Genomic DNA, 115,343 nt, shown 5'->3' on the forward strand with positions numbered 1-115,343 from the left:
AGGTGGCGGCGCCGCACGGGTGAGTACGCATCGCTCGCCGCCGCCCTGGAGGCCGCGGCCGACGGCGACGTCCTCACCGTAGCCCCCGGCACCTACCGGGAGAACCTCGTCGTCCAGCGGGCGGTGACCCTGCGCGGCCCCGAGGGCTCCCCCGGCTCCGTGCGGATCGCGCCCCTGGACGGGGTGCCACTGACCGTGTGCGCCTCGGCGGTGGTCCAGGACCTGCATGTGGAGGGCCAGGACGCGGCCGCGCCCGCCCTGCTCGTCGAGGAGGGCACACCGGAGCTCACGGACATCCGGATCGTCACGCGGTCGGCGGCCGGGATCGAGGTGCGCGGCGGCGCGCGGCCGACCGTCCGGCGCTGCACCGTCGACAACCCGGCCGGCATCGGCATCGCCGTACTCGACGGCGGGGGCGGCGTGTTCGAGGACTGCGAGATCGTCGCGGCCGGGCAGGCGGGCGTCGCGGTGCGCGGGGGCGCGCACCCCCGGCTGGAGCGCTGCCGGGTGCACCACGCCTCGGGCGTGGGCCTGTCGGCGACCGGCGAGAACTCCGCACTGGAGGCGGTGGGTTGCGAGGTCTACGAGGTCCGGGGCAGCGGCGTCCAGGTCACCGGCCGGGCCACCGCCCACCTCACCGACTGCGATGTGCACCGCACCACCGCCGACGGCGTCACGCTCGACACGGACGCGGTGCTGACGCTGGCCGACTGCCGTATCCACGACATCCCGGAGAACGCGGTCGACCTGCGCTCCCGTTCGGTCCTCACCCTGACCCGGACGACGGTGCGTCAGTTCGGCCGCAACGGCCTGTCGGTGTGGGATCCGGGCACACGCGTGGACGCCAACCAGTGCGAGATCTTCGACAGCACGGGCGACTACCCGGCCGTCTGGGTCAGCGACGGCGCCACGGCCGTACTGGACTCCTGCCGGGTGCACGACGTGCCGGACGCCCTGTTCGTCCTCGACCGCGGCTCACGCGCGGACGTCGTCGACAGCGACCTGTCGCAGGTGCGCAACACGGCCGTGTCGGTGAGCGACGGCGCCACCGCGCAGCTGGACGACTGCCGGATCCGGGACGCGGCGACGGGCGCCTGGTTCCGCGACCACGGCAGCGGCGGCACCCTGAACAACTGCACCGTGGACGCCACGCAGACCGGCGTGATCGTCACCAAGGGCGCCGACCCGACGATAGAGCGCTGCACGGTCGACTCCCCCGCCGAAGCGGGCTTCTACGTCTCGGCGGGCGGCCGGGGCAGCTTCCTCAACTGCCGGGTGACGGGCAGCGGCGGCTACGGCTTCCATGTGATCGACGGCTGCCGCACGACGCTGAAGAAGTGCCGCACGGAGCGGTGCGCGCGGGGCGGGTACGAGTTCGCGGACGGCGGCCCGGACGCGGCGTCCGGGACGGGCCCCGTGGTCGAGGACTGCACGAGCGACGAGAGCGCGGGCGTGCGGCAGCCGACCGCGACGGAGACCGCCGTGCAGACGGTGAGCCGCTCCCCGGGCCTGCTCGGCTCGATTCCCGGGCAGCGCAGCACCGAGCAGGAACCGCTGATCATGCCCGCGGAGCCGGAGAAACCGGCGCGGACCTCGAAGTCCGTGCTCGGTGAACTGGACGCGCTGGTGGGCCTGGACAGCGTCAAGCGCGAGGTGCGGGCGCTCACCGACATGATCGAGGTGGGCCGGCGCCGGCAGCAGGCGGGCCTGAAGGCGGCCTCGGTCAAGCGCCACCTGGTCTTCACGGGCTCCCCCGGTACCGGCAAGACCACGGTCGCCCGTCTCTACGGCGAGATCCTCGCCTCCCTCGGCGTGCTGGAGAAGGGCCATCTCGTCGAGGTGTCCCGCGTCGACCTGGTCGGCGAGCACATCGGTTCGACCGCGATCCGCACCCAGGAGGCCTTCGACCGAGCGCGGGGCGGTGTGCTGTTCATCGACGAGGCGTACGCGCTGTCGCCGGAGGACTCGGGCCGTGACTTCGGCAAGGAGGCCATCGACACGCTGGTGAAGCTGATGGAGGATCACCGGGACGCGGTCGTGGTGATCGTCGCGGGCTACACGGCCGAGATGGAACGGTTCCTGTCCGTGAACCCGGGTGTGGCGTCCCGCTTCTCCCGGACCATCACCTTCAGCGACTACGGACCCGAGGAACTGCTGCGGATCGTCGAGCAGCAGGCCGAGGAGCACGAGTACCGGCTGGCGCCGGGCGCGACGGAGGCGCTGCTGAAGTACTTCACGGAGATCCCCAAGGGAGCGGCGTTCGGCAACGGCCGCACCGCCCGGCAGACCTTCGAGGCGATGGTGGAGCGGCACGCGAGCCGTGTCGCCCAGGTCGACGACCCGAGCACCGACGACCTGACACTGCTCTACGCGGAGGACCTGCCGGAGCTGTCCTGAGCCCCTTCTCCGGGCCGCGGCGCCGGGACCTCCGACCGCAGCCGGGTCAGCAGCCGTTGCCGTTCCTCGGCGAAGGCCGGGTCCGCTTGGTAGTCGGAGTGGCCGAGGACGGGAGCCGGCAGGGGATGCTGATCGGTACGGCCGTACGCCAGCGGGTCCTTGAGCGACTCCCGGTCCACCTCGGGGCCGCAGTCGCCGGACAGGCGGACGGGGCCGCCGATGGGGTCGGTACGCCGGTGCAGGTTGCGCCAGCAGTCGACGTCGTGGTGCAGGGCGCTGAGCGCGGCCGGTCCGAAGTGGGCGGGGAACCAGCGGCCGTAGAGGCGCTCCAGCGGTGAGCCGTAGGTCAGCAGGGCGACGCGTTTGCGGACGGACGGTTTCAGCTGCCAGGCCGCCGCGGCGGCGAGCACGCTGCCCTGCGAGTGCCCGGAGATCACCAGGCGGCCGCCGGTCGCGGCGGTCCAGGTCGCCATCCGCCAGGTCAGATCGGGCACCGCGCGCTCGGCGTAGCAGGGCGGGGCGAACGGGTGGGCGGCGCGCGGCCAGAAGGTGCCGACATCCCACAGGATGCCGATGGTGCGCCGGGCCGAGGGGTCCTTGTAGGCGCGCCGGCCCCAGGTGACGAAGAGTATGAAGCCGAGTCCGATGAGCCAGGAGCCCAGCGCCTCGGCGGTCTCGGCGGCGCCCTCGACGAACGCGAACGACCCGTCAGCGGCCTGACCGGGTGTCTTGTCGCTGATCATCGCGCCAACCAGGGCCGCGGCGCCCAGCAGCAGGGTCGTGGCGGAGGTGACCGCGACGATGCGGGGCGCCCGGTCGGTGAGGGTGGCCATCGCGCGGGTGCGCGCGATGCGGCGGGTGCGGGTGGTGTCCTTCGGCTCGCCGGGGTAGTCGCGTTCCACCGCGCCCATCTCGGCCCGGCGCAGCACCCAGGCACGCCGGCCCAGCCAGCCGCACAGCACCAGCAGCACGACGAGCAGCGGCGGGATCACGGACGCCTGCCAGGTCAGCAGGACCGGTGGGCCGGGGATGTTCGTGCCGGTGCCGTCCAGCCAGTCGGCGACGCGCTGGGACACGCCGCCGGACATCACCCCGCCGAGCGCGCAGGCCAGCATGGCGACGGCGGGCCCGCCCAGTCCGCGCATCGCGGCGCGTGGATCGGGATGGGCGCGGTGCAGCACGTGGGCGACCGCTCCGAGGACGATCACCAGCAGCCCCTGGGCCAGGGCGATCGTGCCGAAGGTCGTGTCGCCCGGCAGCCGGCCGGCCGACTCCCACCCCGGGCGCTCCCAGCCAGCGTAGACCGCGGTGAGGACCAGCAGGACGAGGGCGGCGAGCGGCAGCTGTCGTACGAGGCGGGCGTCGAGCTCCCGGTCGAGGCGGTTCTCGCTGCGGCCCCGGCGGCAGACCACCGCCACCACGGCCACGGCGGCGGCGACGAGCGCCGCTTCCAGCAGGCGGCCCAGCACGTCGAGCAGCGCGGGCCCGCCGGGGCGGTGGTCGAACCGTGCGGCCGACGTGCCGACCGCCGCGGCGACCGTCAGCAGTCCGGCGGCGGTGTGGGCGGCACGCAGCCGGGCCACCAGACGGCGGCCGTACCAGAAGCCGGGTCGGCCGAGGGCGGTGCGGCCGGTCTCCTCGTCGGCCTCGGGGGTGCGGGTCATGGGCTGCTGGGACTCGTACGCGCTCCAGGTGCGGTGGGAGAGGTACCACAGCAGGCCCGTGAGCGCGGCCGGGACCAGCGCGGCGAGGGCGAGGCGGCGGCCGGGCCTGCTCCACCAGCCGTCGTCCGAGACGGCTGGTGACAGGAAGCCGAGCCAGGAGTGCCGCTCGGTGCACGCGTACGTGCCCGCGCACTGCCACGCCGCGAGGTCGAGGGCGACCTCACAGGCGGCGGCGACCAGCAGCACGGTCAGGGTCAGTGCCGTGAGCCGCACCAGCAGCCCGTACAGGCGCACCGTCCGTTTGCGGCCCCGCGCGGTGGGGCGCATCCAGTGCGCGAGGTTGACGACCATGAACGGCAGCAGCAACAGCCACAGCGCGCGGGTGCCGTTGCCGGAGGTGAGGTTGCACCAGACGTACGCCTCGGGCACCGGACGGCCGCGGTAGTCCTCCGGTCTGCTCTCCGCGTCGGCGTCCTCGGCGCGGCGGAAGACGGCCGCCGTGTCGTCGCCGGTGACACGCACCGTGCGCGGATCGTCGAGCATCTTCTCGGGCGTGGTGCCGCCGACTCCGTGGACCAGGAGCTCCAGGGCGGTTCCGGCTTCCTCGGGCCGCGCGGCGGAGTCGTCCGCCGTACCGGTCGAGACACGTTCCTGCGCACGTTCCACTGTTTCGCACTTCCCCCGTGACGCGCCGTCGGCATCTGTCCGTGCGGGCACAAGGATCTCCGCTAGTCGCGTTCCGCACACCCCTCGTCGCGGAATTTCCCCGATCCGTGTGACTGCCGTGACTCGAATGTGGCCTTCGTGACATGCGCGCGTCGGGACAGTCGGTGCCGCGACCCGCCCCGGCCCGTGCAAGGATGGGACGTCCGCGCACCGGAGACGGGCAGAATCTCCTCGTCGGAGTGGGTGCGCGGGGCGTGTCGGACGGCTTGAGGCGAAAGGACCGGAGCGTACGTGAGCGAGAATCAGAACCTCCTCGCGGAGCAGCGGCGCGCCCTGATCCTGGACGAGGTCCGGCGCCGCGGCGGCGTCCGCGTCAACGAGCTCACTCGCAAGCTCGGCGTGTCGGACATGACCGTACGGCGCGACCTCGACGCGCTCGCCCGGCAGGGCGTGCTGGAGAAGGTGCACGGCGGCGCTGTCCCGGTGGTCGAGGCGAGCACGCACGAGCCGGGCTTCGAGGCCAAGTCGGGTCTGGAGCTGACCGCCAAGGAGGACATCGCGCGGGCCGCGGCGGAGCTGGTCGCGCCGGGCAGCGCGATCGCGCTGTCGGGCGGTACGACGACGTACGCGCTGGCGCACCAGCTGATCGACGTACCGGACCTGACCGTCGTCACCAACTCGGTGCGGGTGGCCGACGTCTTCCACGCGGCGCAGCGCACCTCCGGCCCCCGGCAGGGCGCGGCCACGGTGGTGCTGACGGGCGGGGTACGCACACCGTCCGACTCGCTGGTGGGGCCGGTGGCCGACCAGGCGATCGCGGCGCTCCACTTCGACGTGCTGTTCCTCGGGGTCCACGGGATATCGGTCGAGGCCGGTCTGTCGACGCCGAACCTCGCGGAGGCCGAGACCAACCGGCGGCTGGTGCAGTCGGCGCGGCGGGTCGTGGTGGTCGCCGACCACACCAAGTGGGGGACGGTGGGTCTGAGTTCGTTCGCGGCGCTGGAACAGGTGGACACCCTGGTGACGGACGCCGGGCTGCCGACCGAGGCGCGTGCGGAGGTCGCGGAGCATCTGCGGCGGCTGGTGGTGGCGGGTGAGCCCGATGAGGCGGTACAGACAGGTGACTGACCGTCAGCTAAGGTGACGCTGCCCGGTCAACCGCACGCCTCCCAGGAGGTTTTCTCCATGGCTCGCCGTCTGCGTCCGGTGGGGATCGAGTTCGTCGAGACCGCGCCCGTACGGCTGGTCTTCGCGCGGGAGATCTCCGCGTCTCCCGAGGCGGTCTTCCGCGCGCTCGCCGAGGACGTGCCCGGCTGGACCGAGTGGTTCGGGGCGGTGACACTGGCCCGGCCCTTGGCGGACGGCGCCCGACGCGAGATCCGGCTCAAGGGCGGGACGCGGTTCCAGGAGACGATCCTCGCCGCCAAGGAACCCGAGGTGTACGCCTATCGCGTCGACCTGACCAACGCGCCGGGCGCCCGCGCGCTGGCCGAGGAGTGGCGGCTCGCCCCGGCCGGCACCGGCACGCGGGTGCGGTGGACGTTCGCCGCGGACGGGACGGCGCCGTTCCGTCTCGCGCTGCCCCTGGCCAGGGCGGGATTCGGACGGGCCTTCCGGGACGCTGTCACCTCATTGGACCGGCGGCTGGCCACCCACTAGTCAGTCCGGCCAGACGCCCGTCTCCAGCAGGGAGGCGATCGCCGCCGTGTACGGCGTGATGTCCAGGCCCTGTTCGGCGAGCCAGGTGTCCGAGTAGTACTTGTCCAGGTAGCGGTCGCCCGGATCGCACAGCAGCGTCACCACGCTCCCCTGCCGCCCCTCGGCCACCATTTCGGCGACGATCTTCAGCGCGCTCCACAGCCCGGTGCCCGTGGACCCGCCCGCCTTGCGGCCGATGGCGTGCTCCAGGGCCCGTACGGCGGCGACGCTGGCCGCGTCCGGGACCTTCATCATCCGGTCGATCGCGCCGGGCACGAAGCTCGGCTCCATGCGGGGGCGGCCGATGCCCTCGATGCGCGAGCCGCAGTCGTAGGTCACGTCCGGATCGCCGGTGGTCCAGCCCTCGAAGAAACACGAGTTCTCCGGATCGGCGACACAGATGCGGGTGTCGTGCTGCGTGTAGTGGACGTAGCGGGCGAGGGTCGCGGAGGTGCCGCCGGTGCCGGCCGTGGCGACGATCCACGCGGGCTCCGGGAACCGCTCGAGGCGCAGCTGCCGGAAGATCGACTCGGCGATGTTGTTGTTGCCGCGCCAGTCCGTGGCTCGTTCGGCGTAGGTGAACTGGTCCATGTAGTGGCCGCCCGTGTCCGCCGCGAGGCGTGCCGACTCCTCGTACATCGTGCGGGGGTCGTCGACGTAGTGGCACTGCCCGTCATGGAACTCGATCAGGCGGATCTTCTCGGCGCTCGTCGTGCGCGGCATGACGGCGATGAAGGGCACGCCGATCAGCTTGGCGAAGTACGCCTCGGACACGGCCGTCGAGCCGCTGGAGGCCTCGATCACCGGGCGGCCGGGCCGGATCCAGCCATTGCACAGGCCGTAGAGGAACAGCGAGCGGGCGAGCCGGTGCTTGAGGCTGCCGGTGGGGTGGGTCGACTCGTCCTTCAGGTACAGGTCGATGCCCCATTTCTCCGGCAGCGGGAAGCGGAGCAGGTGTGTGTCGGCCGAGCGGTTGGCGTCGGCCTGGACCTTGCGGACGGCTTCTTTCAGCCAGCCGCGGTAGAGGACGTCGGTGTGGTCGACGTCGAGGGTTTCGCCGGTCCGGGTCTTTGGGGGTGTGCTCACGGCGGGGCTCCTCAGGGCTGCGCGCCACGGCGGGTCGCGCGGCCGACACACCGATCATAGACTTCTCCCGCACGCTTCTCACCTGCATAAACACACCTTTGAGCACCCCAAAGGCACCCCTGGGGACAGACAGGCGCACAGGTGTGGGGGCGCATTCGCGCGAGTGCTCCGGGTGCCCTCGGCGAGGCGGTCATGCGTACTGGTGCTCGACGCCGGTGGCGGGCAGACTGCCCGACGGGGCAAAGGTCCCGAGCGGGGGCGCACACTGGATCACGACACGAACGGGACATCGGCCACGCGAGAGAGCGGGCCGGCACACCGACGCACACAAGGGGGCGGGAGGGCATGGCGGAGCCGGAGTTCACGGCCACGGGCGTGCGGATCGGGAAGCGACTGCGCTCGCTGACCCGGGCGGGGCAGGTCCGGATCAGCGGCGGCAGGCTCGAACTGCTCACCAGTTACGGCAGCGAGATCGACAGCGCGCCGGTGCAGGCGGTGCGCGCCTCCAAGCCCTGGTTCGCCCCCGACGACCGGGCGCTCGCGGACCTCAACGGCAAGCGGTACCTGCTGACTCTGGGCGACCACGACCCCGCTCCGGGCGAGCCGGGGCCGCCCGCGGCACGCCGGTTCATCGAGGCCGTACGCAGGGCCGCGGGGCGTAGCGGCTGAACCGCCGCACTGTGCGGTCGGCTCCGCCGGCTGCGTCGGCGCTCGTCCCGTCGGCTGTATCTGCGGTCGCCACGCCGACCGCGAGTTGCGGGAGCGCATCCCCTGAGCCACGCTGGTCTCACGTCACTCTGGGTTTACCGGCGATAACGCTGCGAACCAGCCGCCGGCCACGACAGCAGGCGGCCGTGTCACGCAGGCACTCTGCTGGATCGATCCGAACTCCGTGTTCTTCCGGACCTCTACGTCGGGGAGTCGCAGCCGTGATCAGTCACCCAAGCAGGCACTGCGCAGTGGAGCTCCAAGCCCTGCCGTCGCGGATCGGCCAGGTCCGCAGAATCGTATCGGCGCAGTTGCGCTACTGGCACCTGGATCCCCTCATAGACCGGGCCGCGCTCGGTGTGACAGAGCTGTTGACCAACGTCCACCGGCATGCCCAGCCCGACAAGACGTGCACCGTGGAGATCGAGCTGCTGCTCGACCGACTCATGGTCTCGGTGCGCGACCACGACCCGCGTCTGCCGGTCGTGACGGACCTCAAGGACACCAAGGACGCCGACGCGCTCGCCACGTGCGGGCGCGGGCTCGCCATGGTCGCCGCGGTCAGCGAGAGCTGGGGCGTGCGGCCGGACGGCGAGTCCGGCAAGGTCGTGTGGTTCACCCTGCCGACTCCCTCGTCCACCCGGGCGGGTGCGGCGCGTCCGCTGCGGCGCGCGGTCACGGAGAAGCCCGCGCACCGGTTCGCGAAGGTCGAGCACGCGGTCGACCTGCGCAGGCCCGAACGCGCTCCCGCCCGGTCCGCCGTTGTCGGCTGACCGGGCGGTGACCTACCTTCTTTTGGCTCGGTCGCCTGCGGGGCGCTCCGTGCCGGTGTCGAGAGCCCGACCGTGCTCGGCCCTTCGGGGCTCCGCGCGCTCGGGCTCTCGACACCGGCGCGCCCCTTCGGCTCTCTCACGGCCGACGCGTGGGGACGGTGGGCCTTGGTGGGCCCTTGAGCCTCGAACAGACCGGGCGCCCGGCTCACGGCGTCTGGCACGCACGCTCGCCACATGCTGATGGGACTCCCATTCTGTGCGGAGCTCTTACGCGTTACTCGGTGGCGATGGCCCGCAGCACGTCCAGGCGTGCCGCGCGCCGGGCCGGGCGCAGGCCCGCGAGGGCTCCTGCCGCGAGGCCCACCAGCACCACCACCGCGAGTTGCAGGGGCGGCATCGCGAAGGCGAACGCGCTGTCGCTCGCGCCGTCGGAGGCCTTCACCAGCACCCAGCCGAGGAAGGCGCCGAGGGCGAGCCCCCCGACCGTGCCGAAGGCGGCGACCAGGACGGACTCCCAGCGGACCATGGACCGCAGTTGGGACCGGGTCTGGCCGACGGCCCTGAGCAGGCCCAGTTCGCGGGTGCGCTCGTGGATCGCCAGCGTCAGGGTGTTGGCGATGCCGAGGAGCGCGATGAGCACCGCGAGGGCGAGCAGGGCGTAGACGAGCGTGAGCATCATGTCGATGCCGCCGGCCGAGGACTGCGCGTACTCGTCGCGGGTCTGCACTTCGGGGTTGCCGTACTGAGCGGCCGCCTTCTCCACCGCCGCCTTGCCCGCGTCCGTGCTCACGCCGTCCCTGAAGGAGACGGCGACGAGGGTGTCGGCGTCCTGGGTACGGTGCGGGGCCCAGGCGGCGCGCGTGATGACGTACTCGCCCGCGAGTTCGGACTGGCCGTAGACCGCGCGGACGGTGAAGGTCTCCTTCTTGCCGTCGGTGAAGGTGAGTTGCGCCTTGTCGCCGGTCTTCAGGCCCTGCTTGTCGGCCTCCTTCTCGGTGACGGCGATGCCGTCGGTGCCGAGAGCGTCCAGGGAGCCCTGGACCTTGCCGAGGTCGAAGGTGCGCTCGAGTGCGAGCGGGTCGGTGACGGTCAGCGCCCGTCCCCTGCCGTCGACCTCGGCGACGCCGCGGCCGAGCCCGACGGCCGTGTCCACCTCGGGCAGTTGCTGGACCGCTCCGGCGAGCCGGGGGCTCAGGCCGCTGCCGCCCGCGCCGAACGACGGGGTGCTCACCGCGACGTCGCCCGCGAAGGACCGCGACACGGTCTGGTCCATGGTCGCCTTCAGCGAGGCGCCGAACACCGTGAACAGCGAGACCACGGCCACGCCGATCATCAGTGCACTGGCGGTCGCGGCCGTCCGCTTGGGACTGCGCAGGGCGTTGCGCCGGGCGAGGCCGCCGGTGACGCCGCGCAGCCTGTCGAGCGGGCCGCCGAGGACACGTACGGCCGAAGTGGAGGCGACCGGGCCCAGGACCACGAAGGAGGCCAGGGCCAGGACCGCGCCCGTTCCGGCCGGCCAGATGGACGGTGACACCAGGACACCGGTGAGGGTCACGGCGATCGCGAGGGCGGCGAGGCCCAGGCCCGTGACGGCGCGGACCCGGGAGGCCCCGGACTGGTCGACCGCCGTCTCGCGCAGTGCGGCCAGGGGTGCGGTGCGGCCGGCGCGTACGGCGGGCAGCAGCGCGGAACCGAGGCAGACCACGATGCCGACCGCGAGCGGCAGGGCCATGGACAGGGCGCTGATCATCAAGGCGCCGTCGGGGAACGGGAATCCGATGGCCGGGAAGAGTGCCTGCAGTCCGGCCGCGATGCCGACGCCGCCCGCCAGGCCCGCGGCCGACGCGATCACGGCCACGGCGCTCGCCTCGACGAGGGTGGTGACGGTGACCTGCCGACGCGAGGCGCCTAGCGCCCGCAACAGGGCGTTCTCCCGGGTGCGTTGGGCCACGACGATCGCGAAGGTGTTGTGGATGGAGAAGGTCGCGACCAGCAGGGCGACGCCGGAGAACACAAGGAGGAAGGTCGTGAAGAGGGACAGGAACTGGCTGGAGATCATGTCCGTGTTCTCCTCGGCCGCCTCCTGACCGGTGATGGCCTCGACTCCCTCGGGCAGGACGGGAGTCAGCCGGTCGACCAGCTCACGCTCACTCACCCCGGGCCCGGCGCGCACCTGGATGCTCGCCGCCTCCCCTGGCCGGGCCGTGAGGTACTTCTCGGCGTCGGCCCGGGTCATGCCGGTGAAGGTCACCTGGGCCATGCCGTCCTCGCCGCCGAAGGTCGCGAGGCCGACGATCGTCACCCTGACCGGGTCGGGCGTACGCAGGGTCGTCGTGTCGCCGATCTTCAGGTCGCCCCGCTCGGCGGTGCCGCGGTTGACGACGACCTCGCCGGACTTCTCCGGGGCGCGGCCTTCGGCGAGCCGGTACGGGTTGAGTTCCGGATCGGTGATCCAGTTGCCGGCGAGGGTGGGCGGGCCCTGGCCACCGATGGGCTTGCCGTTCGCGCCGACGAGCTGGCCCGCGCCCTCGATGTTGGGCGCGGCGGCCGCGACGCCCGGGACCTGCTCGACGGCGTTCACCAGGTCCGTGTCGACCGGCCGGCGCACCCCTTGGCTCTCCCCCGGGGTGGTGATGGCGTCCGCGCTGCGGACGACGGCGTCGGTACCGCTGGTCGCGTTGCCGAACATGGTGTCGAAGCTGGCGCGCAGCGTGTCGCCCATGACGAGCGTCCCGGCGAGGAAGGCGACGCCGAGGAACACCGCGAGGAATGTCCCGGCGAAGCGTCGCTTGTGGGCGCGCAGGGAGGACGCGCTCAGGCGTACGGAGGCGTTCATGAGGGCACCTCGAAGGCTTTCAGGCGGTCCAGGACCTTGTCGGCGCTCGGGGACTCCATTCGGTCGACCAGGCGTCCGTCCGCGAGGAAGACGACCTCGTCGGCGTGGGCGGCGGCGACCGGGTCGTGGGTGACCATGACGACCGTGCGGGCGGTCCGGCGTACGGCGCGGCCGAGCAGCCCGAGGACCTCCTCGCCGGAGCGGGAGTCGAGGTTGCCGGTCGGCTCGTCGGCGAAGACGACGTCCGGCCGGCCGGCGAACGCCCGGGCCACGGCGACGCGTTGCTGCTGGCCGCCGGAGAGCTCGGAGGGCCGGTGGTGGAGCCGGTCGCGCAGGCCGACGACGTCGATCAGCGCCTCGATCCACTGTGGGTCGCCCTCGGTGCCCGCGAGGTCGAGCGGCAGCCGGATGTTCTCCGCGACGGTCAGCGTCGGCACCAGGTTGAACGCCTGGAACACGAAGCCGACGCGGTCGCGGCGCAGGAGGGTGAGGCGGCGGTCGTCGAGGGAGCCCAGTTCGGTGTCGGCGATGTACGCGGTGCCCGAGGTGAGGGTGTCGAGGCCGGCCGCGCAGTGCATCAGGGTGGACTTGCCGGAGCCCGAGGGCCCCATGATCGCGGTGAAGCGTCCGGCCGGAAAGTCGACGCTCACCCCGTCCAGGGCCCTCACGGCGGTGTCGCCGCCGCCGTACACCTTCACGGCGTCGACGACCCGGGCGGCCGGCAGCGTGCTGGTGGTGGCGGTCGTCGCGGTCATGCCGCACCGCCCTTGGCCGCGGGGCCGAACTGCTCGTCCAGGACGGACAGCCGGCGCCAGTACTCGTCCTCGTCGATCTCGCCGGAGGCGAAGCGGCGGCCGAGCACGGCGATCGGCGAGTCGCCGGACGGGCGGGGGTCGGCCGTGGCGCGCCACGGTCCGCGTCGGCCGCGCCGGACGGTGCGGCGCAGGACGGTGACGACGCCGACCACGACGGCCGCCCAGATCAGCGGGAAGAACAGGATCCACGGGCCGGGGCCGCCGTCCCAGTGCGCCAGGGTCTGCATCTCGGGTCATCTCCTAGGTGGGTCTTCCGGTGATGCCTCGAGACTCCCGCCGAGGAGGGGCCCGGGTCGTCGTACGGCCAGCGGCAGTGGGCGTACCTCCTGGGGAGTACGCAGGCTCGTTGGGGCTGCTCCTCCAAGGGATCGACCTCTGTACCTACCAGTATGTACAGTGTTCGCATGAGCACCTCCGAGCGACTGATCGAGTCCACCCGTGAGCTGCTGTGGGAGCGCGGCTACGTGGGCACCAGCCCCAAGGCCATCCTGGAGCGCGCGGGCGCCGGACAGGGCAGCATGTACCACCACTTCAAGGGGAAGCCGGACCTCGCCCTGGCCGCGATCCGGCGGACGGCCGAGGAGTTGCGGGCTACCGCCGAGGGAGTACTCGGGGGACCGGGGACGCCGTACGAGCGGATCGAGGCCTATCTGCGGCGTGAGCGGGACGTGCTGCGCGGCTGCCCGATCGGCCGGCTGACGATGGATCCGGACGTCATCGCGGACGACGAGTTGCGCGCACCCGTCGACGAGACGCTGGACTGGATCCGCGAACGGCTCGCCGGGATCGTCGAGGAGGGCAAGGAGGAGGGCCAGTTCGCGCCCTCACTGGACGGCGAGGAGATCGCCGCGGCGGTCCTGTCCACCGTCCAGGGCGGCTACGTGCTCGCCCGCGCGTCCGGTTCACCCGCCGCGTTCGACGTGGGCGTCCGGGGGCTGCTCTCGCTGCTCGCCGCGCAGAAGACCCCGACCTCGTAGAGGAGTTCACGCCCGTGCACGCCATGCAGTACGAGCTCACCCTGCCCGCCGACTACGACATGGACATCATCCGCGGCCGCGTCTCCCGCGTCGGGCATCTGCTCGACGACTGGGAGGGGCTCGGCTGCAAGGCGTACCTGATGCGCGAGCGTGGCACGTACGGCTCGCCGGTGAACCAGTACGCGCCGTTCTATCTGTGGGACACCGTGGAGGGCATGAACTCCTTCCTCTGGGGAGGCGGTTTTCAGGGCCTCAGCGACGACTTCGGGCGGCCCTCGGTCCGGCAGTGGACGGGGATGGCGTACGAGGAGGGCGCCGCCGCCGGCTCTCGCGCGCGGGTGGCGGTGCGGCGCCGGCAACCCGTGCCGGACGGCGTGGAGTTGGCGGCGTTCGTGGAGGACGCCGTGGGCGAGACCGGGCGGCTGGCCGGGGAGGACGGGGCGGTGCTCGCGGCGACCGCGGTGGACACCGGTCGCTGGGAGTTGGTCCACTTCTCGCTCTGGGAGGACGAGACGCCCAAGGCGGACGGCGACGTGTTCGAGGTGCTGCATCTGTCGGCGCCGGGGCGGGACCGGCTGTCACGGGGCCGGCAGTGGTGAGCACGGTCCGTACGGTGCTCGGGGACGTGCTCCCCTCCCACCTCGGGGTGTGCGACGCGCACGACCACCTGTTCTTCGGCAGTCCCCAGCTGCCCGGCCAGGAGCTGCACAGCGTCTTGGCGGCCCGCGCCGAGCTGGCAGCGTTCCGTGCGCTCGGCGGCGGCAGCGTGGTGCAGTGGACGCCGTACGGGCTGGGGCGGCGGGCCGCCGATCTGCCGCCGCTGTCCCGGCAGACCGGGGTGCACGTCGTCGCCGCGACCGGACTGCACCAGGCCGTGCACTACGACGACGACACGCTCGCCAGGCTGCGCGGCAGGCTCGCCGAGGTCTTCGTCGCCGAACTGACCGAGGGCATCGGTACGTCGGGGGTCCGCGCGGGCCTGATCAAGGTCGCGGGCGGTTTCCACGCCCTCGACGCGCACGCCCGCTGGACCATGGCCGCGGCGGCCGAGGCCCACCACGCCACGGGAGCGCCCATCGCCGTCCACCTGGAGCTGGGCACCGGTGCCCTGGACGTACTGGAGCTGCTGTGCGGGGAGTTGGGCGTGCCGCCGCGGCGGGTGATCCTGGGCCATCTCAACCGCTTCCCCGACGTCGAGATACACCGCCGGGCCGCGGAGACGGGCTGTCATCTCGCCTTCGACGGGCCGTCCCGCGCCCACCACGCCACGGACTGGCGCATGCCGGACGCCGTACGGGCGCTCGCCGACGCGGGCCACGGCGACCGTCTGCTGCTCGGCGGCGACACCACGACCGCGGCGGCCCGCTCGGTGGACGGCGGCCCGGGAATGCCGTACCTGCTGCGCGGGGTGCGGCCGCGGCTCGCCCTTGCCGTGGGCGAGGAGCTGGTGCGGCGCATCCTGACGGAGAATCCGGGGCGGGCGTTCGCCGTGGAGTGGCAGTGACGTTTTCCAGGGTGGGGTGGCACTGACCTTTCGGGAGGGGGCCTAGGAAGCGCCCCGGCCGACGTCGAGCCGTCCCACGCGGGCCACGTTCTCCCGGTCCTCCGCATCCTCGCTGGCCTCGGCGGCGAACCAGGCGTCGAGAATCTCCTTGAGGAGTGGTTCGGACGTCAGCCGGAGGCTGAGGGCGAGCACGTTGGCGTCGTTCCAGCGGCGGGCGCCGTCCGCGGTGTAGGCGTCCGTGCACAGGGCCGCCCGCACGCCGGGCACCTTGTTCGCGGCGATCGAGGCGCCGGTGCCGGTCCAGCAGCACACGACCGCCTGGTCGGCCGTCCCGGCGGCGACCTCTCGGGCGGCCGCCTCCGAGCAGGCGGCCCACTGGGGGTCGTCGCCGGGAGCGAGCGCTCCGTGGGCCACTACCTCGTGGCCGCGCTCGCGCAGCTGGGTGACGAGGAAGCGCGCCACGGGTTCGTCCATGTCGGAGGAAACGGAGATCCGCATGTCCCGAGACTACGTCGTGGCTCAGACTCCCAGCGCGCCGAGCGGATCGTCCAGCACCGGCTGCCACGCCAGTTCCGCCGCGCCGACCAGGCTGTTGTGGTCCAGGGTGCACGCCAGGATGGGGACGCCGCCGCTCTGCCCCCACAGGCTGCGGTCGGCGACGACCGCGCGCAGGCGGTCCGGGTCGGCGTCGAGCAGGGCGCGGTGCAGGCCGCCGAGGATGATGCGGTCCGGGTTGAGGATGTTCACCAGGCCGGCCAGGCCCAGGCCCAGGCGGTCGATCAGGGCTTCGGTGGCGGTGCGGACGGCCGGGTCGGCAAAGTGGTCGCGGATCAGGTCGTTGGCCTGCTGGAGCAGGGAGACCTCGGGGCCCGTTTCGCGTCCCGCGGCGGTGAGGAAGGCCAGCGGGTCGGCCTCGACGTCTAGGCAGCCACGGCTGCCGCAGTGGCAGGGGCGGCCCTCGGGGTTGACGGTGAGGTGGCCGACCTCGAGCGCCAGGCCGGAACTGCCGGTGTGCAGGCGCCCGTCAAGGACCAGTGCGCCGCCCACGCCCCGGTGTCCGGTGGCCACGCACAGCAGGTCCCGGGCGCCACGGCCCGCGCCGTGCCGATGCTCGGCGAGCGCGGCGAGGTTGACGTCGTTGCCCGCGAACGCCGGTCCGGTGATCCCGGCCGCGCGCACGCACTCCGCGAAGATGCGGCGCACGGGCGCGCCGACGGGCCACGCCAGGTGCAGGGGGTTGAGCGCGAGTCCGTCCGGTTCGGCGACCGCGGACGGTACGGCGAGTCCCGCGCCCACACAGCGCCGCCCGGTCGTGCGCAGCAGTTCGGCTCCGGCCTCCACCACCGATCCCAGGACCTTCGCGGGGTCGGCGTCGACGGTCTCACAGCCGGGTGCGGTGGCGACGATCCGGCCGCCCAGACCGACCAGGGCCGCCCGGAACCCGTCGGCGTGCACCTGTGCGGCGAGGACGACGGGTCCGTCCTCGGCGACCGCGAGCCGGTGGGAGGGCCTTCCCTGCGAGCCGGCCCCCGCGCCGGGCCGGGCGTCGACCCGGATCAGCCCGAGCGCCTCCAGCTCGGCGGCGACCGCACCGGCGGTGGCCCGCGTCACGCCGAGTTCGGCGGTGAGCACGGCGCGGGTCGGCGCGCGACCGGTGTGCACGAGCTCCAACGCGGGCCCGAGCGCGCCGCGCCCCCGGTCCAGCCGCGTCCTCGAGGTGGTCCCTTCCCCCGCCGTCCGGGGGTCCGCCTTCCCGCTCATGAGGGCGAGTCTGCCATGATCCGCAGGCCCCGGCGTCCTACCGGCCGCTGACCCTGAGCGTGATGTTCAGCCGCCCGGTCAGCCCCAACTCCGGCGGCGCGGTGCCCGCGTGGACCCGGGGCACGCCGTGGTAGGAGAGCCGGGACGGGCCGCCGAACACGAACAGGTCGCCGCTGCGCAGCTCGACGTCCGTGTAGGGGCGGGTCCGGGTCTCGGTGTTGCCGAAGCGGAAGACGCAGGTGTCACCGAGGCTCAGGGACACCACCGGCGCGTCCGACTTCTCGTCGCTGTCGCGGTGCATGCCCATGCGGGCGTCGCCGTCGTAGAAGTTGATCAGGGCGATGTCGTACGGAGCGGCTTCCGCCCCAAGCGCGTCCCTCACCGCGCGCCGGCCCAGCTCGCCCAGCCACTCCGGGAACGGCTTCACCGGAGTGCCGTCGCCGTCGACGACCGTGCGGGCATAGGCGTACGGATACCAGTGCCAGCCCAGACACACCTGGCGGGCGGTCATCGTGCCGCCGCCGGGTGTGCGGACCGTCCGCAGCCCGGCCGGCGGGCGGGACCAGGCGCGGCAGGCCTCCACCAGCTCGCGCTGCCGGTCGGCGTCCAGCCAGTCCGGTACGTGCACCGCGCCCGGCGCGATCTCCGTACGGGGCCTGGGGAACAGCTCGGCGTCCATAGGTCCCATCCTGCCCGACAGGGCTGAGCTGCGGCTCGGCTAGCCTGGACGCACGATGAGCGACCGTATGACGACCCCGTGGGGCGAGCTCGCGCTGGCCCGCTTCCCCGAGGACCCGCGCGAGAGGCTGCGCGCCTGGGACGCCTCCGACGAGTACCTCCTCAGGCATATGGTGGACCGGGAGTTCCCGCTGTCCGGCACGGTCGTGGTGGTCGGTGACCGCTGGGGCGCACTGGTCACGGCGCTCGCGGCGCACCGGCCGGTGCAGATCACCGACTCCTTCCTCGCCCAGGAGGCGACCCGGGCCAACCTCGAACGCAACGGCGTGGCGACCGGCACCGTAAGGCTGCTGACCACCCAGGATCCGCCGCCCGACCGCGTCGACGTCCTGCTGGTGCGAGTGCCGAAGAGCCTGGCGCTGCTGGAGGACCAGCTGCTGCGGCTGGCGCCCGCGGTGCACGAGGGCACGGTCGTCGTCGGCACCGGCATGGTGAAGGAGATCCACACCTCGACGCTGCGGCTGTTCGAGCGGATCCTCGGCCCGACGCGCACCTCGCTCGCCGAGAAGAAGGCCCGGCTGATCTTCTGCACGCCCGAGCCGTCAGGGGAGCCGGCTGCCACCCCCTGGCCCTACGCTTACGTCCTCCCCGACGGGATCGGCCCCGTCTCCGGCCGCACGGTCGTCAACCACGCGGGCGTCTTCTGCGCCGACCGCCTCGACATCGGCACCCGGTTCTTCCTCCGGCACCTGCCGGACACGAAGGGCACGCGCCGGGTCGTGGACCTCGGCTGCGGCAACGGCGTCGTCGGTACGGCGGTCGCGCTGGCCGACCCCGAGGCCGAGGTGCTGTTCGTGGACGAGTCGTTCCAGGCAGTGGCCTCGGCGGAGGCGACGTACAAGGCGAACGGCGTGCCGGGGCACGCCGAGTTCCGGGTCGGGGACGGGCTGGCGGGGGTGCCGGCCGGCAGCGTCGACCTCGTGCTCAACAATCCGCCGTTCCACTCCCACCAGGCGACGACGGACACGACGGCGTGGCGGATGTTCGCCGGGGCGCGGCGCGCGCTCAGGCCGGGCGGCGAGCTGTGGGTGATCGGCAACCGTCATCTCGGGTACCACGTGAAGCTGCGGCGGCTGTTCGGCAACAGCCGACTCGTCGCCGGGGACCCGAAGTTCGTGGTGCTGAAGGCCGTCAAGAGGTAGCCGGACCCCGCAGCGCCCGGGGGGAGGCGCCCAGTTCGCGTCGGCACGCCTTGTTGAACGCCTGAAGGTCGGGGATGCCGACGGAGGCGGCGACGGCGGGGATGGACAGCGTCGAGGCGTGCAGCAGATGGTGGGCGCGATCGAGTCTGCGGCGGCGGATGTAGCCGACGACCGTGTCGCCGGTCGCGTCGCGCAGCAGCCGGGTGAGGTGGTTGTGCGAGACGCCCGCGGCCCGCGCGACCTCCGGGACGGTGAGCGGGGCGGCCAGGTGGGCCTCGATGTAGGCGATGGCGGCGCTGACGGCCGGATGCGGCCCGGGGCGTCCGGCGGCCGGGGCCAGCTCGGCGAGGCGCCACAGCGCGGTCCAGATCTCGGCGCGAGTGCGCTCGGGCTCGCGCGGCGCGGAGGCGACGGCCTGCCGCAACAGGGCGCTGAGGACGGGGAGTTCGAGGCCGGCGTCCTGCACCAGGGGCAGGGTGCGGGCGGGGCCCGCGGCCGGGATGCGCAGGTGGGCGTAGAGGTGCTGGGAGCGGCCCCGGTAGCGGTAGCGGACCGTGACGCCGGGCGGGACCAGGCTCACCCGGCCCGGGCGGATGGCGTGCGCGGTGCCGTCGACGACGAGCTCGGCGTCGTACTCGTACAGGTGCAGCTGCCACAGCTCGGGCAGCCGGAAGACATCGGTACGGCTCGCGACGCCGTGCACGCCGACTCCGGCGTTCGCCACGAGAGGCGGTTCGCCCGGGTGGAGCTCGGTCTCGCGCATGGCGGGAAGCTACCAGGGGGCGTCCGGGGCCGCTGTGCCGGTCAGCGGAGCACCCTGATCATCCCGGCCACCGCCCGCACCATCGCCTCCCGCCCCACGGTCAGGTACGCGCGCGAGTCGACCGCCTCGGGGTGGGCGGCCAGGAACCGCCGGATCGCGTCGGTCATGGCGATGTTCAGGGCGGTGCCGACGTTCACCTTGGTGATTCCGCCCGCGACGGCCGCGGCCAGCTCGGCGTCCGGGACCCCCGAGGAACCGTGCAGGACGAGCGGTACGGCCAGCGTCCCGGACAGTCTCACGAGGAGGTCGTGGTCGAGGGTGGCGGTGCGGGTGGTCATCGCGTGCGCGCTGCCGATGGCGACGGCGAGGGCGTCCACCCCGGACTCCGCGACGAAGGCACGCGCTTCGGTGGGGTCGGTGCGGGCCTCGGGAGCGTGGGCGTCCAGCGGCGGCTCACCGTTCTTGCCGCCCACCTCTCCCAACTCGGCCTCGATCCACAGTCCTTGGGAGTGTGCCCAGTCGGCGGCGGCCGAGGTCGCGGCGAGGTTCTCGGCGTACGGCAGGCGGGACGCGTCGTACATGACGGAGCTGAATCCGGCGCCGGGTGCCTGCCGAAGCAGGTCGTCGCTCTGTACATGGTCCAGATGCAGAGCCACGGGCACGGCGGCGCGTTCGGCGGCGGCGACGGCCGCGCGGGCGAGCGGGAGCAGTCGTCCGTAGCGGAACCTGACGGCGTTCTCGCTGACTTGGAGGACGACGGGCGCGTTCAGGGACTCGGCGCCTGCGATGACGGCCTCGATGTGTTCCAGCGTGATGATGTTGAAGGCGGGGACGGCGGACTGCTCGGCGGCGGCGCGGGTGACGAGTTCGCCGGTGGTGACGAGGGGCATGGCCTCTCCCTTTTCCTGAAGTTGCCCGGGGTCTCAGGGCGCGAGGATCACCGAGCGGGTGAGGTGGCGCGGCCGGTCGGGGTCCAGGCCGCGGGCCGCGGCGACGGCGACGGCGAGCCGCTGGGCGCGGACCAGTTCGGCGAGCGGGTCGAGGCCGCCCGCCACCCACAACCCGCCGGTGCCCCGCACCTGTTCGGCCAGTCCGTCCGGCGCGTCGCCGAGCATCCAGGTGGCGGTGCCCCGGGTGGTGATGCTGATGGGGCCGTGCCGGTACTCCATCGCCGGGTAGGCCTCGGTCCAGGCGAGCGAGGCCTCGCGCATCTTCAGTCCGGCCTCGTTGGCCAGTCCCACGGTCCAGCCGCGGCCGAGGAAGGTGAACTGCGTGCAGTCGACGAGCCCTTCGGGCAGCGGAGTGCCGAGCGCGGTACGGGCGTCGGCGACGACCGCGTCGGTGTGCAGGCCGAGGTGGGCGCGGAGCAGGGTCAGCGCGGTGGTCGCGAACCGGGTCTGCACCACGGACCGTTCGTCCGCGAAGTCGAGCACGACGACGTCGTCGGCGGCCGCCATGACGGGCGTGGCCGGGTCGGCGGTGAGGGCGCTCGTTCGCGTACGGCCCCTCAGCTTCTCCAGCAGTTCGAGGACTTCGGTGGTGGTGCCGGAGCGGGTGAGGGCGACGACCCGGTCGTACGGGCGGCCGTACGGGAACTCCGAGGCGGCGAAGGCGTCCGTCTCGCCCTGGCCCGATCCCTCGCGCAGCGCCGCCACCGCCTGCGCCATGAAGTACGACGTGCCGCACCCGACGATCGCGACCCGCTCCCCCGGCACCGGCAGCGCCCCGGCGTGCTCCCCCGCCTCCGCCGCGGCGCGTGTCCAGCACTCGGGCTGGCTGCTCAGCTCGTCCTCGACATGAGTCATGCCACACCTCCCTGACTTGATTTTTCTTGCAAGATATAGCGGACTTTCGAGCACAATCAAGCATGTCGACGCTCGCCGGACGCGCTAGGCTCGCCGGGAGATCGAGGATCGGAGGGTGCGGATGTCGCGCGACGCCCGCTGGCAGGCGCTGCTGGAACTGCTCGTGGAGCGGGGCCGGCTGGATGTCGAGGAGGCCGCCGCCGAGCTGGAGGTCTCGGCGGCGACGATCCGCCGCGACTTCGACCAGCTGGCCGAGCAGCAGATGCTCGTGCGCACCCGGGGCGGCGCCGTCGTGCACGGCGTGTCCTACGAGCTGCCGCTGCGCTACAAGACCGCCCGCCGCGCCTCCGAGAAACAGCGCATCGCCAAGGCCGTCGCGGAGCTCATCGCGCCCGGCGAGGCGGTGGGCCTGACCGGCGGCACGACCACCACCGAGGTGGCGCGCGCTTTGGCCGTGCGCGGCGACCTCGCGTCCGGCTCGCCCGCGCTGACCGTCGTCACGAACGCCCTGAACATCGCGGGCGAGCTGGCGGTCCGCCCTCAGTTCAAGATCGTGCTGACCGGCGGGGTGGCGCGCCCGCAGTCGTACGAGCTCGTCGGACCGCTCGCCGACGGCGTGCTCAGCCAGATCACGGTCGACGTGGCGGTGCTCGGTGTGGTCGCCTTCGACGTCACGCACGGCGCCTCCGCGCATGACGAGGCGGAGGCCGCGATCAACCGGCTGCTGTGCGAGCGGGCCGAGCGCGTGATCGTCGCCGCCGACTCCAGCAAGCTGGGCGGGCGGGCCTTCGCCCGGATCTGCGCGACCGACGCGGTGGACACACTGGTCACGGATACGGCAGCCGACGCGGAGACGGTGCGCCGCTTCGAGGAGGCGGGGCTCAGGGTCGTCGCGGTGTGAGGCCGATTCCCGGCATCTACGAGCCTGTTCCCACCTAAGCTGAGGGTGACGTACCGGGCCAGGGAGGCTGCGATGAGCGGAACACCGAGGGACCAGTACGCCTCGGGGACGTATCTGCCGATCGCCGAGCACGGGCTGATCGGGGATCTGCGCAGCGTCGCCCTGGTGGGGACCGACGGCACGATCGACTGGTACTGCTGTGGGGCCTTCGACGCGCCGAGCGTCTTCGCCTCGGTCCTGGACGCGGAGCGCGGCGGCTGCTTCGAACTGGCGGCGGCCGTGCCGGCCCGGACCAAGCAGTTCTATTTCCCCGACACCAACGTCCTGATCACCCGCTTCTCCACCGAGGACGGCGTCGGCGAGGTGCAGGACTTCATGCCCGTCGACGGCGGCTCGGTGGAGGCCGAGCGGCACCGGCTGATCCGGCGGGTCGTCTGCGTGCGCGGCTCCCTCCCGTTCCGCGCCCGCGTGGCGCCGCGGTTCGACTACGGCGCACAGCCGCACACTGTCCGCATGGCCGGCGACGTCGCGGTCTTCGAGTCCGCCGCGCTGTCGCTGGGGCTGACCGCGACCGTGCCGCTGGAGATCGACGGCCCGGACGCGCGGGCCGACTTCAAGCTGGCCGAGGGCGAGTCGACGGTGTTCGCCCTGGACCAGGTCGGCGGTGAGGTGGCACCGCGCCGGTGCGCGCGGACCGAGGCCGAGGAACAGTTCGACAGCACGGTGGCCTACTGGCGGCACTGGCTGTCCGCGTCGAAGTACCGAGGCCGCTGGCGCGAGATGGTGCACCGCTCCGCCCTCACACTGAAGCTGCTGACCTATGCGCCCACCGGGGCGATCGTGGCCGCGCCGACGACGAGCCTGCCCGAGCAGCTCGGCGGCGAACGCAACTGGGACTACCGGTATGTGTGGGTGCGCGACGCCGCCTTCTGCGTCTACGCGCTGCTGCGGCTGGGCTTCACCGGCGAGGCCGAGGCGTTCATGAAGTTCCTGACCCGGTACGTCAGTCCGTGCGACGGCGGGCAATCCGGCCCGCTGCAGATCATGTACGGCATCGACGGCCGCACCGACCTGACCGAGCGCGAACTCGACCACCTGGAAGGACACCAGGGCTCCGCGCCCGTACGGGTCGGCAACGCCGCCGCCGAACAGCTGCAGCTCGACATCTACGGCGCGCTCATCGACTCGATCTACCTCTACGACAAATGGGCCAAGCCGATCTCCAGCGACCAGTGGGACGACGTGTGCGCGCTGGTGGACTGGGTGTGCGAGCACTGGGACCAGCCCGACGAGGGAATCTGGGAGACCCGCGGCGGCCGCAAGAACTTCCTGTACTCGCGGCTGATGTGCTGGGTGGCGATCGAGCGGGCGATCCGTATGGCCAACCGGCGCGGTCTGCCCGCCGACCTGACCCGCTGGCGGGAGTGCCGCGACACGATCTACCGGCGGATCATGCGGCGTGGCTGGTCCGAGGCGCGGCAGGCCTTCGTCCAGCACGAGGACGGCGATGTGCTGGACGCGGCCGTGCTGATGATGCCGCTGACGAAGTTCATCGCCCCCACCGACCCCAAGTGGCTGTCCACACTGGACGCGCTCACCCGGGAACTGGTCTCCGACTCGCTGGTCTACCGCTACGACCCGGTGGCCAGCCCCGACGGACTGCGCGGCGACGAGGGCACGTTCTCCATCTGCTCGTTCTGGTACGTCGAGGCCCTGGTGCACGCGGGGCGGCTCGACGAGGCCCGGCTGGCCTTCGAGAAGATGCTCACCTACGCCAACCATCTGGGCCTGTACGCCGAGGAGATCAGCAACACCGGCGAGCAGCAGGGCAACTTCCCGCAGGCGTTCACCCATCTTGCCCTGATCAGCGCCGCGTTCAATCTGGACCGGGCCCTCGGCTGACGGCGAGAAGCCCTGCCTCGGAAAATTGCTGAGGCAAGCCTCCTTGTTCTGCTGGCGGCCATGTCGAGACCGCTCATCAGGCGCGCCGCTGTTCATCTTCCTGGTGCGGCACCGCAGGGTGGTGACCGTTTGACCGCCACGGAACCCCGCACAGCCCCTGAGTCCCGTCCCGCCCAACGCTCGCGTGTCGTCCGCACCCCCCACCGGGTGCCCCTGCGCGTGGACGTACGGGCCGGGACGGTCTGTCTGGTGGTGCTGGCGGCCACAGCCGGGGTGGGTGTACCGCGACGGCCACCTGCACGGGTGCGCTGCTGGTGGTCGCCGTGGACTACGCCTCGCAGCGCGTCCACCAGACGGCCCAGCTGCCGGTCGGCGTGCTGACCGCGGTGATCGGGGGCTTGCCTCTGGGGCCCCTGCCGCGGCGGCAGCGCCGGGCAGGCCGCATCTGAGGACCCGCCCGGGGTATCAGTGCCCGTGGCTGTCCGAGGACTCGTGGGCGTCCTTGGCGCCTGTGGACTCATCGCCCCCGCCTGCCGCGCCGGCCCGGACGGTGAACGCCGCCGTGTGGACCTCCCCCGCGTGCTTGAAGTCGAGGAAGAGCCGGTAGGTGCCGCTGCTCGGTGCCGTGGCCGTGAACGAGACGTCCGGGCCCGGCTTGGTCGTGCCGTCGCCGGGTTCGCCGTTCGGGTGGACGTGGAGGTAGGCGAGGTCGCCGGAGCGCAGGGCCACCAGGTGGCCGTACGCGCCGAGGTAGGGCTGAAGGTCGGTGACGGGCCTGCCGTTCCGGGAGACCTTCAGCTTCAGTTCGCCGGCCGTGCCCGGCCGCAGGCCGCCGTCCAGCTGGACCTCGTAGCCGTGGATCTTCGCGGTGGCGCTCGGCGCCGGCAGTTGCTGCGGCTGGTAGGGCCCCGAGGCCGCCAGGTCCGCGCCGAGGGTGAGGTTCTCGGCGTTCTTCTTCGCCGGGGTGAAGTCGGCGAAGACGCGGTAGCCACCGGCGCGGGGCAGCTCGACGGGGATGCTCCAGGTGCCGTCGGCGGCGCGGGTGGGGTGCAGATGGCGGTAGGTGACCAGGTCGCGGGAGGCGACGATGAGGTGGAGTTCCTTGTCGTGCTCCCGCTGGTAGGCGGTGACGGCCCGGCCGCCGCCGTCCCGGATGACGAAGCTCAGGTCGGTCTGGCGGCCGGCCTCGACGCGCGGTGTCCTCAGGTCGAGGGTGTAGCCGCTCTCGGAGATCTGCAGTCCGCCGGGCGGGGCCTGTTCCTGCCCCTCATGGCCGCCGCCTCCCCCCGATTGCGGTGACGCCTCGCTGTGACTCTCGTGGCGTGCGGGCGCGGCCTCGTCGACGACGGGGCCGACGCCCTTGCCCACGCCGTAGGCGGTGCCGAAGGTCGCGGCCAGCGCGGCGGCGAACGCGGTGATCTTCATTCCGGCATGCATGACGATCTCCTGGGATCCAGGGCCTGCGGGACGAGGCCTCAACACGACCAAACATACCCCTAGGGGGTATGAAGTCAACCCTCGCGAGTGACTTGCCTTGGATACCCCCTAAGGGTATACAGGACTAGCCAGCAACGGTACCCCCACCCCGTATGAGGAGCAGCGATGTCCACCACCGGGATCGGCGCCGAGGTAGAACTCGCCATCGGCGGCATGACCTGCGCCTCGTGCGCAACGCGCATCGAGAAGAAGCTGAACCGCATGGAGGGGGTGACCGCCACCGTGAACTACGCCACCGAGAAGGCGAAGGTCAGCTACGGCGGTGGCGTCTCCGTGCGGGACCTGATAGCCACCGTCGAGGCGACCGGGTACATGGCGCAGGAACCCGTGCGGACCGAGCCGGAGAGCGAGGACACGAGGGCGGACGACGGACTCCGGCCGTTGCGGGAGCGGTTGGTCACCGCGGTGGTGCTGGCCGTGCCCGTCATCGCGATGGCCATGATTCCGGCCCTGCAGTTCGAGTACTGGCAGTGGCTGTCGCTGACGCTGGCGGCGCCGGTGGTGACCTACGCCGGGTGGCCCTTCCACAAGGCGGCGTTCACCAACGCGCGGCACGGCACGGCCACCATGGACACGCTGATCTCGGTCGGTACGACGGCCGCGTTCGGCTGGTCACTGTGGGCACTGTTCTTCGGGACCGCGGGCGAGCCCGGCATGACCCACCCCTTCGAGCTGACCATCGCCCGAGGTGACGGCGCCGGGAACATCTACCTGGAGGCCGCCGCCGGAGTCACCGCCTTCATCCTGGCCGGGCGGTACTTCGAGGCCCGGTCCAAGCGCAAGGCGGGCGCGGCCCTGAAGGCGCTGCTGGAGCTGGGCGCGAAGGACGTCACCGTGCTGCGTCCCGACGGCGGCGAACAGACCATCGCCATAAAGGACTTGAAGGTGGGCGACCGCTTCCTCGTCCGCCCCGGCGAGAAGATCGCCACCGACGGGACGGTCGTCGAGGGCTCCTCCGCCGTGGACGCCTCGATGCTCACCGGCGAGTCCGTGCCCGTGGAGGTCGGTGCCGGCGACGCGGTCACCGGAGCGACGGTCAACGCGGGCGGGAGGCTCGTCGTCGAGGCGACCCGCGTGGGCGCCGACACCCAACTGGCCCGGATGGCCAAGCTGGTCGAGGACGCCCAGAACGGCAAGGCGGCGGCCCAGCGGCTCGCCGACCGGATCTCCGCCGTCTTCGTTCCGATCGTGATCGCGCTCGCCCTGGGCACGCTGGGCTTCTGGCTCGGCAACGGCGCGGGTCTGACAGCCGCCTTCACCGCCGCCGTCGCGGTCCTGATCATCGCCTGCCCGTGCGCCCTGGGCCTGGCCACGCCGACCGCACTGCTGGTCGGCACCGGACGCGGAGCCCAGCTCGGGATCCTCATCAAGGGTCCGGAGGTCCTGGAGTCCACGCGCAAGGTCGACACCGTGGTCCTCGACAAGACGGGCACCGTCACCACCGGCCGCATGACCCTGGTGGCCGTGCACGCCGCCGACGGCACCAAGGAGGCCGAAGTCCTGCGGCTGGCGGGCGCGTTGGAGCACGCCTCCGAACACCCGGTCGCCCGCGCCGTGGCCGAGGGGGCGCTGGAGAAGCTGGGTTCCCTGCCCGCGCCCGAGGACTTCGCGAACGTGCCCGGTCTCGGCGTGCAGGGCATCGTCGAGGGACATGCCGTCCTGGCCGGGCGGGAGCGGCTGCTCACCGACTGGGCGATGGAGCTGCCGGTGGAGCTGGCCCGGGCCAAGAGCGAGGCCGAGTCGGACGGCCGTACGGCCATCGTGGTCGCGTGGGACGGCGAGGCGCGCGCGGTCCTCGAAGTCGCCGACGCGGTGAAGGAGACCAGCGCCGAGGCGATCACGCGGCTGCGCGCCCTCGGTCTGACCCCGATCCTGCTGACCGGCGACAACAAGGCCGTGGCGCAGTCGGTCGCCCGCGAGGTCGGCATCGCACCCGAGGACGTCATCGCCGAGGTGCTGCCGCAGGACAAGGTGAATGTGGTCAAGCGCCTTCAGGACGAGGGCCGTTCGGTCGCCATGGTCGGCGACGGCGTCAACGACGCGGCCGCGCTGGCGCAGGCCGACCTGGGCCTCGCCATGGGCACCGGCACGGACGCGGCGATCGAGGCCGGCGACCTGACCCTCGTACGGGGTGATCTGCGCGCCGCGGCCGACGCCATCCGCCTGGCCCGCAGGACCCTCGGAACCATCCGGTCCAACCTGTTCTGGGCCTTCGCCTACAACGTGGCCGCCCTGCCGCTCGCCGCGGCCGGCCTGCTCAACCCGATGCTCGCCGGGGCGGCGATGGCGTTCTCGTCCGTGTTCGTGGTCGGCAACTCCCTGCGGCTGCGCTCCTTCCGGGCCGCGGACTGAGCCGACCCACCTCAAAGGGGGGCGCCGCGCAGGCGGCGCCCCCTCCATGTGAACCGGCTACCGGTCAGCCGAAGGCCTTGACGGCCTGGTAGTACGTCCACGCCGTGCTGTTGCAGGCGGTCTTCGTGCCGCCGCTGTACTTGGCGCACACGCGCTTGAGGTCCTCGTGGAAGGCGCTGTCGAGGCGCGTCTTGTTGGCGCTGAACGTGCCCGCGGCCTTGTAGTTGCGGTAGCCGAAGTCGTGCCGGGCGCAGGACATCTGGAAGGGGAAGCCGAACGGGTTGTCCGGCGAGGAGGAGCAGTGGTCGGTGGACCAGTCGAACGCGTAGGCGCTCCAGGCGGCCTGGTTCGCGCGGGCGGCGGCCCAGGTGTTGTAGCTGGACGCGCTGGTCTGGGTCCAGCTCGCGAGGACCTGGGGCTTGTCGGCGGGAGCGGCGTCGGCGGCTGCGGCGGTGCCGACGACGGTGATCAGGGCCAGCGTTGAGGCGGCCATACCGGTGGCGAGTCTGCGGTGCATCCCACACCTCCATGAGGCTGCGACCTCCCTCGGGCCGCAGGTTCATGACAAGATGATTGACACCGCGACGGTGCTTTCACACCGCATGTGCCCTAATCGCCTCTTAACTCTTGGACATGCCAGGAGATCGGAGCGTGAACAGGGCCGAATCTCCTGGCCGGTGATGTCCCGTCAGGCTTGTCGCGCGGCGCTGCGCCGCACGTCGACCGCGGTGAGCGCCAACGCCAGCGGCCCCGGGGCGAGGAAGGCGAGCGGCACCAGCATCCAGGCGCACGCGGCGGCCGTCGCCACCGCGAACAGCACCAGGGCGCTGCCGCCCGCATCCCCTACGGTGTCCCGCGCGGCCTCGCGGACAGCGGCAGGCCAGTCGGTGAGCGACTCGGGGCGCGCGCACGCCCTGAGGCCCACCACCAGGGCGCCCGCGCCGATCGCGGCGGCCACCACCGCGAACAGCGCGGCCCCCGGCAGCCCCGCCCCGGCCAGCGCCAGGTCCGCGGCGAACAGCAGCGCGCCCGCCAGGGCGACGGCCCCCGCCGCCAGGTCACCGGCCCGCAGCCGTCGCCGTAGCACCGCGAAGTACCGTCCGGCGGTGGCCGGTTGCCCCTCCCCCGCGCCTCGCAGCACCGCGCACGCGCTCGACAGCGCGGCCGGGACGGTCACCAGCGGCAGACAGGCCACCGCGGTGGCGAGGCCGACACTCAGCATGTCGGCGAACAGGGTCATCCGGGGCCCGAAGACCTCGCCCGGCTCCCGGGTCTGCATCTCACTCATCCCGCTACCCCTTGAGTCCGGAGCTGGCCATGCCCTCCACCAGGAAGCGCTGGAAGGCGAGGAAGAACAGCACGATCGGCAGCAGCGCGATCACCGACATCGCGAACATCGGGCCGAACGAGGACTGGCTGGAGGCGTCCACGAACGACCTCAGGGCGAGCGTGAGCGTGAACTTGTCCGGGTCGAACAGGTAGATGAGCTGGGTGAAGAAGTCGTTCCAGGTCCAGATGAAGGTGAAGATCGCCGTGGTGATCAGCGCGGGCCGGGTGAGCGGCAGGACCACCTGGAAGAAGCTGCGGAAGGGGCCGCAGCCGTCGATGCGGGCCGCCTCCTCCAGCTCGCGTGGCAGACCGCGCATGAACTGCACGATGAGGAAGACGAAGAACGCCTCGGTGGCGAGGAACTTCGGCAGGATCAGCGGCCAGTAGGTGTTCACCAGGCCCAACTGGTTGAAGATGATGTACTGCGGGATCAGGATCGCGTGGTGCGGCAGCATGATCGTGGCGATCATGAAGGCGAACAGCGGGCCGCGGAAGCGGAACCTGAGGCGTGCGAAGGCGTAGGCGGCGAGCGAGCAGCTGATGACGTTGCCGAGGACCGCGCCGCCCGCGATCAGCAGCGAGTTGGACAGCAGCCGCCATACCGAGACGTCGTTCACACCCTCGAAGGCGGTCTTGTAGTTCGACCACTCGAGATGGCTGGGCAGCAGGTCGAGGCTCGCGATGACCTCGTTCGCCGGCTTGAGCGAGGTGGCGAGCAGCCAGGCCAGCGGGTAGAGCATCACCAGCAGGGCGGCCAGGCAGCCGAGGTGCAGGGCGATGCGGCCCCACGCGACGGGCTTGCGGGGAGCGGCGGTTGAGGTGGCGGTGGTGGTCATCGGTCCCCCTCGGACGCGTAGAAGACCCAGGAGCGCGAGGTGCGGAACAGCACCGCCGTGACGACGCCGATGACGAGGAGCAGCACCCAGGCCATGGCGGAGGCGTAGCCCATGTGGGAGGCGACGAAGCCGCGGTCGTAGAGGTACATGGTGTAGACGAGCGTGGAGTCGGCGGGGCCGCCCTTGCCGGCGCTGACCGCGAAGGCGGGCGTGAACACCTGGAAGGCCTGGATGGTCTGGAGCACCAGGTTGAAGAAGAGCACCGGGGACAGCATCGGCACGGTGACGGACAGGAACTGCCGCCACTTGCCCGCCCCGTCCACGGCCGCCGCCTCGTACAGCTCGGCGGGTATCTGCTGGAGGCCCGCGAGGAAGATGACCATCGGCGCGCCGAACTGCCAGACCGTCAGCAGCGCCACGGCCAGCAGCGCCCAGCCGGGCTTGTTGACCCAGCCGCCGGTGCCGAGCAGGTTGTCGACGGTGCCGCCGTCGTTGAAGACCGCCCGCCAGACGAGGGCGATGGACATGGAGGCGCCGAGCAGCGAGGGGGCGTAGAAGGCGGACCGGTAGAAGGCCTTGCCGCGCTTCATGGACTTCAGGGCGAGCGCGACGACGAGGGCGAGGGCCAGTTGCAGGGGGACGGCGATGACGACGTACGTCAGGGTCGTCACGACCGAACGCCAGTAGCGTGGGTCCTCGGTGAACATCTGCGTGTAGTTGCGCAGGCCCACCCAGTGCGGTGGATCGAAGAGGTTGTAGTCGGTGAACGACAGGTACAGCGACACGGCCATCGGCAGCAGCGTGAGGACGCTCGCGCCGAGCACCCACGGGGACAGGAACACCCAGGCGGCGCCCTCGCGTTCGCGCTTGGGGCGGCGCTTCGGGGCGGTGGCGGGGCGCTTCGGTCGTGCGGTGGGCGCGGGGATGTCGGTGGTGGTCATGACCTCAGCTCCGCCTTCGCCTCGGTGACGTAGTTCTCGGCCGCCTCGCGGGGCGACATGCGCTCGTACGACACCTGGTCGTAGTCGCGCTGGAAGGTGGTCTGCAGGGCGTTGTCGCCCGAGGGCGGGGCCTGCGGCGGGTCCTTCAGGGTGCCTTCGAGGGAGGCCTGGTAGTCGGAGATGGTCTTGTCGAAGTCCTTCAGCCGTGGCGCGGTTTCCTTCCGGATGGTCTCGTTGACGGGGATGCCGCGGGTCGCGCCGAGGATCCCGGCCGCCTGTGGGTCGTTGATGAGGAAGTCGACGAGCTGTGCCGCCTCCTTCGGGTGGCTGGTGTTGGCGGAGACGCCGAGGAACATCGACGGCTTGAAGTACTGGCCGGGCGTGCCGTCCGCGCCGGACGGCATCGGGGCGAGCACGATGCCGCTCGGGACGAGGGCGAGGAAGCCGCTCGCCGGGGCGTCCCAGTTGGCGTCGCTGACGGCCTTGCCGCGTCCGAGCGGGGTGTTCTCCACCGTTCCGTCGAGCTGGGTGGTCTGCTCGGCGGGCGAGACGGCACCTTCGCGGCGCAGCTTGTCGGTGAAGGTCCACCACTCGGTCAGGTCGTCGGCGGTGAAGCCGAGCCCGCCGTCCTTCGTGTAGAGGGACTTGCCCTGGCCGCGCAGCCAGACCTCGAAGGCGTCCTCGCTCCAGCCGAGGTCGGTGCCCCCGGGTTTGCCGGTCTTCTTCGCCAGCGCCCGCATGGCGTCGGCCCAGTCGCTCCAGGTCCAGCCCCGGCGGGGGAGCGGTACCCCCGATTCCTTCCAGGTCTTGACGTCGTACACGACGGTCTCGGTGCCGCGGCCCTGCGGGATCGCGTACTGCGTGCCGTCCACGCGGCCGGTGTCGAGCAGGCCCGGGTCGATCTCGGACGTGCGCAGGACGGCCTTCTGTTTCGCGAGGTCGAGCAGGACGTCCCCGGAGGCGTACTGGTCGATCTGGCGGTAGTCGAGCTGCATCACGTCGGGTGCGTCGCCGCCCGCGGCCTGGGTGGCGAGCTTCTGTTTGTAGGCGTCGTAGCCCGAGAACGACGTCTGCACCGATATGTTCGGGTGCTGTTTCTCGAACAGGGCGACGGCCTGCTCGGTGCGTTCCGCGCGGTCGGGGTTGCCCCACCACGTGTAGCGCAGCACGACCTTGCCGCCGCCCACCGAATCCCCGGATCCCCCGCAACCGGCCAGCACCGCACAGAGTGCGAGTGCGGCGGCCGTTGCGCAGAACCCCTTTGTCCTGTGTCCGGGCATGCCGAGGTCACCTCTTTCTCTCCTCGGACTTTCTGTTGACGCCCCCCTGCACTCCCCTGGCGGTTCTCCTCAACGCCCTTTGATCAGCCCCCCGTTCGGCGCGCCGCTACTCGCCCCCGTACGGCAGCGTCGTCCCCGGCAGGTTGTACTCGTCCCGCCGGCCGCACATCCCGAAGCCGCCGAGCCTTGTGGGCGCGGTCTCGTACGCGGTCGCCTCGGCGAGATACGCCGGATCGCCGTCCGCCAGTGCGTCGAGCTGGGCGCCGGTGCGTTCGGCGGTGGCGAGCGCCCCGGCCCGCCACAGCTCGCGCCAGTTCGGCACCTTGGCGCGCACCAGCCGCGCGGCGGCGCGCTGGAACTCGGCGTACGGACCGTTGTCGCCGGCGACGAGGGCCTCGCGCAGGACGAGGTAGCCCTCGACGGCGAGGTCCCTGCGGCGCCGGGCGGCCGTCGCCGTCTCCTCTCCCGTGCCGGGCGGGAGCGTCGCCGCCGCCGCGTACTTCTCGGGGTCGGCGAGCACCTCGGGCGGGAAGGTGAAGACGGCGTCCCCGGCCTCGGGCAGTCCGCTGTTCTGCATCAGCACGGTGATGCGCAGTTCGCCGCCCTGCACCATGCGGTGCACGGTCCCCGGCGTGAACCAGGCGACCGAGCCCGCCTCCAGGGGGATGTCCCGGTAGCCGTCGGGGCTCAGCGTCTGCACCGCGCCCCGGCCGCCGGTGACGACGTACGCCTCCGTGCACACCAGGTGCAGATGCGGGCTGCCGCCGCACACGCCGTCGGCGGCCTCCCAGTCGTAGGCGCTGAGGTGGGAGAGGCCTACGGCGCCGGGCAGCGGGTGCGGGAGCGTGGGCTTCACGGTTGCTGCGGGGTCGCTCACCACGGCAGGCCCTCCAGGTACGTGCCGACTCGGTCTCGGTCCCAGGCGCCGTCGGCGACGACGACCCGGTAGCGGTAGGCGAACGACTCGCCCGGCGGCAGCTCGACCTCCTCGAAGAACGCCCAGGAGAACGCGACCGTCGGGAACGGCTCGGAGCGCACGAACCAGTGCGACTCGTGGACGGCCGTCTTCTCGTCGAGGTTCTCGGGGGCGTGCGCGAACACGAGCGTGGAGTGCGCGTCGACCTCGTCGTGTTCGGTGGTGAACGCGAGCCACGGCCCCTGGGAGCCCATCAGCTTCTCGGCGTCGGTGTCCGGGGCGAAGACGGTGCCACCGGTGAAGTCGCGCGGCCCGCGCCACTGGAGTCCGGTGTAGCCGGCCATCTCGCGGCCCGCGGTGGTCGGGGAGCCGAAGGCCAGTGGTGCGTCGCGGATGTTGGTGAGGCGGATCGACCAGTCCAGGGCCCAGGCCCCGGCCTCCTCGTCGACCGAGTGGACGACGATGCCGCGCTCCTCGCGGGCCCATTCCTGGCCACCGTTCTCGACCCAGGTGAGGTTCTCGGCGAAGGTGAGCCGGTCGTCCTCGACCTCGAACACGGGGAAGCCGTCGTGCCGCATCGAGCCGACGCGCTCGGGCAGGCGCAGGTACCCCTGGCCGTGGACGTAGCAGTTGCCGCCCCAGAAGTTCTGGCCGGACAGATGGCTCGCCGTCATCTGCAGGCCCTTGTGCCAGCGGTGGTCGTTCGGGCGGTAGCCGGTCACCGTACGCCCGGCGAGGGTGCGCACCGGGTGGGCGTAGGGCTTGCGGGACTCGAAGGCGTCGGGGTCGGGGCGGTAGACGTAGCGGAGGATCTCGGTGCCGTCCGCGGTCGCCACGGCGATGTCCTCGCCGTGCGTGTGACGGACGCGGATGGTGCTCATGCGCTCTCCTTGGGGGCCCAGTCGGGGTGCTCGCCGTGCATGGACGGGTAGAAGGGGTCGCCGGGTCCGATCTCGCCGGCGTGCACCGGGCCGCCGGTGAACGCCGCCTTGTAGAGGGCGGCGGCGAACTCGAGGGTGGCGCGGGCCTCGGGGCCGCTGTTCGGTGGCCTGACACCGTTGTCGTACGCGTCGAGGAGGGCGCCGAGCTGTGCCGTGTGCGAGCTGGGCACGTCCGCGGCGGGGGTGCGCCAGGCGGCGGTGCGCTCGGAGGCGACGTGCGGGGCCGGGGTGTAGACCCAGTCGTCGTTGCGGTGCCCGTACAGGTGGGTGAGCTCGACCGTGGCGTCCGCGCAGTCGATGCGGATGCGGCTGACCTCGTCCGGGGAGAGCACGCTGTTGACGACGGTGGCCAGCGCGCCGTTCGCGAACCGTACGAGGGCCGTGGAGACGTCCTCGCTCTCGGTGTCGTGGACCAGGCGCGCGGCCATGGCCCGCACCTCCGTCCACGGGCCGAGCAGATGCAGCAGCAGGTCGTACTGGTGGATGCCGTGTCCCATGGTCGGCCCGCCGCCCTCGGTGGACCACTTTCCGCGCCAGGGCACGGCGTAGTAGGCGGCGTCGCGGTGCCAGGTGGTCTGGCAGTGCGCGACCAGCGGGGCGCCCAGCTCGCCGCTCGCGATCAGCTCGCCGGCGTGGACGGCGCCGGAGCCGTAGCGGTGCTGGAAGACCACGGAGGCGTAGGCGCCGGAGGCCTCCTCGGCCGCCGCGATCTCGTCGTACTCGGCGAGCGACAGGGTCAGCGGCTTCTCGCACAGCACCCAGGCGCCGGCCTTCAGCGCGGCGACCGTCTGCTCCCGGTGCAGGGACGGCGGCGTGCCGATGAGGACGAGGTCGGGCCGTACGGCTTCCAGCATCGCGTCGACCGAGGTGTGCCCGGCGACCTCCCCGCCGGCGAGTTCCCGGAACTGGTCGAGCCGGTCCTGGTCCACGTCGACGGCGGCGACCAGTTCCGTCCGGTCGGCGTGGGCTCTGAGGGCGGGCAGGTGGCTGCCGCTGACGATGGCGCCAGTACCGACGACGGCGACCCGGCGACGGGCTGGGAGCGGGGGCATGCGGTTCTCCTGGGACGGCTCGGACACGCAGAAAGCGCTTGCTCTCAGGGAGCGACCCTAGGTGGCAACCGAATGTAAGGACAACCCCCTGAGCAGGTCTGGGGGAAAGGCTTCCTCCGAACCTCCACGGCTCGGGCGGCGCCGACGGTCAGTTCGCGCCGGCGTCTCCGTGCGTGACGCGGATCTTGGACTGGCCGTGCGGGAGTTTCTCCCAGTCGTCCATGAAGCGGGCCCGCAGGCCGTGCCGCTCGGCCAGGGCCACGAGCGTCTCGGTGCGGTAGTAGAAGTCCTCCCGGAGTACGTGGTGTTCCTCGCCCTCGGTACGGTCGAAGGTGAAGTCGAACCAGCCGCCCGGTGCGAGCACCCGGCCCACGTTGGCCAGGCACTGCTCGATGACGGGCAGCGGCGAGTGGGAGAAGACGCTGTGCGCGTGGACCACGTCGAAGTGGGCCTCGGGCAGGAATCGCAGCGTCAGGTCGCGTACCGGGGTGAGCGTGGGGAGCCGCTGTTGCAGGTCCATCCCCACGAGGGTGTCCTGCGCGGCGAAGAGGATGTCTGGCGAGATGTCGATGCCGTAGTAGTGCCCCGGCTCCAGGTGCCGGATGAACCGCCAGCCTCCCCGCAGGTTGCCACAGCCGATCTCCAGCATGCGGTGCTCGGGACGCAGCCCGTGCCCGAGGAGGTAGTCGAACTGCATCGCCCCGAGGGCCAGCCAGCGCTCACGGTTGCGGCTGCCGACCGCCGCGTCCGGGTCGGAGCGGGTGTCGGAGCGCATCACGGCGCGGTAGTAGGAGATGTGGTCGGTGTGCCGCCTCCGCAGCCACATGTCCCGGGCGGCGCGGGCCAGATGGCGCGGCACCCGGTCGGGGTGGCGTACGGCGTAGGTGATGCGGTGGCCGAGGGCGGCGCGGTTGGCGGTGAGGTTCTTGGTGCTCATGGACCCAGCCTGGTGCACGAGCCGGGCCGCCGGCTCGATCGACGGGCTGCGGTCCGGGGGCGTGTCGGCTGATTCCCGTGTCAGCCGATCGGCTGATGCGGTGCCGCCTTGGGCGCGTTAGACACGGAGGATGGAACACACGGATCCGGACGAGCGCTGGCTGGTGACGGTCGTACATGTCGCGTTCTTCCTGCTGCTCGGCTCCTCGTTCGCCCGCTTCCTGACCCGTGACCAGGGGGGAGCGCGCACCGGGTGGGTGGTGGCGCTGTTCGCCGTCTTCTGTCTGCTCTACGTCCTCGGGCGCTTCCTGGCCCCGGCGCCCCGCCCCGGCTCGCCGGCCACTGCGCGCCATCTGATCTGGCTGGGATCGGTGTCCGCCGTCTGGGTGGTGCTCCTCGTCCTGACACCGAGCGCCACGTGGTGCGCGATGCCCCTGTTGTTCGCCGGTCTGCACGCGCTGCCGCCGCGGCTGGCGGTGCCGCTCGCGGTCGTGCTCACCGCGCTGGTGGTCGCCTCCCAGGTGCGGTCGGCCGACGGCACGGTCAACCCCAACATGGTGGTCGCCCCGCCGGCCGTCGCCGCGGTCGCCACCGCCGTACTGGTCCATCTGCAGCGCCAGGGGGCGCGGCAGCGCGTCCTGATCGAGGACCTGGTCCGCACCCGCCACGACCTCGCGGCCACCGAGCGGCGGGCGGGGGTGCTGGCGGAACGGCAGCGACTGTCCTCGGAGATCCACGACACCCTCGCGCAGGGCCTGTCCAGCCAGCGGATGCTGCTCCAGGCCGCCGAGCGCGTCTGGAGCACGGACCCGGACGCGGCTCGTGAGCACGTCCGCGAAGCGGCCGGGATCACCTCCCGCAGCCTCACGGAGGCCCGCCGGTTCGTCCACGACCTGGCACCCGCCGACCTCGACCGGCAGTCGCTCCCTGACGCCCTCGCCGCACTCGCCGCGCGGGAGAGCGGTCCGGGTCTGACCGTGGAGTTCCGGCTCGACGGCGATCCGGGCCCGCTGCCGGAACGGGTGGAGGCCACGCTGCTGCGCATCGCCCAGGGGGCGCTGGCCAACGTGCGCGAGCATGCCGCGGCGACCCGGGCCGCGGTGACCCTGACCTGCCTGGACGACCAGATCTCGCTGGACGTCGCCGACAACGGCCGCGGATTCGACGTGGACCGCCCGGCCCCACGGACCGCGTCGGAACCGGGCCGGGCGCGCGGGCACGGGCTGCCGGCCATGCGCATCCGGGCCCGGCAGACGGGCGGCACGCTCACCGTGGAGTCCACGCCGGGCGAGGGCACCGTCGTATCGGCGGCCGTCCCGCTCACATCCTTCGTCCCCGCACCGCACAAGGAGCCCGTCCCATGAGTACGTCGGCGTCCGCACCGCCCGTCCGGCTGCTGCTGTGCGACGACCACGCCGTGGTCCGCGCCGGGCTGCGCGCCCTGCTGTCCAGCGCCGAGGGCATCGAGGTCGTCGGTGAGGCGGGCAGCGGCGAGGAGGCGCTCGCCCTGGCCGCCCGTCTCCGCCCCGACGTGGTGCTGATGGATCTCCAGCTCGACGACGGCATGGACGGCGTGACGGCCACCCGGCGCCTGACCTCCGGCGACGCGGCGGGTCCCCGGGTGCTCGTGCTCACCATGTTCGACACCGACGCCGACATCACCCGCGCCATCGAGGCGGGCGCCACCGGCTATCTGCTCAAGGCCGAACGCCCCGAGGAACTGTTCACCGCGATCCACAACGCCGCGTCCGGCCGCACCGCGCTGTCCGCCCCCGTGGCCGACCGCCTGCTGACCCGGCTGCGCAGCCCGGCCCCCACCCTGTCCGCGCGCGAGCGCGAGATCCTCGGGCAGCTCGCCCGCGGCCTGGGCAACCGGGAGATCGCCCGGGCCCTGTTCATCAGCGAGGCGACGGTCAAGACCCACCTGGGGCGGATCTACGGCAAGTTGGGGGTGGACACGCGGGCCGGGGCGGTGGCGGTCGCCAAGGAGCGACGGCTGCTGCCTTGAGAACTGGGCCCCGCACCGGAGAGACAGCGCGTGTGCCAGCGGCGACCAGCTGCTCGGCCGCCTCGGAAGCCTCGTCCGGGGCAGCACCCCAGTAGCCGGGAGGCGGAGCCCCGGCTACTGGGGTGCTGCCAGTACGTCGACGACGAAGACGATGGTGGAACTGGCCGGGATGCCCTTCTGGGCTGTGGCTCCGTAGGCCAGCCGCGGAGGGATCACAACGAGCATTCTGCTGCCCGCTCTGGCGCCGACCAGGGCGCGGTCGACTCCCTCGATGAGATTGCCGCGGCCGATGACGACGGCGGACGGGCCATGAGACCAGGACGAATCGAAGAGGGTGGCCTGGTCCTTTCCGCGGTTGGCGGCCCATACCGCGCCGGCGCGTCGGATCACGATCGTCTGACCGGCCTTGACCTCGGTGCCGGAGCCTTCCACCAGCGTCCGGGAGACCAGGGCACTGGGTGGGGCGGTGTCCGGCACGGCGATGGTTGCGGCCGAGCGGGCGGCCCGCACCTGCGGCAGCCCATCAGACACAGATCGCTGATGTCCCTGGACCGTGGAGTCGGCGGCGACGACCCGCACGATGTCGATGGCGAACACGACGGTGTCGGTGCCCCGGACACCCAGCCGAGCGTTGCCCGCCTCACCGTAGGCGGCGGTCGGCGGGGCTACCACCAGCACGCGGCTGCCGGCCTGTTGCCCCTCGACGGCCTGGTCCAGCGCCGGCAGCACGGCGCCCTGGCCGACAGGGAAGGCACTGGGTGTGCCGCCCTTGACGTAGGTGCCGGGCAGCGCTGTGCCGCGCTGCCAGGTCTTGGCGGTGTAGTGGACGATCACGACGTCGTTCCTGCGAGCCTTGGGGCCGTGCCCTGCCAGCGCGGTGGCGACGACGAACTTCCCGCTGGGTTTCGCCTTCGGGATGGTGATCTTCGGCTTCCGGCCGAACTCCCCGGACACGGTGGGCAGTACCGTATCCGTTGTGGCTGCGGCAGGCACCGGCTGCCGGGAGACGGACACGGTCGGCACCGACAGCGGCCGGTGACTTCTCTCGTCGCGTTCATCCGGGGAGTCCGATGTGCTGCATCCGGCCAACAGGACCGTAGAGGCGAGGAGCAGGCCTGAAAGACGCCACATGGTGTGCTCATTCTCCTGACTGATATCGCTATGAGCCCGTGCAGGGAGCACCCGGCTCAGGGGTCTGCTCGCCCTGCACGTACTTGGTGAAAAACTGCGCGACGCGTGGGTCCGACGCTTCCCCCACCGACAGTTGATGCCCCCAGGCGGTCAGGGTGATCGGTGATGACTGCTTCTTGTACGGGCTCATGAAGGTGTACGGCGTCTTGGAGACGCGATCGGCCAGGGCCCTGATGTCGGCGTCGGCGGCCTTGTCGTTGTAGGTGACCCAGACCGCGCCGTGCTCCAGCGAGTGGACCGCGTTCTCGTTCCGTATTTCCTCGCTGTGGACCTCTCCGTTGCAGTTGGCCCAGGACGGATCGTGGTCGCCTCCGGAAGGAGGGGCCATCGGATAATCGACGGACTCGGAGACGTGATTCCGGCTCAACGCTTCCCACGTCTGCTCACCCGTCATCAAACCCTTTCTGTTCCTCTGCTCTTCCTTCTTCGCCGCGAACAGGAAACAGAACGCACCGGTCACCGCGAGAGCGACCGCCAAGGAGACCGCAATCACCACAACTCTGACAGCATGCTCACGCCTGCGCTCCGCACGACGCATTTTCTTTATCCGGGAGAGACGTTCGGCTTTCTTGCCGTCCGGTTCGCCATCCACTGGCCTTCTACCTTCCTGCAACATCGAGGCGTTCGCAGCGGATTGCGGATCGCGATTCCGTCCACCTCATCGGCCGGATTCCACGACTGTCGTCGCCGCTGCTGAACACGGCCTCCGACGTCTGCTCCCGTCGCACCCATGGACAGGGCGAGAAAGGCTTGACCCAGCCATCCTCCGCCGAGCAGGAGCGAAAATCCTCCGCCGGCTGCCAGAAGCAGCACGCCAATCAATACGTGAGCAGCAGCCTTGGGTGATGTTCCGTTGGCCCCCCTCCGAAGAGGGGGGCCAACGGCCTTCTGCCGCTACCTGCCTACAGCACCGGCTGCGATCCGTTGAAGATCATTCGCAACGGATTCGGCAAATTGCTCCCGGTTGTGTGGGCCTCTTACGTATGCCGTAGCGGACAGCGCCGAGCCATCCGTCCGGCTGATGACGATTCCCGTCTTACGCGTGGCTCCGTACCGCTTCGGCGGATCGATCGAGGTGATCTGCTCCCAGGGCACCTTATAGGTCCGAAAGATATTTCGAACCAGCAGGTGATCCGGCTTCACGATAATGGCCAGACGTGCCACACGGACCGAGAGCGCGACGCCGGCCAGCGCGGCCACCGTACAGACGGTGCGCTGCGTGACACTCGGCCGGCCACTATCCGCGAAAAAAATTCCGGACGCGGCGATCATCGTGTATGCAATGCACACACATACCCCCACGAGATTCCATCCGCGGCGTCGAAATGCACGCCCCTCCGGGATATTCCGGCTCATGGGCACCTCTGTGAGATCCAGCAGGCAGTGGATGGCACATTGTAGTACCCGTTGAACGCGTATCCGCCCCAGCGGGTCCTCCAGGGGTATCTTCTGGTCAAGAAACCCACTTTCGCGCCGATTCCTATCGTGATCAGATTGAAGGCGATTCCGCGCCTGCTCCATCGCTGCCTACGCGGCTTCTGGTATTCGTTGATCACGTACGACGCCACGGACGCACCTGCGCAAACATACCAGGCGAAGAAACACGCCCCTATCGCAGCGCCACTCGCGATCCTTCCTCTATTGCGCCAGATGCTGCTTCCGGCGCTCCGGCCCCACCGCTTCACCTTCTTCCACGCTCTGGAGAACCAGTGCTTGCCGTCGAGGTCGAACTTGTTCAAGGGGTCGCCGTGGACGTACTCATAGGCGTTGGCGTTGCCGCCGTGGATGGGGTCCACGGACAGGAAGCGGCCGATTCTCGGGTCGTAGAGCCGGACGCCCATGAGAACGAGTGCCGTGGCCGGTGAGGCGGGGCGTTGTTTGCCGCCGAGCCAGCCGTAGCGGGCGGGGGTGCCGCCTGGACGGGGGCTGCCGTATTCGTCGTAGTCGAGGACCGTCGTGGGCTTGGTGGTGTCCAGGGGGTGTTGGACAGCCACGTCGCCGTGGATGTTGGTCAGTTGCAGGACGGTGTCGCCGGTCTCGCCGGTGATGGCGGCGAGGTCGCCCGCGAGGGACTGGACGTTGCGGGTGATGGTGCGGGCGGTGCTGTTCTCCAGGGTCCAGTCGGGGCTGTCGCCGTCCGCGCCGTAGTGGCTGGTCTTGGCGGCGGTCAGCGTCCAGGTGCCGTCGGTCTGCTGGGTTTCGGTGGTCCAGGAGGCCAGGCGGCCTGCCGGGTCGAGGTCCCAGGTGGTGCGCTTGCCGTCGGCGGTCTGGCGCCGCACCAGGTCGTTGACGTGATAGCCGATGGCCGTTCCGTCGGAGTGCGCGGTGGTGCGGCCGAAGGCGTCGTAGACGGTGCCGCCGGCGATCAGCCGGTCGGCGCTGTCGTAGCTGTGGGACGTGGTGGTGGCGCCGGTGGACGTGCAGGCCTGGCCGGGCTGGGCGGTGGAGGCGGCCAGGGCCGTGCGGTTGGTGTTGTTGTCGAAGGTGTAGGCGCGGCGGGTGCAGACGTCGTCGGCGGTTTCGTCGACGCGGGTCAGCCGGCCGGTGGTGTCATAGGTGTACTCCTGGGCGATGGTGGCGCCGGTGGTTCCGGCGTGGGTGACGACCTGGCCGTGGACGGATTCACCGACGGTGTCGGCCAGCAGGACGGTGCCGTCGCTGTCTCGGGTGTAGGTCCGCTGGAGGGGGGCGCCCGTCTCGTCCTCCTCCACGGTGAGGCTGAGGCCGCCGGGCAGGGTCTCCTTGGTGACCGAGCCGTCGGCGTCATAGGTGGCGGTGAAGGTGCCGGCGACCGAGTCCGTCATGGACGTGGCCAGGCCGCGGGGTTCGGTGGTGGTGTTGTAGGTGTAGGTGGTGGTGGACGGCGCCGAGTCGGTGACCTTGGTCGGCCGGTTGAGGGCGTCGTACTCGGTGGTGGTGGTGTTGCCGGTGCCGTCGTTGTAGGAGATCTGGCGGCCGAGCTTGTCGTAGCCGTAGGCGATGGTGGTGGTGCCCGCGGTGACGGTGGCGACCTTGCCGGTGGCCGTGTCGTAGGCGGTGGTGGTGTCCGCCACGGCGGTACCGATGCCTCCGGTGATGGCCGTCGTCGTGGGTCGGCCGGCGGCGTCGGTGGTGATGGTGGTGGTGCGGGTGACTCCGTTCGCGGATTCGATGGTCTTGGCAGTGGCGCCGAAGCGGTCGTACTCGGTGACCGTGGTGGGCAGCTGGGTCGGGTTGGTGCCGCCGCCGGTGATGGCACCGGCCGGTCCGACGGAGCAGACCAGGTCGGCCCATTCCGGGCGTCCCGCGCAGGTGCCGGTGCCGGTGGCCGACCAGTAGGTCGTCACCCTCGCTCCGGCGTCGGTTCCGGTGGACTTGGGCTGGGTGGTCTTGATCACCCGGCCCTGGGTGTCGTAGGCCGTGGTGGACGTGATGGCCAGTCCTGCCGGGTCCTGGATGGTCTTGGTCGGCAGCCCCTTGGCCCAGTCGTACTCGGTCTTGGCCGCGCGCACGTCGGCGTCGGACGGGTAGCCCTCGATGTGGGCGCCGGTCTTGACCGTGGTGACCTTGTCGTGGACCGGGGCGTCGGCGGGGCGGCCCTCGTCGTAGGTGTTGACCGTGTGCGAGCGCATCGGGACCTCACTGCCGGCGGGCAGCGCCTGCGACTCGCCAAAGGCAGCCACATCCTGGGTGAGCGTGCCCAGGTGCAGCGGCCCGAACTCCTCCAGCAGGCGGTGCCCGTCGGCGTTGTACACCGAGCGACTGGAAAGCTGCCGGGCCCGGTCCGCGGTGGACTGGGCGTCGATGCCCAGCCGGGTCAGCCGCTCCAGGCCGGCACCAGAGGTGGCCAGAGCCAGCTTCCGGTTGCCCGCACTCAGCTCCCGGACCGTGTTGCCGAACTGGTCGTACTCCGTCATGGAGATGTGCCCGCCGGGTGTGGCGGAGTTGACCTCACGCCCGGAGGCGTTGGTGTAGGTGACCGAGGCCCGGGTGTAGTCCCCGGCTGCCAGGTCGGCCCCGTTGTGGGAGGCCGGAACGGCGTCCGAGGGGAACACTGCGGTGGCGTCCGTCGGCACGTCGCTCTGCGCCCACGCGGCGACATTCGACTGCGCCATGGAGTACGGCGCCTTCGTGCCGGTCAGCGGCACGTCATAGACGACCGAAGTGGCCGCCGTGCCGTTGGTCTGCGTCGCCGATCCAGGGGTCAGTGTCGGACGGGACGCCTTGAGGAGCATGCCCGCACCCGCGGTGACGGCGTTGCCGGCCGTGCCGTAGGTGAAGTTCCAGGCCAGCTCGCCCTGCGCCTGGAGCCAGATGATCCGGCCGGCGCTGTCGTAGGAGTACTGGGTCTGGGTGGCCTGCGACAGGTTGGGGTTCCACTGCTGCCGCAGCTTGCCGCCCGCGTCGTACCGGTAGACGGAGACGCCCTTGGAGGTGGCGGTGGCGGCACCCGGTGCGGTGGACCACAGACGGATCTCCTTGACCTGCCCCGCGAAGTCACCGAAGTCCTCCGCGGTGGTCCAGCCGGTGGCCGTGGTCGCCGTCGCGTAGACGAACTCCAGCATCCGGCAGCCCTTGGTCGAGGGTGTCGTCTCGCAAGTGGCCGTGGAAACCGCGGAGGTCGGTGCGATGATCCACTTCGGGCGTGCCACGGTCTTGCCGTCCACCACCGTCGTCTCCGAGACCACCTTGGTGGTGGAGTTGCTCGTCAGCAGATAGGTCGACGAGACGTTCCAGGTCGTCGCGGCGGCACCGACCTTGGCGAACGTGGTGGTAATGCCCTCGTGGACATCCTTGACCGTGAACGATCCGGTCAGTGAGCCGGTCAGTTCCAGGTCGTCCGCCCCGGGCTCGGCCTTCCAGCCACCCCCACCGGCCGCGGTGAAGCCGGTCTCCTCCCCGTCGACGTCGACCAGGACCACGGAGGTGGCCGAAGTCTCCTTGATGTAGGACCAGTCGGACTCGGTGATCTCTGCGATCGTGCCGGAGGTCCACTCCTTGCCGAAGATCGGCGCCTGGCCCTCCTGCTTCGCCCCCGCGTCCGAGCGGCGGGACGATGCCGTACGCGCCACGCTCATTTCGAACGCGGAGGCGTCCGTGGCCGACAGGGTGTAGTCACCAGTGAGGGTGTTCACGCTGCCGGGGCCGACCTCCTGGGACGGGGCGGTACCCGCGTCGCGGTCGACGGTGACGGTCACCGGCTGCGAATAGCCGGTGGTGGTGCCGTCGGTGAACGCGGCCCGGATGTCGATCGGGCCGTCGTCGGTGAAGCTGTTGGTGATGTTCCACACCAGTGCCGGCGGGGCACCGTTGGGCGCGGCCAGCGGCCAGGAAGCCACGGCGGAGCCGTCGGAGTTCTTCGTGACGTCGCCAAGCGGCACGTTCTGCCAGGAATCGGCCTCGCCTCGGCGGTACTGGTAGGTCACACCGGTGTAGCTGCTCTTGCCGGTGGACGACAGGGCCACTCGGCGTGCGGGGCGGTCGCCGTCCCGCGGGGTGAGGATCGCGGCCCCGTCGGCACCGACACCGAAGGTGTACGCGGTCGTCGTGGTGGACAGGTTGCCGCCGGAGTCGACGGTCTTGGCGTACAGGGTGTGCCAGCCGTCGGCCGGGGTGACGGTGACGGTCAGCGGGTCGCCGCCGGTTCCGTTGGTGGTGTCGTCGATCCGGTTGGGCGTGTTGGGGTCGTTCAGGCCCCACAGGTAGCCCTGGCCGTCGGTGGAGCTGGTGTCCAGAGTGCACTGGGCGCCGTTGGTGGCCTTGGCCGTCCACGTGTTCCCGGTGTAGGGGTCACATGTGATGGACGGGGCCGCGGGTTTGGCGGTGTTCAGTACGAAGGTGGAGTAGCCGGTCCAGGCCCCGTACAGCGACCCGTCGTAGCCGCGCACCCGGTAGCGCAGATGCGCGCCGGCCGGGAAGGCGTTGGCGGAGGGGATCGTCAGGGTGGCCGTGGAGCCGGAGGCCACGCCCGTGGTGGTGCCGGTGTAGCTGTAGGTGCTGTCGTTGTAGGCCGGGTCCGGGGTGATCTCGAACTGGGCCTTGACCGTGCCGCCGTCCGCATCCGAGACCTTCGCCGACAGCTGCGGGGTCAGCGAGGTGACGTACCGGTTGCCGTTGTGGGCGTTCACCACGCTCGGCGAGATCGCCGGGGAAGTCGGCTTGGCGGGGTAGGAGTTGTAGGTGACCGTCAGCGACGGCTCGACGTCCGGGTTGTGGGAGCCGTCGACGTAGTTCGCCGACCGGTACCGCCGCCAGGTCAGCACATCGGTCTCGTCGGCCGCGGCCAGGCGAATGCCGTAGTTGGGCTGACCGTCCGCCCACGCCTGCACGATCGCATCCACGTCCCACGACACCAGGCCCGCCGGACAGGAGGCGCTGTAGCCCTTCGCCGCGGTCGAGGTCACCGCACCTGTGGTGGTGGTCGACGGCTGCGCCGACCAGGAGATCGCCGACGGATCCCAGTCGGCGGTGACTCTTCGGGCCTGCACGCCGGAGCCGGAGGTGGAGCAGGTGGAGGAATAGTAGGAGTACAGGCGCAGATCGGTGTCCACGATCTTCTTGCCGGTGTACTGGGAAGCACTGAACTTCAGGTAGGAGCGCGCCTTTTGCACTCCGTCGTAGGTGCCGGCCTTCAGCTCCGTGGACCCGCGCTGGCTCGTCGGGTAGTCGTCGTACTGGATCCAGGTGTCGGTGGTCGGGCCCGCCAGGGTGTTGGTCGGGTCGATGACCACCGGATAGGTGACATCCGGGTCGGAAAGAAACGTTTCGCTGGGCTTGAGAACCAGCGTCTGGTCGCCGTCAGCCGCCGTCTCCACCGTCGCCCCGACCTTCGCCGTGCGCTCGGGCTCCTGGGACTTGGCGTCCTCAGCGGCCCCCCACATCAGCGGCGGTGGAGCAGCGGCGATCTGCTTGCCTTTGGAGTCCTCCCAGCGCAGCCGCTCATCCGCCGTCTCCGCGAGAGTCAAGCCCTCGGCCTTGATTGGCAGGCGGAACTCCACCGGCCCGCTCGGCCGTTCCCGCAGCACCACCGAGTGAGAGAAACCTTCCGGAAGCGCGGAGACCACCACATCGCCCCCGGGAACCGCGTTCGGGTAGGTGGCCGAGTTGCCCTTCAGGACCGGCTTGGGCAAAGCGCCGTCCCACGCCACGCCCAAAGTCTTCTCACCCCGGCTGACCTGCGCCAGCGGCACGGCGCTCCCGCCCGCGGAGAAGGCGATGTCGACGGCCGCCGCCTTCGGCACGATCTCGCCGTCCGCCTCGGCCAGCGTCACATCCACCGGCCGCCACTTGCCCGCCGCGTCCTTCACCCGAATCGGACCGGTGAAGGACTCCACCGTGACTGACCCATCCGAATTGGCCCAACTCGTCGTGGACTCGGTACGCGCGCCCAGGATCTCGATCCGCCGGTCCTGCAATCGGGCCATCAACTGCGCCGACGCCTCGTCCTTGGCTTCAGCAGGACCCAAGGGGGGCGGTGACTCGGCGGTTGCCGTCTGCGACGGCGACGCCACGGCCTGCCCCGATCCCGCCACGATCGTGACGGCCTCGGCGGCCAGCAGCACGGCCACGGCACCGGCTATCAGCTTCAAGGGGCGTTGCGGAAAGAATGCTGTGCGATCACGACGTCTGTCACCCGGAACGTCGCTGTCCTCGCCTTCCGAGGGGAGCGAGGGGAGCAAGGGTCTGCCCATTCTGGACTCCGTATCTCCTGATCACCTGATCAGGTGAGCCGGAAAATATCCAGGGAGAAAAGATCAAATAGAGGCACAAAGGTGCGGTCGATGGGCAATTCACCGAGCCACTTGGGATGTGACATTGGTCACAGATAATTGATTGCCTAGGTATCTTGGTTTAGTGAGTGATAGTCAACTCACTTCCAGCAAAGGGATTTACTCAAGCGATACGCCGCAGCACTCACGGTCCCGGCCACGGCCGGTATGGGGCAGAGGTCGGTGGCCGCGAGTGTGCGGAGGTCATGTCGCCGCGGCGGTCACAGACATCGACAAGCGGCTGCGGGCGGAGATCCGGGAGCGGCACCGCGGGCGGATCGCTGGATCCCGCTGGCCGCGCACTCACCCGAGCGCCCCAGAGTGGATGGCACGCAAGCGGGAGCAGATCGCCGACCCGCAGCTCATCGACTTCTGTCTCACCTTGGGCCAGGCTCTGGACCGGACCGCCGACGACCCACGGCTGATCGAGCCGGCCGGCACGCCGGCCGCCTACATCACGCGGACGGCCGACGAGCAGTCGAGGGCGCCGCGACGGCTTCGGCGCTGATGCTGACGTAGATGGCCAACGATCAGGTAATTCGAACGAAACTGCCCAGCCAGGGCCCTTCTGATGGATCTCCGCGGCGTCGCGACGCCCGGCACGCTCCCCCACTGCCTTAAGGGCGTGGGCGGTGCCCCCACTCGCCGCACCGGACGCCGCTCCTTCTCCCGCGGAGGTCCATCAGAAGGGCCCTAGGCGCGAGCCTCGTCACCCGGCCGGTGCCCCGTCGACTGCCCGCGGAACCGGTAGCGGCGCTCGGGCCGGCCCGCCACCCCGTAGCGCAAGGAGACCTCGGCGCTGCCGGTCGCGTGGAAGTGCTCCAGGTAGCGGCGGGCGCTGACGCGGGAGACGCCGGCCAGGGTGGCGCACTCGGCGGCGGACAGGGAGCCCTCCGCGGAGCGCAGCGTGCGTTCGATCAGCTCGGCGGTCTCCACGCTCATGCCCTTGGGCAGCGTGCCGGCGGCCGACGCCGGTACGGCCGCTCCGGCCAGCACCCGGTCCACGTCGGCCTGGCTGCGGACGACGGCGGTGAGCAGGCGGCCGCGCTGGACGGCGTAACGCTCCAGGCGGGCGCGCAGGTCCTCGAAGTCGAAGGGTTTGAGGAGGTAGTCGACCACGCCGTGGCGGGCGGCGCCGCGCACCGCTTCCGCCTCCCGGGCGGCGCTGATGACCATGACGTCGCAGTCGTGGCCCGCGGCGCGCAGCCGGGGGATGACGTCCAGGCCGAAGACGTCCGGCAGATAGAGGTCGAGCAGGACGAGGTCGGGGCGCAGTGCGTCGACGGCGTGGGCCGCCTGCTCGCCGGTGTGGGCGACGCCGACGACCCGGAACGGCTCGACGCGTTCGACGAACGTGCGGTGGACTCTGGCCACCATGAAGTCGTCGTCGACCACGAGCACGTCGATCGCGTCGGCAGCACCCGACGTACGGGACACAGCGGTCATCGTGGCGCTCCTTCCGCCACCGCGTCGGTGAGGTGGCTGACGGTCATGCGTGCGGTGAACATGGCCCCCTCCGGGGTGTTGGTCACCGAGATCTCACCACCGTGACGCTCGCAGACCAGCCGCGTCAGCGCCAGGCCGATGCCGCGCTCGCCCTCCTGGGCGGCCTTGGTGGTGAAGCCGTGCGAGAAGACCTCCCGGGCGACTTCGGGTGCGACGCCGGGGCCGGAGTCGCGGACCACGATCTCCACGCTGGAGGCGTCCTGGCGCAGTTCGACCTCGACCCACGCCTCCCCCTCATCGGCCTCCCCCGCGGCAGCCGCGTCCACCGCGTTGTCGACGAGGTTCCCCACCACGGTCGCCACGTCGGCGGCGTCCTCCGGGGTGAGCCGGTCGAGCGCGGTGCGGTCCGAGATCCGCAGGCGGACCTTGCGTTCGGCGGCCAGGGAGGCCTTCGCCATCAGCAGGGCGGCGACGGCGGTGTCACGGACCCGGCGGCTGAGGGAGACGTCCAGGGACTGGCGGCGCTGGTTGAGCGCGCGGATGTAGCGCACGACCTCGTCCTGCTCGCCGATCTGGATCAGTCCGGAGATGGTGTGCAGTTGGTTGGCGAACTCGTGGGCCTGGGCGCGCAGCAGTTCGGTGGAGCTGCGGAAGGAGCCGATCTCCCGCTCCAGCCGGGCCAGTTCGGTGCGGTCCCGCAGGGTGGTGACGCTGCCGAGGGGGCGGCCGTCCTTGGCGACCGTCATCCGGTTCATCACCAGCACCCGACCGTGCCGGACGACGACCTCGTCGCGTCGGCCGGCCGTGCCGTCCCGGTCGCCGGCCAGCACGTCCCGCAGCCGTCCCTCGATGCCGAGTTCGGCGAGGCTCAGGCCCACGCAGTCCTCGGGCAGGTCGAGCAGGCGCCGGCCCATCTCGTTGGCCAGGGTGAGCCGGTGCTGCGGGTCCAGGGCGATCACGCCTTCGGCGATGCCGTACAGCATCGCCTCGCGGTGCTCGGCCAGTCCCGCGATCTCGCGCGGTTCCAGGCCGAGGGTCTGCCGCTTGACCCGCCGGGCCAGCAGCCAGGAGCCGGCCACACCGAGTCCGCTGGCGATGCCCAGGTAGGCGAGCAGGTACGAGGAGGCGCCGCTGAGGCGCTGCCACACCGTCGGGTCGGCCTCGCCGATCATCACCGTGCCCAGGTGCCGCCCGAGGTTCTCCTGCCTCGCGCCGAGGACGGGTACCTGAGCGACGAGTTCACGGCTGCCGTCCAGCCGCAGCGAGCCGGACCAGCCCCGGCCCTTCACCGCGCCCTCGCCGAAAGGCAGCAGGCCGCCGATCGCCGTCGGGTCAGTGGAGCTGACGATCCGGCCGTCGGCGTCGGCGACCGTCACCGAGGTGACCCCGGACTGCGTCTGCATGGAGTTCACCAGCGGGGCCAGCGCCTCCTTCGGCGCGGGCCGCGTGAGCTGGCTGCGCACCAGGGGGTTGGCAGCCAGTTGCTCGGCCAGCGCGGCGACCCGGCGGCCCTCGACGCGGTTGAAGGTCGCCTCCGACTGGGCGAGGGAGACCGCGGCGACCGCAGCCAGCACCACCACGACGATGGCGAGCTGGAGCAGCAGCATCTCGCCGGCGAGGGTCTGACGACGGAAAGTGGCGATCACGGCCGCCATCATGGCGCCCGCCTGCGGCCGGGGAAAGAGATGTGCGGCAGCCCATGAGGTACGTACCTCGCGGCCGGTGGTCACAAAGACCACAACCTCCGTTGCTTCCGCAAGCGGGACAGATCGTTAACGTGCGGGCAACATGTGGCCCACATCACCCTCCCCCACAGGGCCTCCCCGTACCTTCATCGACGTACCGACAGGTGGTGGCACTCGTGCGCCTGCGCACTCCCCTCGCCCTGTTCGGGGCCGCCGTGCTCGTGCTCGTGGGACCTCCGCTGCTCACGAGCGGCAGCGGCGCCGACACCGGCACACAGATCCCCGGCCTGCGCTTCATGGTCCCCAACACACCCGGAGGCGGCTACGACATCACGGCCCGTACCGCCGCCAAGAACGCCGAGGACGCCGGCCTCACCCACAACATCGAGGTGTTCAACCTGCCCGGCGCCGGCGGCACGGTCGGGCTGAGCCGGCTGGTGAGCGAGCACGGCAACGGCAAGCTCGCCATGTCCATGGGCCTCGGCGTCGTGGGCGCCGTCCGCTCCAACGACGCGCCGAAGACGCTCGCGAACACCACCCCGATCGCCCGGCTCACCGAGGAGCAGGACGTCGTCGTGGTCGCCAAGGACTCCCCGTACAAGAGCATCGACGACCTGATCGACGCCTGGAAGAAGGATCCCGGCAAGCTGCCGGTGGGCGGTGGCTCCTCCCCCGGCGGGCCGGACCACCTCGCGCCGATGCTGATGGCCCAGGCCGCCGGGATCGCCCCGAAGCAGGTCAACTACATCCCCTTCGACGGAGGCGGCGAGCTGCTCGCCTCCATCCTCGGCAGCAAGGTCGCCTTCGGCGTGTCCGGCGTGGGCGAATACCTCGACCAGATCAAGGCGGGCGAGCTGCGGGTGCTCGCGGTCACCGGCCCGGAGCGGGTCGACGAGCTCGACGCGCCCACGCTGAAGGAGTCCGGCTACAACGTGGACTTCACCAACTGGCGCGGCATAGTCGCCCCGCCCGGTCTGTCCCAGGCCGAGCGCGACAAGCTCACCCGGCTGATCGAGGAACTGCACGACTCGCCCGAGTGGCAGCAGTCCTTGAAGCAGAACGGCTGGGACGACGCGTTCCTCACCGGCGAGAAGTTCGGCGCGTTCCTGGACGCCCAGGACAAGCGCGTGGTTTCGGTGCTGAAGGAGCTGGGACTGTGATGACGCAGACCACCGACATATCCCCCGCGCCTTCGGCCGACCGCCGCTCCTGGCTGCGCGAGCACTCCGAACTCGGCGTGTGCGTCCTGCTGCTGGCGCTCGGCGTGCTGGTCCTGACCGACGCACTCACGATGGACGTCGACATCACCCAGCGCGGTCCGGTCGGACCGAAGACCGTGCCGATCGTGGTCGGCATCGGGCTGCTCGTCATCGCCGCCCTGCTCGCCGTCGACGTCCTGCGCGGCGGCCGCGGCCAGGCCGAGACGGGCGAGGACGTCGACCTGTCCGAACCGGCCGACTGGCGTACGGTGCTGCTGCTCGCCGGGGTCTTCCTCGGCACGGCCGTCCTCATCGAGCCCCTCGGCTTCCCCATCGCGGGCGCCCTGCTGTTCTGGGGAGCCGCCTTCGCGCTCGGCAGCCGCAGCGTCGACCGGGACCCGCTCATCGCGTCCGTCCTCTCCCTCGTCACCTACGCCGTCTTCAACAACCTGCTCGGAGTGCCGCTGCCCGGCGGTCCGCTGATGGGAGTGCTGTGACATGGACGCCCTCAACTCCCTCATGGACGGCTTCGGTACGGCTCTGACCCCGGTCAACCTGCTGTGGGCCGCCCTCGGTGTGCTGCTCGGCACCGCGATCGGCGTGCTGCCCGGCATCGGACCCGCGATGGCGGTCGCGCTGCTGCTGCCGGTGACCTACGGGCTCGATCCGATCGCAGCGTTCATCATGTTCGCGGGCATCTACTACGGCGCCATGTTCGGCGGCTCGACGACGTCGATCCTGCTCAACACGCCCGGCGAGAGCGCGGCCGTGGTCGCGGCCATGGAGGGCAACCCGATGGCCAAGTCGGGGCGCGGCGCACAGGCGCTCGCGGCCGCCGCCATCGGGCACTTCGCGGGCGGCCTGATCGGCACGATCCTGCTGGTCGCGCTGGCGCCGACGGTCGCCGACCTGGCGGTGGACATCGGCGCGCCGGACTACTTCGCCATCATGGTGCTGGCGTTCATCGCGGTGACGTCGGTGCTGGGTTCGTCTCGGATCCGGGGCCTGGCGTCCCTGCTGATCGGTCTGACGATCGGCCTGGTGGGCCTGGACCAGATGACCGGGCAGCAGCGCCTGACCTTCGGTTCCCTGCAACTCGCCGACGGCGTCGACGTGGTGATCGTGGCGGTCGGCCTGTTCGCGATCGGCGAGGCCCTGTGGGTGGCGGCGCATCTGCGGCGCAGCCCGGGCGAGCCGATCCCGGTGGGCCGGCCGTGGCTGGGCCGCGCCGATGTGAACCGGACCTGGAAGTCGTGGCTGCGCGGCCCGTTCATCGGGTTCCCGTTCGGCGCGATTCCTGCGGGCGGCGCCGAGATCCCCACCTTCCTGTCGTACGTCACGGAGAAGCGCCTGTCGAAGCACAAGGACGAGTTCGGCAAGGGCGCCATCGAGGGCGTCGCGGGACCGGAGTCTGCGGCGTCGGCCTCGGCGGCGGGCACGCTGGTGTCGATGCTGACCCTCGGCCTGCCGACCACGGCGGTCGCGGCGGTCATGCTGGCCGCCTTCCAGCAGTACGGCATCCAGCCGGGGCCCTTGCTGTTCGAGCGGGAACCCGACCTGGTGTGGGGCCTGATCGCCTCCCTCTTCGTCGGCATGGTGCTGCTGCTCGCGCTCAACCTGCCGCTGGCGCCGCTGTGGGCGAAGCTGCTGCGCATCCCGCGGCCGTATCTGTACGCCGGGATCCTGTTCTTCGCGGCGGTCGGCGCGTACGCGGTCGGCGGCGAGGTCATCGACCTGGTGATCCTCCTGGTCATCGGCCTGATCGGGTTCGGCATGCGGCGTTATGGCCTGCCCGTTCTGCCCGCCGTCATCGGCGTCATCCTCGGCCCGAACGCCGAGCAGCAGCTCAGGCGCTCCCTGCAGATCAGCGACGGCAGCGTCACGGGGCTGGTGAACACGCCGTTCGCGGTGACCGTGTACGCGGTGATCGTGGTGCTGCTGGCCTGGCCGCTGCTGAAGAAGCTGGTGATGCGGGGCCGTACGGAGGCCTGATCCGATTCTCCGGGGGGCGGTGCGTAGGTACGCACCGCCCCTTTGCGGCATCCGCTCAGTGGCGCAGCCGGTCGAAGCGGAACGGCGCGAGGGCCTCGGGGCGGCGGCCGGTGAGGACGTACTCGGTGAGTTCGTGGCCGGTGACCGGACCCAGGGTGACGCCGAGCATGCCGTGTCCGGTGGCCACGAAGGCGTTGTCGTGGCCCGGAACGCGGTCGATGACCGGGAGCCCGTCGGGGAGGAAGGGCCGCCCTCCGACCCAGGGATCGCGGATCAGTCCGACCAGGTCGTCCGGGTCGTCGAACCAGCGGCCCAGGTAGTGGCGGCTGGCCAGGGCTACGGCGACGACACGGCGCCAGTCGAGGCGGTTGTTGTTGCCGCTGAGTTCCATCGTGCCGCCGATGCGGGTCGTGCCGCCGATCGGTGAGGCGACGGCCCTGCGCTCACCGAAGTACAGCGTGTGCCGGGGTGCCGGATCCAGATCCACCGAGAAGCTGTAGCCCTTGCCCGCCTGGAGCGGCAGAGCATGTCCCAGCGAGCCCAGCAGGTGGGAGGAGCGCATGCCGGCCGCGATGACGACGGCCGAGCAGGGAATCTCACCCTGTCCGGTGCGCAGCGCGACGACGCGGCCCCCCGAGGTCCGCAGCCCGTTGGCCTCGACGTGCTCATGGACCTTCACCCCCGAGGCGGCGAGCGTCTCGCCGAGCCCGAGGGCGAACGCCTCCGGGTCCACCACGCCCTCGCCCTCGACGAGGTACGCGGCACGCACCCCGGGCGACAGGGCGCCGTCCAGCAGCCGGGCCTCGTCGCCGGTGACGACGTCGTCGGGCAGCGGGTAGCGGCCGTCCGCCATCTCCCGCTGTACGGCGAGGTGATGGCGGGCCTCGGCCGCTGAGAGGAAGGCGTGGACCATGCCGGGACGGGTCAGGGTCGTGTCGACGCCGGCCTGTCGCAGGCCGTCGAAGAGGTCGAAGGTGGTGCGGTTCAGCTCGGCGATCGCCGCGTAGCCGCGTCGGAAGGCGGCCGGTGTGCTGCTGCGCCAGAACCGCCACAGCCACCGTACGAACGCCGGGTCGGGCAGCGGCCGTAGATAGAGGGGCGAGTCCGGGCGTCCCAGCGAACGCAGCGCGTACCGTACGACGCCGGGAGCCGGGACCGGTGTCGAGTGGCTGAGACAGACCCAGCCGGCGTTGCCGCGGGACGCGCCGGAGCCCAGACCGCGCCGTTCGACGACCTCCACCGGGAGGCCCGCCTCGGCCAGGTAGTACGCGGTGCACAGTCCGACGACACCGCCCCCGACCACCACCACGGGGGCGGTCATGACGCCGGCTCGTACGAGGCGAGGAACTCCCGGGTGCGAGCTTGGGTGGGGTTGTCGAGGACGTCCCGCGGGGGTCCCTCCTCCACGATCCGGCCGCCGTCGACGAAGACGACGTGGTCGGACACCTCGCGGGCGAAGGGCAGTTCGTGGGTGACCAGCAGCATCGTCATTCCGTCCGCGGCCAGTTCCCGCATCACGGCCAGGACCTCCCGGGTGGCCTCGGGATCGAGGGAGGAGGTGGGCTCGTCGAAGAGCAGCACCTCCGGCTTGAGCGCGAGCGCCCGGGCGATGGCGACGCGTTGCTGTTCTCCGCCGGAGAGCTGGTCGGGCTGGGCGAGGCCGCGGTGCGCGACGCCGACCCGGCGCAGCAGCGTGACGGCCCGCTCCAGCGCCTCCTCTTCCGGGACACCTGCCCTGCGCTGGGCCAGGACGACGTTCTCCACGGCCGTGAGGTGCGGGAAGAGGTTGAACCGCTGGAAGACCATGCCGACGGTGCGGCGCAGCCGGGGCAGGTCGCGGCAGACCGTGCGGCCGGCGCTGTGCACGACCTCGCCGGCCACCTCGACCGTGCCCCGGTCGGGGCGCTCCAGCAGGTTGACGCAGCGCATCAGGGTCGTCTTGCCGCCGCCGCTCTGCCCGATGACGCTCACGATGCGGCCGCGGTCGACCTCCAGGTTCACGTCGTCGAGCACCAGCCGGCCGTCGAAGGACTTGCTCAGCCCATCGATCCGTACGACCGCGTCGGTGGGGGCCGCGGTGACGGCTTCTGCCGTGGTGACGGGCTCGGTCATACCGCCGCCTCCTTCCGCTTGATGTCGGCACCGGGGTCGGCGGCGAGCAGCTGCCTGGCTGCCCGTACCCGCCGCCGTCGCCACGGGGACAGGGGAATACCGGCCCGTACCTTCCTCTCCAGCAGCAGAAGGAGTTGGGAGAGCGGATAGCACAGGGCGAAGTAGATGGCCGAGATGACCAGGTACACCTCCAGCGCCCGGAAGGTGGCCGAGGTGATGAGCCGGCCCTCCGACATCAGCTCGGCGGCGGAGACCGTGACGAGCAGCGAGGTGGACTTGAGCAGGTCGACCAGCATGGTGTTGGTGCCGGGCAGGGCCTGCCGGACGGCCTGCGGCAGGACGACCTGGGCGAAGATGGCCGCCCTGCCCAGGCCCAGCGCCTCGCCCGCCTCGGTCTGACCGGCGTGCACTCCGCTGATCGCGGCGCGGAAGATCTCGGAGAGGTAGGCGGCGTAGAAGACGACCAGGCTGAGGCATCCGGCCGTGAACACGTCCAGCCGGAGTCCGGCGGAGGCCAGACCGAAGTAGGTCAGGAAGATGATGGCCAGCAGCGGGACGTTCTTGAACACCTCGGTGTAGACGGCGGCGACGGCCCGTGCGAGCCATGCCCTGCTCAGCCGGAGCAGCGCCACCGCGAGGCCCAGGAGCACCGCGCCGACGAAGCTCACGACGGTGTAGGAGACGGTGCGCCAGAGCGCGTCGATCAGGTCGGACCGGTAGTCGGACCAGGGGACTTGGAAGAGACCGGACATGTCATCCCCTCACTGGCCGGCGGACGGCGGAGTCCAGTCCTGCGGCCGGTCCACGCCGCGGCGCGCGGTGGCGACGTCGGCGGACGGCTTGAGGAACTGCTCGGGGTCACCGCCGTACTTCTCGACGAGCTTCGCCATCTCGCCGTTCTCGTACATGGCGTCGATCTGCGCGGAGATCGCCTTCTCCAGCTCGGTGGCCTTCTTGGGGAGGTAGAAGCCGGTCTGGTACGGCTGGAAGTACTGGTAGTCGGGCTTCGCCTTGACCTCGGCGGCGGTGGGCGGTGTCAGGTACTGGGTGCTGATCTTCAGCTCCGGGCGCTCCTTCTGCGCGGCGATGATGATCAGCGGATCGAGGAAGCCGACGTCGACGCGGCCCGCGCCGAGGTCGTCGAAGACCCCGGTGGCGTCCGGGTAGGCGTGCAGTTCGGCCCCGGGGACGGCCTGGATGGACTTGACCCAGACGTAGCCCTCGACCGTGCCCAGGTTCAGGCCCTCGAGGTCGCCGACCGTCTTGTACGTCTTGCCGCTGCGGACTGCCATCGCCGGGGGCGAGTAGTACGGCGGGTCGGTGAACAGCCCCTGCTTCTGCCGCTCGGCGGACCAGGCGACACCGCCGATGGTGATGTCCACCCGGCGGGACTGCACTCCGGCGAGCATGCCGGCGAAGTCGGTGACCTGGGGCTTGACCTGGAGGCCCAGCTTCTTGGCGACATAGGCGAGGATGTCACCGTCCAGTCCGACGATCTTGTCGCCCTGGACGCTGGTGTAGGGCGCGTACGGCTGGACGGCCACCTTGATGACACCGGGCGTGAGCGTGCCCAGGGCGGCGGTCTTCGCGGAGACGTTCTTCGGATCGTCGTCGCCGCCGGAACCGCAGGCGGCGACCGATGAAAGCAGCAGTACTGCTGACATAGCGGATATGAGGGAACGCACACGGTTCATGGCTCGGGCCTTCCGTAAGGGCGCTGAAGGTACCCGCCGTTTCACCGCATCGTGCCCCCGGCGGGGATGTGATTGGGGCCATACGCTAGAGAGCGCCCTGCCGCGAGTCACCGTTCACCTCGTACGAAGTTGTGGCCGATATCGCTCGATCCCCTGTACGGTGCGTCCAACCCGGCCGCCCAAGACGGGAGGAACGCCGTGCTGAGCCCGTCACTAGCGCAGGAGATCGCCGGGGACACCTCCGCCGTCATCGGCTTCAACGTGCTGATCACCGATGCGGAGGGCATGGTCATCGGCAGCGGCGACACCAGCCGGGTCGGTACCTTCCACGAGGCGTCCGTCGAGGTCGTCCGCACCAAGGAACCCGCCACGCACAGCACGTCACAGGCCCGGCAGCTGCGCGGGGTGCGCCCCGGGGTCACCCTGCCGCTGGTCACCGACGGGCAGGCGGTGGGCACCGTCGGGATCACCGGTGCGCCCGCCCGGGTACGCCGGTTCGGACTGCTGGTGAAGCGCCAGACGGAGATCCTGCTGAGGGAGTCCGTCATGCTGCGTTCCCGCCTGCTCTCGGAGCGGGCGGCCGAAAAGCTGCTCGCCGACATCGCCTCGTACGATCCCCAGGTCGTCGAGGGCGACTTCCTCGTGTTCCGGGCCGCCGAGCTCGGCTTCGACCTGCGGCTGCGGCGGGTCGCGGTGGCGTTCGAGGTGAGCGTGCCCGGAGCGGCCGCGCGGCGCCAGGGTGCCCCCACCCAGGACATGGCGCTGGTCCGCTCGGAGCTGCTGCGCACCGTCCGCGAGGTCTTCGCCGACCCCCAGGACATCGTGGCCGGCACGGCTCCCGGATGGATCGGCGTCCTGCACCGGCTTCCGGCCCGGCGTCCCATCGAGTCCGTGGTCGCCGACTGCCGCCGGGTCGCCGATGTCATCGCGGCGCAGGACTCTCTCGCCGCCCGCGTCGGCATCGGTGAACCGGCCGACTCCGTCGGCGGTCTGCACGACTCGTACCAGGACGCCTGCGACGCCCTCCGGCTGGGCGGCCGTCCGGCGGGAGGCTCCCCCGTCCACCTGATCACCGATCTGCGGGTCCACCAGGTTCTGGCGGCGGTCCACCAGTCCGCCCGCAACCGCCTGCTCGAACTCACCACCGCGGACCTGCGCGCCCAGCAGGACTGGCCGGCGCTGCGGGACACGGTCATCGCCTGGTGCGAGAGCGGGTTCAATCTCGTCCGGGCGTCCACGGCCCTGCACATCCACCGCAACACCGTCGTCTACCGGATGAACAAGATCGAGCAGGTCACGGGCCGCCCACTGCGCGACCACCGAGCCGCCCTGGCTCTCTATCTCGCCTGTCTGGCGGATCGGCTGGGCGGCCGCTGAGAGGCCGCAACTCAGGTAGTTGCAGGGGGCGTTGACACGACAGGGCGATCCGCGTCACGGTGAGGGCCCGTCGTGCCCGGAGGTCGTCCATGGCTCCGTCGTCAGCGCCCCGTTCCGACGCCGGCATCGTCGAACGTGTGCGGGCGCTCCGTCCGCTCATCCGCGCGCACGCGCTGCGCGCCGAGCGGCAGAGAAGGGTGACGGACGAGGTGGCCGCCGCGCTGACGGACGCCGGGATCCACCGGATGAACGTCCCTCGGCGGTACGGCGGTTACCAGAGCCGATTACGGACGCAGGTCGACGCGGTGGCCGAGATCGCCGCCGGCTGCGGCTCCACCGCCTTCAAGACCCTGATCCAGGTCGGCTGTTCCTACATCGCGGCGCTCTTTCCCGACGAGGCACAGCACGAGATCTTCACCAGCCCGGACGTACGGATCGGCGGCACCCTCATTCCGGACGCCACCGCGGTCGCGACGGACGACGGCTATGTCGTGAGCGGCACCTCTGCCTTCGCCACCGGCTGCCAGGACGCCGACTGGCACCTGCTGACCGCCCGGGTCGAATCCGGTGACGGGCCGCCCGAGGTGCTGTGGACCGCCGTACCCATGGCCGATCTGGAGATCCTCGACGACTGGTACGTCTCGGGGCTGGCGGGCAGCGGCAGCAGCAGTGTGGTCGCCCGTGACGTCGTCGTCCCCGCTCACCGCGTTCTGCCGGTCGGGCCTCTGCTGGGCGGTGAGTTCCCGTCGAAGGCCAACGCCGATGACCCCTTCTACCGGATGCCCGTCCTGCTGCTGTTCTGTGCCTGGACGGCGCCGAACGCGCTCGGCCTGGCGCAGGCGGCCCTGACGGAGTTCACCGAGCGGATCCACCGGCGGGGCATCACGTACACCTTCCACGAGCGGCAGCACGAGGCGGCCGTCACCCATCTGCAGGCGGCCGAGGCGGCGATGAAGATCTCCTGCGCCGAGCTGCTGACCGACGGGTTCGTGGCCCTGATCGAGTCCCGGGCCGAGTCCGGGGAGCCGTACACGGTTCAGGAGCGGGCCAGGATCCGCGCGCAGAGCGGCTATGTGACGCGGCTGTGCAAGGAGGCCGTCGACCTGATCGGGTCTGCCTCCGGGGCGTCCTCCCTGCGCCAGGAGGTGCCCGTCCAGCGGGCGGTCCGCGATCTGCACGCCCTGAGCCTGCACTCCTTCGTCAATCCCGCCACCAACCTGGAGCTGTACGGCCGGGTCCTGTCGGGGCTCGATCCGGGCACGCCCTTCTTGTAGGGCGGTCACTTCCGCTGTCCGCCGGTCACCGGCCGGTCCTCCCGCAGCTCCCCGAAGAGCTGCCGGGCCCGGTCCGCGTCCCAGCGCACGGCGCTGCCCTTGGGGGTGGTGAAATCCGGGTCGGAGACGGGCACGTTGAGCTGTCTGCCGCCGCCGGAGGTGACCTTCCGCATGGCCTGGAACAGCGACATGAGCTGCGGCGGACCGGTGTCCTCGTCCACGACGAGCGTGTCGAGCCCCGCGGAGAGGGTCGGGACGGACTTGGCCGGGTTGAGGAGCGCGCCCGGCGTGGCCGCCTTCCCTGCGAGTGCGGCCAGGAACTTCTGCTGGTTGCGGGTACGGCCCAGGTCGCCCTCGGCCTCCTGCTTGCGTTGCCGGACGAACGCCAGCGCCTCGGCTCCGTCGAGTGTCTGGCAGCCCTTGCTCAGGTTCGCCCCCGACGCCTTGTCCTTGACCGGCCGGTCCAGGCACATGTCCACGCCGCCGACCGCGTCCACCACGCCGACGAAGCCCGCGAAGCCAATCTCGGCGTAGTGGTCGATGCGCACTCCGGTGTTGCGCTCCACGGTCTCCACGAGCAGTTCGGGGCCGCCCATGGAGAACGCGGCGTTCAGCTTGTTCGGCTCGGCGCGGTAGCTCCTGCCGGTGTCGGGATCGACGTACGGCGGGATGGTCACCCAGGAGTCGCGCGGCAGGCTCATCATCGTGGTGCCGGCCGCACCGGTGTGCAGCAGGATCATCGAGTCCGTGCGGCGGCCCTCGGCCGAACCGGTGCGCAGGTCCTTCCTGTCCTGCTGGGACAGTCCCTCGCGGCTGTCGGAGCCCACGACGAGGTAGTTGGTCCCCTTGCCCTGCGGCGCCCGGTCGGCGAGCGTGCCGAGGTTCACCTCCTGGTCGAGTCTGGTGTCGGCCCAGACGTACATGCCGACGCAGGGGGCGATCAGCGTGCACAGCAGGAGGATCACCAGACGCACGATCCGGCGGCGCCGGGTGGGCCGGGGCTTGGGCGATCTGCTGCCCCGGTCGCGGGCGCCGGCCCGGCGTGCGCGGGCCGGCTGCCCCTCGCCCGTGCGGCCGGGCGGGGCGGGAGAGGCCATGCCGGGCAGCGGTGCGGTGCGTATCGAGGGCGGGGGTGCCGTGGGCATTCCCCGCCCCGTGATGGCGCGTGCCGGCTCTGCCCTGCCCTCGCTCCACTCATCGCCCGCCGGGCGGTCGGTCCAGTCGTCCATTGGCGTGTCAGTACCTCAGCGCATCGGGATCACCTCGTCGGCAGGCTCTTATACGGCGCCGGGCCGCCGATCTGTTCAGCGGCCGTACCGGAACGTTTCATGCGCTGCCACTTCAGCCGGCTGCCGAGCAGCAGGGCGACCACGGACTGGATGACGACCAGGTACATCAGCTGCCGGTAGGCGAAGATCTGGAACGGCATCGACCACAGGGACCACCGCCGCTCGCCGTCCAGCCTCAACGCGTAACCGGCGCTGACCATTTGGAGACCGAGGAAGGCGAACCACACGCCCGCCGACGTCAGTGGATCGAGGAACAGCACGCCGTACAGGGCGTAGACGTCGATGACCGGCGCGAGCAGCGGAAGGACCACCTGGAAGAGCGCGAGATAGGTCAGCCCCCGGCGGCCGAACCGCCCGGCGGTGCCCGTGTCGAGGACGGCACGCCGGTGTTTCCACATGGACTGGATGGTTCCGTAGCACCAGCGGTAGCGCTGTCGCCACAACTGGCGCAGGGTGGTGGGTACTTCGGTCCAGGCGACGGCGGACTCCTCGTAGAGCACCCGCCAGCCGGCCCGCCACAGGGCCATCGTGAGGTCGGTGTCCTCGGCGAGGGTGTCGTCGCTGACCCCGCCCACTGCCAGCAGCGCGTCCCGGCGGAACGCCCCGATGGCACCGGGAACGGTCGTCATGCACTCCAGGACCTCGAACATGCGGCGGTCGAGGTTGAAACCGAAGCAGTACTCCAGGTGCTGCCACTTGGCGAGCAGACCTCGCCGGTTGCCGACCTTGGTGTTGCCGCTGACCGCGCCGACCGCCGGGTGCGCCAGCGGCTGGACGAGTTGGCGGACGGCGTCCGGTTCGAAGACGGTGTCGGCGTCGACCATGACCACGATGTCGTGCCTCGCCAGGGCCAGCCCGGCGTTGAGGGCGGCGGCCTTGCCCCCGTTGGGTTTGCGGATCACCTCCACCCGCGGGTCTCCGGTACTCGCGGCGATCTCGGCCGTACGGTCCGTCGACCCGTCGTCGATCACGACGATCTGCAGGTCCGGGTGTGTGGAGTCGAGCAGCGAACGAACGGTGGATTCGATGCCGGCCTCCTCGTTGTACGCCGGGACGAGCACCGTCACCGGTTCCGTCACCTCCCGCATCCAGGGCGCGCCCGGCCGGAAGCGTTCCAGCCGGCGGACGTGGGCGCGGGCGAAGAGGGCGAGCAGCCCGAGGCGCAGTACGCCGAGGCCGCCCGCGATGCCGAGGATCCAGGTCATGGTGTTCGAGAAGGTGCGCCCGAGGCTGGTGCCCCAGAGCAGAGCGGTGCCCTGCCATCGCTCGACGGTCGACACCGGTGTGTACGGGGTGAGGTCGAGCCCGTCCGACACCGTGGTGAAGCGGTCGACACCGCGGTTGTCGAGCAGCCTCTTCGTCTCCTGGTACGCGATGTCCGTCTGGCTGAACTGGCGGACCAGCCCCTGCGCCGGCTTCTGGGAGCCCTTGTCGGCGGCGACCAGCACATAGCCACGGGCGGCGGCCTGCCGCGCCGCCTTCCACTCCCGGCCGCACAGCGTGTCCGGCGAGGTGGTCCGCGGCATCCGCAGCAGCGTGGTGTGCACGTCCGCGGCGCCCGCCAACGCCGTCTGGGTGAGGTCGAGTTCGGTCGAGAAGCGGATCGGCGACGCCTCACCGAGGACGGCGCCGGTGTAGGTGTTGGAGCCGATCTCATGGCCCTCGGCGCGGATCCGCCGGACCAGTTCCGGATGGCGGGCGGCCTGGGAGCCGAAGAGGAAGAAGGTGGCGCGTGCCTGGTGGCGGCGCAGCAGGTCGAGCAGGCGTGGGGTCCACACCGGGTCGGGGCCGCCGTCGAAGGTGAGCGCGACGGTGCGGGCGGGCATGGAGCCGGTCTGTATGCCGTTGCGGTTGATCCCGACGACGGGGCCGTTGCCCTCCGCCACCGCGTCCGGTGCGGGTGAGGTGCAGGGCGACCGCGTCTTCGCGGCGTCGACCTCGTGGTCGGTCCAGCCCTCGAAGAGCAGGACCGCGAACATCGCGGGAAGGACGAGTATCAGTAACAGCCAGTGTCCCCGAGGATCGCGGGACTGTTTGTGCCTGCCCTTCATGTGATGTCCGCCCTCCTTCCGGGAGAGCCACCACGAGGGGCGTAAGTGGCGTGCCGCGCAGCCGAGTTGATTCTTCTCCCGTCCAGGCCACCGGAGCGCGGTGAGGGATGAGAGGTCCGCATGAGAGGGCTCGCGTTACGCATGGGGCGCGAGTGTAGTTTCGCGGTTTCCGTTGCGTGGCAACAACAATGATTCTCACAGGGGAGCGCCTCCTGGCCCCCGCCGCACGCTAGCGGGAGAGCGCGGCGGCGAGTTGGCGGCGGGAGGTGATGCCGAGCTTCTTGAAGATGTTGCGCAGGTGGGCGTCGATCGTCCGCGGGCTCAGGAACAGCCGGGCCGCGATCTCGCGGGAGGTGGTGCCGGTGGCGGCCAGTCGGGCGATGTTGAGTTCGTGCGGGGTGAGCCGGTCCGTCGAGTCGGGGGTGACGCGTCTCACGCGTTCCCCGGTGGCGCGCAGCTCCGCGCGGGCCCGGTCGGCGAAGGCCCCGGCCCCCAGGGCCGACAGCTTCTCGAAGGCCACCCCCAACTCCCGCCGTGCCTCCCGGCGACGGCCCTCCCGGCGCAGCCACTCGCCGTACACCAGATGGGCCCGCGCCAGGAACGTACCGATGCCGCAGTCGGTGAAGTGGCCGACGGCCGCGCGGTAGTGGCCCTCGGCCGTGGCGCCGTCCTCCTCCAGCAGGGCGGCGGCGTACGACCTGACGCCCAGGGCGAAGTCCGTGCCGGCGGCGGTGGTCCGGTCGTCGAGCGTCCGGAACGCCGCCGTCGCCCTCTCCGGCTCGCCGCACCGGACGGCCGCCTCGATCAGCTCCGGCAGGGCGAGTCCGGCGACCGGAAGGTCTCCGTGGGCGCTCGCCCGCTCGGCCGCGGCCAGTGCGGTGGGATAGTCGGCGAGGCCGTTGTGCAGGATCGCCGCCGCCCAGTCGGCGAACACGGTGAGCAGGCCCTTGTCCCGGTCGCGGGCCTCGGCGCGGGCCTCCTCGATCAGTGCGGTGGCCTCCTGCTTCTTGCCGCGCAAGGCGGCCAGGTGCAGACGGGTGTTCCGGTGCGGCGCCGCACCCGTCACGCCGGTCAGGGTCTCCTCCTCGCTCATCATCGACACCGCCGCCGCCATGTCACCGTGGTGGATCGCGCCGGCGCTCAGCAGTGCCAGGCTCACGGTCACCGTGGTCAACGAGCCCTCGCTGCGGGCCTGTTCGAGGCGGCGGGTGAGGACGCCGGTCGCCAGAGAGATGTCCCACAGGACGACGGACAGCATCGCGGCGAGCGTCAGCCGCTTCGTCCACATCTCGTCGTCCGCGTGCGCGAGGAGCCGCCGCAGTACCGGCACACTGTCCGGTTTCCCGTCCAGGCAGCCGAGCAGCGCGTCCAGCAGCTCGTCGGTGGTGGTGGGCGTCCGGGGAGCCGGGGGCGCCGAGCGGGCGGCGGCGACGGCGAGCGTCATGCCCTGGCCGGCCTGTCCGCTGACGAGCGCGGCCTGGAGGGCGTCGAGGACGTACTCCCGGGCGGTACTCGGTTCCACCGGGGCGATGCGCTCAGCGGCCCGTACGAGCAGGCGCACCGCCGCGTCGCCGCCGCTGCGGAAGTACTCCGCGCGGCCGCGCAGCAGGTCGGCCCGTGCGCGCAGCCGGTCGTCGAGGGGCTCCGACTCGGCGGCGGTGATCATACCGAGGGCGGCGTCGAGCGCTCCGGCCTCCAGATTCGCCCCGGCGGCGGCGAGGAACCGCCCGGCGCGCAGTGCGGGGTCGGCGGTGAGCGCGGCGGCGCGCTCCAGGAAGGCGGCGCCCGCCGCGGCACCGCCCCGGGCCTGGGCCCGGTCGGCCGAACCGACCAGTTCGGCGGCCACCTCGTCGTCGGGTCGCGCCGCCGCCTGGGCGCGGTGCCAGGCCCGGTGGTCGGGGTCGGCGGCCGGGTCCGTCGCCTCGGCCAGCGCCCGGTGCGCGCGGCGGCGGTCGGCCGGTGAGGCGGCGAGGTAGACGGCGGCCCGCACCAGCGGGTGCCTGAAGCGCGACCTGCCGCCCAGCTCGATGAGTCCGGCGGCCTCGGCCGGCGCCCCGGCGTCCGCGTCGATGCCCAGCAGATCGGCGGCCCGCCATAGCCGGCCCGCGTCCCCGAGCGGTTCGGCGGCCGCCAGCAGGAGCAACAGCCGTGTGGGGGCGGGGAGTTGGGCCACCCGCTCGTGGAAGCTGCGCTCGATCCTGCTGGACAGCGGGGCCGGCGTCGGCAGCCCGAAACCGCCGGCCAGCTGAGCCGGGCCCATGCCGCGGGGCAGTTCCAGCAGGGCCAGCGGATTGCCGTCGGCCTCGGCGAGGATCCGCTCCCGCACCCGGTCGTCGAGGGGCGCGTGCACACCGGACGCCAGCAGCGCCCGGGAGGGTGCGTCGGCCAGACCGGTCAGGTGGAGGCCCGGCAGACCGTCGAGTTCGGGGACGCCGCCGCGCTCCCGCAGCCCGAACACCATCGCGATCGGCTCGGCCTCGATCCGGCGGGCCACGAACGCCAGAGCCTGTGCCGACGCCCGGTCCAGCCACTGCGCGTCGTCCACGACGCAGATCAGGGGCCCGTCACCGGCCGCCTCCGACAGCAGCCCGAGGACGGCCAGCGCCACGCCGAAGCGGTCCGGCGCCCGCCCGCTGCCCTGCCCGAAGGCCACTTCGAGCGCCGTCCGCTGCGGTTCGGGCAGCCGGTCGAGGCGGTCGAGCAACGGCAGGCAGAGCTGGTGCAGCGCGGCGTACGCCAGCTCCATCTCGAACTCCACACCGCCGGCGTACAGGTTCCGGGCGCCGGGGACCCGTCCGGCCGGACCGCCGAGTACCTGCTCCAGCAGCGCCGTCTTGCCGACGCCCGGCTCGCCGTGCACCACCAGCGCCCCGCCGTGGCCCGCGCGCACACCGGCCACCAGCCGTTCCAGTTCGCCGACTTCGGCCTCACGGCCGTACAACTCGCGAGGAACGGATGGTGATATGGCACGCATGTGCGAAGCATGGCACGACGGGGCGGGCGGAGGGCGGGACTCCGGCCGACGCGCGCCGCGGAGCCACCGAACGGCTACCGCATGCCCGGTGCTCCCGCACCGGCCTCGTCGGGTATCCAGGAGCCGTGGATCCCGCCGGGAACGCGGCGCGGCAGTTCGACGGCGGCTATCGGCGGCGCCGTGATGTCGCCCGCGTCCAGCACCAGGAGTTCGGAGGAGTCCTCGGCGAGGTCGCTGACGATCGTCAGCAGATAACCGTCGTCCTCCGCCCTGCCGCCCGCCGCGGGCACGAACACAGCCTCGCCGGGCAGCCGGCCGGGCCCGGCCGGCGCCACCTGCCGGGTGCCGCCGCGGTGGTCGTACTTGACCAGGGCGTGCTCTCCCAGCCCGGCGCCGGGGAAGGCGATCGCGTAGCTGTAGCGGTGACGGGTGCCGAGAACCGCGTCGTTGATGGTGGGGAACTCGGTGACCAGCGAGTCGAGGTCCTCCTCCCGGGCGGTACCGGTGGCCGGATCCAGAATCCAGCGGTGGGGCAGGGCGCCGATCAGCGGCTCCGACACATGGCCCGGGGCGCCGACCCACCACTTCCAGCTGGTCGTCCAGGCGGCACGGTCGTAGCGGGGTCCTTCGACGACGATCCGTCCCTGCTCGTCCTCGTAGGCGCCCGATACGTGGATCATGGCGCCCGGCTCGACCTCGTACCAGGTCACCTCCGCCGGTCCGGTGCGCGGCATGACGCCGATCCGGGGAGTGTAGGAGTCGCTCCAGCGGTAGGGGATGCCCGAGTGCTCGGCCGGGTCGAAGACGACGGGCAGGTCCAGCCAGACCACATGCCGGCGGGTGAGCCCGAAGTCGTGCATCAGGCTGGGCCCCGCGCCCTGGATCACCTCGCCGCGCACGATCTCGCCGGCGGCCGAGGCCACGTAGTAGGTGAGGTACGGCGGGAACGGCGAGTAGCCGAAGAAGTGCAGCTCTCCCGTCTCGGGGTCCTCCCTGGGGTGGGCGGTCATCGCGGTGGTGAGCCTGCCCTTGAAGTCGTAGGCGCCGACCGTGTCGAGTTCGGGCGTGACCTCGAAGGGGAGGTTGGCCTCCTGCAGGGCCAGGATGCGGCCCGCGTGCTCCACGACGTGGGTGCCGGCGATGCTGGCGGTCAGGTCCACGCTGCCGTCCTCGCGCAGGTACGGGGCGCCGTCCAGGGCGGGGGTGCGCACCCAGCGGTTGCGGTACCAGCTCGCCCGGCCCTCCTCCAGGCGGACGCCGTGCAGCATGCCGCTGCCCCGGAACCAGTGGGTGGGGACGTCGCCGGGCCTGGGGTTGTGTCCGTTGCGGAAGTAGCGGCCCGTCAGTTCGGGCGGGAGGGTGCCGCGGACCTTGAGATCCACCTCGGTGATCTCGTCCGCGACGGGGGTGTAGTGGCCCGCGATGTACGGCTTGGTGCCGATGTCCGCGGTCGGGTCCGTGGTGGGGCGGTCGGTCATGATCGGTGATCTCCAGTCGTGACGAGCGAATCGCGGCGGGCCGTGGAACGGCGCAGCGCGGTCGCGATGAGCAGGGCGTTGATCAGGGTGAGGACTCCCCCGGCCGTGAAGGCCAGTCGGTACCCCTCGTTGAGTGCTTGAAGGTGTGTCAGGTCCGCCGGTGCGGCGTCGGTGCGGGCGGTGGCCAGGGTGCTCAGGAAGGCGAGGCCGACCACGCCGCCGAGTTGCCGGGTGGTGTTGACCAGCCCGCCGGCGATGCCCGCGTCCGCGGCGGGAACGCCCTCCACGGCCCCGGCGGTGAGCCGGACGAACGCGATGCCGAGGCCGGCTCCGGCGAGCAGTGACGGGCCGAGCATGTCGGCGGCGAAGCCGCCGTCGGTCGGCAGCCGCCCGAACCAGAGCAGCCCGGCGGCCAGCAGCAGCGCCCCGGCCGTCTGGGTGCGCCGTGCGCCGAACCGTACGGCCAGGTGCGGGGTCGCCCACGAGGCCAGGGCGTTGGCGCCCGCGAGCGGGAGCTGGGCGAGTCCGGTGACGAGAGGGGCGTAGCCGAGAACCCGCTGTTGGTAGAGGGGCAGGAAGAAGAACATCGCGACCCATACGGCGCCCAGCAGGGCCATGGCGAGATTGGCCGGCCCCACCGTGCCGGTGCCGAACAGCCGTAGCGGCAACAGGGGTTGGGCTGTGCGGCGTTCGACGACGAGGAAGACGCCGAGCAGGACGACGGCCGACCCGACGGGTGCCAGGACCGCCTCCGACAGCCATCCCGTACGTCCGGCACCGCTGACGCCGAGAACGAAGGCGACCAGTCCCGCGGTCACCGCGGCTGCCCCCAGGAAGTCGGAGCCACCGCCCGCTGGTTGTGGTGCGTCGCGGTCGACGTACCGCAGACAGCCGAGGACCACGAGCACGGTCACGGGAACCGGCGCCCAGAAGACCGAGCGCCAGCCCAGCGCCTCGGTGAGCAGGCCGCCGAGCAGGACGCCGGCCGCGCCGCCGACGGCCGACACCGCACCCCACACCGCGAGGGCCCGGCTGCGCGCGGCCCCCGCCGGGTACACCACCATCACCAGGGCGAGGGCCGCAGGGGCCAGGGCGGCGGCGCCCACGCCCTGGAGCGCGCGGGCGGTGATGAGCAGCCACGCCGTCGGGGCGCTTCCCGCCAGGACGGACCCGGCGGCGAAGAGCCCCAGACCGGCCAGCAGAACCGTGCGCCGCCCCAGCAGATCGGCGGCGCGGCCACCGACCAGCAGGAGCGCGCCGAAGGCCAGCCCGTAGGCGTTCACGATCCAGGCCTGGCCCTGCTCCGACAGCCTGAGGCCGTCGCTGACGGTGGGCAGCGCGACGTTGACGATCGAGGTCGTCAGGACCACCAGGAACTGGCCGGTGGCGAGCACCGCCAGGGGTGCCCAGTCCGGTCGGCCGAGCCCCGCGCGGTCGATGCCCGCGGTGCCGGAGAGCTCTGTCACGCCGCGCCGCTCTCCGCGGCCTTCTTCAGGTGGCCGAGCCAGTGCTTGAGCGAGTCGTCGAGGGCCCGCTGGATGCCGGGGACATCGGTGCGCACGGGCTCGCCGTCCCACGACTCCTCCGTGCGGACCAGCACCGTCCCGTCCGGCGCGGGGTGGAAGCTCCACAGGTGGATGCCCGTGATGCCGTGTGCGGGGCCGCCCCACAGGATCCGGTGCGGGGCCTCAAGGGCGTACACGGTGGAGGCGATGTCGAGCCCGGCCGTGCTCCATCGGAAGGTACCGCCGACGGCCAGTGCACCGTCGCTGCGGGCGGCGCTGATGTCCGGCTGCCACAGCGGCCAGCGGTCGACGTCGGTGTGCAGGCGCCAGACCGGCTCCAAGGGCGCGTCGATGCTGATCTCGTGCCGGGCGATCACAGGTGCGGCGGTGTCGATCCGCTCGGGGTATGTCATGCCGCCACGATGGCCGTACGCCAGGTGCGCCCGCGTCGGTGAAAACCACCTAACCGCCGCCTTCGCCGACCCCGGCGGCCTGCACAATGGGGCCATGAGCATCGTCAAGATCAACGTACTCACGGTCCCCGAAGAGCAGCGGGAGACACTGGAGAAGCGGTTCGCCGCGCGTGCGGGCACGGTGGAGAGCTCGGACGGCTTCGAGTGGTTCGAGCTGCTGCGCCCGGTGGAGGGCACCGACACCTACCTCGTGTACACGCGCTGGCGCACCGAGGAGGACTTCCAGAACTGGATGTCCGGTCGCGGGCAGGCGGCGCACAGTGGCGGGTCCGCGGAGGGCGGCGAGCGGCCGAAGCCCGCCGCGACGGATTCGACGCTGTGGTCCTTCGAGGTGGTCCAGCAGGCTGAGCCCAAGCAGAGCTGACCCCGACAGTGGTGCGCCACCGGACACCGGCGGCGCACCACCACCCCCACGGCACCCTTTGTTGGAACGTCCTGACATACCTGTTGACATCCCCCGGAGGGCACTCCATAGTTCCTGCCACTAGAGCGCGCTAATAAAGCGCTCTAGTCAATCTCGCGCCACCCACCAGCACAGCGAGGTGCAAGGGACATGCACAGACATCACCGGGCCGCAGCTCTGACCGCCGCCGTCCTCACCGGCACACTGCTCGCCGCCGGCTGCTCCAGCAGCTCAGGCGGCAAGAAGTCCGAGGAAGGCGGGGGCGCCGCTGCCGCGGGCAAGGCCAGTACCCCCCGCATGACCGTGGCCATGGTCACCCATGCCTCGCCGGGCGACACCTTCTGGGACCTGATCCGCAAGGGCGCCCAGGCCGCCGCGGCCAAGGACAACATCAAGCTCGTCCACTCCAGCGATCCGAGCGCCGGCACCCAGGCCAACCTGGTGCAGAACGCCATCGACCAGAAGGTCGACGGCATCGCGCTCACCGCGGCCAAGCCGCAGGCGATGAAGGACGTGGTGGCCAAGGCGAAGGCCGCCGGCATCCCGGTCGTCGGCTTCAACTCCGGCGTGGGCGACTGGAAAGAGCTCGGCATGCTCGAGTACTTCGGCCAGGACGAGAACATCGCGGGCCAGGCCTTCGGCGAGCGCCTCAACCAGCTCGGCGCCAAGCACGCCCTCTGTGTCGTCCAGGAACAGGGGCAGGTCGCCCTGGAGGCCCGCTGCGCCGGCCTGAAGAAGGGCTTCAGCGGCAAGACGGACATCCTCTACGTCAACGGCACGGACATGCCGTCCGTGAAGTCGACGATCACCGCGAAGCTCAGTCAGGCCTCCTCCATCGACCAGGTGGTCACCCTCGGTGCCCCGGTCGCGCTGACGGCGGTGCAGTCGGTGGGTGACGCGGGGAGCAAGGCCAAGGTCGCGACCTTCGACCTCAACAAGGATCTGGTGAAGGCCATCCAGGACGGCAAGATCCAGTTCGCGGTCGACCAGCAGCCTTACCTTCAGGGGTACCTCGCCGTCGACGCCCTGTGGCTGTACAAGACCAACGGAAACTTCAGCGGAGGCGGCACCGCACCCGTCCTCACCGGACCGGCCTTCATCACGAAGGACAACGTGGACGCCGTCGCCGAGTTCGCGGCGAAGGGGACGCGCTGACCGACACGTGAACCACAGGGCCCGCCACGGCGACAGGCACGACCGCCAGGGCGGGCCCCAGGTGTATCGATCACGAGCGCACAGGACCGCTGGTCCCCCGCACCACCAGCTTCGGGTCCAGCACCGCCTCCCGCGGCTCCGACGCGGGGTTGTCCAGCCGCTCCACGGCGAACCGCACCGCATGCTCCGCCATGAGAAAGGCGTCCTGGCGGACCGTGGTCAGGCCGATCGGCATCAGGTGGGAGAGGTGGCTGTCGTCGTAGCCGACGACGGAGACGTCGCGCGGGACCTCGACGCCCGCCCGCGTCAGCGCCATCAACAGGCCCCAAGCGCACCGGTCGTTGCCCGCGAGGACCGCCGTCGGCAGGGCCTGCCCCCGGTCGCGTTCGGCCAGCAGCAGGCGTCCCGTCTCGATGCCCGACTGCTCGGTGTGCTCGCCGGGGATCACCCGCGCCTCGGGCTCCAGCCCGTGCCGGCGCATAGCGGCCCGGTAGGCACGTCGGCGCTCGGCCGACCCGGGGCCGCGGCCGCCGTCGATGTGCGCGATCCGGCGGTGCCCCAGCTCGACGAGGTGGTCCATGGCCTGCCGTACGCCCTTGCCCTCGGCGCTGTGCACGAAGTCCACCCGGGCGTGGGGGACGCGGCGGCTGACCGACACGGTCGCCGTGCGGCGGCCGAGTTCGTCCAGGTAGGCGGCGTCGGCGCCGGAACCCAGCAGGATCAGCGCCTCGCAGCGATGGCTGAGCAGCGCCTCGACCGCCTTCTCCTCACTGCGGCCCTGCGCCGCCGCGGAGAGCAGGACGTCGTAACCGAGACGCTCGGCCTCGGGGTAGATCCCCTCGATCAGGTCCGTGTGGAAGGTCTGGTGCACGGTGAACATCACACCGAGCGTGCGGCTGCGCCCGCGGGCCAGCAGCCGGGCCGCGCTGTCGGGCCGGTAGCCGATCTCGTCGGCGACCCGCAGCACCCGTTCCCGGGTCTCCTCGCTCGCCCCCGGCTGGTTGCGGAACACGATCGAGACGAGCGCCCGGGAGACGCCCGCCTTCTCGGCGACGTCCGCCATCGTGGGCCGCTGCTTGCCCGATGCATTCACCTGTGAAACCACCCTCCGACGCCGGCCACCTTAGCTGGCTCTCGAAATCTCCCGGCAGCAAGCTATTGACATGACATTTGGACAGGGCTCATCGTACTCGGACTAGAGCGCGCTAGTAGAGCGCGACAGCATATTCGTCCACTGACTACCGTCCCCTCCCCGAAGGACACGTCATGGCAACGGCGCCCACCCCGCTCCGCACCATCGCAGGCAACCTGTGTCTGGGCTCGGCCCCCGATTCCTGGGGCGTGTGGTTCCCCGAGGACGAGCACCAGGTGCCGTACACCCGCTTCCTCGACGAGCTGGCCGAGGCCGGCTACGAGTGGCTGGAGCTCGGGCCGTACGGATACCTCCCCGCCGACCCCCAGCGCCTGAAGGAGGAACTGGAGGCCCGTGGGCTCCAGGTCTCCGGGGGTACCGCGTTCGGCGCGCTGCACCGCCCCGGGGCCTGGGACGAGACGCTCGCCCACGTCCGGCAGGTCGCCGCGCTGACCGCCGCCGCGGGGGCCCACCATCTCGTCTTCATCCCGCCCATGTACCGGGACGAGAAGACCGGCGCGTTCACCGAGTCGCCCGAGCTGACCGCCGAGCAGTGGGCGGGCTTCGGCCGGGCCGCCGACCGGCTCGGCCGGCTGCTCCTCGACGAGTACGACGTACGCCTCGTCATCCACCCGCACGCGGACAGCCACATCCAGACACAGCCCGAGATCGAGCGGCTGCTGAACGAGTCCGACGGCCGCTACACGAACCTCTGCCTGGACACCGGGCACGTCGCTTACGGCGGCGGCGACAGCCTCGACCTGATCCGCCGGTTCGGCGAGCGCGTCGGCTACGTGCACATCAAGCAGATGGACCCGGAGATCCTCGCCCAGGTCGACGCCGAGAACCTCTCCTTCGGCGAGGCCGTCAGGCGCGGAGTGTGCGTCTCGCCGCCCGCGGGCGTGCCGAAACCCGCTGACGTGGTGGCCGAACTCGCCCGGCTCGACGCCGAGTTGTTCGTGATCGTGGAGCAGGACCTGTACCCGTGCGCTCCGGAGGTGCCGCTGCCCATCGCGGTCAGCACCCGTGAGCACCTGGTCGGCTGCGGCCTCGCGGGCACCCGGCGTCCGAACGACGACAAGTAGGAGACGCCCATGGACGTCAGGGACGACCCGACACCGGCCACCACCGTCAAGGACGACGCCCCGCCCGCCGTGTCCCGGCGGCTGCGGCTCATCACCGTCATCGCCACCTTCGGCGGCCTCCTCTTCGGTTACGACACCGGTGTCATCAACGGCGCCCTGCCCTACATGACCGACGACCTGGGCCTGACCCCGGTCACCGAGGGCATGGTCACCAGCTCGCTCCTGCTCGGCGCCGCGCTGGGCGCGGTGACCGGCGGCCGGCTCTCGGACGCGCGCGGACGCCGCCGCACGATCCTCATCCTCGCCGTGGTCTTCTTCGTCGGCGCGCTCGGCTGCACACTCGCGCCGACCACCGCCGTCATGGTGGTGGCCCGCTTCGTGCTCGGCCTCGCGGTCGGCGGCGCCTCGGTGACCGTGCCCGTCTACCTCGCCGAGGTCTCCCCCGCCGAGCGGCGCGGCGCACTCGTCACCCGTAACGAACTCATGATCGTCAGCGGGCAGTTGCTGGCATTCACCTCCAACGCGATCATCGCCGACGTCGGCGGCGAGTCCGGCGGTGTGTGGCGCTGGATGCTGGTGGTCGCCACTCTGCCGGCCGTCGTGCTCTGGTTCGGCATGCTGGTCATGCCGGAGAGCCCGCGCTGGCTGGCCTCGAAAACCCGCTTCGGCGAGGCGCTGGAAGTTCTCAAGCAGGTACGGTCCCGGCAGCGGGCGGAAGCGGAACTGAGCGAGGTCTCCGCGCTCGCCGTCAAGGAGGAGCAGGAGAAGCTCGGCGGCTGGCAGGACATGAAGTCCACGCCGTGGGTGCGCAGGCTGATGTTCGTCGGCTTCGGCATCGCGATCGTGCAGCAGATCACCGGCGTCAACACGATCATGTACTACGGCACCCAGATCCTCACCGACGCCGGATTCGCCTCCGACAGCGCCCTGACCGCGAACATCGCCAACGGTGTGATCTCGGTGCTGGCCACGTTCGTCGGCATCTGGCTGCTGGGCCGCGTCAACCGGCGCCCGATGCTGATGACCGGTCAGATCGGCACCACCGTCGCCCTGTTGATGATCGGCATCTTCTCCCTCACGCTGCCCTCCGGTGACGGCCGGGCGTACGCGTTGCTCGCCATGACCGTCACGTTCCTCGCCTTCCAGCAGGGCGCGATCTCGCCGGTGACCTGGCTGATGCTGTCGGAGATCTTCCCGATGCGGATGCGCGGCTTCGGGATGGGCGTCGCGGCCGTGGTGCTGTGGCTGACCAACTTCGTGATCGGCCTGGTCTTCCCGTCCCTGGTCGACGGGATCGGGATCTCCAACACCTTCTTCCTGTTCGTGGCGGCGGGCGTCCTCTCGCTCACCTTCGTGAAGCTCTACGTCCCCGAGACCAAGGGCCGCACGCTCGAGGGCCTCGAGGCCGAACTCCGCGCCCGCTTCTCCTGACCTTCAGCAGTAAGGACTCGACCATGACCGTACGTGTAGGTGTCATCGGCGCCGGAATGATCGGCCAGGACCACATACGACGACTCACCGAGGTCGTCACGGGAGCACGGGTCACCGCCGTGACGGACATCGACCGGGCCCGCGCCGCCGGGGTGGCCGCCCGTGTCGGCGCCACCGCCCTGCCGACCGGCGCCGACCTCACCGCCTCCCCCGAGGTGGACGCCGTCCTCGTCACGTCCTGGGGCCCGACCCACGCCGAGCACGTCCTGAACGCCATCGCCGCCGGCAAACCCGTCTTCTGCGAGAAACCCCTCGCCACCACCGCCGAGGACTGCCTGAACATCGTCGAGGCCGAACGCGCCCACGGCCGCCGCCTGGTCCAGGTCGGCTTCATGCGCCGCTTCGACGCCGGCTACCGCCAGATGAAGGAGGTCATCGCCGCCGGCTCCATCGGCGCCCCGCTGATCGTCCACTGCGCGCACCGCAACCCGACCGTGCCGGAGTCGTACCACTCCGCGATGGCCGCGCAGGACACGGCCGTGCACGAGATCGACACCCTGCGCTGGCTGCTCGACGACGAGATCGTCTCCGCCCAGGTGATCACCCCGCGCGCCACGAGCAAGCGGTTCGCGCATCTCAAGGACCCGCAGCTGCTGTACTTCGAGACCGCGAACGGGGTCCGCATCGACCTCGAAGTCTTCGTCAACTGCCAGTACGGCTACGACATCCAGTGCGAGACCGTCGGCGAGGAGGGCCAGGTCCGGCTGCCCGACCCGGCCGCCGTGGGGGTCCGTACGGCCGGACGGCACGGCACCGCCGTCCTCCAGGACTGGAAGGCCCGCTTCGCGGACGCCTTCGACACCGAGTTCCGCGAGTGGATCGCCTCCGTCGAGTCGGGCGCCGAACTCACCGGCCCGTCCGCCTGGGACGGCTACGCCGCCACCGTCATCACCAACGCCGCCGTGAAGTCCCTCGAATCCGACGGCACCGTCGTCACCGTCGACATGAAGCCCCGCCCCACCCTCTACGGAGGCACCGCATGAAGATCGCCCTCGACCCCTACATGCTCCGCGCCCTGCCCATGGACGCGATGGTGCGCACGGTCGCCGAACTCGGCTACGAGTACATCGAGTTGTCACCGCGCGACGACTTCATGCCGTTCTTCGTGCACCCGCGGGCGGACGACGAGCGGGTCGCCGCGCTCAAGCGGTCGTTGCGCACGTACGGCGTGCAGCTGTCCTCCGTGCTGCCGTTGTACAAGTGGTCCTCGCCCGACGAGACCGAGCGGCAGACCGCCGTCCGCTACTGGAAGCGGATGATCGAGATCACCGCAGAGCTCGAATGCCCGCTCATGAACTCCGAGTTCAACGGGCGACCGGAGCGCGCCGCCGAGAGCGAGGCCGCGTTCTGGCGCTCCATGGACGAACTGCTGCCCGTCTTCGAGCGGGAGGGCATCGCCCTCAACCTGGAGGCGCACCCCGACGACTTCTGCGAGGAGAACACCCCGGCGGTCAACCTCGTCCGCGCGATCAACAAGCCCTGGGTGAACTACCTCTACTGCGCCCCGCACACCTTCCACCTCTCGGGCGCGTCCGAGGTCGGCGCCGACATCGCGGCGATGATGCGCCACGCCGGCGACAAGCTCCAGCACGTGCACATCGCCGACTCCTTCAACCACAAGGGCTCCTCCGGCCTGCGCTACATCCTCAACCCGCCCGGCACCCCGGCCCGCATCCACCAGCACCTCGACATCGGCCAGGGCGAGGTCGACTGGGACACCTTCTTCGGCACCCTGCGCGAGATGAACTTCGACGGCGTCGCCACGTCCTGCGTCTTCGCCTGGGAGGAACGGGCCCAAGAGTCCTCGGCGTTCATGCTGGACCGGATCACCAAGGAGCTCGCCGGGTAACCGTGATCAGCCGCGTGAGGGCAACGCGGAAGCAGACGCCGCTGGGGCCTTCCACAGGGAGTCGGTGGGAGGCCCCAGCGGGCGGTGCCGTCAGCGCAGTCGGTCCTTCGTCTTGTAGTAGGCCCTCCGAAGGGCGGGAACCAGGCGGTGCCGTCGGTGTCGGTGAGCAGGGCCTGCCGCGTCTGGTTCGCGTCGGGAAGGCCTCCCCGGTGCGCGTCAGGACGCGATCGGCCTTCCCCTGGAAGGCATCCTGTGCGGCATCCGTGCGAGCCCGGCGGGCCTGGTCGAGCGGCCGCTGCACAGGGCTTCGGGCCGCCGCCCACAACAGCGCCTCCAGCACGGCCGGCAGGGGAGCCCCGGGCGGGCCAGAGAGTGTCAGCCGTACCGGGTGATGGCCGGCGCCAGGACGCCGCCGCTTGGCGCGGTGAGCGGTGGCATCCCAGGGTTGACGGATCGAGCCGCTCGGCGCCCGCCCATCGCGTCGTGGGCCCGGCGAGTCAGCCGGTTCGTCAGCCCGGGGGGGCGACACCGACGTTGAGCACCAGCGCCGTGCCGGACGACTACCACGGTGTGGCGAGAAGCCGACCGGCGATCACGCCATGTCCAGCTCGGCCACCGGGTCCGTCGCCAAGGTCTGGACAGTCGACAGCGGGTCGAGCACGTCCGCCGCGAAGTGAACACCGGGCTTCACATGGCCGGCGAGGACGTGATGTGCGGCGGTGGCGGACAAAAAGCCGCTGAGTTCGTAGGAGTCCTCGGCGCGGAGGGTGAGAGTGCGGGTGGGCGGGCCGTCGTCCGTCCCGTTCCAGAGGCGGAATTCCTGCCCGTACCAGGAGCCGTGGCGACGTACGTCCGCCTCGGCGGCCCGGACCAGACCCGCCGTTTCCGTGTCGTCCATGGCCCAGGCCATGGCCAGTTCTTCGGCGAGGTGCTCACCGCCGAAGACGGTGTACCAGTGCACCCGCCGGATCCTGGCGGCCCGCGCGAGTCGGACGGCCTCGGTGGACAGGAAGGGGAAGGCGGTGACCGGCTGAGGGAACGCGGGGAGCCGCAGGCCGCGCCGTGGTTCAAGGGCGCGGTCGCGGGTCTGTCCGTCTTCCCAGGCCGCAGAGGGGATTCCGTGTTCAGGACCTCGGGCGAGCAGCACGTCTCCCGCGGCGGCGGGGGTGAGCGAAGCCACGCCGCCGAGGTATCCCTCCAGCCGGATGGGCCGTGCCACCTGATCCAGCAGGACGCGCGGAAGGAGCCCGGACAGTCCCGGCAGCGCTCCGGCGGAGAGGACGGCGGTGCGGCTTGCGGCCGCCCACTCATCGGCGCCGCCCTGTGCGCGCAGCCGGGCATGGAGGGGGTCGTCGCCCGCCGCGTCCACGTAGTCCACGCCGTGGCGCAGTGCGGCCCGCGCCACCGTGTCCAGCACACGGTAGGACGGGCCCGCGCAGTTGACGACGAGGCGGCAACGGGCGAGGAACGCGTCCAGTGACGCGTCCCAGAGGTCAACGGCCTGGGCACGGACAGCGGTTGAGGTCGCGCCGAGCGACTCGACGGAGGCTTCGGCACGGGCCGGATCCCGGCCGGCCACCAGGAGCGGGCCGACACCCGCGCGGTACAGCCGGCGTACTACTGCGGTTCCGACGGCTCCGTAGCCGCCGAGGATGCCGATGGCCGCGGTGGAGTCCATGAGTTCGCCCTTCGTCGTGGAAAATTACACACCATCACATACAAATGAAAACTATTATCATTAAGATGCTGAGCAGTGGACCGTGATCACTCTGGGCAGAGGAGAACGATGTCGTACGACGTAGTCGTGGTCGGTGGGGGCCCTGCGGGTCTCAACGCGGCGCTGGTGTCGGGCCGTCAGCGCCGGAGGGTGCTGCTCCTGGACAGCGGTGAACCACGCAACGCACCGGCCGCCGAGATGCACATGTTCCTCAGCCGTGACGGCGCGTCCCCGGCCGAGCTGCGCCGCATAGGCCGTGAACAGCTCGCGGCCTACCCGAGTGTGGAGATCCGAGAGGCGCTGGTGGCCACGGCCGCGGCGGAGGAGGCGAACAGGTTCACGCTGACGCTCGCCGACGGCAGCAGGCTGGCGGCTCGCAAGTTGATCCTCGCCACCGGACAGGTCGATGTCCTCGACCAGGTGGAGGGAGTCGACAAGCTCTTCGGCCGGGGTGTCTATCACTGTCCCTTCTGCCACGGCTGGGAGACGCGGGGTATGACCATCGCCGTTCTGGGCCGCGAGCTGCCGCAGGTGATGCAGGCGCTGTACATCGCCGACCGGTTCAGCGACGACGTGGTGGTGTGCACCGACGGACATCCGGTGCCCGAGCAGGCGGCCGGCAGGCTCGCCGCCGCCGGGATCGCCGTCGACGAGACCCCGGTCTCCCGGATCGAGGGCAAGGAGGGCGAGGTGCGGCTGGTACTGGAGGATGGACGGGTGCTGGAACGCCAGGCCGTCTACCACCGGGCGCCCACCAGGCAGCACTCCGCACTCGCCGAGCAACTCGGCTGCGAGATGCTGCCCGACGGGTGCATCCGCGTGAACGAGTTTCAGCGGACGAGCGTGCCCGGCGTCTACGCGGCCGGTGATGCCGCACGCCTGGAGGCACTGCCGGACGCGCTCACCTTTGTGATCACGGGGGCCGCCGACGGAGCGCGCGCCGCGGTCTGGCTGGACCAGGAGCTCTTCCGCGAGGACGCGGGGCTCGCCGGCTGACCCGGCCGGCGGCGGGAGCGCCAGGGTGCTCCCGCCGCGGACGGTCGTCCGTTGGCCGCCCTCGCCGCGTGCGGTCATCCCGCGGCGGCCGGTCCGCCGTCACGTACCGCATCGGCGAGACCGGCCACCGTGGGTCGTTCGAGGAAGCGGCGCGGCGTCACCCGTCCCACACCCTTGCGGGCCAATACGCCGAGCATCCGTACCGCCAGCAGCGAATCCCCGCCCAAGGCGAAGAAGTCCGATGCTCTGTCGGTCACCGCGCACTCGAGCAACTCGGCCCACTCCGCCGCGACGGCCAGCTCCAGATCGTCACGGGGAGGCCCGGGCTCCTCGCCGGACACGTCTTGTGCCGGCGGGACGGACAGCCGTCCGCCGGGCGCCGTGCCGACGGTGTCCGACTGCGGTGCGTCCCGTGTGGTGGGCAGTGTGACCGGGGCCGACCATGCCTCCTTCTCCACCAGGGATTCGACGGTGCTCACCACGTCCTGGAACATACGGTCCACGTCCTCGGCGGCGAAGAGCTCCTCCACCAGCGAGAAGACGACGACGAGTTCGCCGCGCAGCTCGAACAGCCGGAGCTCCAGGGCCACCTGAGGAGTCCTCAGCTGCTGATGATGGCTGAGCAGATCGATCCGGCCGAGCGGACCTGCCTCATGGGGGACCTCGCTGCCCAGCGCCGCATCCACTCCCAGAGTGCTCTGGAAGACCACAGGGGCGACCGGACGCCGGGTGCCACGGCGGCGGCCAAGCTCCCGGGAGACCTCGACTCCCGAGACCAGGTGGTGCGCGAGCGCGTCCGAGACGGCATGCTGGGCGCTGATCGCCAGATCGGAGAACACGGCGTTCTCGGGCAGCTCGACCGGCATGAGCATGGTGGACGAGAAGGCTCCCACCAGCCGGGGCACGTCCGGGTGCAGCGGCAACCGGTTCAGCTGAAGGGTGTTGAGCAGGAAGCGCCGGTGTCCGCAGGCCCGGGCCACGGCGGCGGAGAACACGGCGAACATGGCCGCGGAGGGGGTGACACCGTGCTCGGCGCAGTGAGCGCGCAGCGCGGCCCACCGCTCGGCGTCGAGCACGGCCTGCCGCGTACCCATCAACGTCGGCCGCACATCGGCCGGGTCGGCCACAAGAGGCAGCGCCGGAGGCAGCGGGAAGTCGTCGAGGCGGTTCCACCACCAGTCGCGGTCCTGGCGCCACTCCTCGGTGTCGGGCAGGTCGCGCAGGCTCGCGACGTAGTCTCCGAAGTCGACCTCCAGGGGGGCGAGTACCGCGTTGTAGTCGGAGACGAGGGCGAACAGATCCCGGTAGAAGACTCCGGACGACCAGCCGTCGATGATCAGCAGACTGGTGGAGGAGTGCAACCGGGCGCGGTTCCCGGGTAGCAGGGTGAGCCGCATGTCGAGTCCGCAGCCCACGGCCGGGTCGGGGCCCTCGGTGCTCATCTCCCGCCGGATCGCCGAGAGCGCGGTGGCTGTCTCCTCCTCCCCCGCGGTGCTGAGATCGGTCACGCGCAACTGCGGCATGGCATCGGGGTCGTCGAGGGGGAGGATCCGCTGCCTGCCGTCGGGCAGGATGCGTGCCCGGAGCACCGACTGGTGTTCCGCCAGCCGCTCCAGCGCGTCCTGAAGCGCCTCGGCGATCTCTTCGTTGTCGATGTCCTCCAGTTGGATGTCCACATAGTGGTGCGCGGAACGGTAGGACAGCTCCCAGGCATCCTGCTGGCCGACGAAGTAGCCCTGCTGGAGCGGCAGGAGGGGGAAGGGCGCGTCCGGATCCTTTCGCCGCTCAAGGTCCAGGGACAGACTGCGGGGCAGTCCGCCCGCAGTGCCGCGCTCGTGGAGGAGCGCCGCCAGAACTGCTGCGGTGTGTTCGACGCGTACGTCCGACAGGGCAAGGTTCACACCCAGCCGCTTGCGGATCAGCGCTGCCATGCGCACAGCGAGCACGGAGTCTCCGCCCAGGCTCAGGAAGCTGATGTCGGCTGGTATGGACTCGGTGTCCGTCTCCAGGACGTCGGCCCAGACACCGCGCACGGCCTGCACGAGGTCGTCAAGGGCGTCAGGTGCGGGAACTGGGGGTGAAGAAGTCAACGGCTGACTCCAGACGTGGTGGTGGGCAGAACGCGGTCCACGGCGTGGACGCGTGCGGGACGGGCCGTCTCGGGCAGTTGGGCGAGCGCCCGTGTGACGCGGCCGGGGTCGGGCCGGCCTCGGCCGGGTCGGGGGCGGCCCGCGACGACGTGCTGGCCGAGGGCGGTCAGGGGGTGCCCGTCGGGCGGCAGGACCGGCAGGGGCCGGAATCCGGCCGCGTCCAGCTGCCGCGCCCACTCCCCTTCGGTGAGGAAGACCCGGTCCTGGCCGGCCCGCAGGTCGGTGAACCAGCCCTCCTCGTCCGCCCGAGGCGACATCAGCAGGTACATCGAGGTGAGTGCCTGGTAGTGCTCCCGGCAGGACTCGACGAGCACCAGCAGGCCGTCCGGCACCAGCAGTTCCCGCAGGGCGGAGAGAGCACGGCCGACGTGGCGCGCGTTGTGCAGGACGTTCGCCGCGAGGATCACATCGTGGGAAGCGGGGGTGAAACCCTGCGCCAACGGGTCGCGGTTGATGTCGAACAGGGCCGAGCGCAGGCCGCGGTGGGTGCCGAAGCGGGTGCGCGGGGTCTGAAGGAAGAACCGGGACACATCGGTGAACAGATAATCGACCGGAGCGGAGCCGAGGGCTCTCAGCACCGCTTCCGTGGTGCCGCCCACCCCGGCCCCAGCCTCCAGAACACGCAGCGGCCGACTGCCGTTTTCCCCTCCTTCTCGTCTGCGGGCCTCGCGCGCGATCAGGTCGGCGGCGGCGTGGTTGGCCCATCGGCTCGGCACGTTGTCGCGGTAGTTGCCTTCGGCCGTGTCCGTCTCTCCCTGGGGGAAGAGCACTTCCTGCAGGCTCGCGCGGTCCTGGAGCAGGAGGGGGAGCCGGTCGGCCGCGGCGAAGAAGAAACGCGTCATGGACTCCGGATAGCCCATGCCGCGACGGGCCTCGTCGAGGGTGCGACGGGCATGGGCGTACTCCGCACGGCCGGGCGCGGTCAGGTCCCGGTAGTGCTCCGTGGCCGGGTCATGGGCGAGCCGTCCCTCCGCGGCCAGGGTGCGCAGCCAGCGGCGCACGATCCACGCGTGGCGGGGCGCCGTACCCAGCGCCGCCACGATCTCGGCGGCCGTGTGCGGCGCCGCGTCGCGGAAGAGACGGGTACGGTCCAGCACGCGGGCCATGGTCAGCAGCGCGGTCTCGTCCAGCAGGCGCATCAGGGCCGGGAGTTCCGCGAGGTCGGTGCCGGTCACGGCGGCGTCGCCGGAGGCGGCGGCGTCAGACACGGCTCTCTCGGCCCAGCCGGTTTCCATGGGGAGGTCGTCATTTGGTCCGTCGACGACCGGCCCGGCGACCAGCAGGGTGTCCCCCGCGCCGCCCGGCACCAGCTGCCAGGCGGCGACCTCGGGGAGTGCGGACAGGACGTCGGCCACGTCCGGCACCCTCATCGCGTCTCCCCCGCCGGCGCGTCGTCCACCACGATCTTCGGCGGTACCGTGCCGGGTGCGGCACGGCGGACATGGTCGCGCAGGACTTCCGGCAGTCGGCGCCGTACGAACGCGGGCAGCGGCTCGTGGGCCAGGCGGCCGACCGGTGCCCGAACCGGGCCGTGGGACGCCGCCGTGGCGCAGTCGGCGGGCGCGGCCACGGCGAGCATCCGGGGGTCGCCGGAGTCGAGCAGCACGGCAGCGTCCGTACCTGTCAGTGCCTGTCGCAGGTCATAGGGGGTGACGGCGTCCGGGGCTGTCACGAGGAGGGCGTTGGGGATGCTGTGCAGGACGACCGGCCCCGTTGCCGGCGCCGCGCGCAGAACCGTCGGCAGTTCCTGGCCTGCGAGCCCCTGCCAGGGCAGCCGGCGCACCTCGGACCCGTCCGGGAGGCCGGAGGTGGGGCCGACGTGCAGGACGAGGTCGTAGCGGTACCGGGTGAGTTCTGTGTCCTGGGCCATCGTCCGGGCGTGGACGCTCATCCGGACGGTCCGGGGTTGGGCGGCCAGGATCTCGCGCACTGCCTCGGGGGCGAACGACAGTTCCTCATCCCCCGCCACGGCCGAAGCGACCCGCTCGGCGATGTCCGCGTCGGCCGCTTCGGGGTCGCGAGCCCTCTCCACCCGGTCGAAGTGGTCTTCGAGCAGCCCGGAGTGGCGGACGTCGCCGACGATCACCGTGCCGCCGTCCTCGACCGCGGCCAGCGCGTGGTGCAGGAACGCCGTCAGGTACACGAGGTTGGGGAAGCATTGGGTGACGGAGTTCAGCAGGACGCAGTCGGGACGTACGCCGGGGCCGAACACCCGGTCCATCGCCTGCCGGACTGCGGGCGCCTGCGCCTCGTGGGCGGCCGCGCGCACGAAGGCGGTACGGGGCAGTCCGGCGGCGTGCAGCCGGGCGACCGCCACCTCGGTCACGTCGGTACCGACATAGCCGTCCAGCCGCGGGTGCAGCCGGTGGGCCAACAGGCCCGTACCGCACCCGAGTTCCAGCAGCCGACGGGGCCGTTGGGAGAGGACGAGGTCGACCGTACGGTCGACCCAGTCACGCATATGGGCGGCCGGCAGCGGCTTTCCTGTATCGGATGAGCGCCAGCCGGACAGGTCCAGGTCGTCGGCGTGCCGGCCCTCACCCGTCTCGTACACCCATTCGTACACCTCCGCCCAGTGCGCGAGGTGCTCGCGGACCAGGGGCCCGGGTGCGGGAAGAACGGCTGTGGCGCTCGGATGGGGGGTGACCAGCAGGACTCCGCCGGGTGCGGGGCGTGCGTCGGCCACCCAGGGGTGGTCGGCGATCAGAGCGGTTGTCTTGACTGCGTCGGTGGTGGGGTCAGTGGTCGCTTCATCGGACAACGGGAGGCTCCGTTCGTTCGGTGCGGGGTCGCGCAGGCGCGGCGGGCGGGTGGGCGGAAGGAACCGGAGAGCCGAGGGGAGCCGGGGGAATCGCGACGAGGCGGCCGTCCCGCAGCGCCAACACGTCATCCGCGCGGGCCGCCACGGCCGGATCATGGGTGACGGCCAGGATCGCGGTCCCTGTCTCGCGGATCCGGTCCAGCAGGTCGAGCACGGACCGGGCGGTGTCGGGGTCGAGGGACGCGGTCGGTTCGTCGAGCAGCAGTACGTCGGGGCGCGCGGCCAAGGCCCGGGCGAGAACGGCCCGCTGGCGCTGGCCGCCGGAGAGCATGTGCGGGCGACGTGCCGCGGTACCGGGCGGTAGCCCGACAGCCGCCAGCACCGCCTGAGCCTCGGCCAGGGCGGCGGCCCGGTCCAGGCCGTGCAGCACGGACAGCGGTCTGGCCACGGCCCGCCCCACGCGCTGGGCGGGGTTGAGTTCGTCGACAGCGCTCTGTCCGACGAGCTGCACAGCGCGCAGCTGGTCCCGGCTGCGGTGCCGGGTGGCGGCCGGCAACGGTGTGCCGTGCAGCAGCAGCATCCCGGCGGCCGCGGGACGGCGGCCCACGAGGGCGTGCAACAACGTCGTCTTGCCGACGCCCGAGGTCCCGACCACGGCGGTCGCGCTTCCAGCGGACAGGTCGAGATCGCAGTCCTCCAGCAGCACCGCGCCATCAGGGGTGGTCAGCAGCAGGCCCCGGGCCGACAGGGCCATGGCCTGCCGAGGCGCTGCGGTGACGTGGGGCGCCGGTTGCCGCTCGACGCTCTCGGCCCCGGGAGATGCCTGGGTGTGGGAGCCGTCCCCTGCGAGAGGCGAGGATGCGGCCACAGGATCGCCGGGGTCGGCATGCGACAGCGTGGGAAGCAGCCCCGGTCCAGTCGGGCCGGCCTCCGACGGCACGCAGGGCACACCGGCCTTGTCGGCCGGTGCGACGCGGACGGTGACATCGGCCAGTTCGCCGAAGAGGCGCTCATCGTGGGTCACCAGGACCACGCAGCGGCCCGGCGAGCCTCGCCGGGCCGCAATGGCCCGCCTCACCAAGGCCGCCGTGGCCGAGTCCATGGCCGATGTCGGCTCGTCGAGGACGAGGAGGGCCGGGTCCGCGACGAGCGCGCGGGCCAGTGCCACCCGCTGCGCCTGGCCACCGGAGAGTTCGCCCGCGCGGCAGGAAACGATCTCGGGCGGCAGCCCGAGGAGGTCGAGTTGCTCAGCGACGCGTGCCGCTCGGGCACCGCGGTCGCCGACCAGGTCCTCGCCGATCAGGCGTCCGACGCGCCACAGCGGATGCAACGCGGCGCCGGGGTCCTGGCCCAGCAGGCCGCACCGGATACGGCGCCATTTCCGGGCGGGGCCCCCCTTCTTCAGGAGCGTGCCCTCCCAGCGCACGGTTCCGGCCGACCGGCGCAAGCCCGCCGGGAGGGTGTCGAGGAGAGCGTGCAGCAGAGTGGTCTTGCCTGCCCCCGAGGGCCCGGCGATGACGACGACCTGTCCGGACGCGGCCCGCAGATCGGTCGGCGGCAGGACGAGGGCACCGTCCGCCGCCCGGTGCACGGTCAGCCCGTCCGCCGCGAGCAGCGGTGACTCGCGCTCTGGGGCGGTCATGGGCTTCCGTCCCTGCCCGGCCCTGCCCGGTGGGCCGCGGCGGCCAGGGCCCAGGCACAGCCGGCCAGCAGCACGGCTGGCGCCAGCAGCGCCACTGGGTTGAGCGAGGCGCCCGGAAGGTTCTCGCTGAGCATCAGCGCCCAGTCGGGCTCCGGCGGCTGTGGGCCCAACCCCAGGACGGCGAGCGCCGCGGCGATCTGCAGTGCCGTCACCAGCCGGAGTCCGGCGTCGGCCGTCACCAGGCCGCGCAGCGCGGGCAGCACCTCGCGGGCGAGGACGGACGGTACCGTCTCGCCCCGCTCCAGGGCCGCGTGCACATGGCCGCTGGTGCGCAGCCGGGCCGATTCGCCGGCCACCACTCGGGCGGTGAGCGGCGTGCCGCTGAGCACGGACGCCACGACCACCGCCGTCCCGCTTGGTAGTGCCACGGCCAGCACCAGGGCAAGGACGAGGGCGGGAACGGCGAGTAGCAGGTCGCACAGCCAGAACACCGCACGGGCGGTGTGCCCGCCTGCCCACCCGGCGGCCAGGCCGAGCGCAGTGCCGCAGCTCACGGCCACCACCGCGGCGAGCATAGAGACGGTCAGCAGCTCGGTGCCCCCGTGCAGCACCCGCGACAGCACGTCGCGTCCGAGGCCGTCCGTCCCCAGGGGAGCCGCTGAGCCCGGCGGCGACCAGGGCGGGCCGATCTGCTGTTCCGGGTCGTGCGGGGCGGCGTATCGCCCCAGCGGTACCAGGAGCGCGATGGCCCCAGCTGTGACCGGGGCAGCGGCAACCGGGCCGGTCAGGAAGGAGCGCATCAGGCTCGCCCTCCGACAGCCGCCGCGACGGCTGGGCCCCTGCCGTACACGGTGGAACCGGACCGCCCCGAGTGGCGCACGGCCAGGCGGTCGGCGACGAGCATGCACAGCAGCAGGACGACGACCGGAGGCAACGCGGCGGCCTGCACCACGGGTACGTCACGCACGGCGACCGCGGACACCAGCAGGCTGCCGGTGCCGGGATAGCCGAACATCGTCTCCACCAGAGCCGTGCCGGCCACCAGTCCGCCGGCCACCAGAGCGGTCACCCGCAGCGCCGGAACCAGCAGGAAGGGCAGGACGTGCCGGACCAGCACGAGGGGCGGCGGCACGCCGCGCATGCGGGCATCGCTCACATGGGGCCGGCGCAGGGTGTCGACGAGCGTTCCGCGCAGCAGCGCGGTGGCGTACGCCGCCGAGGGCAGCGCCAGGGTGACGCCGGGCAGCACCAGCGCCTGAGGCGCGTCGAACGGCGAACCGCCGGGCGGCAGCAGGGACACGGCCGGCAGCCAGCCCAGGATCCCGGCGAAGACCGTGCCGAGTACGGCCGCGTGGACCGACTGCGGTACGGCGGCCAGCCCGGTCGCGAGGGCGCCACCACGACCGCCGCGCAGAAACGCGGCGGTCAGGGCGGCCGCCGTCAGCAGCACGGTGACGGCCAGCGCGAAGACGACGAGGGCGGCCGTGGCGGGAAGCCGCTCGGCGAACAGCCCGGTCACGGTGCGGCCGCTCACCAGGGACCGGCCGAGATCGCCGCGGACCGCACCGTACAGCCAGTCGAGATAGCGGACCGCGGCCGGCCGGTCGAGGCCGAGCCGGTCGCGCTCGTCCGCTATGTCCTGCTCCGACGCCCGTCCCGCGCGCCGGAGGTCGCCCGCGTCGCCGGGCAGCAGCTCGGTGGCGGTGAAGACGACAGCCGTCGCTGCCACGGTGAGCAGGACCGGCCGCGGAAACGGGCGGAGGGTCACTTCGCCATCCACACCTGGTCGATGAACATCCGCTGGAAACCGGGGCCGTCGGGCAGTCCGGCCACGCCGCGGGCCGCGAGGTCCAGCCCGTCGCCGGTGCCCCACACGACGTAGCCGCCGTCCTTCCACAGGTCCCGCTGGATCTCGGCGAGCAGGGTGTTGCGCCGGTCGGCGTCGAGCGTTCCCATGGCCCGCGTGAAGCCGGCGTCGAACTGCTTGTTCTTCCAGGCGGTTTCGTTGGTCGGGGAGGTGGAGAGCAGGCCGACCCGCGCCAGGTCGGGGAAGGAGATGCCGCCGTAGTAGCCGGTGTAGAACGCCTTCTTGGCGTACACGGCGGTCCAGTAGGTGTCGGCCGGTTCGACCTTGACCTTGGCCTTCACACCGATCTCGGACAGCTGCCGCGCGTACAGGGTGGCAGCGGTGTCCATGCCGGGGTAAGCGGTCGTGGTGTGCAGGGTGATGTTCAGCCCGTCGGCGTGACCGGCCTGCCGGAGAAGTTCTTTGGCCTCCGCGACATCGCGGCCGCGCTGCGGCAGGTCGGCGGGGTAGGAGGGGTCGTACGGGGTGGGCAGGTCGTTGGCGATCTGCCCGTAGCCGAGGAAGACCGTGTCGACGAGGGCCTTGCGGTCCGTGGCGAGACGGAACGCCTCCCGGACCCGCGGGTCGTCGAAGGGCTTGGTGTCCATCCGCATGATGAACGGATACTCGGTGACGCCCTTGCGTCGTACGACCTGGAGCCCGCCGCTGTTCCCCGCGCTCTTGACGGCGGCGGGGCTCACGCTTCCGGCGACGTCGGCCTGCCCCGAAGTGACGGCGTTGGCGCGGGCCTGGGGGTCGGCGACGGCCTGGATCTCGATACGGTCCAGATGCGGGCGCGACCCCCACCAGCGGTCGTTGCGGACCAGTACGGCCGTCTGTGCCCCGGAGGTCCGCACCTTGAAGGGACCCGAGCCGGGGACCGTCTTCGAGAAGTCCTTCGTGCCCTCGGGCACGATGAAACTGACGGATTCCAGGGCCTTGGCCGCCTGGGCCATGGGCGCGCGGGTGGCCAGGACCACGGTGTGGTCGCCGTCGGCACTGGACGCCTTCATGTCGAAGTCGGCGAGCCGGCCGTAGTTCTCGGCCGACTTGTCCGCGATGCGCCGCAGGGAGTACAGCACGTCGGCGGCTCGCACCGGGCGGCCGTCGGTGAACCTCGCGTCGTCCCGGAGCATGAACGTCCAGCGGTTCATGGCCTTGTTCGGTTTCCAGGAGACGGCCAGTCGTGGCTTGGATTCACCGTCCTTGCCGGGGACGGTCAGCACGTCGTAGGCCAGGGCGAAGCGCAGCAGATCGGATTCGTTGCCGAGACCGCCGTGCGGGTCGTCGCTCGCCGTGGCGGGTGAGCCGGTCACGGCGTAGCGGAGGGTTCCGCCGTCCACAGGTTTGCCGGTGGGCGCAGCCGCGTCACCGGGGTTGTCGGAAGACGAGCATCCGGTCAGCAGCAGGGCCCCGACCGCGGCCACGGTGAGGAAAGCGCGGCCCGGCCGGATCGCCCGGAGGGAATCCGGTGTCCGCAAGGGCGTGTCGAGTCTCATGGTTCGTTCCGTGCTTTCCGTGTGAGGAGGCGGATGTCCGGCGCGGTCGGCCGGCTCAGCTGTTCTGGAGCGGCCCGGCGGATACGGCGGCGAGCGCCCGGTCGGTCAGGGCGGCGATCCGGGCTGCCGCCGGCCCGGTCAGCAGCGAGTAGTGGTGTCCGTCGACGGCCACCTCGTCGACCGGGCCGGACACATGGGGCCGCCAGCCCAGGCAGGCCAGGTCGGGGGCGTCGTCGACCCCCATGCCGACTCCGGCGTTGCTCGGGGACGGCTGGGTGGCACGGAACATCAGCAACCGGGTGCCGGGGTCGGCGAGCCGACCCGCCTTGTGATCGCCCAGGGCACGGAGGTGGCGTTCGAAGACCCTCAGGCGTACCTCGGCGGTCTCCCGGGGGCCGACGAGGCCGGCCTCGCGCAGCCGTGCGGCCACCACGGACCGGGCAGCCCGGGACGGCGTACGGAGCAGCCGGGCGGCTTCGTCCTGACCGAGGCCGAGATCCATGTCGAGGAACGCCTCCAGCGACCGCAGATACCGCACGGCCGCGATCGCCGCGTCCTCGTCGGGGCCCGCTCCGCCGAGCGGCGTGATGCGGTCCGGCACATTCGAGTCGATCATCAGGAGGAGATCGGTGCGCTCTCCCCGACGTTCCAGTTCGCAGGCCATGGCATGGGCGAGGGTGCCGCCCATGGACCAGCCGCCCAGGAGGTACGGACCGTTCGCCTGGTACGGGCGCAGGGCCGCCAGATACTGCTCGGCCATACCGGCGATGTCCTCGGCGGCCGTTCCTCCGGTCAGTGCCGGATCGGCGAGCGCCACGACGCGCCGCCCGTCCGTGAGCGGCTTGGCCAGTTCGCCGTAGCACAGCACGTCGCCACCGGAGGGGTGGACCAGGAACAGCGGCCGGTCGGTGTTGCCGTCGCGCAGGAGCAGTGCGATGTCGAGGTCATCGGCGCTGTTCAGGAGAGCGGGACCGGCCGGCTGCCGCCTCGGCGGCTGCGTCGCCGCGCGACGTTCCGGCGCTGCGGGCGCCTGCCGCCCGCCTGGTTCCGCACCCGCCTGCCGCCTCGTGTCGGCTTCCCAGGCGGCCTGGCTCTGAGCCAGGCGGCGTATGCGTGCGACGTACGAGGCGAACGCCCTGTCCGCCTCGTCGGCCGGCAACTCGCTCTCGAGCACGTCCCACTGGAGCAGCAGCGCGCCGTGCTGTTCGAGCACCTGATGGTCCAGCCAGGTCTGCGGGGTGCTGCTCACCCCGTACACCGCAGTGCCGGCCCAGTCCAGGTCGTGGCCTCCGCCGAGCGGACCGGAAAGGCCCAGGGCGCTGGTGAACACGACGGGCACGGATTCGGTGCGCCCGGTACGGGTGGACTTCTCGGCGAGCAACTCCAGCGCGGAGAACTCCCGGTGGTCCAGATCCTCGAACAGCGAGCGCTGTGCACGGGTGGCCGCATCGGCGAAGCAGGTGTCGTTCGACCTGTCCACCGTGTGGAGCATCAGGGAGGTGAAGTCGCCGACGACCTCGTCCGCGCCGGGCAGATCGGAGGGCCGGTCGAACAGCGTGAGTGTGAGAGCGAACCTGTCCTGACCCGACCAGTCGGCGAGAGCGTCCCCATAAGCGGCGAGCAGGACGGCGGTCGGTGTCAGGCCGCGCCGGGCCGCCTCGGCCTTGAGTGACGCCCAGTCGTCCGGTTCGAGCCGTGCGCTGCGGCGCCCGAAGCGGGGACGCGTATCGGGCTCCGGGGCGCGCAGCGGCAGCGCGGGAGCACCGGGCACGCTGTCGATCCGCGCCCGCCAGTAGGCCGCGGCGCGTGCGCGTTCCGGGGACTCGGCACGCTGCTCCAGGGCGGCCACGCACTCGGCGAACGTCGTGCGTACCGGTGGGAGCCGGAGTTCCGGGTCCCGGTACAGGGCGCACAGTTCCCGGTCCCAGATCAGGTAACTGGCGGTGTCGCACACGAGGACGTCCACGTTGACGAACAGGCGCACGATGTCGCCGGGCAGGCGGGCTGCCCTGATGTCGACCAGTGGCCAGCGCCCGGGACGCGGCTCCCGGCGGACGAGGCGGGTACGGATCTGTTCGAGCTTGTGAGCGCGCTCCTCCTCGCCCAGCGCGCTCAGGTCCTGGACGCGGATGCGGTAGCGGGGCACCCGGTCCAGTACCCGGTTGCGTCCCTCGGGGGAGATGACCGCGCGGAGCATCGGGTGGCGGGCGATCACACGGTTCCATGCCTCCTCGTAGCGCGCGGTGTCCAGGCCGGGGCAGTCGTACTCCAGATGGAACGAGCAGGGCACGTCTCCGAGCCGGTAGCCTCCCGAGCCGCCGACCCAGTAGGCGTGCTGCACCCGGGTGAGTGGGAACTCGCCCGCGGCACCGGTCGGTTGCTTCGGCGCGGTGCGGGTTTCGGCCTCCGGTGGTACGGCCGGCACTTCCGGCTCGTCGTCGCCGCCGGGATCTGCCGCTCCGCCGGGCGCGGGTATCAGGGGGGCGAGTGCCGCGACCGTGGGCCGGGTCAGAAGGTCTTGCAGGCGTAGTTCGGCTCCCCGTTCGTCGCGCAGCCTGGCCAGCATGCGGGTGGCCAGCAGGGAATGGCCGCCGAGGGCGAAGAAGTCGGCGTCGCGGTCGGTCACGGGGAAGCCCAGCAGTTCGGACCACAGAGCGGCCAGTACTTCCTCGGCGGCGCCCCGGGGCGCGGATCCTCCCTGCTGCGGGGTGCCGCCCGGCGACTCCCGGCCCGGTGCGACGGTCGGGACGCCTGCGGTACGGCCGGCCAGATCCGCCGGAGAGACGGCCAGGCACGCGGGTGCGCGGCCCTCCTCGGCGAGGCTGAGCAGCCGGTCCACGGATCGCATGCCGTCCCGCAGGCCGATCGAGTGGCGTGAGGCGACCACCCGTTCGGTGCCGCCGGGGCCTATCCGCCAGCCGTCCCAGGCCACGCTGATCCAGCGCTCGCCGGAGTCCTTCCGTTCCGCGTCCTCTCGTTCGGCCAAGGCGTCGAGAAAGCGGTTGGCCGCGGCGTACGGGGCCAGCCCCAGGCCGCCGACGAAGGTGGTGGCCGACGACATCAGCAGAACGTTCGCGGGGTGCAGGTCGTCCGGCAGCCCGTGCAGGGCGGATCGCAGCGCCATCGCCGCCGACACTTTCGCCCGGGCGTGCGCTCGCACGGTCTCCTGCTCCACGGCGCGCAACGGGGCCACCGCGGCCGAGGCCACGACACCGGCCGCGTGCACCACCAGGTCGAGCGGACCGTACTGCTGTGACACGGTCCGCAGAAGGACGGCCGTGGCGTCTGCGTCCGCCGCGTCGACGGCCCGTACGTCGAGTTCGACGCCGTCCTCCCGCAGCCGTCGTACGGCCTCGGCCCGATCGGCCTGCGGAGTTCCCGGCACCGGGTCGCAGGGCAGTCCGTCGCGGCCGGTGACCACGACCCGCCAGCCGTTGCGTACGAGATGGGCGGAGAGGGCCATGCCGACGTCGCCGAGTCCGCCGATCACAACGGCGGTTCCGCCGTCCCGCGCCTGCTCGGATGCCGTGGGGTGCCACGGGGTGACGCCACGAACCCAGCGGTGTCCGCCGCGGTACGCGGCCTCCACACCACTCGGCTCTCCGGAGGCAAGGGCACCCGCCTCCGCGCACACCCTCCGAACGTCCTCGCCACGTACCGGTCCGGTCGGAAGGTCGAGGGTGCGCCAGCGCAGCCCTGGAAACTCCTGGGCGAGGACGCGGGGGACGGCCAGCGATGCGGCGCCCTCCGGTATCGGGCGGTCGCCGCTTTCCACGTGGTGCGCGCCGACACTGACGTGGAGCAGGCATGCGTTGCCGGCCCAAGGGGCGGCGGCCCGGGCGAGCCGCGCGTACCGCAGGACCGACTCGGTGACCCGGTCGGCCGGATCGGCGAACGCCTCCTGGTGGACCCGGTCGTCCTCGCCGTACGTATCGACCAGGACCAGGCCCGCACAGGGCAGTGACGGTTCTGCGGCTGCCTGCGCGAGGGTGACGGGCCGGGCCCCGGCGGCCGCGAGTTGCTCACAGACCTTGCTCAGCAGCGGGGAGTCCGGGTCGCCTTCGACGAGCCAGCGGCCCTCCAGTCGCGGGGGTGCGTCGGCGGGCGGCGTCCGGTGCCACACCGGCACCTGGAACGGCTCCTCCTCGTCGGGCTCGGCAGCGGAGGCGTACGGCACGGGCGAGTGACCGGGCCGTACGTCTTCGGGCTCGTCGATCCACAGGCGCCGCCGGTCGAAGGGCAGACCGGGCAGGGCGATCCGGCGCCGGCCGGGCCGGTGAAGGGCTTCGGGATCGAGCCGGACGCCGTGGGTCCACAGTTCGCCCGCGGCCGTGAGCAGGGCGGCCCGTGCTCCGCGGCGCTCGTCGCGCCCTGGCACGGTGGGCAGGGTGGCGACGACGTTCGCCGCCCCGTGCTGGCGGACGAGCTGCAACAGGCCGCTGCCGGGACCCACTTGGACCACGACCGCCGGTCCCGTGCCGAGCGCTGTGGTCAGAGCGTCGGAGAACCTGACGACGGACCGCAGATGGGGCACCCAGTGATCGGCCCCGGGCGGGGTCAGCAGTAGCTGCCCGGTGAGCGTCGTGGCGAGTGGCACGGCCGGGACGCCGGGTACGGTCGTCTCGGCGGCGGCGCGCAGCGCCGGCAGCACCGGGTCGACCAGCCGCGAGTGGGCGGCCGCGTCCAGGTGGAGCCGTGCGGTGTGGATGCTCTCGGCGGCCAGCCGGCGCTCGAGTACGGTCACCGCCTCGGCAGGTCCGGAGACCACGCAGGACCGCGGCGCGTTCACCGCGGCCAGGTCCAGCTCCGGACGGTCGCCCAGCAGCTTCACGACCTGGTCCTCGGGCAGCGCCACGGTCAGCATCGCGCCTCCGCCCGCGGTGCGGGACATACCGCGGGAGCGCACGTCGACCAAGGCGACGGCATCCGTCAGCCGGAGCGCTCCGGCCGCGACGGCGGCCGTGTATTCGCCGAGGCTGTGGCCGATGAGCGCGTCCGCCTCGATGCCCCAGGCGCGCAGTGTGCGTGCCGTGGCGAGCGAGACGGTGAACAGCGCCGGGAGCCCGTGCACGGGATCCCGCAGCAGCCTGGCGGCCTCCTCGTCCGAGGGAGCCGCGGCCAGGAGCGGGACAAGACCGGGGCCGGTGCCATCGCCACGCCCGTCGAAGAGCGCCGCACACTCCTCGACGGTGCGGGCGAACTCCGCCTCCTCGGCGAGGAGTTCACGCCCCATGCCCGGGTACTGGGCGCCGCCGCCGGGGAAGGCGAAGACGATTCTCGGCCTCGTGGGCGGGACGGCGCGCCGCGGTGCGGAGGCGAGGAGGCGGTGCGTGTCGCCGGGCGTCTCACCGAGCACCGCGGCGGTCCGGTGGGCCTGTTCACCGCGGCCGGTGTGCAGGGTGTACGCGGCGTCGGCCGTATCGACGTCCGGCTGGTCCAGGGCGGTGGCCGTGGCGTCGGCCAGGCCTTCCAGGGCGTCGTCGCGATGCGCGGACAGCAGGACCAACTGGGGACGGCCGTCCGCGGGGGCCATGGTGCGTTTCGGTGCGCTGCCCAGCACCACGTGGCAATTGGTGCCGCCGATACCGAAGGAACTGACACCCGCGTACCGCGGCCCGGCCCATGAATCGGCTCGATGCGGCACGGTGAACGGGGAGTTCTCCAGTTCGAGATCGGGGTTCAGGGGCAGGGCGCCGAGGGAGGGGGGAAGCACGCCGTGGTGCAGCGCGAGCACGGTCTTGGCGAATCCGGCGATTCCGGCCGCCGAGTTGGCGTGCCCGATGTTGCTCTTGACGGAGCCGAGGGCGCACCACGCGGGGCCGGTCTCGCCGAAGACCTTCTTCAGGGCTGCGAGTTCGACCACGTCGCCGAGTCGGGTGGCGGTTCCGTGGGCCTCGACGTAACTGATCATCCTCGGTGTGACGCCGGCGAGGGCGAGGGCCTCGGAGATCGCGCGCGCCTGTCCGCGCGGGGACGGCGCCGTGAAACCGGTGCGGTCCCCACCGTCGTTGTTCACCGCGGACCCGTGCAGGACGGCGAGGACCGGGTCGCCGTCGGCGAGGGCGTCCGCGAGGCGGCGCAGTACGGCGACGCCCACCCCCTGGCTGTGCACGATGCCGGTGCCCTCCGCGGAGAACGGACGCACCCGCCCGTCGACCGAGAAAATGCCGTCGGGCACATGGAGGTAGCCCCTGCCCTGCGGAACGATCAGCGAGGAACCGCCGGCCAGGGCGGTGTCGCACTCCCCCGCCAGCAGGGACTGCGCCGCCAGATGGACCGCCACGAGCGAGGTGGAGCAGGCGGTGCCGACCGAGAGGGCCGGTCCCGTGAGGGCCAGCCGGTGGGCGACATGCAGCGGCAGGTAGTCGCCGACGCCCGCGATCGCCGCCTGGAGACTGCCCACCGGGTCGGCGGCGGAGTTGGCGTAACGGCGAGCGAGGTGACGCGTCAGGTAGTCGCTGTGGGCGGCGCCGGCGAAGACTCCCACGGCACCTGCCCCGACGCCCGATCCGTGTCCGGCCCGTTCCAGCGCCCGCCAGCACGCCTCCAGGAACAGCCTCTGCTGAGGATCCATCACGGCGGCCTCGGCATCGGTGAGCCCGAACGGCTCCGGGTCGAACAGGTCCTGGCCGTCGATCAGCCCACTCACCGGCACATGCGCCGGGTTGCGCCGCAGCCGGGCCGGCAGACCGCTCTCGGCGAGTTCCTGCTCGGTCTGCCGGGTCAGCCCGCCGCGTCCCGTCGCGAGCAGGTCCCAGAAGGACTCGGTGTCCGGGGCACCCGGGAAACGGCAGTCGAGGGCGGTGACGGCGATCAGTTCGTCGTCTCCCCGGTCCACCGCCCGCGACGGGTAGCTCTGTTCAGACGGACAGCTCTGTTCAGGGGACTGGGTCATCCGGCGGTCTCCCGGGCAAGGGCACGCGCGGCGACCCGCGAGGCCCGGCGTGTCTGGGGTACGAGGTCGGCGGCACCGGCCTCCGAGGGCGCCGTGTGACGTGGGCCGCCTCCGGCTGGGGCCGCACCGGTCCCAAGCTGTGGACCAGGCGTCCGGCGGTGCAGTTCACTGATCCGGGCGGCGAGCGAGCCGACGTCGGCGTGCGCGAACATGTCGCCCAGCGCCAGTCGCGGGGCGATGCCCTGGCAGAGCCGGCGATGCGCCAGGACCAGGGTGAGCGAGGTCGCGCCCAGGGCGGCGAAAGTGCTGTCGGCCTGGACCGGGCTTCCCGTGAGATCCGCGAAGACGGACGTGACTTCGTCGAACACGGCCTGGTCCCGCACCGGGTCGGCGTGCTTCGCGACAGGCGGGAGGGAGACGGTGGCGTCCCGCACGGGGTCGGCAGGGGCGATGGAGGCCGTGGCGCCCGGAGAAGGGACCGGTCCGGCGACTGCCGTGTCCGGGGCAGCCGGACGGAGGACGACCTCAGCCAGTCCCCCGGTGGCGAGCCGTGGCTCGAGGGGGGCCGGCCCGGCCAGTTGCCGCACACGTCGCAGCCAGTACGCGGTCGCCTCCAGCGCCTGGTCGGGAGGAAGCACGCCGGGCCTGAGGACGATCGCGGCCTCGAGCCCGAGCGCGGCGGCCTCGTCGAGCGCTACGGCGGCCCACTCGGTACCGGTCTCTTGTGATGGCACGCCTGCCGCGGACCTCGGCCCGGCGGCCACCACGGGTTCCGCGGTCTCGGACAGGCCGTCGCTCCGGACCTCCTGCTCCCGGTACGGGCTCGCAAGGGCCGCATGGTCGATCTTGCCGTTGGCGGTGACCGGCAACTGGTCCAGGACGACGAACCGGCTGGGGATCATGTATTCGGGCAGCCGCTCACGCAGCGCGGCCGCCAGTTCTTCGGGAGACGGAGCCTGGGCGGTTCCCTTCGGTGACAGATGGGCGACGAGCCGCGGCCGCCCATCAGGTCCCCGCACGGACGAGGCGACGCACTGCCGCACGCCGGGATGCCGACCCAGCACCGCCTCGATCTCACCCAGCTCGATCCGATGCCCCCGGATCTTCACCTGCCGGTCGGCGCGGCCGAGGAACTCGATGGTCCCGTCCACCGTCCACCTGCCCAGGTCACCGGTGCGATAGAGACGCTGCCCGAGAACCGGGTGGATCGCGAAGCGCTCGGCGGTCTGGACGGGGTCGCCGGCGTAGCCGCGGGCCAGCCCGTCACCGCCGATGAACAGTTCACCGGCCTCACCGACGGGGCACGGCGCACCCTGCTCGTCCAGTACGTGGAAGGACTGGCCGCGCAGGGCCCGGCCGTAGGGGATGCTGCGCCAGCTCGGGTCGGTGTTCTTGACGGGATAAGTGATGGACCAGATCGACGCCTCGGTGGCGCCGCCCAGGCTCATGAACTCGGCCTGCGGGGCAAGTCTGCGCAGCCGCTCGGGCAGGGTCAGGGGGATCCAGTCGCCGGACAGCATCACCAGGCGCAGGGTGCGCAGGGCCTCGGCGGCTGCTTCCGCTTCCAGCTCCGCGTACTCGACCAGCATCTCCAGCAGGGCCGGGGCGGTGTTCCACACGGTGACGCCGTGACGTCCTGCCTGTTCCAGCCAGTGCTGCGGGTCACGCTGCCGCGCGGGGTCGGGGAGAACCAGGGAGCCGCCCGCGCCCAGGACGCCGTAGATGTCGAAGACCGACAGGTCGAAGCTGAGGGCGGACAGGGCGAGTACGCGGTCGTCGGCGTCGATGCCGAAGCGATCCACGATGTCGTCGATGGTGGTCCGGGCCGCGCGGTGCTGGATCTCGACGCCTTTCGGGCTGCCCGTGGAGCCGGAGGTGAAGATCGTGTAGGCGAGGTCGTCCGGGCTCGGCGTCTTGGCGGCCACGAGGTCTTCGGGGACGGCACGGCGTGCGGGCCGGCCCATGGCGGTCAGGCGGTGCACGGTGACACCCGGCGGCCAGGCGATCTTCACTCCGCGGCCGACCAGCGCGTGCCGGACACCGGCCCGTTCGCAGACGGCGGCGACCCGGGCGTCGGGCCACGTGGGCTCGATGGGCAAGTAGCCCGCCCCGGCGGCGCTGACCCCGAGGACGGCGGTGATCTGCGCGACGCCCTTCTCGCAGGCCACGGCCACGAGATCACCGGGCCCGGCCTGATGGGCGGTCAGCAGTGCGGCCGTGGCGGCGGCGTTCTCCGCGAGCCGACCGTGCGTGACGGCACCGGATGCCCCGTGCAGGGCAGGCCGCTGCGGGTACCGTCGGGCGGCTTCCTGCACCGGCGAGTGCAGCAGAGGCCCCGCGTCGGGGAAGGGCACGACGTCAAGAGGCTCTTCCGAACGGAAGGTCGGGTCCCAGCCCAGTGCGGGATCCCGCCACGCGGCGCTCTCCGCCAGTCTGCTCAGCAGCCGGACATGGGCGTCGAGCAGGGCCTGTACGTAACCGGCCGGGAACGCGCCGTCGACCCAGTCCCAGGCGAGCCGGAGCCGGCCGCCCTCATCCCACACGATGTGGTCCAGGAGGACCTGAGGGGTCTGCGAGATGCCGTAGACCTCCTCGCCGATCCACGCGGCGGGCGGCTCGTCATCACCGCAGAGGCCCACCCCGCTGGTGAACACGACCGGACAGCGGGGAGCGGGGGCGGTGTCGGAGCTCCGTGCGGGGACGTGGTCCCTGAGCACCTCCACCCCGGAGACCGAGCGGTGGTCCAGGTCTTCCCAGAAACATCGGTTGACCTCCGCGGCGTAGCCCGCGAACCCTTCCCAGCGGCCGGGCGTGAAGGGAGGTGTGCCGACGAGGGCGGTGGTGGTGAAATCGCCCACCGCATCGGCCGTCTCCCCCGATGTCTCGGGCCGGTCGAACAGGGTGGTGTTGAGGCATATTCGCTCACCGGCTCCCCAGCGGCCCAGCAGGACGGCGAAGGCGGCAAGCAGGGTGGCGGTCGGCGTGACGCCGAATTCCGCGCTGCGGGCACGAACGGCGGCCCACGTCGGCGCGTCGAGGGCCGCGGCACTCCGGACGAACCGGGGAGGCGTGGTGTCCTCCGCCTCGCGCAGCACAGGAAGACGCGGGGCGTCGGGGAGTCGGGGAGCGCGCTCGGACCAGTAGGCACGGTCGCGTGTCCGCCGTGCGGCCCACTCCGGATCGGTCGCACGGGCCTGCTGCATGCGCGCGAAGTCCGTTTCCGGAACCGGCAGTTGTGCGGTGGGATCGGTGACGAGCCGACCCCACTGGCGCATCAGGAGCATCCAGCCCGCGAGATCGGTGATGAGCACGTCCACGCCGACGTGGAGCCGTGTCCTGCCGTCCGGCAGCAGCGCCGCGTGGATGTCGAAGAGCGGCCAGGTGCCGGTGGGCCTCACCTGGTGCGAGCGTTCGTGGCGAAGTCGGGACAGCGCGAGGTCGGCGTCGTCCGGGGAGGCGTTCCGCAGGTCGGTGGTGCCGATACGGTAGGGCCCGACGTCGGCGAGGATGCGCTGCCGGCCGCGTTCGTCCACGGTCATACGGAGCATCGGGTGGTGCTCGATCAGCCGGTTCCAGGCTGCTTCCAGGCGTCCGAGATCCGCGAGGGGATCCTCGGCGACGCGGTCGTACTCGTAGTAGTAGAAGGTGGCCACCCCTCCGAGAGGCAGCCCCTGCTGCCGGCCGACGAAGTAGGACGCCTGAATGGGCGTCAGGGGGAAGGGGCCGCCGTCGTCCTGCGGACTCCCGGCGGAGGCATCGGCCTGGGTGCCGCCCGGCGCCGCTCGCTCGCCCGGTCTCCGGGCCTGTTCTTGAGAAGGTGCCTCCCGCACCTCGGCGGCGAGCCGGTTCGCGATGTCCTGAGCAGTGGCGCCGTTGAGGAAGGTCGTGAGGGGGAGATCGGCATCGGTGCGCTCGCGGATCCGGCGCCGCAGCCGCACAGCGGTGAACGACTCCAGTCCCAGAGCCGACAAGGCTGTGTCCGGCGTGATCAAGTCGCTCTGCATGCCGAGGACTTCGCCGATACATTCGATGGTGCTTGCGAGGACGTCTTCGGCAGGGACGAGCTGACTCATCCGGCCTCCGCTCCGTGGAAGATGTGGACGGTGTGATGGGTCGTTTCGGACACCAGGCGTTACTCGCCCGGGCGAGTCAGGAGGTGCAGCCCGAGGTCGGGCTTCCCTACGGGCCGCATGACCAGCCCGGCTTCGGCGGCCTCCGCGGCCAGCCGGCTCTCGCTCGCCACCCACCAGCGGTAGTCGACCGTGACCTCGGACAGCGGTAGACCGTCCCGAAGGACGCGGTAGTCCATCCGCCAGGTGATCTCGTCCTCCCCCGAGGGCTCCGCGGTGGCCCACCCTTCGTAGTGGAGGGCGCCCACGGTCGCCGAAGCCATCCGGGTGCGCGGAATCGGCTCGGGTGCGAAGGGCGGAGTGATACTGACGATGAATGCGCCGCCGGGTGCGAGACGGCGTGAGGCGCTCCCCCACAGGACTCGCCGTTCGGCCGGCGGCAAGTGACCCAGCACGTTCACCGCGACCATCGCGCGCAAGCCGTCAGGGAGTGAGGCGTGAACGGCGTCTTCCGCCAACACCGTCACGCGCTCGCGCAGTTGAGGGGCGTCGTGGACGCGCGCCAGCAGCACGGCGCGCATGGCGGAAGAGGGCTCGACGGCCAACACGGGGTCATCGCCCGGAAGCGCGGCACAGATCACCTGGACTCCCCGGCCGGTGCCGGCCCCGACATCGACTACCGGTCCGGGCCCCGCCTTCACCTGCTGAAGCGCTTCGGCCAGCGCCGGGCCAAGGGCCTGCCATGTCCCGGCGATCAAGAGGTCGAGGTACTCGGCCGAGCGTTCGTACGGATCCAACACTGCAACCCCCGGAGCTAGATAAACACGATTGTCATTTTCATCTGAATGAGACGCAGGCGCAAGGCCAGGGCATGCTGTCACTCTTGGCCGAAACCCAAGACAGGCACCCCTCCCGGCGCCAACTGCGCCACATACGCCCCTTTTGGCTGTCCTGTGACGCAGCGCATAACGAACTTTTCAGACGTGAGAGCGATTACGGACCCGGGAGCGGATGGCCGAAAACCGATCCGCCGGCGGGAACGTCAGCGGCCTTCGCGGGTACGGCAGCGCGCCGCCGGGAACCACGGCGTCTCCGCGTCAACCCTGCCCTTGCGGTACGACACCGGCGCCTCGGGGCGTAAGGGAGCGCACGTGAGGGAAAGGTGCTATACGGCGAACCGCGGGAGGAAGTGTCGGCCGCGCTCGGCATGCCGGACCTTGGCATTCTCAGGGAAGGGACACGCATGGGCAGGCCCTTGTATCTGGAACCCCGACTCGGTCCCCGGTTGCAATCCCTGCTGCGGTCCCCCGACTTACTGCACACGCTCACAGACGCGCTGGGATCACCGCTCAACGTGCTGGTGCCCGACCAGATCGCCGAGAATCTGGAGCGGTTCCGGTCTGTGTACCGCAAGCACCACCTGTCCGGCCAGGTCTTCTTCGCCCACAAGGCCAACCGGTCAAGTGCCCTGGTGCGACGGCTCGCCGCGACGGACGCGGGCGTGGACGTGGCGTCACTGGGCGAACTGCAGCACGCTCTCGGCGGCGGTTTCGTGTCCGACCGGATTCTGGCCACCGGACCCAAGAACCCGGAGTTCCTGTGGCTGGCCGTCCGCGCCGGGGTGACCGTGAGCGTCGACTCGGTCGGCGAGCTGGAGCAGCTCGCCGGGCTGGTCCGCAAGCACGCCCTCCCCCGCGCCCGCGTCCTGCTGCGGTTGTCGGGGTTCGAGGCATCCGGCGTGAGGGTGCTGAGCCGACGCAGTCGCTTCGGCTCGCCCGTACCGGAAGTGGACCGCCTGTTGGAGACGGTCGAACGGCACGGTGACACGGTCGAACTGCACGGCGTGGCCTACCACTTGGACACCACGAGTCTTACCGAGAAGGCAACGGCCCTTGAGGGCTGCCTCACGGTTCTGGAAGAGTGCCGGAGCCGGGGGTTGCGTCCGCGGGCCGTGGACGTCGGTGGCGGATTCGGCGTCAACTACCTCGCCCACTCCGAGCAGTGGGAGCGGTACACGACGGAGCTCACGGGCGCCGTTCTGGGCAGGCGCCCGCCCTTGACCTGGCAGGGGCACGGTTACGGGCTGCGCAACGAGGCCGGCACACTGCGGGGAACGCTGGGGCTGTACCCGGCACACCGGCCGATCGCCGGTGAGCGGTACCTGGACGAACTGCTGGCGCACCCCGCCGCCTCGCTGGGCGGCCGGCCGCTGGCCACGCTGCTGCTGGAGCACCTGTACGACCTGCATGTCGAACCCGGGCGGGCCCTGGTGGACCAGTGCGGGATCACGCTGGCGACGGTACTCGAGGTACGCGATTCCGGCGCCGGTGATGACCTGCTGGTGCGGCTGGCGCTGAAGGCCGAAGACGTGGCCCTCGAAGAGCACGGGGTGCTGATGGACCCCGTCGTCATTCCCAAGGACGGCACCGGAGTCCCCGCCGACGCGGAACCTGTGGGTGTCCATCTCTTCGGCAGTCTCTGCCTGGAGACCGACCTGATCACCCGGCGCACGGTCTTCCTTCCGCGTCGGCCGGAGCCGGGCGATCTGATGGCCTTCGCGAACACCGCCGGCTACGCCATGGACTTCCACGCCGGCCACGCACAACACCAGCCCGTCGCCCGGAAGGTCGCCGCCTGGCAGGACGGCGGCTCATGGCGTTGGAGCCTCGACGAACAATACTGGCCGACGACGCCCTCAGGGGGACATGAGTGAGGTACGACAGCATCACCGAGGTCATAGGCAACACCCCTCTGGTGCGCATCGACCCGACCGTCACAGGTCTGCGGAACATCGACCTGTTCGCCAAACTGGAAATGCTCAACCCCTTCGGCTCGGTCAAGGACCGGGCCGCCTGGAACATGGCGCGCCCCCACCTGGCCGACGCGGTCGAACACGCAAGCCAGATCGTCGAACTCTCCAGCGGCAACACGGCCAAGGCCCTGGCCGTCATCGCCGGAATGCACGGCCTGACCTTCAAAAGCGTCACCAACCGCATGCGAGTGCCGGAGATCAAGGACCTGCTCCTGCTGTTGGGCGCGGAGATCGAGGAGCTGCCAGGACAGAGCGAATGCCTCGACCCGACCAACACCGACGACCCGCTCACCCTTTTCCACCACGCCCTCGCCGAGTCCGGCAACGCCTATCTGCACACCGACCAGTACTTCAACCCCCGTAACACCGAAGCCCATCTGACCGGCACCGGCCCGGAGATCGTCAAGGACCTGGACGGCCGCGCCCCGGACTGGTTCATCGCCTGCGTGGGCACGGCCGGCTCCTCCACCGGCGTGGCCAGGGTGCTGCGCGAGCAGGACCCGCGGGTACAGGTCATCGGGCTGGTGGGGGGCAAGTCCGACTTCATCCCGGGCATCCGCACCATCGACGAGGTCCACGAAGTCGGCCTGTTCGACCCGGACACGTACGACACGATGGAGACGGTGAGCGCCGACGAGGCCATCGACGGGATGCTCACCCTGGTCCGCCGCTGCGGGATGCTGGCCGGACCCACCGGCGGGGCGGCCTACTTCGGGGCGGTGCGCCATCTGCGCGAGGTGGACGCTCAGCTCACCGAGCGTCAGACAGCCGTCTTCATCGTCTGCGACCGTGTCGAGAGCTACCTGAGCTACGTCCGGCAGCGCCGGCCCGACCTGCTGGGCCGGCCGCGCCGGAAGAACTCGGTGGCCGACCTGTCCGCCGCCGAAGTGCGCGCCGCCCCGGCCGTCGGGGTGGCGGACGCCCAGCGGTGGATCGCCGAGGACGGGCCGCTCGTGGTCGACCTGCGCAGCCCGTTCGCGTACGCGGCACTGCACATCGATGACTCGGTGAACATCGTCGACGAGCTGTTCGACGAACTCCTGCGGGGCGGCCTGCCCTTCAGCCGGAGCCGGCCGGTGCTGCTGGCCTGTCCGGTGGGCGAGAAGTCCGCCCAGTACGCGGCACTGCTGACCCGCATGGGACATCCGGACGTCCGCAGCCTCGCCGGCGGCATCGTCGCCTGGCGCGATGCGGGCGCGCCCCTGGTCCGGGACTGACATGACCGTCACCTCGGCCCGGGAAAACGGCATGGGCTTCCCCGAGGACCTGCGCGACTGGCAGCGCGAGCTGCGCGCCCAGTTCCCGATCATCACGGCCCATCCGGAGCTGGCCTACCTGGACAGCGCGGCCACCTCCCAGAAGCCGCAGGCCGTGCTGGACGCCGCCCAGACCTACCTCACCACCGCCAACGCCAACGCCGGCCGCGGCACCTACACCTGGGCCAACCGCACCACGGAGCTCGTGGAGCGAACCCGGGACCGCGTCAAGCAGTTCCTGGCCGACCCGGCACCGGAACGCTCCGCCGCGCACTTCACCAGCGGCACAACCGAGGGACTGCGCACGATCGCGCGCGACTGGCTGACCTCGTACCTCACCGACGGGGACGAGATCGTCGTCCCCGTCGCCGACCACCAGGCGAACATCGCACCCTGGCTGGAGACCCAGCGGCTCCTGGCCAGTCAGGGGGTGCGCGTCCACATCCGTCAGATGCCGTATCAGCCCGGTTCCCACGACTACGACCACAACGCGCTGGCGGCGCAGGCCGGCCCTCGGACGCGGTTCGTCGCCGCCACCCATGTGCACCACGTCTACGGCGGGAACATGAACATCCACCGCATCCGCCAGGCGGTCGGCCCGGATGCGGTCATCTGCCTCGACGCCGCCCAGAGCATCGGCCATCTGCCGGTGTCCGTGGCCGACCTGGACGTCGACTTCGTCGTCTTCTCCGGACACAAGGCCCTGGCCCTGCCCGGCTCCGGAGCGGTCTGGGCCCGTCAGACGCGCGGCCCGGCCTTCACGCCCGGCGGGTGGAACGGCACCCCGAACACCGCCGGCATCGCCTCCCTGGCCGCCGCGCTCGACTGGCTGGAGGCCGCCGGCACCGACCGGATCGAGCGCTGGACCGTGGCCCTTGCGGCCCGGCTCACCGAAGGACTGCGCCACCTGGACGCCTACGAGATCCTCGGCTGCCACCTCAGCCTGGCCGCCGACTCACCCGTCCAGCAGCGACAGGGCATCGTCACCTTCCGGCACGGCGACATCGACTCCGGTGACCTGGGCTTCATCCTCTTCAGCCACGGCTTCATGATCCGCTCCGACAACCACTGCCAAGGCAGCTCGGGCGAGACGACCGGTTCGGTCCGCGTCAGCATGCACCTGTACAACACCCCTGAGGAAATCGACCGGTTGTTGTCCATACTCGCCGGCCTTCAGTGACACGCCACCCATGTGTGAATGGGAACCGTTTTCAGCTGTAGGGTGCTGAGGAGTTCCGGAAGACAGGTGCGAACGGCGAGGTGGCGCGACCGGATGGGGCTGAGCATGGCGACGGCCGAACTGTGGGTGGAGCGCTGGGAACGCCAGCAGCAGCGGTACGCCGTCGGCCGCGAGGAGCGGTTCACCGTGATCGCCGACATCGTCGAGCACATCACGGCCGGCCGGGCGGCCACGCCCCTCGTACTCGACCTCGGCTGCGGACCCGGCTCTCTGGCGGCACGGCTGGCCCGTCGGCTGCCGGACGCGGAGATCGTGGCCGTGGACATGGACCCCCTGCTGCTGGAGCTCGCCCGCACCCATCACGGCTCTGCCGCCCGTTACGTCGAGGCGGTCGTCGGCGAGACCGGCTGGATCCAGGCCCTGGGCCTCGACCGCCCCCTCGACGCGGCCGTCTCCACGACCGCGCTGCACTACCTCTCCCCGGACGCACTGCAGCACACGTACCGGCAACTCGCCGCGCTGCTGCGCCCCGGCGGCGTCCTCGTCAACGGCGACCACCTCCCGCCGGAGGGCGGCCCCGAGGCCGCCGGAATCGTCACCCACGTCGCACGACGCGGGGCGGAGCGGCAGCAGGCATTCGCCCACGAGGACTGGGGATCCTGGTGGGCGGCCGTGGCCGACGACTCGGAGCTGGCGGACCTCCTCGCCGCACGCCGCCACAAACAGCCGCGGAACGGCACGGGCGGAGGAACCGGGCTGCCCCTGTCCGCGCATGTACGGCTGCTGCGGCAGGCAGGTTTCACGCATGCCGGTCCGGTCTGGCAGTACGGCAACAGTTACGTGGTGGTGGCGACCCGCTAGGCGACGCACCGTACACAGCACTCCCGTCCGGTGACACTTCGACGGCCGGCCCCCGTGGTTGATGGGCCGGCCGTCGAAGTGTCACCGTCCGGCGGGTACGAGGGTGGCCCCGTCCGGACGCCGGATGCGCTTCGCGAGCAGGCCGTGGCGCGGTGCCAGGCACCAGGTGAGGACGAACAGGCCGGTGAGGACCACGACCACCGAGCCGCCCGCGGCCAGGTCGTAGGTGTAGGAGACGTACAGGCCCGCCACGCTTCCGGCACAGCCGATGAGCGACGCCAGCAAGGTCATCGCCCACAGTCGTTCGGTGAGCATGCGGGCGGCGGCCGCGGGGGTGATGAGCAGGGCGAGGACGAGGATGTTGCCGACCGCCTCCAGGGACATCACGATCGTCGTGGTCACGACGACGTAGAGCGCCAGGTCGAGGCGGAACACCGGCAGGCCCGCGGCACGTGCCGCCTCCCGGTCCAGGCTGACGGCGACCAGTTCCTTGCCGATCGCGAGCACGACGAGCACGAGTACGGCCCCGATGGCGGCCACGGTCCACACGTCCGCCGTGCTGACCGCGAGGACCTGCCCGAAGAGAAAGGACGACAGGTCGGTTGTCCAGCTGTCGCGCGTGGAGACCAGGACGATGCCGAGTCCGAAGGCGAAGGCGAAGAAGACACCGATGACGGTGTCCTCCTTGAGCCGCCGGTTCTGGGAGACGAAGGCGATCAACACGGCCGTCGTGATGCCGGCCGCGGCGCCGCCGAGGAGCAGGTTGCCCTCGAAGGCGTAGGCGAGCGCGACGCCCGGAAAGGCCGAGTGGGCGACCGCGTCACCGATGAACGCCATGCCGCGCAGCACGACATACACGCCCACCACTCCGCACACCAGGCCGATGACCGCGGCGACGGCGAACGCTCGCTGCATGAAGGGCAGTTGCCAGGGGTCGGTGAGGAACTCGATCACGCTACGGCTCCGATCGCGCGGTCCAGGCCGAACGCCCGCAGCATCTGGTCGGGGTCGGCGAGGAGTTCGGGACCGCCCTCTGCGACGACCGTGCGGTTGATCAGCGCCACCCGGTGGCAGGTGCGGGCGGCGGCCGCCAGGTCGTGGGTGGTCATCAGCAGCGCCCTGCCTTCCGCGGCCAGCCGGCCGAACAGTTCGTTCAACAACTCCTGGGTAGGTACGTCGACTCCGGTGAAGGGCTCGTCCAGGAGCAGGATGCGCGGGCCGGCAGCCAGGGCCCGGGCCACCAGGACCCGCTGCCGCTGGCCACCGGACAGCTCGCCGACGGGGCGTCGGCGCAGTTCTGCAAGCCCGGTCAGCTCCAGCGCCTCGTCCACCGCCGCCCGGTCCGCTGCGCCCGGGCGGCGAAGCCAGCCCATCTGCCGGGTGCGGCCGGTGAGGACCGCGCCCGCGATGTCGATGGGGAAGTCCCAGGCGAACTCGTGCCGTTGGGGCACGTATCCGATGCGCTGCCCGGCCCTCCGCCCGGTCCGTCCCTCGACGGCCACCTCTCCCCCGGCCAGCGGCACCAGCCCGAGCACGGCCCGCAGCAGAGTCGTCTTCCCGGCGCCGTTGGGCCCGATGAGCCCGACCAGTTCGCCCGCGTCGACGGTCAGGTCGGCCCGCTCCAGGGCGGTCCTGCCACCGAGGACGACGGTCGCGCCGGTGACCCGCAGCAGCGGGTCCGATCTGTCAGCCACGTGCGGTCCTCCTTCGCCGGGCGGCGAGGAAGGACGCGGCGCCCACGGCGGTGAGGGCGACGGCGGCCGAGCCCAGGAGCAGGGCCTGACCGGCGCCGGTGGAGGCCATCGTGCCGTCGCTGGAGTCGTCGGTCGAAGAGCCGCCCGTGGAGCCGGAGTCGGACGCGGAGCCTGCCGTGTCCGAGGAAGAGGAATCGGATGTCCCGGAGGACCCGGCGGTCCCGGAGGTTCCCCTGCCGGAGCCGTCGCCCGGCGTCACCTTTCCGGGGTCGGTGTCGCCGACCGCGAACGTCACCGTCTCCGTGTCGGAGACCTTCGTACCGTTGGCCAGCGTGCCGCTCATCTTGAAGGTCAGCCGGTACGTCCCTTCCTTGGTGAAAGCCCATCCGCCGTGCGCGTGCGTGTTGGCGGGCACGTCGAAGGAGTCCGGCACCCCGTCCTTGCTGTTGAACAGGACGTTCGCGCCCGACATCGCGTCGTACGTGTAGAGCGCGTAGGTGCCCGGACCCTCGACTGCCGTGAGCGAGAACTCCACACCCCCCTTGGTCGCCCCGGCCTCGATGTTGTCCGTCGACCAGCCGGGCCACAGCAGCCCCTCCTGCTGCACCTGGTCGAGCAGCCACACCGGGTCGCCGCCCTTTCCGAGGAACGCGAACTCGTCTCCCGCCGGCAGGGTGTTCTTTGCCGCGGGCTTGACGTGCAGGACCACGGAGGAGGGCTCGCGCCAGCTCGTCTTCCCCGAGACCGTGCCGTCCTTGATGTGGATCTGCAGCTTGTCGTCGACGACGCGGGCGGCGAAGTCGACGTGGCCCTCGTCGAGGACCTTCTTGTCGGACACGACGTCGGTGGCAGCCGTGGTGGCGACCAGGGCGGTGCGCCGCTCGGCCTCGACCGCCTCCGTCACGGCCTTCCCGACCGCCGTCGGAGTCTGCGCCTCCTCCGCGGTTTCCTCCGCAGGGGCCTCTTCGGCGACCGGCTCCTCGGTGGCCGTGTCCTCCCCGTCCGCCGTGTCCCCGACCACCACCGTGTACACGGTCCCGACGGACAGCTCTCGCCCGTCCGCCGCCGTGGCCTCCGCGGTGAAGATGACCTGGTACGTGCCGTCCTCGCTGAACTCCCAGCGTGTCTCGCCCTGGTGGCCCACCGGGAGCTCGTGATCGTCCGGCAGCTTGTCCGAGCTGTCGAACAGCAGCGCGTCCTCGGCGCCGTCGCCTCCCTCCTCGTCCTCGTCCTCGTCCGAGTACACCTTCAGCTCGCCCGGACCGTCGAGCCCGGTCAGCGACCACCGCACGGTGTCCCCGGCCATCGCTCCGTCGGGCACGCCGGTGGTGTCCCACCCGGGCGCCGAGGCGTCTGCCACGTCCGCGTCGTCGACATCGATCACATGGGCGCCGTGCGCGGGATCCAGGGTCAACGCCCCGTCCGCGTAGGCGATCCGGCCGAGTCCGGGTCCTGCGGTACGTGCCGTACTGTCGTCCGCGACTGCGACCCCACCTCCCGCCAGTCCCACCGGTGTGGCCGCGAGGACCACCGCCACGGCGACCCGCTGAATCCTCCGCATGCCCTTCATCAGGCGTCCTCCCCCAGGCACTTGGCGAGCTCGGTCGCGTTGTGCCGCATCATCGATACGTAGTCGTCGACCCTGTCGTCGAACGAGTCGCCGTAGATCGTGCAGATCCCGACCCCCTCGTCCTCGGCGACCCGGCGCAACACGTCGGCGCGCGCCGCGAGGTTCGGCTCCAGGAACACCGACGGGACCTTCTTCTCCCGGATCGTGTCGCCGAGTTCCTCCACCTCGGCTGCGCTCGGTTCCTGGTTGGGCACGGGCACGACGAAGCCCGCGATCTCCATGCCGTACGCCTTCGCGAGGTACCCGAAGGCATCGTGCGTGGTGATCAGCTTCCGGTTCTGCTCCGGCACGGTCGCGAGCTTCTTCGCGACCTCCTCGTCGAGGGCGCCGAGCGTCTTCAAATACGCGGCGGCGTTCTTCTCGTACGTCGCCTTCCCCTCGGGATCCGCCTTGATCAGCTCGGTCTCGATCCGCCGCACGTACGCCTCGGCGTTGGCGACGTCCGCCCAGGCGTGGGGGTCCATGTCGCCGTGCACGTGCTTGCCGATCACGGCCTGCGGCAGCACCCACAGCTCGTCGCCAGCCTTGCCGAGGAAGGCATACGGCTCCTCCTTCGGTACGGCCGCCTTGGCCCGGTCGGGCACGTTGAGCACCACGTCGTCGGCCGCGAGCCGCGCCGGCTCGCCGCTCTTGTCGTCGTCCGCGCGGACGTACACCTTCCCTGTATCGGCGTTGAGGGCAAGGTCGGCGTGGCCGCCGTCGAGCACTCTCGCTCCTTCGGGCGCACCAGCGTCGTCGCCGACGGTGAAGGTGAAGGTGCCGCTGCCGATCTCCGCGGTCTTCCCGTCGAGGGTCTCGGTCTCTCCCCCGACGGTCAGCCGGTACGTACCGGGCTCGCTGAACGCCCAGTTGACATGGGTGTGCGCCTCGGGCGGCAGGGTGAAGGAGTCGGCGTCGTCGAGGCCGTCGGCGGAGTCGATGTACACCTTGGGCTTGCCGAGCGTGTCGGTGAGATACACGCGCAGCTCGCCGGGCCCTTCCAGCTTCGTGGCGGTCGTGCGGACTTGGGAGCCGTCTCCGGCGACCTCGCCCTCGACGGCCCAGCCGAGCCACAGCACGTCCAGCCCAAGGTCCTCCTCCAGCTTCATGACCGTGCCGCCGTACTCCTCCAGCTTCTCGGCGACCTCGATCTTCGGGGCGGACTTCTGGGCGTTGGTGTGGACCATCTTCATGATCCCGGACTCTTCGAGCAGGAGACCGTTGCTGAACACGACATCGGCCTTGGCGACCGTGGCCGCGTCGCCGGGGCTGGGCTCGTAGGAGTGCGGGTCGCCGTGGTGCGGCACGATCGAGGTGACGGCGACGCGGTCACCGCCGACCTGCTCGACGAGGTCGGCGATGATCGCGGTGGTCGTCGACACCGTCAACTCGGCATCCGACGAACCGGCTTGAACCCCGCTGCACCCGGACAGTAACGCGCTCGCCGCGATCAGCGCGGCGGTGGTGATGGTGCGTCTGGGATGGCCCCGCATGGGGCTCCTCCTTCTCTCGAAACACGACAGTGCCGCGTACGACGGACCGGGGGGCTGCCAGGCGCCGGTCCGTCGTACGCGGAGCTTTCACTGGGCGGTACGGCGACGTCGTACGAAGAACACCGCACCACCGCCCACCAGCAGGGCGACCACAGCGACGCCTGCGATCACAGTGACTTGCGCGCCGGTGGAGGCGAGGCCGCCGGACGTCGAGGTGCCGTTGCCGCCGGTCGACGAACCTCCGCTTGTTCCGGAGGAGTTGGAGCCCGGGGCCGCAGTCGGGCCCGAGGGGCTCGCCGAGCCGGATGCGGACACCGACGGGGATGCGGTCGCGGTCGTCGTCTCGGAGGCCGACCCCGAGGGGCCGGCCGTCGGTGTCGCGGTCGGCTCGTCCCCCTCACCCGGCTTCACGGTCGACGGGTCCACGTCGTCCCCGACCACCCAGGCGATGGTCTCCGTGTCACTGACCTTCGTGCCGTCGGCGAGGGTGGCACTGACGGTGAAGGTGGTGCGGTAGACGCCCTCGGCGGCGAAGGTCCACACGGTGTGACGGTGGGTCGGCACGGACAGGTCGAAGCTGTCCGGCAGCCCGTCAGAGCTGTCGGCCTGCATGATCACCTTGCCGAGCGCGTCCTCGCCGAAGATGTGCAACGCGCCCGGTCCCTGGAGGGTATCGAGCCGGAAGGCCACACGGCCGTCGATCTCGGAGCTCCTGAACTGGTCGGTGCTCCAGCCGGGCCAGATCAGACCGTCGAGCTGCTGGATCGGCAGCCACCACACGGGGCCGCCCACAGGCCCCAAGAACTCGTACCCCTCAGTGATCTTCCGCCTGGCCGCAGGCTTCACATGCAGCACGACCTCGTCGGGCTGATACCAGTCGTAGTCGAGGGCCGTGCCCTCCTTGAGCTGGAACTGCAGCGAGCCGTCGACCGGGCGCGCGGCCAGATCGAGGTGGCCGTTGTCGATGACATGCGCGGACGGTGCGGTGGGCGTCGGGCTCGTCGAGGGCGAGGTGCTCGAGGACGTCGAGGACGGCGGGGACGTCGAAGGCGTCGGAGTGGAGCCGTCGCCGGGCAGTACGTCGTTCGGGTCGACGTCGTCGCCGACGACCACGGCCAGCGTCTCGGTGTCGGTGGAGCCGCCGCCGGTCACCGTGAACGTCAGCCGGTAGACGCCCTCCGCGGTGAACTGCCAGATGGGAAGCAGCCGTTCCTCGTCGCCGGGCAGCGTGAAGGTGCGCTGGACCGACGCGACACTGCCGAGATACGGGATCGCCGGAGCGTCCACGTTGTCCATCTCGGGGGTGTACGTGGCCATACCGAAGTCCCCGGGCCCGTCGTATCCGGACAGCGTGACCTCGGTGTCGCCGCCCGCCTCGGAGCCGTTCCAGCCCGGTTCCGGCGCGAAGATGTTCTCCGCCTCCCAGCCGTTGAGCTGCCAGGAGGTGTCCGTGGTCGTCATGCCGAGCACGTTGGCCACCGGGTCCAGGGTGGACTGCAGGGACGACTGCACCGCGTGCAGCACCACGTCGGAGGGCTCACGCACGGCCGTCGTGCCGCTGCTCCGGTCGTCGATCTTCAACTCCAGCTTCCCGTCGACCAGTCGGGGCGTGAAATCGAGCTCGCCCTCGTCGAGCACGACGGCACCGCCGGCGGCGCGGGCAGGCCCGCTGCCGCCGGCGGCGGCCAGCCCTGCCGCGCCCAGGAGCACCGCGGTCGCCGTGGTGAGAGCCGCGGCTGTGAAGGCGCGTCTGTCGCGCGTCAGGGCCCGCATCACGAGCTGACGACGACCGTGTAGGTCGCGGTGGCCTGCTCTGTCACGCCGCTAACCGTGCCCTGGACCCTGAAGGTCAGCTGGTAGGTACCGGCCTCCTCGAATGCCCAGTTGGCGTGGTTGTGGGTGCCGACTCCGAAGGTCCTGGACTTGAAGGAGGTGGTGGCGGTGTTGCTGTCGTACCAGCGGGTGCTGCCCGCGTAGACACTGAAGTCCTCGGTGGCGGCACCGTTGCGGGTGGCGCTGACCAGCCTGTAGGTGACCGTGTTGTTGGCGAAGACACCCGTGGCCAGGTGCTCGGTGGAGATGCCGGGGAACAGCACGCCGCGGGAGTCCGCGACGAGTTCGTCGTCGGGGAGCAGCCACACCTGGCTGCCCGTTCCCAGCCAGCCGTGGCCGGGGTTGGCGACCCTGGCGGCCGCCGGCACCGCCAGCGTCACGTCCGCCGGCTCGTACTCGGTGCCGGCCTCCTCGTCGTGGACGTGCAGATGCAGGTCGGCGCCGTCCCACTCGGCGTCGAGGACGTCGACGTGGCCGCTGCTGAGCGTGGTGGCGGCGAAGGCCGACGTGTTGAGACCGGCCGTGGCGAGTGCGGCGGCGGCGATGCCGGTGACGGTCAGCAGGCGTCTGTGGGTACGCAAAAGAAACCCCCCTGGGTCATGTTCATGCCCACCTCGGGCACAACAAAGACGATAATCGTTTTCATAAACGGTTGGCAATGAGATTGCCGTGACATCTGAGGGCGTGAACGGCCGGGCATGGCGGAACGGCAAACGATGTAGATCGTCGGCGAAGACCACGCTCTGCACGGGCAGCAGCACCTGAGGCGGTGACCCGGGCCGCGGCGGCCGCGGGAGTGACGGCGAGGGTGAGGACCAAGCGCGCCCCGACGATCTGCACCGGCAGCGCGACCGCGAGCCCCAGGACGATCTTGAAGGCGGAGGACAGTGCGCGGACCGGCACTCCCCGTGCCTCGGCCACCTCCGGATCGGCGCTGGCGAACGACAGCGGCCGCCACATGACCGCCAACGCCACGAGCACCACGGCCGACGTGCCGAGCAGCCAGGACATCTGCGGGGTGTCGACTCGATCGTCTCCGGTGGTCCTCGGAGCGGGCATGAGCGCGGCCATCGGTCCGGCGCAGCTCGCCGGGGTGGCCGCCCTGCCGGTGCGGCAGTCGGGGCTGGCCCGCCGCGACCATCAGCACCACCCGCCAGGTGGGCGCCCGCTCGGGGGGCGCCGTCCTGGGGGGATCGTCGCCACCAACTCCGGTGGCGGCCCCGGCACCGGAGGCTTCGCGGACGGTTTCGTTCAGGGACCGCACATCTCGGGCCCGGTCACCGCGGCCGCGACACTCGCCGCCGCCGCGCTACTCACGCCGCCGGCACGCACCAGGGCCGGCCGGCCGTCGCATCGCGGCACACGTGCGGAGGCCGCCAGAGCAGTCGGCCCATGGCGGACGTCGGACCTGACCCGAGTCGCGCCGACCGAGTGACGCCGAACCGAATTCCGTCGGCTGATCTGGGGTCGGCCGGAGCAGATGTGACGGTGGCGTCTACGGGGAGACAGCGCCGGACGGCCTCCTGTCGAGCCGCCTGCGGCCCCCCGCACCGGCCACGCCCGGCAGCTCCACCGCCGGACGAAGAGCCGGTGGCCGGGCCGCCTGGATCGGCTTCGTCCTGGACGACGACCGCGCCGACGACCTGACGCGCATTTCCACCACCCTGCGGTACGCCCCGCGGCCGCCGGTCCCTCTCCGCGGACACGCGGCCGGAGTACGCGGTGAGGGGTCGAGGAGGGCTGAGTGCCGCCGCTGATCTGGCATGGCGGGGCGAGGAAGCGACACCGCCGCGGCCCCGCACCCGCGAATCGAAGTCGCGGCCACGGCGGTGCATCGAGTTCAGGACGGTGTGACGGTCAGCACGCGGTTGAGCGCGCCGTCGGGGCGGGCTGTGAGGTCGTCCCAGGTGCCTTCCTCGGCGATGCGGCCGGCTTCGAGTACGGCGATGCGGTCGGCGCGGCGGATGGTGGCGGGGCGGTGGGCGATGACGAGGGTGGTGCGGTTGCCCTGGGCGAGCGCGGTGGCGAGTTGGGCGTCACCGGCGTTGTCCAGGTGGGCGGTGGTCTCGTCCAGCACGAGGATCCTGGGGTCGGTCAGCAGGGCGCGGGCCAGGGCGATCCGGGCGCGCTGGCCGCCGGAGAGGGTGGCGCCGCGCTCTGCGACGAGGGTGTCCATGGGGGCGATCCGGTCGACGCCGCACG

Annotated in this window: 89 protein-coding genes and 1 pseudogene (2 of these 90 running past the window's edge); 33 read left to right on the top strand and 57 right to left on the bottom strand. The window is 71.5% G+C overall.

All coding sequences use genetic code 11. From position 1 onward, the window contains the following. On the top strand, nt 1-2,397 hold the 3' portion of the coding sequence (locus tag ABT063_RS21455) for a right-handed parallel beta-helix repeat-containing protein (protein WP_351059050.1). 42 nt of this gene lie to the left of the window's left edge; 2,397 of the gene's 2,439 nt are visible here — the last part of the coding sequence; its start codon lies off the left edge, out of view; it ends in the stop codon at nt 2,395-2,397. Here the strand turns inward: ABT063_RS21455 and ABT063_RS21460 are convergent. Beyond that, nucleotides 2,367-4,727, bottom strand: coding sequence for an alpha/beta hydrolase family protein (locus tag ABT063_RS21460; protein ID WP_351058958.1), 2,361 nt, complete (start codon nt 4,725-4,727; stop codon nt 2,367-2,369). The genes ABT063_RS21455 and ABT063_RS21460 overlap by 31 nt on opposite strands. Before the next feature lie 291 nt (nt 4,728-5,018). On the opposite strand from ABT063_RS21460, the gene ABT063_RS21465 reads away from it, so the two are divergent. Both ABT063_RS21465 and ABT063_RS21470 read left to right on the top strand, forming a co-directional pair. Beyond that, entirely contained in the window at nt 5,019-5,855 is an 837-nt protein-coding gene (locus ABT063_RS21465) for a DeoR/GlpR family DNA-binding transcription regulator (RefSeq protein ID WP_351058959.1), read from the top strand. 57 nt (nt 5,856-5,912) lie between these two features. Continuing rightward, nucleotides 5,913-6,386 (top strand): SRPBCC family protein, encoded by a 474-nt coding sequence (locus ABT063_RS21470; RefSeq protein ID WP_351058960.1) that lies wholly within the window; start codon nt 5,913-5,915, stop codon nt 6,384-6,386. Here ABT063_RS21470 and cds1 read toward each other — a convergent pair whose 3' ends face one another. Beyond that, complete coding sequence (gene cds1 / locus ABT063_RS21475; RefSeq protein ID WP_351058961.1) at nt 6,387-7,511, bottom strand: L-cysteine desulfhydrase Cds1; 1,125 nt, start codon at nt 7,509-7,511, stop codon at nt 6,387-6,389. It abuts the gene before it with no gap. A gap of 345 nt (nt 7,512-7,856) precedes the next feature. Between cds1 and ABT063_RS21480 the strand changes: the two genes are divergently transcribed. Both ABT063_RS21480 and ABT063_RS21485 read left to right on the top strand, forming a co-directional pair. Continuing rightward, nucleotides 7,857-8,180: a hypothetical protein gene (locus ABT063_RS21480; RefSeq protein ID WP_351058962.1), complete on the top strand. Its 324-nt coding sequence runs from the start codon at nt 7,857-7,859 to the stop codon at nt 8,178-8,180. Between the two features lie 260 nt (nt 8,181-8,440). Then, nucleotides 8,441-8,992 carry an ATP-binding protein gene (locus ABT063_RS21485; protein WP_351058963.1) on the top strand — a complete coding sequence of 184 codons (552 nt, stop codon included), beginning with the start codon at nt 8,441-8,443 and terminating at the stop codon, nt 8,990-8,992. A 274-nt stretch (nt 8,993-9,266) separates the two neighbouring features. Here ABT063_RS21485 and ABT063_RS21490 read toward each other — a convergent pair whose 3' ends face one another. Genes ABT063_RS21490 through ABT063_RS21500 form a run of 3 tightly spaced genes read right to left on the bottom strand, consistent with a single transcriptional unit; the run spans nt 9,267 to nt 12,870 of the window. Further along, nucleotides 9,267-11,828 (bottom strand): ABC transporter permease, encoded by a 2,562-nt coding sequence (locus tag ABT063_RS21490; RefSeq protein ID WP_351058964.1) that lies wholly within the window; start codon nt 11,826-11,828, stop codon nt 9,267-9,269. Then, nucleotides 11,825-12,583, bottom strand: coding sequence for an ABC transporter ATP-binding protein (locus tag ABT063_RS21495; RefSeq protein ID WP_351058965.1), 759 nt, complete (start codon nt 12,581-12,583; stop codon nt 11,825-11,827). The genes ABT063_RS21490 and ABT063_RS21495 overlap by 4 nt, the downstream gene beginning before the upstream one ends. Further along, nucleotides 12,580-12,870 carry an SHOCT domain-containing protein gene (locus ABT063_RS21500; RefSeq protein ID WP_351058966.1) on the bottom strand — a complete coding sequence of 97 codons (291 nt, stop codon included), beginning with the start codon at nt 12,868-12,870 and terminating at the stop codon, nt 12,580-12,582. Before ABT063_RS21500 ends, ABT063_RS21495 begins: the two co-directional genes overlap by 4 nt. Before the next feature lie 162 nt (nt 12,871-13,032). On the opposite strand from ABT063_RS21500, the gene ABT063_RS21505 reads away from it, so the two are divergent. From ABT063_RS21505 to ABT063_RS21515, 3 genes are read left to right on the top strand one after another with little or no spacing between them, the layout of a single operon-like run. Next, nucleotides 13,033-13,620 (top strand): TetR/AcrR family transcriptional regulator, encoded by a 588-nt coding sequence (locus tag ABT063_RS21505; RefSeq protein ID WP_351058967.1) that lies wholly within the window; start codon nt 13,033-13,035, stop codon nt 13,618-13,620. 14 nt (nt 13,621-13,634) lie between these two features. Continuing rightward, nucleotides 13,635-14,219, top strand: a complete 585-nt coding sequence (locus ABT063_RS21510; protein WP_351058968.1) for a DUF4865 family protein — start codon at nt 13,635-13,637, stop codon at nt 14,217-14,219. Continuing rightward, nucleotides 14,216-15,124 carry a phosphotriesterase family protein gene (locus ABT063_RS21515; protein ID WP_351058969.1) on the top strand — a complete coding sequence of 303 codons (909 nt, stop codon included), beginning with the start codon at nt 14,216-14,218 and terminating at the stop codon, nt 15,122-15,124. The genes ABT063_RS21510 and ABT063_RS21515 overlap by 4 nt, the downstream gene beginning before the upstream one ends. 42 nt (nt 15,125-15,166) lie before the next feature. Here the strand turns inward: ABT063_RS21515 and ABT063_RS21520 are convergent, their stop codons facing one another. From ABT063_RS21520 to ABT063_RS21530, 3 genes are read right to left on the bottom strand one after another with little or no spacing between them, the layout of a single operon-like run. Continuing rightward, the gene (locus tag ABT063_RS21520; protein WP_351058970.1) at nt 15,167-15,622 is read right to left on the bottom strand and encodes an RpiB/LacA/LacB family sugar-phosphate isomerase; all 456 of its coding nucleotides are present in this window, start codon (nt 15,620-15,622) and stop codon (nt 15,167-15,169) included. 21 nt (nt 15,623-15,643) lie between these two features. After that, nucleotides 15,644-16,885 carry an ROK family protein gene (locus ABT063_RS21525; RefSeq protein WP_351058971.1) on the bottom strand — a complete coding sequence of 414 codons (1,242 nt, stop codon included), beginning with the start codon at nt 16,883-16,885 and terminating at the stop codon, nt 15,644-15,646. Nucleotides 16,886-16,922: 37 nt separating this feature from the next. Then, nucleotides 16,923-17,564 (bottom strand): alpha-ketoglutarate-dependent dioxygenase AlkB family protein, encoded by a 642-nt coding sequence (locus ABT063_RS21530; protein WP_351058972.1) that lies wholly within the window; start codon nt 17,562-17,564, stop codon nt 16,923-16,925. 67 nt (nt 17,565-17,631) lie between these two features. Between ABT063_RS21530 and ABT063_RS21535 the strand changes: the two genes are divergently transcribed. Further along, a complete protein-coding gene (locus ABT063_RS21535) occupies nt 17,632-18,765 on the top strand; it encodes a methyltransferase (RefSeq protein WP_351059051.1) in 1,134 nt (377 codons plus the stop codon). On the opposite strand, the gene ABT063_RS21540 is transcribed toward ABT063_RS21535, so the two are convergent. From ABT063_RS21540 to ABT063_RS21550, 3 genes are read right to left on the bottom strand one after another with little or no spacing between them, the layout of a single operon-like run. Further along, the gene (locus ABT063_RS21540) at nt 18,755-19,528 is read right to left on the bottom strand and encodes an AraC family transcriptional regulator (protein WP_351058973.1); all 774 of its coding nucleotides are present in this window, start codon (nt 19,526-19,528) and stop codon (nt 18,755-18,757) included. The genes ABT063_RS21535 and ABT063_RS21540 overlap by 11 nt on opposite strands. 41 nt (nt 19,529-19,569) lie before the next feature. Continuing rightward, a complete protein-coding gene (locus ABT063_RS21545) occupies nt 19,570-20,418 on the bottom strand; it encodes a class II fructose-bisphosphate aldolase (RefSeq protein WP_351058974.1) in 849 nt (282 codons plus the stop codon). A 33-nt stretch (nt 20,419-20,451) separates the two neighbouring features. Beyond that, complete coding sequence (locus tag ABT063_RS21550; RefSeq protein ID WP_351058975.1) at nt 20,452-21,333, bottom strand: SIS domain-containing protein; 882 nt, start codon at nt 21,331-21,333, stop codon at nt 20,452-20,454. A 121-nt stretch (nt 21,334-21,454) separates the two neighbouring features. Between ABT063_RS21550 and ABT063_RS21555 the strand changes: the two genes are divergently transcribed. From ABT063_RS21555 to ABT063_RS21565, 3 genes are all read left to right on the top strand, one after another. Continuing rightward, on the top strand, nt 21,455-22,234 hold the full coding sequence (locus ABT063_RS21555; RefSeq protein ID WP_351058976.1) for a DeoR/GlpR family DNA-binding transcription regulator: 780 nt from the start codon (nt 21,455-21,457) through the stop codon (nt 22,232-22,234). A gap of 72 nt (nt 22,235-22,306) precedes the next feature. Continuing rightward, nucleotides 22,307-24,136, top strand: coding sequence for a glycoside hydrolase family 15 protein (locus ABT063_RS21560; protein ID WP_351058977.1), 1,830 nt, complete (start codon nt 22,307-22,309; stop codon nt 24,134-24,136). Nucleotides 24,137-24,378: 242 nt separating this feature from the next. Further along, on the top strand, nt 24,379-24,585 hold the full coding sequence (locus tag ABT063_RS21565) for an iron chelate uptake ABC transporter family permease subunit (protein ID WP_351059053.1): 207 nt from the start codon (nt 24,379-24,381) through the stop codon (nt 24,583-24,585). Between the two features lie 16 nt (nt 24,586-24,601). Here the strand turns inward: ABT063_RS21565 and ABT063_RS21570 are convergent, their stop codons facing one another. Further along, on the bottom strand, nt 24,602-25,573 hold the full coding sequence (locus ABT063_RS21570; RefSeq protein WP_351058978.1) for a DUF8832 domain-containing protein: 972 nt from the start codon (nt 25,571-25,573) through the stop codon (nt 24,602-24,604). A 165-nt stretch (nt 25,574-25,738) separates the two neighbouring features. Between ABT063_RS21570 and ABT063_RS21575 the strand changes: the two genes are divergently transcribed. Next, nucleotides 25,739-27,985: a heavy metal translocating P-type ATPase gene (locus ABT063_RS21575; RefSeq protein ID WP_351058979.1), complete on the top strand. Its 2,247-nt coding sequence runs from the start codon at nt 25,739-25,741 to the stop codon at nt 27,983-27,985. 64 nt (nt 27,986-28,049) lie between these two features. On the opposite strand, the gene ABT063_RS21580 is transcribed toward ABT063_RS21575, so the two are convergent. The 9 genes from ABT063_RS21580 to ABT063_RS21620 all read right to left on the bottom strand — a co-directional run bounded on the left by ABT063_RS21580 (nt 28,050) and on the right by ABT063_RS21620 (nt 36,217). After that, nucleotides 28,050-28,502 (bottom strand): phospholipase, encoded by a 453-nt coding sequence (locus ABT063_RS21580; protein WP_351058980.1) that lies wholly within the window; start codon nt 28,500-28,502, stop codon nt 28,050-28,052. A 171-nt stretch (nt 28,503-28,673) separates the two neighbouring features. Continuing rightward, the gene (locus ABT063_RS21585; protein ID WP_351058981.1) at nt 28,674-29,273 is read right to left on the bottom strand and encodes a hypothetical protein; all 600 of its coding nucleotides are present in this window, start codon (nt 29,271-29,273) and stop codon (nt 28,674-28,676) included. Between the two features lie 4 nt (nt 29,274-29,277). Next, nucleotides 29,278-30,150, bottom strand: a complete 873-nt coding sequence (locus tag ABT063_RS21590; protein WP_351058982.1) for a carbohydrate ABC transporter permease — start codon at nt 30,148-30,150, stop codon at nt 29,278-29,280. After that, on the bottom strand, nt 30,147-31,091 hold the full coding sequence (locus ABT063_RS21595) for a carbohydrate ABC transporter permease (protein ID WP_351058983.1): 945 nt from the start codon (nt 31,089-31,091) through the stop codon (nt 30,147-30,149). The genes ABT063_RS21590 and ABT063_RS21595 overlap by 4 nt, the downstream gene beginning before the upstream one ends. Next, entirely contained in the window at nt 31,088-32,371 is a 1,284-nt protein-coding gene (locus ABT063_RS21600; protein WP_351058984.1) for an ABC transporter substrate-binding protein, read from the bottom strand. The genes ABT063_RS21595 and ABT063_RS21600 overlap by 4 nt, the downstream gene beginning before the upstream one ends. A gap of 106 nt (nt 32,372-32,477) precedes the next feature. Beyond that, nucleotides 32,478-33,248, bottom strand: coding sequence for a cupin domain-containing protein (locus ABT063_RS21605; protein ID WP_351058986.1), 771 nt, complete (start codon nt 33,246-33,248; stop codon nt 32,478-32,480). Beyond that, nucleotides 33,245-34,168 (bottom strand): DUF6807 domain-containing protein, encoded by a 924-nt coding sequence (locus ABT063_RS21610; RefSeq protein ID WP_351058987.1) that lies wholly within the window; start codon nt 34,166-34,168, stop codon nt 33,245-33,247. Before ABT063_RS21610 ends, ABT063_RS21605 begins: the two co-directional genes overlap by 4 nt. Next, nucleotides 34,165-35,280, bottom strand: a complete 1,116-nt coding sequence (locus ABT063_RS21615; RefSeq protein WP_351058988.1) for a Gfo/Idh/MocA family protein — start codon at nt 35,278-35,280, stop codon at nt 34,165-34,167. The genes ABT063_RS21610 and ABT063_RS21615 overlap by 4 nt, the downstream gene beginning before the upstream one ends. Before the next feature lie 148 nt (nt 35,281-35,428). Beyond that, nucleotides 35,429-36,217, bottom strand: a complete 789-nt coding sequence (locus ABT063_RS21620; protein ID WP_351058990.1) for a class I SAM-dependent methyltransferase — start codon at nt 36,215-36,217, stop codon at nt 35,429-35,431. A 130-nt stretch (nt 36,218-36,347) separates the two neighbouring features. Here ABT063_RS21620 and ABT063_RS21625 point away from each other — a divergent pair, with 130 nt between their 5' ends. Then, on the top strand, nt 36,348-37,580 hold the full coding sequence (locus tag ABT063_RS21625; protein ID WP_351058991.1) for a sensor histidine kinase: 1,233 nt from the start codon (nt 36,348-36,350) through the stop codon (nt 37,578-37,580). Further along, nucleotides 37,577-38,224, top strand: coding sequence for a response regulator (locus tag ABT063_RS21630; RefSeq protein ID WP_351058992.1), 648 nt, complete (start codon nt 37,577-37,579; stop codon nt 38,222-38,224). Before ABT063_RS21625 ends, ABT063_RS21630 begins: the two co-directional genes overlap by 4 nt. 114 nt (nt 38,225-38,338) lie before the next feature. Here the strand turns inward: ABT063_RS21630 and ABT063_RS21635 are convergent, their stop codons facing one another. From ABT063_RS21635 to ABT063_RS21650, 4 genes are all read right to left on the bottom strand, one after another. Then, on the bottom strand, nt 38,339-39,178 hold the full coding sequence (locus ABT063_RS21635) for an FKBP-type peptidyl-prolyl cis-trans isomerase (RefSeq protein WP_351058993.1): 840 nt from the start codon (nt 39,176-39,178) through the stop codon (nt 38,339-38,341). Between the two features lie 205 nt (nt 39,179-39,383). Beyond that, nucleotides 39,384-40,031 (bottom strand): thioredoxin-like domain-containing protein, encoded by a 648-nt coding sequence (locus ABT063_RS21640; protein WP_502990857.1) that lies wholly within the window; start codon nt 40,029-40,031, stop codon nt 39,384-39,386. Nucleotides 40,032-40,309: 278 nt separating this feature from the next. After that, nucleotides 40,310-40,687, bottom strand: a complete 378-nt coding sequence (locus tag ABT063_RS21645; RefSeq protein WP_351058994.1) for a PH domain-containing protein — start codon at nt 40,685-40,687, stop codon at nt 40,310-40,312. A gap of 80 nt (nt 40,688-40,767) precedes the next feature. Then, nucleotides 40,768-46,983: a DNRLRE domain-containing protein gene (locus ABT063_RS21650; protein WP_351058995.1), complete on the bottom strand. Its 6,216-nt coding sequence runs from the start codon at nt 46,981-46,983 to the stop codon at nt 40,768-40,770. A gap of 505 nt (nt 46,984-47,488) precedes the next feature. On the opposite strand from ABT063_RS21650, the gene ABT063_RS21655 reads away from it, so the two are divergent. Continuing rightward, nucleotides 47,489-47,671 carry a hypothetical protein gene (locus ABT063_RS21655; protein ID WP_351058996.1) on the top strand — a complete coding sequence of 61 codons (183 nt, stop codon included), beginning with the start codon at nt 47,489-47,491 and terminating at the stop codon, nt 47,669-47,671. A 185-nt stretch (nt 47,672-47,856) separates the two neighbouring features. Here ABT063_RS21655 and ABT063_RS21660 read toward each other — a convergent pair whose 3' ends face one another. Then, nucleotides 47,857-48,609, bottom strand: coding sequence for a response regulator (locus ABT063_RS21660; RefSeq protein ID WP_351058997.1), 753 nt, complete (start codon nt 48,607-48,609; stop codon nt 47,857-47,859). Further along, nucleotides 48,606-50,264: a sensor histidine kinase gene (locus ABT063_RS21665; RefSeq protein ID WP_502990859.1), complete on the bottom strand. Its 1,659-nt coding sequence runs from the start codon at nt 50,262-50,264 to the stop codon at nt 48,606-48,608. Before ABT063_RS21665 ends, ABT063_RS21660 begins: the two co-directional genes overlap by 4 nt. Nucleotides 50,265-50,470: 206 nt before the next feature. Between ABT063_RS21665 and ABT063_RS21670 the strand changes: the two genes are divergently transcribed. The 3 genes from ABT063_RS21670 to ABT063_RS21680 are packed head-to-tail and all read left to right on the top strand — an operon-like array spanning nt 50,471 to nt 53,485. Further along, the gene (locus ABT063_RS21670) at nt 50,471-51,454 is read left to right on the top strand and encodes a Bug family tripartite tricarboxylate transporter substrate binding protein (protein WP_351059055.1); all 984 of its coding nucleotides are present in this window, start codon (nt 50,471-50,473) and stop codon (nt 51,452-51,454) included. Further along, on the top strand, nt 51,454-51,990 hold the full coding sequence (locus ABT063_RS21675; RefSeq protein ID WP_351058999.1) for a tripartite tricarboxylate transporter TctB family protein: 537 nt from the start codon (nt 51,454-51,456) through the stop codon (nt 51,988-51,990). Before ABT063_RS21670 ends, ABT063_RS21675 begins: the two co-directional genes overlap by 1 nt. 1 nt (nt 51,991) lies before the next feature. Then, a complete protein-coding gene (locus tag ABT063_RS21680; protein WP_351059000.1) occupies nt 51,992-53,485 on the top strand; it encodes a tripartite tricarboxylate transporter permease in 1,494 nt (497 codons plus the stop codon). Between the two features lie 55 nt (nt 53,486-53,540). Here ABT063_RS21680 and ABT063_RS21685 read toward each other — a convergent pair whose 3' ends face one another. From ABT063_RS21685 to ABT063_RS21700, 4 genes are read right to left on the bottom strand one after another with little or no spacing between them, the layout of a single operon-like run. Continuing rightward, nucleotides 53,541-54,806, bottom strand: coding sequence for an NAD(P)/FAD-dependent oxidoreductase (locus tag ABT063_RS21685; protein WP_351059001.1), 1,266 nt, complete (start codon nt 54,804-54,806; stop codon nt 53,541-53,543). After that, on the bottom strand, nt 54,803-55,597 hold the full coding sequence (locus ABT063_RS21690) for an amino acid ABC transporter ATP-binding protein (RefSeq protein ID WP_351059002.1): 795 nt from the start codon (nt 55,595-55,597) through the stop codon (nt 54,803-54,805). Before ABT063_RS21690 ends, ABT063_RS21685 begins: the two co-directional genes overlap by 4 nt. Beyond that, entirely contained in the window at nt 55,594-56,349 is a 756-nt protein-coding gene (locus ABT063_RS21695) for an amino acid ABC transporter permease (RefSeq protein WP_351059003.1), read from the bottom strand. Before ABT063_RS21695 ends, ABT063_RS21690 begins: the two co-directional genes overlap by 4 nt. Nucleotides 56,350-56,358: 9 nt before the next feature. Next, on the bottom strand, nt 56,359-57,261 hold the full coding sequence (locus tag ABT063_RS21700; RefSeq protein WP_351059004.1) for a substrate-binding periplasmic protein: 903 nt from the start codon (nt 57,259-57,261) through the stop codon (nt 56,359-56,361). A 228-nt stretch (nt 57,262-57,489) separates the two neighbouring features. On the opposite strand from ABT063_RS21700, the gene ABT063_RS21705 reads away from it, so the two are divergent. Both ABT063_RS21705 and ABT063_RS21710 read left to right on the top strand, forming a co-directional pair. Further along, the gene (locus ABT063_RS21705; RefSeq protein ID WP_351059005.1) at nt 57,490-58,668 is read left to right on the top strand and encodes a CdaR family transcriptional regulator; all 1,179 of its coding nucleotides are present in this window, start codon (nt 57,490-57,492) and stop codon (nt 58,666-58,668) included. 89 nt (nt 58,669-58,757) lie between these two features. Beyond that, nucleotides 58,758-59,942 carry an acyl-CoA dehydrogenase family protein gene (locus ABT063_RS21710; protein WP_351059006.1) on the top strand — a complete coding sequence of 395 codons (1,185 nt, stop codon included), beginning with the start codon at nt 58,758-58,760 and terminating at the stop codon, nt 59,940-59,942. A 5-nt stretch (nt 59,943-59,947) separates the two neighbouring features. Here the strand turns inward: ABT063_RS21710 and ABT063_RS21715 are convergent, their stop codons facing one another. From ABT063_RS21715 to ABT063_RS21740, 6 genes are all read right to left on the bottom strand, one after another. Next, on the bottom strand, nt 59,948-61,171 hold the full coding sequence (locus tag ABT063_RS21715; protein ID WP_351059007.1) for an LCP family protein: 1,224 nt from the start codon (nt 61,169-61,171) through the stop codon (nt 59,948-59,950). A gap of 29 nt (nt 61,172-61,200) precedes the next feature. Beyond that, a complete protein-coding gene (locus ABT063_RS21720; protein ID WP_351059008.1) occupies nt 61,201-63,282 on the bottom strand; it encodes a bifunctional polysaccharide deacetylase/glycosyltransferase family 2 protein in 2,082 nt (693 codons plus the stop codon). Between the two features lie 229 nt (nt 63,283-63,511). Next, nucleotides 63,512-66,256 carry an AAA family ATPase gene (locus ABT063_RS21725; RefSeq protein ID WP_351059009.1) on the bottom strand — a complete coding sequence of 915 codons (2,745 nt, stop codon included), beginning with the start codon at nt 66,254-66,256 and terminating at the stop codon, nt 63,512-63,514. Nucleotides 66,257-66,330: 74 nt separating this feature from the next. Beyond that, on the bottom strand, nt 66,331-67,734 hold the full coding sequence (locus ABT063_RS21730) for a carotenoid oxygenase family protein (protein WP_351059010.1): 1,404 nt from the start codon (nt 67,732-67,734) through the stop codon (nt 66,331-66,333). Then, nucleotides 67,731-69,200 (bottom strand): MFS transporter, encoded by a 1,470-nt coding sequence (locus ABT063_RS21735; RefSeq protein ID WP_351059011.1) that lies wholly within the window; start codon nt 69,198-69,200, stop codon nt 67,731-67,733. The genes ABT063_RS21730 and ABT063_RS21735 overlap by 4 nt, the downstream gene beginning before the upstream one ends. Beyond that, entirely contained in the window at nt 69,197-69,652 is a 456-nt protein-coding gene (locus ABT063_RS21740; RefSeq protein ID WP_351059012.1) for an SRPBCC family protein, read from the bottom strand. The genes ABT063_RS21735 and ABT063_RS21740 overlap by 4 nt, the downstream gene beginning before the upstream one ends. Nucleotides 69,653-69,746: 94 nt before the next feature. On the opposite strand from ABT063_RS21740, the gene ABT063_RS21745 reads away from it, so the two are divergent. After that, nucleotides 69,747-70,076 (top strand): antibiotic biosynthesis monooxygenase family protein, encoded by a 330-nt coding sequence (locus tag ABT063_RS21745; protein WP_351059013.1) that lies wholly within the window; start codon nt 69,747-69,749, stop codon nt 70,074-70,076. A 189-nt stretch (nt 70,077-70,265) separates the two neighbouring features. Next, entirely contained in the window at nt 70,266-71,270 is a 1,005-nt protein-coding gene (locus ABT063_RS21750) for a sugar ABC transporter substrate-binding protein (RefSeq protein WP_351059014.1), read from the top strand. A 70-nt stretch (nt 71,271-71,340) separates the two neighbouring features. On the opposite strand, the gene ABT063_RS21755 is transcribed toward ABT063_RS21750, so the two are convergent. Then, entirely contained in the window at nt 71,341-72,333 is a 993-nt protein-coding gene (locus tag ABT063_RS21755; RefSeq protein WP_351059056.1) for a LacI family DNA-binding transcriptional regulator, read from the bottom strand. Nucleotides 72,334-72,536: 203 nt separating this feature from the next. Between ABT063_RS21755 and ABT063_RS21760 the strand changes: the two genes are divergently transcribed. The 4 genes from ABT063_RS21760 to ABT063_RS21775 are packed head-to-tail and all read left to right on the top strand — an operon-like array spanning nt 72,537 to nt 76,827. Continuing rightward, the gene (locus ABT063_RS21760) at nt 72,537-73,487 is read left to right on the top strand and encodes a TIM barrel protein (protein WP_351059015.1); all 951 of its coding nucleotides are present in this window, start codon (nt 72,537-72,539) and stop codon (nt 73,485-73,487) included. 9 nt (nt 73,488-73,496) lie between these two features. Next, nucleotides 73,497-74,918 carry a sugar porter family MFS transporter gene (locus ABT063_RS21765; RefSeq protein WP_351059016.1) on the top strand — a complete coding sequence of 474 codons (1,422 nt, stop codon included), beginning with the start codon at nt 73,497-73,499 and terminating at the stop codon, nt 74,916-74,918. A 23-nt stretch (nt 74,919-74,941) separates the two neighbouring features. Then, nucleotides 74,942-75,961 (top strand): Gfo/Idh/MocA family oxidoreductase, encoded by a 1,020-nt coding sequence (locus ABT063_RS21770; RefSeq protein ID WP_351059017.1) that lies wholly within the window; start codon nt 74,942-74,944, stop codon nt 75,959-75,961. Next, a complete protein-coding gene (locus ABT063_RS21775; RefSeq protein ID WP_351059018.1) occupies nt 75,958-76,827 on the top strand; it encodes a sugar phosphate isomerase/epimerase family protein in 870 nt (289 codons plus the stop codon). Before ABT063_RS21770 ends, ABT063_RS21775 begins: the two co-directional genes overlap by 4 nt. Nucleotides 76,828-77,419: 592 nt before the next feature. Here ABT063_RS21775 and ABT063_RS21780 read toward each other — a convergent pair. Beyond that, on the bottom strand, nt 77,420-78,505 hold the full coding sequence (locus tag ABT063_RS21780) for a saccharopine dehydrogenase NADP-binding domain-containing protein (protein ID WP_351059020.1): 1,086 nt from the start codon (nt 78,503-78,505) through the stop codon (nt 77,420-77,422). A gap of 108 nt (nt 78,506-78,613) precedes the next feature. Here ABT063_RS21780 and ABT063_RS21785 point away from each other — a divergent pair, with 108 nt between their 5' ends. Next, on the top strand, nt 78,614-79,540 hold the full coding sequence (locus ABT063_RS21785; RefSeq protein ID WP_351059021.1) for an NAD(P)/FAD-dependent oxidoreductase: 927 nt from the start codon (nt 78,614-78,616) through the stop codon (nt 79,538-79,540). Nucleotides 79,541-79,614: 74 nt separating this feature from the next. On the opposite strand, the gene ABT063_RS21790 is transcribed toward ABT063_RS21785, so the two are convergent. Genes ABT063_RS21790 through ABT063_RS21835 form a run of 10 tightly spaced genes read right to left on the bottom strand, consistent with a single transcriptional unit; the run spans nt 79,615 to nt 101,200 of the window. Continuing rightward, entirely contained in the window at nt 79,615-81,630 is a 2,016-nt protein-coding gene (locus ABT063_RS21790; protein ID WP_351059022.1) for a condensation domain-containing protein, read from the bottom strand. After that, nucleotides 81,627-83,060: a class I SAM-dependent methyltransferase gene (locus ABT063_RS21795; protein WP_351059023.1), complete on the bottom strand. Its 1,434-nt coding sequence runs from the start codon at nt 83,058-83,060 to the stop codon at nt 81,627-81,629. Before ABT063_RS21795 ends, ABT063_RS21790 begins: the two co-directional genes overlap by 4 nt. Continuing rightward, complete coding sequence (locus ABT063_RS21800) at nt 83,057-84,451, bottom strand: methyltransferase domain-containing protein (RefSeq protein WP_351059024.1); 1,395 nt, start codon at nt 84,449-84,451, stop codon at nt 83,057-83,059. The genes ABT063_RS21795 and ABT063_RS21800 overlap by 4 nt, the downstream gene beginning before the upstream one ends. Beyond that, on the bottom strand, nt 84,441-86,093 hold the full coding sequence (locus tag ABT063_RS21805) for an ABC transporter ATP-binding protein (protein ID WP_351059025.1): 1,653 nt from the start codon (nt 86,091-86,093) through the stop codon (nt 84,441-84,443). Before ABT063_RS21805 ends, ABT063_RS21800 begins: the two co-directional genes overlap by 11 nt. Then, complete coding sequence (locus tag ABT063_RS21810; RefSeq protein WP_351059026.1) at nt 86,090-86,893, bottom strand: ABC transporter permease; 804 nt, start codon at nt 86,891-86,893, stop codon at nt 86,090-86,092. Before ABT063_RS21810 ends, ABT063_RS21805 begins: the two co-directional genes overlap by 4 nt. Beyond that, the gene (locus ABT063_RS21815) at nt 86,893-87,861 is read right to left on the bottom strand and encodes an ABC transporter permease (RefSeq protein WP_351059027.1); all 969 of its coding nucleotides are present in this window, start codon (nt 87,859-87,861) and stop codon (nt 86,893-86,895) included. Before ABT063_RS21815 ends, ABT063_RS21810 begins: the two co-directional genes overlap by 1 nt. Further along, nucleotides 87,858-89,438, bottom strand: coding sequence for an ABC transporter substrate-binding protein (locus ABT063_RS21820; protein WP_351059028.1), 1,581 nt, complete (start codon nt 89,436-89,438; stop codon nt 87,858-87,860). The genes ABT063_RS21815 and ABT063_RS21820 overlap by 4 nt, the downstream gene beginning before the upstream one ends. Before the next feature lie 55 nt (nt 89,439-89,493). After that, nucleotides 89,494-96,333 (bottom strand): SDR family NAD(P)-dependent oxidoreductase, encoded by a 6,840-nt coding sequence (locus ABT063_RS21825; protein ID WP_351059029.1) that lies wholly within the window; start codon nt 96,331-96,333, stop codon nt 89,494-89,496. Beyond that, the gene (locus ABT063_RS21830; protein WP_351059030.1) at nt 96,330-100,406 is read right to left on the bottom strand and encodes a non-ribosomal peptide synthetase; all 4,077 of its coding nucleotides are present in this window, start codon (nt 100,404-100,406) and stop codon (nt 96,330-96,332) included. Before ABT063_RS21830 ends, ABT063_RS21825 begins: the two co-directional genes overlap by 4 nt. Nucleotides 100,407-100,465: 59 nt before the next feature. Further along, the gene (locus ABT063_RS21835) at nt 100,466-101,200 is read right to left on the bottom strand and encodes a class I SAM-dependent methyltransferase (RefSeq protein WP_351059031.1); all 735 of its coding nucleotides are present in this window, start codon (nt 101,198-101,200) and stop codon (nt 100,466-100,468) included. 446 nt (nt 101,201-101,646) lie between these two features. Between ABT063_RS21835 and ABT063_RS21840 the strand changes: the two genes are divergently transcribed. From ABT063_RS21840 to ABT063_RS21855, 4 genes are all read left to right on the top strand, one after another. Continuing rightward, nucleotides 101,647-103,116 carry a Y4yA family PLP-dependent enzyme gene (locus ABT063_RS21840; protein WP_351059032.1) on the top strand — a complete coding sequence of 490 codons (1,470 nt, stop codon included), beginning with the start codon at nt 101,647-101,649 and terminating at the stop codon, nt 103,114-103,116. Continuing rightward, nucleotides 103,113-104,432, top strand: a complete 1,320-nt coding sequence (locus ABT063_RS21845) for a pyridoxal-phosphate dependent enzyme (protein ID WP_351059033.1) — start codon at nt 103,113-103,115, stop codon at nt 104,430-104,432. Before ABT063_RS21840 ends, ABT063_RS21845 begins: the two co-directional genes overlap by 4 nt. Nucleotide 104,433: 1 nt before the next feature. Beyond that, nucleotides 104,434-105,651, top strand: coding sequence for an aminotransferase class V-fold PLP-dependent enzyme (locus ABT063_RS21850; RefSeq protein ID WP_351059034.1), 1,218 nt, complete (start codon nt 104,434-104,436; stop codon nt 105,649-105,651). Nucleotides 105,652-105,744: 93 nt separating this feature from the next. Then, a complete protein-coding gene (locus ABT063_RS21855; protein WP_351059035.1) occupies nt 105,745-106,512 on the top strand; it encodes a methyltransferase domain-containing protein in 768 nt (255 codons plus the stop codon). 81 nt (nt 106,513-106,593) lie between these two features. Here the strand turns inward: ABT063_RS21855 and ABT063_RS21860 are convergent, their stop codons facing one another. The 7 genes and pseudogenes from ABT063_RS21860 to ABT063_RS21890 form a co-directional block, all read right to left on the bottom strand. Then, a complete protein-coding gene (locus ABT063_RS21860) occupies nt 106,594-107,466 on the bottom strand; it encodes an anchored repeat-type ABC transporter permease subunit (protein ID WP_351059036.1) in 873 nt (290 codons plus the stop codon). Next, a complete protein-coding gene (locus tag ABT063_RS21865) occupies nt 107,463-108,206 on the bottom strand; it encodes an anchored repeat-type ABC transporter ATP-binding subunit (RefSeq protein ID WP_351059037.1) in 744 nt (247 codons plus the stop codon). The genes ABT063_RS21860 and ABT063_RS21865 overlap by 4 nt, the downstream gene beginning before the upstream one ends. Next, nucleotides 108,199-109,767, bottom strand: a complete 1,569-nt coding sequence (locus ABT063_RS21870) for a TIGR03773 family transporter-associated surface protein (RefSeq protein WP_351059038.1) — start codon at nt 109,765-109,767, stop codon at nt 108,199-108,201. Before ABT063_RS21870 ends, ABT063_RS21865 begins: the two co-directional genes overlap by 8 nt. An 8-nt stretch (nt 109,768-109,775) precedes the next feature. Further along, complete coding sequence (locus ABT063_RS21875; protein ID WP_351059039.1) at nt 109,776-111,308, bottom strand: anchored repeat ABC transporter, substrate-binding protein; 1,533 nt, start codon at nt 111,306-111,308, stop codon at nt 109,776-109,778. Nucleotides 111,309-111,395: 87 nt separating this feature from the next. Further along, the gene (locus ABT063_RS21880) at nt 111,396-113,081 is read right to left on the bottom strand and encodes a choice-of-anchor M domain-containing protein (RefSeq protein WP_351059040.1); all 1,686 of its coding nucleotides are present in this window, start codon (nt 113,079-113,081) and stop codon (nt 111,396-111,398) included. After that, nucleotides 113,081-113,722 carry a choice-of-anchor M domain-containing protein gene (locus ABT063_RS21885; protein ID WP_351059057.1) on the bottom strand — a complete coding sequence of 214 codons (642 nt, stop codon included), beginning with the start codon at nt 113,720-113,722 and terminating at the stop codon, nt 113,081-113,083. The genes ABT063_RS21880 and ABT063_RS21885 overlap by 1 nt, the downstream gene beginning before the upstream one ends. 147 nt (nt 113,723-113,869) lie before the next feature. Beyond that, nucleotides 113,870-114,167: pseudogene (locus tag ABT063_RS21890) on the bottom strand (metal ABC transporter permease); the annotation flags it as partial. Between the two features lie 31 nt (nt 114,168-114,198). Here ABT063_RS21890 and ABT063_RS21895 point away from each other — a divergent pair. After that, nucleotides 114,199-114,576, top strand: coding sequence for a hypothetical protein (locus ABT063_RS21895; RefSeq protein WP_351059041.1), 378 nt, complete (start codon nt 114,199-114,201; stop codon nt 114,574-114,576). A 405-nt stretch (nt 114,577-114,981) separates the two neighbouring features. Here the strand turns inward: ABT063_RS21895 and ABT063_RS21900 are convergent, their stop codons facing one another. Continuing rightward, nucleotides 114,982-115,343, bottom strand: the end of a protein-coding gene (locus tag ABT063_RS21900) for an ABC transporter ATP-binding protein (RefSeq protein ID WP_351059042.1). Its footprint extends 1,417 nt past the window's final position; 362 of the gene's 1,779 nt are visible here — the last part of the coding sequence; its start codon lies beyond the right edge, outside the window; its stop codon occupies nt 114,982-114,984.

The sequence above is a fragment of the Streptomyces sp. NPDC002838 genome (assembly GCF_040295365.1).
In the GTDB taxonomy this organism is placed as follows: domain Bacteria; phylum Actinomycetota; class Actinomycetes; order Streptomycetales; family Streptomycetaceae; genus Streptomyces.

Bases quoted from the DNA above. Each gene is read 5' to 3' on its own strand.
- ABT063_RS21545 (WP_351058974.1), bottom strand. From the start codon at position 20,418: ATGCCCCTCGTCACCACCGGCGAACTCGTCACCCGCGCCGCCGCCGAG.
- ABT063_RS21620 (WP_351058990.1), bottom strand. From the start codon at position 36,217: ATGAGCACCAAGAACCTCACCGCCAACCGCGCCGCCCTCGGCCACCGC.
- ABT063_RS21730 (WP_351059010.1), bottom strand. From the start codon at position 67,734: ATGACCGACCGCCCCACCACGGACCCGACCGCGGACATCGGCACCAAG.
- ABT063_RS21535 (WP_351059051.1), top strand. From the start codon at position 17,632: ATGACGACCCCGTGGGGCGAGCTCGCGCTGGCCCGCTTCCCCGAGGAC.
- ABT063_RS21500 (WP_351058966.1), bottom strand. From the start codon at position 12,870: ATGCAGACCCTGGCGCACTGGGACGGCGGCCCCGGCCCGTGGATCCTG.
- ABT063_RS21830 (WP_351059030.1), bottom strand. From the start codon at position 100,406: ATGAGTCAGCTCGTCCCTGCCGAAGACGTCCTCGCAAGCACCATCGAA.
- ABT063_RS21600 (WP_351058984.1), bottom strand. From the start codon at position 32,371: ATGCCCGGACACAGGACAAAGGGGTTCTGCGCAACGGCCGCCGCACTC.
- ABT063_RS21855 (WP_351059035.1), top strand. From the start codon at position 105,745: ATGGGGCTGAGCATGGCGACGGCCGAACTGTGGGTGGAGCGCTGGGAA.
- ABT063_RS21760 (WP_351059015.1), top strand. From the start codon at position 72,537: ATGGCAACGGCGCCCACCCCGCTCCGCACCATCGCAGGCAACCTGTGT.
- ABT063_RS21560 (WP_351058977.1), top strand. From the start codon at position 22,307: ATGAGCGGAACACCGAGGGACCAGTACGCCTCGGGGACGTATCTGCCG.
- ABT063_RS21645 (WP_351058994.1), bottom strand. From the start codon at position 40,687: ATGATCGCCGCGTCCGGAATTTTTTTCGCGGATAGTGGCCGGCCGAGT.
- ABT063_RS21595 (WP_351058983.1), bottom strand. From the start codon at position 31,091: ATGACCACCACCGACATCCCCGCGCCCACCGCACGACCGAAGCGCCCC.
- ABT063_RS21820 (WP_351059028.1), bottom strand. From the start codon at position 89,438: ATGAGACTCGACACGCCCTTGCGGACACCGGATTCCCTCCGGGCGATC.
- ABT063_RS21795 (WP_351059023.1), bottom strand. From the start codon at position 83,060: ATGAGGGTGCCGGACGTGGCCGACGTCCTGTCCGCACTCCCCGAGGTC.
- ABT063_RS21630 (WP_351058992.1), top strand. From the start codon at position 37,577: ATGAGTACGTCGGCGTCCGCACCGCCCGTCCGGCTGCTGCTGTGCGAC.
- ABT063_RS21840 (WP_351059032.1), top strand. From the start codon at position 101,647: ATGGGCAGGCCCTTGTATCTGGAACCCCGACTCGGTCCCCGGTTGCAA.
- ABT063_RS21615 (WP_351058988.1), bottom strand. From the start codon at position 35,280: ATGCCCCCGCTCCCAGCCCGTCGCCGGGTCGCCGTCGTCGGTACTGGC.
- ABT063_RS21555 (WP_351058976.1), top strand. From the start codon at position 21,455: ATGTCGCGCGACGCCCGCTGGCAGGCGCTGCTGGAACTGCTCGTGGAG.
- ABT063_RS21530 (WP_351058972.1), bottom strand. From the start codon at position 17,564: ATGGACGCCGAGCTGTTCCCCAGGCCCCGTACGGAGATCGCGCCGGGC.
- ABT063_RS21540 (WP_351058973.1), bottom strand. From the start codon at position 19,528: ATGCGCGAGACCGAGCTCCACCCGGGCGAACCGCCTCTCGTGGCGAAC.
- ABT063_RS21550 (WP_351058975.1), bottom strand. From the start codon at position 21,333: ATGACTCATGTCGAGGACGAGCTGAGCAGCCAGCCCGAGTGCTGGACA.
- ABT063_RS21770 (WP_351059017.1), top strand. From the start codon at position 74,942: ATGACCGTACGTGTAGGTGTCATCGGCGCCGGAATGATCGGCCAGGAC.
- ABT063_RS21720 (WP_351059008.1), bottom strand. From the start codon at position 63,282: ATGAAGGGCAGGCACAAACAGTCCCGCGATCCTCGGGGACACTGGCTG.
- ABT063_RS21580 (WP_351058980.1), bottom strand. From the start codon at position 28,502: ATGCACCGCAGACTCGCCACCGGTATGGCCGCCTCAACGCTGGCCCTG.
- ABT063_RS21685 (WP_351059001.1), bottom strand. From the start codon at position 54,806: ATGACCGCCCCCGTGGTGGTGGTCGGGGGCGGTGTCGTCGGACTGTGC.
- ABT063_RS21585 (WP_351058981.1), bottom strand. From the start codon at position 29,273: ATGAGTGAGATGCAGACCCGGGAGCCGGGCGAGGTCTTCGGGCCCCGG.
- ABT063_RS21810 (WP_351059026.1), bottom strand. From the start codon at position 86,893: ATGCGCTCCTTCCTGACCGGCCCGGTTGCCGCTGCCCCGGTCACAGCT.
- ABT063_RS21725 (WP_351059009.1), bottom strand. From the start codon at position 66,256: ATGCGTGCCATATCACCATCCGTTCCTCGCGAGTTGTACGGCCGTGAG.
- ABT063_RS21570 (WP_351058978.1), bottom strand. From the start codon at position 25,573: ATGCATGCCGGAATGAAGATCACCGCGTTCGCCGCCGCGCTGGCCGCG.
- ABT063_RS21875 (WP_351059039.1), bottom strand. From the start codon at position 111,308: ATGCGGGGCCATCCCAGACGCACCATCACCACCGCCGCGCTGATCGCG.
- ABT063_RS21660 (WP_351058997.1), bottom strand. From the start codon at position 48,609: ATGACCGCTGTGTCCCGTACGTCGGGTGCTGCCGACGCGATCGACGTG.
- ABT063_RS21575 (WP_351058979.1), top strand. From the start codon at position 25,739: ATGTCCACCACCGGGATCGGCGCCGAGGTAGAACTCGCCATCGGCGGC.
- ABT063_RS21895 (WP_351059041.1), top strand. From the start codon at position 114,199: ATGAGCGCGGCCATCGGTCCGGCGCAGCTCGCCGGGGTGGCCGCCCTG.
- ABT063_RS21745 (WP_351059013.1), top strand. From the start codon at position 69,747: ATGAGCATCGTCAAGATCAACGTACTCACGGTCCCCGAAGAGCAGCGG.
- ABT063_RS21520 (WP_351058970.1), bottom strand. From the start codon at position 15,622: ATGCGGATCTCCGTTTCCTCCGACATGGACGAACCCGTGGCGCGCTTC.
- ABT063_RS21505 (WP_351058967.1), top strand. From the start codon at position 13,033: ATGTACAGTGTTCGCATGAGCACCTCCGAGCGACTGATCGAGTCCACC.
- ABT063_RS21850 (WP_351059034.1), top strand. From the start codon at position 104,434: ATGACCGTCACCTCGGCCCGGGAAAACGGCATGGGCTTCCCCGAGGAC.
- ABT063_RS21525 (WP_351058971.1), bottom strand. From the start codon at position 16,885: ATGAGCGGGAAGGCGGACCCCCGGACGGCGGGGGAAGGGACCACCTCG.
- ABT063_RS21700 (WP_351059004.1), bottom strand. From the start codon at position 57,261: ATGTCAGCAGTACTGCTGCTTTCATCGGTCGCCGCCTGCGGTTCCGGC.
- ABT063_RS21775 (WP_351059018.1), top strand. From the start codon at position 75,958: ATGAAGATCGCCCTCGACCCCTACATGCTCCGCGCCCTGCCCATGGAC.
- ABT063_RS21715 (WP_351059007.1), bottom strand. From the start codon at position 61,171: ATGGACGACTGGACCGACCGCCCGGCGGGCGATGAGTGGAGCGAGGGC.
- ABT063_RS21690 (WP_351059002.1), bottom strand. From the start codon at position 55,597: ATGACCGAGCCCGTCACCACGGCAGAAGCCGTCACCGCGGCCCCCACC.
- ABT063_RS21780 (WP_351059020.1), bottom strand. From the start codon at position 78,505: ATGGACTCCACCGCGGCCATCGGCATCCTCGGCGGCTACGGAGCCGTC.
- ABT063_RS21750 (WP_351059014.1), top strand. From the start codon at position 70,266: ATGCACAGACATCACCGGGCCGCAGCTCTGACCGCCGCCGTCCTCACC.
- ABT063_RS21680 (WP_351059000.1), top strand. From the start codon at position 51,992: ATGGACGCCCTCAACTCCCTCATGGACGGCTTCGGTACGGCTCTGACC.
- ABT063_RS21695 (WP_351059003.1), bottom strand. From the start codon at position 56,349: ATGTCCGGTCTCTTCCAAGTCCCCTGGTCCGACTACCGGTCCGACCTG.
- ABT063_RS21765 (WP_351059016.1), top strand. From the start codon at position 73,497: ATGGACGTCAGGGACGACCCGACACCGGCCACCACCGTCAAGGACGAC.
- ABT063_RS21665 (WP_502990859.1), bottom strand. From the start codon at position 50,264: ATGGCGGCCGTGATCGCCACTTTCCGTCGTCAGACCCTCGCCGGCGAG.
- ABT063_RS21590 (WP_351058982.1), bottom strand. From the start codon at position 30,150: ATGACCACCACCGCCACCTCAACCGCCGCTCCCCGCAAGCCCGTCGCG.
- ABT063_RS21470 (WP_351058960.1), top strand. From the start codon at position 5,913: ATGGCTCGCCGTCTGCGTCCGGTGGGGATCGAGTTCGTCGAGACCGCG.
- ABT063_RS21825 (WP_351059029.1), bottom strand. From the start codon at position 96,333: ATGACCCAGTCCCCTGAACAGAGCTGTCCGTCTGAACAGAGCTACCCG.
- ABT063_RS21655 (WP_351058996.1), top strand. From the start codon at position 47,489: ATGGCACGCAAGCGGGAGCAGATCGCCGACCCGCAGCTCATCGACTTC.
- ABT063_RS21610 (WP_351058987.1), bottom strand. From the start codon at position 34,168: ATGAGCACCATCCGCGTCCGTCACACGCACGGCGAGGACATCGCCGTG.
- ABT063_RS21805 (WP_351059025.1), bottom strand. From the start codon at position 86,093: ATGACCGCCCCAGAGCGCGAGTCACCGCTGCTCGCGGCGGACGGGCTG.
- ABT063_RS21625 (WP_351058991.1), top strand. From the start codon at position 36,348: ATGGAACACACGGATCCGGACGAGCGCTGGCTGGTGACGGTCGTACAT.
- ABT063_RS21785 (WP_351059021.1), top strand. From the start codon at position 78,614: ATGTCGTACGACGTAGTCGTGGTCGGTGGGGGCCCTGCGGGTCTCAAC.
- ABT063_RS21490 (WP_351058964.1), bottom strand. From the start codon at position 11,828: ATGAACGCCTCCGTACGCCTGAGCGCGTCCTCCCTGCGCGCCCACAAG.
- ABT063_RS21675 (WP_351058999.1), top strand. From the start codon at position 51,454: ATGACGCAGACCACCGACATATCCCCCGCGCCTTCGGCCGACCGCCGC.
- ABT063_RS21870 (WP_351059038.1), bottom strand. From the start codon at position 109,767: ATGCGGAGGATTCAGCGGGTCGCCGTGGCGGTGGTCCTCGCGGCCACA.
- ABT063_RS21880 (WP_351059040.1), bottom strand. From the start codon at position 113,081: ATGCGGGCCCTGACGCGCGACAGACGCGCCTTCACAGCCGCGGCTCTC.
- ABT063_RS21480 (WP_351058962.1), top strand. From the start codon at position 7,857: ATGGCGGAGCCGGAGTTCACGGCCACGGGCGTGCGGATCGGGAAGCGA.
- ABT063_RS21640 (WP_502990857.1), bottom strand. From the start codon at position 40,031: ATGTTGCAGGAAGGTAGAAGGCCAGTGGATGGCGAACCGGACGGCAAG.
- ABT063_RS21740 (WP_351059012.1), bottom strand. From the start codon at position 69,652: ATGACATACCCCGAGCGGATCGACACCGCCGCACCTGTGATCGCCCGG.
- ABT063_RS21755 (WP_351059056.1), bottom strand. From the start codon at position 72,333: ATGGCGGACGTCGCCGAGAAGGCGGGCGTCTCCCGGGCGCTCGTCTCG.
- ABT063_RS21710 (WP_351059006.1), top strand. From the start codon at position 58,758: ATGGCTCCGTCGTCAGCGCCCCGTTCCGACGCCGGCATCGTCGAACGT.
- ABT063_RS21495 (WP_351058965.1), bottom strand. From the start codon at position 12,583: ATGACCGCGACGACCGCCACCACCAGCACGCTGCCGGCCGCCCGGGTC.